This is a genomic window from Streptomyces carpinensis (genome assembly GCF_002154505.1).
GTDB lineage: Bacteria > Actinomycetota > Actinomycetes > Streptomycetales > Streptomycetaceae > Streptomyces > Streptomyces carpinensis.
The window spans coordinates 1-84,786 of sequence record NZ_MUBM01000088.1 but is presented as its reverse complement, the minus strand read 5'-3'; the positions used below and the strand labels follow the sequence as shown (position 1 = coordinate 84,786).

Here is an 84,786-nt window from a genome sequence, read left to right as displayed (position 1 = left end):
CCCCACCCGTGCCCATGCCCCGACCGCTCTGCCTCGGCCGGAATCGGCCGCCGACCGGGACTCCGGCACACCGTAACGGCTGATGACCGGATTGTGGACGTCCCGCGCGAGAAGACCCGCACTTCGGCGGCCCCCGGTCGCGGGAAATACACGCGCCTCGGCGGGCGCCGGCTGGCCGGAACAAGCACACCGGCTCCCGGGGACAAGGCGTACTTGCCCGGGCGCCGGGCCGAGGACCGTAGCCGTCCGCCCCGCAGACCGTGCTGTCGAGGCCCAGGTCACCCGCCGTACACTCCCCGGGTGACCGTCACCGCAACTTCCGTCGGCGAGTCGGACAGGCTGCGTCCGCAGTCCGCTCCCGCCCCCTGGCGCGCGAGGCTCGTCCGGCTCGTGCCCGCCGCTGCCGCCGCGCTGTCCGGAGTGCTGCTCTACGTCAGCTTCCCGCCGCGCACGCTGTGGTGGCTCGCCCTGCCGGCCTTCGCCGTCCTGGGACGGGTGCTGCGCGGCCGGAGCTGGAAGGCCGCGCTCGGCCTCGGCTACCTCTTCGGCCTCGGTTTCCTGCTGCCGCTGCTGGTGTGGACCGGCGTCGAGGTCGGCCCCGGCCCCTGGCTGGCGCTCGTCGCGGTGGAGGCGGTCTTCGTCGCCCTCGTGGGCGTGGGCATCGCCGCGGTGTCGAAGCTGCCCGCCTGGCCGGTGTGGGCGGCGGCCGTGTGGATCGCCGGTGAGGCGGTACGCGCGCGCGTGCCGTTCAACGGCTTCCCCTGGGGCAAGATCGCCTTCGGTCAGGCGGACGGCGTGTTCCTGCCGCTGGCCGCGGTCGGCGGCACACCGGTCCTCGGCTTCGCCGTCGTGCTGTGCGGTTTCGGTCTGTGCGAGGCCGTGACGGTGGCGGTGGAGGGGCGACGCACCCGCGCGGTCCGGCGATCGGCCGCCGCGACGGCCCTGCTGAGCGTGGCCGTGCCCGTGGTCGGCGCGCTGGCCGCCCGTGCCCTCGTGAGCGACAAGGCCGAGAACGGCACCGCGACGGTCGCGGTCGTCCAGGGCAACGTGCCGCGCTCGGGTCTGGAGTTCAACGCCCAGCGCCGTGCGGTCCTCGACTACCACGTGCGCGAGACGGAGCGTCTGGCTGCCGACGTGAAGGCGGGCAAGGCCGCCCGGCCCGACTTCGTGCTCTGGCCGGAGAACTCCTCCGACATCGATCCCTTCGTCTACCCCGACGCGCGCATGGTGATCGACCAGGCGGCCAGGGCGATCGGCGTGCCGATCTCGGTCGGCAGCGTCGTCGAGCGGGACGGCAGACTGCTGAACGAGCAGATCCTGTGGGACCCGGTCAAGGGACCCGTCCAGACCTATGACAAGCGGCAGATCCAGCCCTTCGGCGAGTACCTGCCGCTGCGCTCGCTGCTCCGCGCCATCAACAAGGACTGGACCTCGATGGTCCGCCAGGACTTCAGCCGTGGCACCGAACCGGGCGTGTTCACCATCGACGGCGCCAAGGTCGGCCTGGCCACCTGCTACGAGGCCGCCTTCGACTGGGCCGTGCGCGACACGGTCACCGACGGCGCGCAGATGATCTCCGTGCCGAGCAACAACGCGACCTTCGACCGCAGCGAGATGACCTACCAGCAGCTCGCGATGTCCCGGATCCGCGCCGTCGAACACAGCCGGACCGTCACCGTCCCGGTGACCAGTGGTGTCAGCGCGGTGATCATGCCCGACGGGCGCATCACGCAGAAGACCGGCATGTTCACACCCGCCTACCTGGTCCAGAAGGTGCCGCTGCGCTCTTCGGAGACGCCCGCCACCGAGCTGGGCATCGCCCCGGAGATGGCCCTCGTCCTGGTCGCCGCGGGCGGCCTGGGCTGGGCCATCGGGGCCGGTGTGCGCGGGCGGCGCGCCGAGGACGCGTAACCGTACGCCCCCCGGATCGCGCCGTGATCCGGGGAAGCGGGCCGTTAGGGTCGCTCCATGGCCACTCCTGACTTCATCCGCACGATCCGGGCCTCCGCCGGAAACCAGCTGCTGTGGCTTCCCGGGGTCACCGCGATCGTCTTCGACGACGAGGGCAAGGTGCTGCTGGGCCGCCGCTCCGACACCCGCAGATGGTCGGTGATCGGCGGCATCCCGGAACCGGGCGAGCAGCCGGCCGCCTGCGCCGTGCGGGAGGTCCACGAGGAGACCGCGGTGCACTGTGTCGCCGAGCGGGTGGTCCTCGTCCAGGCACTGGAACCCGTCACCTACGGCAACGGCGACATCTGCCAGTACATGGACATCACCTTCCGCTGCCGTGCCGTGGGCGGCGAGGCACGGGTCAACGACGACGAGTCGCTGGAAGTGGGCTGGTTCGCGGTGGACGCCCTGCCCGACCTCGACGAGTTCGGGCTGTTGCGGATCAAGCAGGCACTCTCCGACGCCCCCACATGGTTCGAGCCCACGAGTTTTGAATGAAGTATGGGGTTGGACCACATGTAGTCCGGTAGGGGTGCTGCCTAAGGTCGGAGCATGACCTCGTCCAGCGCCCTCCCGGGTCCCCCCGCCTCCTCGCTCGATCTCGACGGTCGCACCGCGCTCGTCACCGGCGCCGCCGGCGGCATCGGCCGCGCCTGCGCCCTCCGCCTGGCCGCCGCGGGCGCGAAGGTCAGAGCAGTCGACCGGGACGCGGCGGGCCTGGCCGCGCTCGCGGAGGAGTCCGGCCCCTACGCGGGCACCCTCGAAGCACACGTCCTGGACCTCACCGACCTGGACGCCGCCGAGCAGGCCGCCGCCGGCACCGACGTGCTGGTCAACAACGCCGGCATCCAGCTGGTGCGCCCCATCGAGGAGTTCCCGCCCGAGGTCTTCCACACCGTGCTGACCGTGATGCTGGAGGCGCCGTTCCGGCTGATCCGCGGCGCCCTCCCGCACATGTACGGGCAGGGCTGGGGCCGGATCGTCAACATCTCCTCGGTGCACGGCCTGCGCGCCTCCGCCTACAAGTCGGCGTACGTGGCGGCCAAGCACGGCCTGGAAGGACTGTCCAAGACGGCCGCCCTCGAAGGCGCGCCGCACGGCGTCACCTCCAACTGCGTCAATCCCGGTTACGTGCGCACCCCTCTGGTCGAGAAGCAGCTCGCCGACCAGGCACAGGCCCACGGCGTCCCGGAGGAGCGCGTGCTGTCCGAGGTGCTCCTGCAGGACAGCGCGGTCAAACGCCTGATCGAACCGGAGGAGGTGGCCGAGGCCGTGGCCTACCTGTGCGGCCCGCACGCCTCCTTCGTCACCGGCACCTCGCTCGTGCTCGACGGCGGCTGGACCGCCCACTGACCTGCCCGGCGCCCGCCCGCCGCCGAGTTTTCCACAGGGCTCAACGGGCGACGGGCGGATGGGGAATCCTGTGAGCATGCCCAGCGATCACGTGCAGTCCGCCGACCGCCCCACCGCCGACACGGGGACACCGACCGGCGACGGCGCCCTGCCGCACGGCAGTGACCAGCCCCCGTGCGGCGACGGGACCCCGTGCCACACAGGTGCCCCGTTCCTAGAGCTGCTGGCCCGCGGCGCACCAGCCGACGCCTACGAGCAGCCGGTGCTGCGCGCCCGCGCCGAGGGCCGCCCGGCCGACTGCGTCGCCGCGCTCGAACGCGCCAAGCTGCTCGCGCTGCGCGTGCGCGCCGAACTGGACGGACGCCGGCGCCGGGAGGCGGAGCTGTCCGCACTCTTCGAGACCGCCCACGACCTGGCGGGCCTGAGAGACCTGGACTCGGTGCTGCCGGCCATCGTGCAGCGCGCCCGCTCACTGCTCGGCACCGACGTCGCCTACCTCACCCTGAACGACCCGGCCCGGGGCGACACGTACATGCGCGTCACCGAGGGCTCCGTGGCCGCGCGCTTCCAGCAACTGCGCCTGGGCATGGGGGAGGGGCTCGGCGGACTGGTCGCGCAGACCGCGCGGCCCTATGTCACCGACGACTACTTCAAGGACGCCCGCTTCCAGCACACCGGCACCATCGACGCGGGCGTCCAGGACGAGGGCCTGGTCGCGATCCTCGGTGTGCCCCTCATGCTCGGACCGCAGGTCATCGGCGTACTGTTCGCGGCCGACCGGCGGGCCCGGGTCTTCGAAAGGGAGCAGATCGCCCTGCTCGGCTCCTTCGCGGCCCTCGCCGCGGCCGCCATCGACAGCGCCAACCTGCTCACCGAGACGCGCTCGGCCCTCGCCGACCTGGAGCGTGCCAACGAGATCATCCGCGACCGCAGCGGGGCCATCGAGCGCGCCTCGGACGTCCACGACCGGCTCACCGAGCTCGTCCTGCGCGGCGGCGGAGTCCACGACGTGGCCGCCGCCGTCTCCCAGGTCCTCGCCGGCACCGTCGAGTTCACCGAGGCCACCGCCGCACCGGCCGACCCCCTGGAGGCGTCCCGGGCCGATGGGCACGCGGTGCGGCACGGCGACGACTGGATCGCCGCGGTGACCGCGGGCGGCGAGCTGCTCGGCGCGCTGGTGGTCCGCGGCCATCCCGGCCTGGACCCCGTCGACCAGCGCACGCTGGAGCGCGCCGCCATGGTCACCTCCCTGCTGCTGCTCGCCAGACGCTCGGCCGCCGAGGCCGAACAGCGCGTCCGCGGCGAACTGCTCGACGACCTCCTGGACGCCCGCGACCGCGACCCGCGCCTGCTGCGCGAGCGCGCCACCCGACTGCACGCCGACCTCGACGCCACGCACGTCATGCTCGCCGCCCGTCTCGACGCCCCGGCCGCGGACGCCGACCAGGAGGCCGCGGCCCGCCGGCGGCTGTGGTCCGCCGCCTCGCACCTGGCCGCCACCCGGCAGGGCCTGGCCGCGGCCCGCGACGGCGGCACGGTCCTGCTGCTCCCCCTCCAGCGCGGCACCACCGCGACGGAGCTGGCCCAGCGCACCGCCCACCACCTCGGCACCGCCGTGCACGAGGCGGTCACCGTCGGCGCCTCCGCCCCCGTCGGCGACCTCGCCGCCCACCCCGACACCGCCACGGCCGCCTACGCGGAGGCACGACGCTGCCTGGAGGCCCTGCGGCTGCTCGGCCGCACCGGCGACGGCGCCGCCGCCGAGGACTTCGGCTTCCTCGGCCTGCTGCTCGCGGGCGACCGGGACATCGCCGGGTTCGTCGACCGCACCATCGGCCGGGTCACCGCCTACGACGAGCGCCGTGGCACGGACCTCATACGCACCCTGGAGGCGTACTTCGCCTGCGGTATGAGCCCGGCCCGCACCAAGGACGAGCTGCACGTGCACGTCAACACCGTCGCACAGCGCCTGGAGCGCGTCGGCCGCCTGCTCGGCGACGACTGGCAGACCCCCGCCCGCACCCTGGAGATCCAGCTCGCGCTGCGCCTGCACCGCCTGTCGGGGCCGGCCGAACGCTGAACCCCGTACGGCGTCGAACGCCCCTCGCCCCCATACACGCACGCGGTGACCCCCTTGCACCCCCGCACGGTGCCACGTACCCCCGGACGCGCACGCCGTCGACCCCCGTACGCGTACGGGGGTCGACGGAACGGCCGTCAGATGAGGAGGTGCTCAGGCGGTACGCGCGTCGGCCGCCCGCGCCGCCGTGGACTCGGCGTCGGCCGAGGCGTCGACGGCGGCGAGGTCCCGGTGCCGGGTCTCCTTGGCCACACCCACCGCGAACAGCGTCAGCACGGCGGAGGCGATCACGTACAGGGCGATCGGGGTGGAACTGCCGTAGTCCTCCAGCAGGGCGGTGGCGATCAGCGGGGCCGGCGCGCCCGCGGCGACCGAGGCGAACTGGGCGCCGATGGAGGCGCCGGAGTAGCGCATCCGGGTCGCGAACATCTCGGAGAAGAAGGCGGCCTGCGGGGCGTACATGGCGCCGTGCAGCACCAGGCCCACGGTCACCGCGAGGACGAGGTTGCCGAAGCCGCCGGTGTCGATGAGCGAGAAGAACGGGAACATCCACAGCCCGACCCCGGCCGCGCCCAGCAGGTACACCGGACGGCGCCCGATCCGGTCCGACAGAGCACCCCAGGCGGGGATGACCGCGAAGTGGACGGCGGAGGCGATCAGAACGGCGTTGAGGGCGGTCTGCTTGGAGACACCGGCGGAGGTGGTGGCGTAGACGAGGATGAAGGCGGTGATGACGTAGTAGCTGATGTTCTCGGCCATCCGGGCGCCCATCGCGACCAGCACATCGCGCCAGTGGTGCCGCAGCACGGAGACCAGCGGCAACTTCTCGGCCTGTGCCTCGGGATCGGCCGCCCGTGCCGCCTTGCGCGCCTCGGCCTGCGCCAACGCCTGCTGGAACACCGGAGATTCATCGACAGAGAGACGAATCCACAGACCGACGATGACCAGCACCCCGGACAGCAGGAACGGGATGCGCCATCCCCAGCTGCCGAAGGCGTCGTCGGAGAGCACGGCGGTCAGCAGCGACAGCACGCCCGTGGCGAGCAACTGGCCCGCCGGCGCCCCGGTCTGCGGCCAGGAGGCCCAGAACCCGCGCCGCCGCGCGTCGCCGTGCTCGGACACCAGCAGCACGGCCCCGCCCCACTCGCCACCGAGTGCGAACCCCTGGATCAGACGCAGCGTCGTGAGCAGCACGGGGGCCGCGGCGCCCACGCTCGCGTGCGTGGGCAGCAGCCCGATGGCGAACGTCGCCCCGCCCATCATGAGCAGGCTCAGCACCAGCAGCTTCTTGCGCCCCAGCCGGTCGCCGTAGTGCCCGAAGACCAGCGCACCGAGCGGCCGGGCCGCGAAACCGACCGCGTACGTCAGGAAGGACAGCAGCGTGCCCACCAGAGGATCGGAGTCCGGGAAGAACAGCTTGTTGAACACGAGCGCGGCGGCGGAGCCGTAGAGGAAGAAGTCGTACCACTCGATCGTGGTGCCGATGAGGCTGGCGGCGACGATGCGGGGGAGGCTGCCGGGCTTCGCCGGCGTCGGGGGAGCGGATGCTGCGGAGGCCATGTGCGCCACTTCCTCGTGTGCGGTGGGGACGGGTACGTGTCGGCACACGGTAGGAAGACGCAGGTCAGGCGCACATGTGGTGGGGCACCATAGTTCGGGGGTTGGGTATCCGCGCAGCCACCATGCTGGCGCGCGGAGGGATGGTTCAGGGCCGACCGAGCACGAGGCCAAGACCCTGAAGATCGGCTCGGGAGCACCGGTTCTCCGTACACACCCGGCGGCATATGGCCCGGGACGGCCGGATCGTGGAGGTCGCCCACTCGATCGTCCGTAGGGGGTGATACGACGGTTGCGGACTTCGAGATCACGCTGGATGACCGAGTTGGCCTGAACTGCCCCGCCGGCGCCGGCTGATGGCGATACGGTGGCCGTTCCGACCGAGCCTGTACGACCAGGAATTCTGTATGGCTGAGCAGTCACTCGAGGCGCACTTCAAGGCCGACCCCATCGAGCTTCCCGACGGTCGGAAGATCCGTGTCAGTGCCTACCCCGACGGAAGCATCCGGTTCCGCGTGGACGGACTGCCGTACGTGCTCACCGAGGCGTACCTCAGCGGCAATCCTGAGAGCCACAAGGCGATCGTGAAGCTCTCGCCCGGCAAGCAGGGCAGCGCCGCCGCGTACAACTACGTGGAGGAGCTGGCGAAGCGGAACAACAAGTAGACGCACAAAGCCGCCCTGGACCGGCGCGGACTCTGTGACCCACATCACGCCCGGCTCCTGTCAGCAATCGGGGCGCCGTCTCGTTCAAGGGGCACGCGAACGAGACAGGAGCATCGCCATGAAGCACCGCATCGTCGTACTGGGCGCCGGATACGCCGGGGCCTTCGCCGCCGGAAACCTGGCCCGCCGGCTGTCCCCCGTCGACACCGAGATCACCGTCGTCAACGCCGTGCCCGACTTCGTTGAGCGGATGCGGCTCCACCAGCTCGCGATCGGCCAGGACCTCGCGTTCCGCAAGCTCGCCGACGTATTCGCGGGCACCGGGGTGCGGCTCCGCCTCGCGCGCGTCACCGGCGTCGACCCCGAGCGCAGGACAGTCGCCGTGACCGGCGAGGACGGCGACGGTGAGCTCACGTACGACACCCTTCTTTACGCGCTCGGCAGCTCCGTGGCCCACCATGGCGTGTCCGGCGTGGCCGAGTACGCCTTTGATGTGACCGGCCAGTCCTCGGCGCTGCGTCTGCGCGAGCGCCTGGCCGATCTGGGCGCGGGCGGCACCGTGCTGGTCGTCGGTGAGGGGCTGACCGGCATCGAGACCGCCACTGAGTTCGCCGAGTCTCGGCCCGACCTCTCGATCGCGCTCGCCGCCCGCGGAGAGATGGGCGCCTGGCTCTCCCCGAAGGCCCGCCGTCACCTGCGCCAGGCCTTCGACCGGCTCGCCGTCACCGTCCACGAGCACACCGGCATCGAAGCCGTCGAGCCGGCACGGACGATCGCCGCCGACGGTACGTCCATACCAGCTGACGTGACCGTGTGGTCGGCCGGGTTCGCCGTACAGCCCATCGCGGCCGCCGGCGGCTTGGAGGTCGCCGAGACCGGCCAGATCGTCGTCGACCGAACCATGCGCTCGGTCTCGCACCCGGACGTCTACGCCGTCGGTGACTGCGCCTACGCGATCGGTGAGAACGGCCGGCCGCTGCCGATGTCCTGCGCCTCGGCCGGCTACACCAACATGCAGGCGACCGCCGCGATCATCGCGCGCCTGACGGGCAGCGAGGTTCCGACCACCGGGCTGAAGTACTACGGCAACCACATCAGCCTCGGGCGGCGGGACGCGATCTTCCAGATGGTGGACGGGGACGTGCGGTCGAAGTCCTGGTACCTGGGCGGCCGGACCGCCGCGTGGCTCAAGTCGGGCGTGCTCAAGGGGGCCGGGTGGAGCATCGCCCACCCGACCTTCGGCATGCCCAAGCGCAAGCGCCGCCTGGCCGCCGCGCCTGGCCGGGCCGGTGTGAAGGCCGCCGCATAGGCTCCTCCGCATGGACAGCGCAGCCATCGATCGATTCGAGGCCAGCCGGGGCCGGCTGGCCTCGCTCGCGTACCGTCTACTCGGCTCGGCCACCGACGCCGAGGACGCCGTGCAGGACACGTTCCTGCGTTGGCAGGCCGCGGACCGCGAACGCATCGAGGTGCCGGAAGCTTGGCTGACCAAGGCCGTCACCAATCTCTGCCTCGACCGGCTCCGCTCAGCGCAGGCGCGCCACGAGCGCGCTGCCGGAGACTGGCTGCCCGAGCCACTCCTCGAGGGTGACCCGATGCTCGGCCCTGCCGATACCTTCGAGCAGCGCGAATCCGTGTCCTTGGCCGTGCTGACCCTCATGGAGCGCCTCTCGCCGGTCGAGCGGGCCGCTTACGTCCTGCGCGAGGCCTTCTCGTACCCCCACGCCGAGATCGCCGGAATCCTCGACATCACCGAGTCCGCGAGCCAGCAGCATGTCCACCGGGCCCGACGCCGCGTCGCCGCCGAGCGCCGCGGCGGCGACGAGGTGGACCCCGCGACCGCGCGCCGGATCGTCGAGGAGTTCCTCGCCGCGGCCACGTCGGGGCGCACCGAACGGCTGGTGGCGATGCTCACCGCCGACGCGACCGCGGTCTCGGACGGCGCCGGACTGGCCAGGCGGCTGCTGCGGTACAAGACGCGTGAGCGCATCGCCTCCTACGTGCGGGCCGGCTTCAAGCCCACTCCGGCGAAGCGGCGGCTGGCCGGCGGCTCCCCCGCGATGCACATTGCGCTGGTCAACGGCTCCCCGGCCGTCCTTGCCGTGGTCGACGACCGGGTCGTGGGCGCCGTGGCGTTCGAGGTCAGCGACGGCAAGGTCGCGTCTCTGCGCGGCATCGCCGCCGCGCACCGGCTCACGCGCCTCACTGAGGCCTGGCGGCAGGCCGAACCTGACGCGCCGGTCATCAACGCATGGTGACCAGAGCCGCCGGAATGCAGTGACCTGGGTCGGAGCGAGGACGGTGCTCCTTGGCCCCCGTGCTGCACAGCAGCACGGGGGCCGAAGCACGTCGGTCTCCCGAATCAGACTCGGCCATGCGGTTCGGGTCCCAAGGGCCGACTGCCGGACGGCACAGTGGCCAACTACGAGTCGTCAGGGAGGGCCGGCCAGGGCGGATCCGGGTCCCTGGCCGGCGTATCGACGGCCGCTCAGTCCGTCAGGCCGCCGCAGGGCGTAGGGCTGGAGGACGAGCGAGGAGACCGCCTTCGCAAGTTCTTCTCGCGGGTGGGGGAGTACGGCAGTATGCCCGGCGCTCGCATCACGTGTCCGTGGCGCCGAGATGGCCCGGGACAGGTGTGGGACTCAGTCAGTCCTGGGTGCGCCGGAAACGAAGGACGGCGTTCACCGTGGTCACGTCACGCATCATCCCCACCTGGTTCCAGGTCAGCCCGAACTCCCTGCGGTCCACGGTGAAATCGGCGGTCAGGGTAGCCGCTTCGGCACCCGCCTCGGTGACGGTGGCGGTCAGGGTCAGCGGACGGGTGGTACCGCGCACGGTCAGGCTGCCGTTGACCTCGACGGCGGCCTCGCCGCGCGGAGTGACCTCGCGGACCTCGTAGATGATCTCCGGAAACTCCTCAGCGGCGAAGAAGTCGGCCGAGCGCAGATGAGTGTCGCGCTTGGCGTTCTTGGTGTCGACGGAGGCGGAGCCGACGGTGACGGTGCCGGTGGCGGTGCCGTCCGGGCGGACCTCGCCGTCGCCGGAGAGCGTGGTGAAGTGCCCCTTCACCGTGACCAGACCCCACATCGTCTTGTGCCGGATGGCGACGGTGGAACCCGCGCGATCCAACTGGAAAGCGCCCGACTTCACGGCTTTGGTCATGGAGACTCCTCACTCAGGCCATGGTTCAAATTTGTACGACTCACGCTAGCATGCATTCGTTCAAATTTGGACCACTGGTATCCTGGACGCATGCCCGGCTCCATCGACCCCGCCTCCGCCGGCTCCTCCCGGACCGGCGATGCTTCCGGCTGTCCGGCTTCGGGCGGGGGCGGGCTGCTGCCGGCGGAGCTGCGGACCTGGATGCGGGTGCTCGCCGCGGCGGGCGCCGTCGAGCAGCAGTTGCGCAAACATGTGAAGGAGGCGATGGGGGTCTCGCACGATGAGTTCCTCATCCTGTGCCTGCTGGCCGACCAGCCGGGGAACACCCTGCGGATGACGCGGATCGCGGAGCTGCTCGGCCGCCCCAAGACCCGCCTGACCTATCAGGTGGCCTGCCTCCAGCACGCGGACCTGGTCGTACGCGAGTCCGTCTGCGGCGACCGGCGCGGAGTCGCCCTGACGCTGACCAACAAGGCCCGGCGGCTGCTCGCCCAGCACTCTCCCGCCCTGGCCGCAGCGGTCAACCAGGTCCTGGCCGACTCCATCGGCCCCACGCACTGCGAGGCCCTCAGCGACCTGCTCGCCCAGGCGTCCTCCGCTCCCGCCGCGACACGGGACCCGGACGCCCGTACCGGCGATTCGAAGACGGTCAGCTGAACACTCGGGATGAGCGATAGCGCCTCATGCGCCCGGCATCGAGGTGAGATGCTCGTGATCGACGCGGTTGAATGCCGGGAGTGACGGTGGACGCGATCACGCAGGCTGTCACCTGCCTCGCCAGCCCTCTCGGGCTCGGGTGTCACGCGCGGATCGGATCCCCGTCTCGTTCAGTCCGCGGTGTGCGAGCGGCGGGTGTGGCGAAGGCAGCGGCCGCTACCAGGAGGAGAACGAGGATCAGCGCGTGGCGTAGCCCGAAGTGCTCGCCGAGGTAGCCGAGGGAGGGCGGGCCCACGAGGAACGCGACATAGCCGACGGTGGCGGCCAGCGAGACGCGTGCGGCGGACTGGTCGCCGGAATCGCCCGCTGCGGAGAGCGCGACGGGAAACCCGAGCGACGCCCCAAGTCCCCAGAGGATCGCGGCGGTGGCCGCGACAACCTGGTTGTCGATGAAGATCACGAGGGCCAGTCCGACTGCCCCGATGATCGCGCTCCCGCACAGTGCGGCCGCTCGCCCGAAGCGGTCGACGAAGTGTCCGCCGGTGAAACGCCCGAGGGTCATCGCGGCGGCGAACACGGCGTACACGGCTGAGCCCAGGGCGGGGTCGAAGCCGTGGCCGTCCACCATGACCAGCGGGAGCCAGTCGTTCGCGGTTCCCTCGGCCATGGCGAGGGCGAGGATGACGCATCCGATGAGCAGCAGCCTGGAGTCCTTCCACACCGCGACACGTTCCGCCCCCGCCTCGCGGCCCTTGGCGGAGGCGCGTCGGCCCACGCCTGGGGGGACGTGGCGGATCACGAGGACGAGCACGGCCAGGGCCGCCGCGGCGACGGCCGCCAGGTGGATGAGAACCGGGAAGGCGACCGCCGTCAGGCCCATCCCTCCGATCGCCCCGATGACCGTGCCGAGGCTGAAGAAGCCGTGCATGGCCGGCATCGTGGAGCGGCCGAGCAATCGCTCCACTTCGGCGCCCTCGACGTTGAGGGCCACCTCACCGCCCCCCATTCCCAGGCCGAAGACCCCGAGGCCCAGCGCCACACCGAGGCCCGAGCCTGCGGCTGCTCCGATGCCGATGAGTGCGGCAGCGGCTGCCACCGCCGTCGTTCCGGCCACGATGACCGGCCGCGCACCCCAGCGGGCCACGAGGGCGCCGGAGCACAGGATGCCGATCATCGATCCGACGGACAGCCCGAACAGGATGAGACCCATCTGCGCCGTGGTGGCGTGGACCATGTCGCGCACGTCGGGGGTGCGTGTCACCCAGGAGGAGATGGTCAGGCCGGGGACGAAGAACAGGGCGAAGACGGCGGTGCGGCGGCGGGCGAGGTCGGCGGTCACGGGCGGTGGCTCCAGGCGTGTGAAAAGTCTGTACGAGCGTACACACTTACATGTACGCATGTACACACTCCGGTGTGGTCGACTCGTGGCACATTGGGGGCGTGAGCGGCACACGACGCGAGATCCCGAACGATCCCGGGCGCAAGGAGCGCATCCTGGATGCCGCCCTCGAGGTCATCGCCGAGGGCGGCGTGCACAAGACCACCCATCGCAAGATCGCGGCACGGGCGCAGGTGCCACTCGGCTCGTTGACGTACTACTTCGATGGCATCGACGACCTGCTCGCGCAGGCGTTCGCCCGGCTGGCGGACACCATGTCCCTGCTCTACCGCCAGACCGTGCAGGCGGCCGAATCGATGGCCGAAGCCGAGGAAGCCGTCGTCGAGTTGATCTGCGGACCGGCCTATGCCACGGATCGCGAGATGACACTCATCTTCGAGATGTACGCCTACGCCAACCACAACGAGGCAGTGTCCGCCACCACCCGCGCCTGGCTCGAACGCAGTCGGGACAGTCTCGCCCTGCACTTCACGCCCGGGGTGTCCCGCGCGCTCGACGCGCTGATCGAGGGCTGGCCCATGCACCGCGCCTTCGACGACGCCCCCCTGGACCGGCGGCTCGTCGCCGAGACCGTGCATGCCATCGTCAGTGCCGCACCGAGACTCTCCATCGACACCGTCTGAGCCGGCGTCCCGCTGCGAACGGTCGGCGGGCATCCACACGCAGTCGACCTCCATGGGGGCACCAAGCTCGCGGCCCACTACGGGTCGACCGTCCTTGTAATGGCTATCGACGAGTGGCCGTGATCAGCGCACTGGAGACACCGTCAGGGCCGCATCCCGAACAGGAAACGGGTTGCTCGCGTGCGGCGGATCAGCAGCTCGTACATGGCGAGGGTGAGGGCAAGGGCGATCGTGACGAGCACGGTGTACTTGACGGGGATCGGTGCCGGCCAGCCGACCACGAAGTACGCGACGGCGACCACGATCGGCTGGTGCAGGACGTACAGGGGCAGCACGGCGGCGGCGAGATAGCCGTGGAGGCGCCGGCGCGTCGTCGGATCCGGGTTCGGTGCCGCCGGCGGGTGCCGGAGCCGTCGGCGGTCGAGAAGGCCCGGGATGGCGACCACCAGACACCATCCGGCCGCGCCGAACAGCGCTCGTGACGCGGTGGCCAGGACGGTCGCCTCAGTGAAGGGCTTGTCTGCCAAGGCGAAGCCGGGACCGCATGCCGCGAACAACAGGACGCCGAGCCAGGCCGCAAGCCCGGCGTCGCGCCGCATCACGGCACGGAAGCGGTCGTCGGCGGCGAGCGTGAAACCGGCGATGAAGAACAGCAGGTACGACCAGCGGTGCCAGCCCGCGAAGTCCTCCTCCATCCGCGCGAAGGCGCAGATCGCGGCGAAAGCTAAGGCCGGCAGCAGCACGGTGCCGCGCCGGCGCAGCACCGTGTGCGCCAACCGGTCGCAGGTGTGGCGCACATGCTCACGCGGCAGCCATCGAAAGAGCGGCGCCAGCATGAGGGAGAACGCCAGCAGGAGCACGACGAACCAGAGATGGCCGGTCTCGAAGTGCTCGCCCTGAACGAGGAAGGGAAACTCTGCCGGCGCCAGGCGCACGTCGTAGAAGCGGGGCAGGAATCCGAGGTACGACTCGTGGTAGGTGGCGTCGGCCGAGCGGGCCCGCAGCCACTGCGGCAGCGGGTTCAATACGAGGGTCGCGAACACCAGCGGCACCCCCAGCCGCAGCAACCGCTCCTTGGCGAAGCCGCCTGCGCCGCGGCGGTGCAGCGAGTGCCAGGCGCCCAGGCCGGAGATGAGGAAGAGCAGCGGCATGGCCCACACGACCCCGAACCCGGCGGTGATCAGGACGGCTTCGGTGGTCTGGGCGTTCTTGACATAGAAGTCGTCGTCAGCGGCGAACACGAGCGCCGAGTGGAAGAAGACCAGCCCGATCACGACCAGCATCCGGATCGCGTCCAACTCCGGCCGCCGCTCCGGTAACGCCGACCGCTCCGGTTCCGTGCGCGTCGCCATGCCCGTACCCTCTCCGCCCGCCGGTGTGCGCACCAGTGTTGGCAGGCCGACAGCCGAGCGCTACCCCCTGCAACGGATTCCGCGCTCTCAACCCCGACACGCCGTCCCGCTCACGGTGGGGGTCCTGGACATCATGGCCGGGGCCATGGTCGGAACGCTGTACCAGACCCACCCTCTCCGGCTCGTGCGGCATGCTCCCCGGTCGGCGTCTTGGCGGGACATCCCGGTGGGGCATCCCTTCCCAGCCTGAGACGATCAACAGAACCGTCCGAATGAACGTAGGGGTGGGGAACATGGCTGTTCTGGTGCTGATCGGCATCGTGGTGCTCGCCGTCGGCGGGTGCGTATGTGTGGTGTGGGCGGAGCGCGGCGGGCCCCGCTGGGCCCGCGTCGTGGCGACCGTGACGCTCGCCGCGGGAGAGCTGCTGCGCCGCTCCGGGAAGAACCGGCGCCGGGGCCTGAACCAGATCGCCGACGACGGTGACTAGGAACTGCCCCGGGGCCGACGGCTCGGCCTCGCGCAGCACCCTGCACTGCTGCCCATCGCCGTGAGCGGCGACAAGATCACCCAGACGCTGCGGGATGCCGGGCCGCTGGTCGTCGGCGCGCCGGTGCGCGAGGATCCCTGGGGGCGAAGGGCGGCTACTCGGGGCGCGAGGTCCTCGTCGCAGCACCCCGGCCGCTCGCTCACCTCACCCGCGCCCACGCGGTGTCCTCGGGTTGAGCTTCTTCAGCAGCCACGGTGTACGGCGGCAGGGCAGAATGAGATCGCCATGGACACGCACCCCCTCCGTCTCACCGCTCACGGCCTGCTGCTTCGCGAATGGACGAGCGAGGACCTCGCCGTCATGCAAGAGCTGTTCGACGATCCCGACGTCGCATACCGGACCCCCTTGGAGACGCCGTTCGACCAGGCCGCCGCGCTGCGATACCTGGACAGCGCACGCCAGGCGCGACGCGGGAACGAGCGTATCCACCTGGCCATCACCACCGATGGGCGGCGGGCACTGGGAGAAGTCCTGCTGAACCGGGCCACCGGCAGCGTCGGCTACATCGTGGGTGCAGCTCACCGGGGACAGGGACTGGCAGTGCGCGCTCTTCGGGCAATGACCGAGTACGCGCACACCACCGTCGCCCTGCCGCGGGTGATCCTCGAGATCGAACCCGGCAACGACCCCAGCATCGCCGTTGCGCGATCTGCCGGCTTCCACCCCTCCAACTCGGCACCCGAGACCGTTGCCGACAAGGGACGGACCTACGAACTACTCACATGGGAACACCTCTTGCCCGCCGGCCGCGGTTAAGCGCAGGGGTGTATCTGCGGACCGGACCCCCTCGGGTCGGCCAAGAGGTACCGCACTTCACAGCCGGCCTGATCCAGACGACGGCCCTGGTGCTGCGCCGCGGAAGTTCCGCCGATGAGTTTCCGGCGGTCGTGCGGTCTACCCGTCGACGAAGGGAGCGCACCATGCGCAAGATCATCGTTTGCACGTTCCTGACGCTGGACGGCGTCATGCAGGCGCCGGGCGGTCCGGACGAGGACACTCAGAGCGGCTTCGAGCACGGCGGCTGGCAGAAGCCGGTGGCCGACGACGAGGTCGGCACGGCCATCGCCGGTTGGTACGAGTTCTCCGACGCGATGCTGCTCGGCCGCAAGACGTACGAGATCTTCGCGTCGTACTGGCCGACCGCCGATCCCGGCAACCCGTTCACCAATCGGATGAACCGCATGCACAAGTACGTGGCGTCTCGGACCCTGACATCGGTCGAGTGGCAGAACTCCACGCTGCTGGAGGGCGACATCGTCGATGCCGTACGCAAGCTGAAAGAGTCCGACGGCGGCAACATCAACGTCGTGGGCAGTGGCGACCTCGCCCAGACCCTCATGCAGCACGACCTCGTCGACGAGTACCGGCTGACCATCCATCCGGTGATCATCGGCACCGGCAAGCGGCTGTTCGCCGACGGGGCGATCCCCACTGCGCTGGAGCCGGTCAGCGTCTCGACGACGAAGGGCGGCACCATCGTCGGCGTCTACCGGCCGAACGGTAAGCCCAGCTACGACAGCTACTAGGCGGCTTCCTTCTGACCACGTGGGACGGCTCGGACCTGCTGCGGTCAGTCGGTCCGAGCCGTCGCCGTTCCTGCTACTCGTTGCGTGCCGTCTCGGGTCCCGTGATGCGCCTGAGCAGCGGCATCGTGGATGCGATGACCCCCAGCGAGGCGACGAGCCCGGCGAGCACGATCGCGTAGTACTGGATCCCCGGTGCCCGGATCGAGTACCTGAACTGTGCCTGGACGAACAGCTGGGCAGCGAGGAAGCCCATCCCGATCGCCACCACGGCGACCACCAGGAGCGGGACCGCGCTCTCCAGAAGCACCACCCGCCGCAGCACGCCGAGCTGTGTACCGGTCAGCCGCAGCAGGCTGAAGGGGCGCTTGCGGTCGCGCAGGCCGCCGGCCACGCTCACCGCAAGGCTGCAGCCGGCGATGGGGAAACTGACCAGGACCACCACGTTGGCCAGTTGCCGGTATCCGGCGAGCTGTTCGCCGCTGTTTGCATGTTCCTCGTGGAGGGTCCACGGGACGTCCTGGTCGGGATACGAGTTTGCGAGGACGGTGCGCGCGCGTTCGATCGCCGACGTCGACCCGTCGGTGGCCACCACGATCTCCTGGACCGGGAGGCGGGCGAGCCGCTGGGCGGAGATGGCGGCGGCGGGCCATGCCGTAGGCCAGTGCTGCCAGCGGTACGTGCCGAAACTGCCGTAGTGCGGGGTGAGCGACACCGCTTGGGCTCCGGAGGCGCATGTGCTGTGGGCCGGCATCTTGGCGAGTTCGGCGCACGAGGCAAGGCCGGCCACCGGCGGTGCCACGGAACCTTGGGGGCCCTGAAAGGCCGGGTCCGTGGTGCCGAGCGGGTTCGTGTGGATCATCAGCACGCCTTTGACGCCCGGTACGGAGTTCAGGTCGCCGAGCGCGGCTTTGGAGAGCGGGGGCACGCTGCCGATCTGACGTCCGGTGGTGCGGTCGAACCCGTGGGCGTAGTTGGCGTCCAAGGCGCCGGCGACCGTCCGGCCGGCCTGCGGGATGCCGCGCTCGGCGTTCAGGGAGCCGATGATCCCGACGGCCGCGCTGGTGACGCACAGGGCGAGGACCAGCCCGCTGACCGCGCGGAAGCCGGCCTTGGGGTCGTCCGCGAGCCGCCGGCCCGCGATGAGCAGCGCGGGCCGACTGGTATGCCGGGCCAGGACGCGGGCTCCGGCCATGGTCAGCCAGGGTCCGGCGATGACGAGTCCGGTCAGCACCAGCAGGATTCCCGGGACGAAGACCCAGATCTGGCCGTTGGTGCTCCTGGGCACCCGGCCGATGGTGTACGAGAGTTCGGCGATGCCGGCGGCCAGTGGGATCACCCGGTAGACCCGAGGCGGACGCGGCGTGACGCGCCGGGTGACCCCGAGCGGGGAGACCTGGACGCGGCGCAGGGCGATCCGGGCCGCGATCGCGGCCCCCACCGGGACGGCGACAGCGACGAGCAGGATGTCGCCGGTCCGGAGCGTGAGATCGCCGGCGAAGTACGGCGTCCGCGTGAGGTTGACCGCCGCCAACTGCGTACGGAACAGGTAGAAGAGGCCGAAGCCGACGGCCGTGCCGATGACCGCGGCAACCGTCGACTCGACGGCCGAGAGCATCGAGATCTGCCGTGGCGTGGCACCCACCAGGCGCATCGCGGCGAAGCGCTGCTCGCGGCGGGCGGCTGCCAGCCGGGTGGCCGTGCCGATCAGGATGAGCACGGGGAAGATCAGGGCGGTGCCCGCGACGGAGAGGATGAGCTTGACGCCCCCGCTGTCGATGCCCGCCCTGACCGTGCAGTTCGTGCCGTTGCAGCTGCTGGGGGGCGCGGTTGTGATCGTGGTGACCTGCGTGGCGTCGTGCTGCTTCGCGAGCTGGTCGGGGCTGTGGCCGATGACGACGATCAGGGAGTCGGGGCCCGGCAGCGCCGCGTTGCCGACCGTGCCGACCTGATGGCCGGGATAGCGGTCGGCGAGTTCGGCGGCCGGGGTGGAGCGGAGCAGCTTGTCCAGGGCCGGTGAGGCGTAGAACTCGCCCGGTCCGGGAAGGCGTGAGAGTCCTGGCGGGACCGGAGAGTTCGGGCCGGTGGCGGCGACATCGACTCGGCCGATGGTTTTGCCTTCGAAGTGGTCCGCCCTGAGCAGCCACCACAGCGGGTCGGTGTCTGCCCTTGCCGCGGACTGGCTCGTCGCGCTTTTGCCGGAGCCGGTGTTGAGCCAGGCGTTCCGGCTGTTCTGAACGGCGGTGGCGTTGATGGCCGCCAGGATGCTCAGCAGCAATCCGACGCCGAGGGCGACGGCGGCCACGATGACGGCGAGGCGGGCGCCGGCCTCCCTGCCGCCGCTCAGGGTGAGGCGCAGGCCGAGGCGGATCACGAGGTGAGCCGTTCGACGAAGAGCGGCGTGACCTTGCCGTCGCGGACGATGACTTCGCGGTTCGCGTAGGCGGCCACCCGCGGCTCGTGCGTGACGAGGACGACGGTGGTGCCCTCCTCCCGTGCGGAGGCGACCAGCAGGTCCATCACGTGCTCGCCGGTGAGCGAGTCGAGCGCCCCGGTCGGCTCGTCGGCGAACAGCACCTTGGGCCGGGAGACCAGGGCGCGGGCCAGGGCGACACGCTGTGCCTGCCCGCCGGAGAGTTCGCCGGACCGGCGCCCCTCAAGGCCGTCCAGGCCGAGCCGCCCGAACCACGACCGGGCCTCGGCCAGCGCGCTCGCCCTGCGGGACTTGGCGAGCAGCAGCGGCAGGGCGACGTTCTCCTCGGCGGTCAGCTCGGGGACGAGCTGACCGAACTGGAAGACGAAGCCGAAGTGATCCCGGCGCATCGTGCTGCGTTCGGGCTCGCCCTGGGTGTCGATGCGGCGGCCGTCGTACCAGATCTCGCCGGAGTCGGGGACGAGGATCCCGGCCAGGCAGTGCAGCAGCGTGGACTTGCCGGAGCCGCTCGGGCCGGTGACGGCGAGGATCTCGCCGGCGCGGGCGGAGAGGTTCGCGCCCTGCAGCGCGGGCGTCTGCCCGAACGACAGGACAGCATCCCGCGCTTGCACGAGGAAGCCATCGTCCGAACTCATGAGCGCACCTCCGCTGTCAGAGCCGCGAGCCGTGCCACGGTCTGGTCCATCCACCGAAGATCGGCCTCCAGGTGGAACACGCCGTGATCGGCCAGCAGCGAGTCGATCGTGCTGCCGGTCCGGCGCAGTTCGGTCAGCTCCCTCATCCGCTCCATGTGGGCCGCGCGCTGGATGTCGAGGTACACGCGGGGGTCGCGCTCGAGCAGCACCGCCAGAACGACCTTTGTGAACAGCACCGTCTGCAGGTGTGGTTCACCCGCAACGGGCTCGGTCAGCCAGCTCTCGACCTGCGTGACCCCGAGCTCGGTGATCACGTAGCGCTTGCGGTCCGGCCCCGACCCAGGCCCGGTCTCGCCGATCTCGACCTTCCCGTCGCGGGCGAGCCGGCCCAGGGTCGAGTAGACCTGCCCGGCGGGCAGCGGCTTACCCCGGCCGAAGTAGGTGTCGTAGTCGCGCTTGAGGTCGTAGCCGTGGCTCGACTCCCGTTCGAGGAGTCCGAGGAGGGCCAGAGGAACAGTCATACCTCAGTATCTACACTGAGTATCTAGTCGAGGTCAACAAGCGGGTTGCCTGGGCCGACGGGCTCGGATTGCGTGAAGAGCCGGTCGGCCAGTGAACGATGTGCACCCTGAACCTGCAGGTCGGGGTTGTCGCGGTCCGGGTGCGCCAGACCGGCGCGGTCAGGGCTCAACCGGCCGAGCAAAGGCGGCCGTGGTGCCGGCTGCCGACCCGCGGTGGTCTTCGAATCGTGATCAAGGAAATGGTGCTTCCCCTTCATGCACCGTGGAGACTGCTCTGAACTGCCGTCAAATGGGGGAGACATGACCAGCACCAAGCTCCTGAGATCCGCCTTCGCCGTCACGCTCCTGGCCTCGGTCACCGCCTGCGGCGCGTCGTCCGCGCCGGCGGTCCCTGCGGGCACGTCTGCCGGCTCGGGATCGGGCGAGACGCACCGCTCGGCAAACCCGGAGCCGGTCGCCGCCGTCATGCCCGACGTCGTCGGTGGCAACGCCGGGCGTGCGCAGGAGCAGATGAGTTCCGAAATCGACATGATCTTCGAGGACGCGAGCGGGCGGGACCGTCCGGTGGACGACCCGGCTGAGTGGAAGATCTGCAACTCCAAGCCGGACCCGAACCAGCAGATCACTCATTTCCCGGTGGTCTTCGGCGTGGTGAGAGTTTCGGAGAGCTGCGAGGACACGGTGCCGGAGTGATGCTCTGAGCACTCCCGCGTCCCGCCACGGTCTGCATTGATCCACGTCGATGACGCGCCGGCACCATCAGCCGGACGAATCCCCCACAGACCCCGCCGTGGCTGCGCGGCCGTGCAGTCGCGCGCGGCGCCACCGGCCGGGCCGATGCGCAGCGGTGCCGGGTGCCGCGCAATCTCCGGTCGGCGGGCTGCGCACTGCGCTGACGTGTTGTTGTCGTGCCTGGCGGGGTCCTGGCCGTCATGGTCGGGCCTGCGCAATGGGTAGTTCCTGCTGTGCCGTGGAGTGCGCAATGGACGCTGGTGGCCTGCGCAGCACTGTGCACCTCCAGCGGGCCGACTGCTTAGCGAGGCCGCGTCTCCTGCGGCCTACAGCTCGCTCTGATCACGCCGAGGCCGGCACCACCAGCTAGGGGCAGGGACCTCCGGGGCGCGCCGAACGAAACCCGGTCCCGGTGTGTCACGTCATAGGAGCGACACGCCGCGAGCCCACACCGCGAAGCGTGTGCTCGTCACCATCGGCTTCAGGGGGACCCATGTCCGCACGCACCGCCCGATTGTTCCTCGTCCTCGCCCTGTCCGCCGCAGCGGGCGGGGCCGTCACCGGCTGCGGCAGCGAACAGGGCAGCGGTCGTGGCGCTCAGTCCCGCGTCTTTGGCCCCAGCCCCGTGGCGGAGGCCCGCGCTCGTCAGGTCGCCGACGCTTGGGACGGCTCCGAGGCCGCCCGGGCTTGGCGGAAGGGCTACTACCCGACCGAAGAGGGGGTCCAACTGCCCGAGGACGCCTTCCATGACGCAGCCGACAAGCAGGCCTACGGGAACCACAACTTCACCCTGCACGGCCGACTCCCCGCCGCGCCGCGGAAGGACGGCCGGGTGAAGTGGGAGAGCGGAGACTCGCTCACGCTGCCGCTGATGGAGGCGCAGGAGGCGTACGAGGCAGTGGCCCATGGCAGCGACGACGGACCGCGCTTGATCGTGACCGGGGCGAAGCTGGGGGAGATGACCCTGGCCACCAGCCGCGGCCCGGCGACCGTCCCGGCCTGGCTTTTCACCCTGGACGGCTACGACACTCCGCTCAAGCAGGCCGCCGTCCACCCGTTCAAGCCTTCCACGCCGCCGGTCGAGCCGGTCGCGCAGGGGCCCAGCGACACGTTGCAGCCGCTTCCGCGGCTGGTCGGGACGGCGGGGGACGGCCGGTCCGTCACGGTGATCGCCGACCACGGGGCCTGCGACGACGGTCCTGCCGTGGATGTGCTGGAGACGGACGGGAGCGTCGTGCTGTCCGCGTCCGTCGTCGGGACGAAGGAGGGTCCCTGCACCGACCAGGCGCTCCGCGAGATGGTGACGGTGAACCTGGACCGGCCGCTCGGCGACCGTGTGCTGCTGGACGCGTTCACCGGTCGACCGGTGCCGTACGGACGGCCGTAGAGGGCCTCACCGCGATTGCGGTGCACGGACTCCGGGGTGGCGTGTGCTCTCCGGCCCCCGTTCCAGCAGGTCCACAGCACCGGGGCGTAGTAGCGGCCGGGTACTCTTTGCGGGCGCTTGGCGAAGGAAGGCGGACGGTGGAAGACCGAGGAGAAGCCCGCGGGGCGACTGGCAGGCGGGCGCGAGGCCGGCTGGAAAACGATGTGCTCGCCGCGCTCTGGGCCGCGGACGGCCCGCTGCCCGCACGCCGGGTCCGGGAACGGCTGACGGGCGACCTGGCCTACACAACAGTCCTGACCATTCTGTCCCGGCTGCACGACAAGGGCATGGTCGTCAGGCACCGCGAAGGTCGCGGATACGTCTACGAGCCGGCCCGCGACGAGGCATCCCACACCGCCCAACGCATGCGGTCCCTGCTGGAGGGCATCCCCGACCGCGAGGCGGTGCTGGCCCGCTTCGTCTCGGAACTCTCCGCGCAGGACGAGCATGTGTTGCACCAGCTGCTGTCCGAACACGGCGGACACGGCGAGGGTGAGCGCAGGAAACGGTGAGCCGGTGCTGATCAGCGTCTACGTCCCGTTCGTCGTCACGGCCACACTCACGGTGCTCGCGCCCCGCATGGTGCGCCGGCTGCCCCCACGCCCCGCTGCCTGGGCCCTGGCCTGCGCCGCGCTTGTCACAGCGGTCGGCTGGACAGGATCGCTCGCCCTGCTGGCCTTCACCGGCGTGGCACAGATCCCGCAGATCGCGGAGGAGGGCCGCTGGTCCGTGGCCGCACTGCGCGCCGAAGACCCGGTCTACCTCGTCGTCGCGGTCGGCAGCGCCCTGGTGCTCACCGCAGGCATCGTCTCGCTGGGCGTGGCGGCGATACGCCAGGCCCGTCACCTCATCCGGGCGCGGCGGGAGTGTGCCGACCTGCCCGGGGAGATTGAGCTGGCTGTGGTCGACGACGACACTCCGCTGGCCTTCGCGTTGCCCGGCGCGCCAGGACGGATCGTGGTCTCCCGCGGGATGCTGCGCTGTCTGGGCAACGACGAGCGCGAGGCACTGCTCGCGCACGAGCGGGCGCATCTGCGCGGCCGTCACCACCTCTTCCAAGGCCTCTGGCGCCTCACGGCCGCCCTGAACCCACTGCTGCGGCCGCTGGCCGCCGCCGGCGGATTTGTCCTGGAACGCTGGGCCGACGAGGAAGCCGCGGAACGTGTCGGCGACCGCACGGTCGTCGCCCACGCCGTCGGGCGGGCCGCGCTTGCATCCGCCGGTGCGTCCCGTCCCACCGCACTCGCCGTGACCGGTGGGGCAGTGCCGCAGCGCGTACGGGCACTGCTGGCCCCGCCTCCCGCACGCCGAAGGCTGCCCTTTGTGACGGGCGGTCTCCTGCTGGCCGTGTGCTGCGCGAGCCTGGCCAATGCCGCTTCCGACAGTGATCACATGATGGACAGCGCGCACCGGGTGCTGTGCGCGGCGCACGTCAGCACCGCGAGTGCACCGCGGGCGGCAGATGACCAGCGCGAGCCCGACTTCTGCTGCGGCGGTCACGACCGCCTGCAACGCGGCAGGCACCGCGCATGAGGAGAGTCGGCTCAGACCCGGCTGACACGTTGTGCGCTTCGTGTCACGGCTCCACCTCACGCATCCGCCTGCCATGACACAGTCGCGGCGCTTTCAAGCGGCTGTGCCGTGCGGTTGCGCAATGCTGCCCCGCGAGGCGTTCGGCCCCTGGCAGACGGTGTGCAAACGTCATCGCAGGCGGGCTGCCGACGCAAACCAGTACGAAGGCCAGCAGGGCGCTCATCAGCACCGACACGCCGGTGAGCCCGAGGCCGGCCTTCCCGTTCGACAGGTCGGCCGCGGTCTCGCCGACCGTCGTGCACAACACCTTGGTGATCCAGAACCAGACGGTGACCTCGGGCACCTTGTTCCAGCCAAGCCGATGCCGCACCCGAGCCGCGGGCTCGCCGGGATGCAGGCAGCCGGTGCTGCCCCAGGGGCGATCTTGCCGGACCGCCCCTCACCACCTCCGCCGCCTCTGACCAGGCCAGATGGCGAAACGCCGCTGGAGCACCAATGCAACGGCACTGCGTCTAAAGGCGGATGTCGAGCCGTATGTGCGGTTGCGGCGCCCGTACCGTGACAGGTTCGGCGAGCGGGGAGTGTTCGGGCGCCGACACGACGACGGTGTGGTGTCCCGGCGGCAGGCTGAGCCGGTAGCGGCCCGTGTCGGTGTATGTGTGGGCGACCCGTTGCCCGCGCGCGTTGATGACGGTGATCTGGGCGCGGCACCCGCCGGGGTGGGCGGCACAGCGGACCGAGCCGGTTACGGGCACCGCGGCTGCGGGGTCCGTCCGGGCCGCACCGTGCGTAATGGTGGGCGTCGCGGCGTGGGCGGCAGGGGCGGCCGCGGGCTGCGAGGAGCGTGGCCGGCCCCGGCCCGTTGCCGCAGCGTGAGTCTGCCACTTCATGGCACCGGGCTGCCCGCGTTCCCAGCCGGCGTCGGCCGCCAGGGGAAGGCCGCACTGTTCGGCGAACGCGGCCAGTGCCTCGTCGAGGGCGTCCAGCTCGTGCAGGGCGGTCTGCAGCCGTCGCACGCGGGGACCGGGAACGGCGTGCCGCAGCTCCGCCTGGAGCTCCCAGACGAGCGGACTGACGCGGCGCCAGACTCCCTGGGCGGTGCCGTTGGCGAGGTGGTGGTCGAGCGCACGCAGGGAATCGGTGAAGGTGCGTGTGATGAACCGGGCCCGCTCCGACAGGTCCGGTGCGAGGTCGATGTCGACGTCCGCGGCGGCCGCCAGCGCCCTGGCGTGTGCGGCGGCCGTGTTCAGCAGGGCCATACGGTGGTGCGGGCCGCGCCCGCGCACGCCGAGCGGCATGCGCACCACGGGCCGGGACGCCTCCGCGACCTGGAACAGCGCGACGTCGACGGCTCGTGCCGCGCCCCGCAGCCGTACCGGGCTCTCCGGCTCCTCCCAGCGGGCCGAGACCTGGGTGAGGAGTTTCTGGATCGCCTGCACATACCCGTGCTCGGCTTCGCGCACGACCGCCCGGGTGGACAGCGGGAAGATCAGCGCGGCGCACGCCGTCGCGATCAGGATGCCGACGCCGTTCTCAAGCAGGCGTTCGCCGAGCAGGTGGTTCATCGTGCCGTCCGGCGTGGTCAGCCCGTAGAGCTGGACCAGCGCGACGACCAACCCGAAGACCCACAGGGCGTAGGCCCGCTGCATGCCCCAGGCGCCGAACGAGAGGCCCAGAACGATGACGGTGAGCGTCCAGTAGACGTGCTGGCCGGTCACATGCAGCAGGAGCACGCCGATCACCGCGCCGGCGGCGGTGCCGATCATGCGGTGGCCGAACTTGCGCAGCCGCTCGTGGGTGGTGTTGGTCCCGAACAGCGTGATCATCACACCGACCAAACCCCAGTAGAAGCGCCGCGGGTCGATGGCGTCGGCGATCGGGCAGACGATCGCGGCGGCCACGGCTGCGTGCACTGGGGCGCGTAGGAAGGGGATGGCGCGCTGCCAGCCGCTCTGCGTCCGGGCGGTGAGTGCCCGCCGCATCGGCTCGGCCGAGCCGGGGATCCGGTTGTTCTCCAGCGCGACGGCGGGCTGGAACGGCACCGCGGTGGGGCTGCTGGGTGTCTGCTCGCCCAGCGTCAGCCAGCTGACGAGAGAGTCGGCCAGGGAGTCCAGCAGTTCGGCGACCCGGCGGGCGAGGGCGGCGGACTCGGCGGCCTGCGGGTCGGCCCGCGAATCCCGCAGGATCGTGTCGGCCTGCTCGCGGATCATCTCCACCGCGGGCCGCAGCCCACTGGCCTGAGCCGGCGGTGTGTCGCGGGCCAGCAGCAGACCCACCACCAGCGTCCGGCGTAGCTGTTCGGGCGGCGACTGGGCCGCGAGCGCCTGCACCGCCTGGGCGATGCCGCGCAGGGCCAGCTCTGCGTCGAACAGGTGCCGGTGCAGCAGTTCGGCCACGGCGGGGTCGGTGGCGGTCTCCGGCTGGGCGAGGCGCGCGTCGATCGTGACCGTCACGATGTTCAGGCGGCGCAGCGAGCGGTTCATCCGGCGCTCAACCCGGTTCAGGTCGGCGTCGGGGTCCAGCGCGTCGACCGTGATGTCGGCCAGCCGACGAGCCTCCACGACGAAGGCACGCTGCGTACGGAGCAGGTCCTCGCGCGGCATCGGGTGGCACAGCAGCAGCCGGGTGACCAGCACCGTGGCGGCGGACACCAGCGCGACGGCGAACGCCTTGCCCACCATCGCCAGGGGAATGCCCGCGATGATGCCGACCATCAGGCCGTTGAACAGCATCATGCCGGTCAGCAGAGCCAGCGGGCCGAACCGGGCCAGCAGGAACGTGAGGGCGAGCGCGGCGGCGTCGAGGCCGATCTCCAGGGCACGGTCGTCGTGCAGGGTCGCGGCGAGCCAGAGCACCGCGGTGTAGGGGAACGGCATCCACAGGATGGGCCTGGCCAGCTGGATCCAGTCGTTGCCGGCCACCGCGAAGGCGCTCATCAGGCCCATCATCCCGGCGACCATCATGCCGATCATGGTCGGGACGGCGAGGGCCTGGGCCATGCCGTAGCCGACCGCGAGGGAGGTGACCATGGCGACCAGCGTCCGCCAGCCGGCCTGCAGCTGCCCCAGTCCGGGGTCGGCGACCAGCACCCAGTCCCACCATCTGTGCGGACCGGCGACCCGTCGGGGGGCGACGTCGGTACGCACGGCCTTGGCGGTGTTCGCGCCCGTGCTGTGATCGAGTTCCTGACGGGCGGATCTGGGGCTGGTCAAGTGGCCTCCGGTTCCATGGCTTCGGCGAGTGTCGCGACGGACTCCCGGGCCGCGCACACGGCGCGCTCGCAGTCGTCGACGGTGGTGGTGTGCAGTGCGCTCAGCAGGGCTGCGGCCATGCGCTGCCGTCCCTGGTCGAGCAGCCGCCGCCCGGCGGGGGTGAGGCTGGTCTCCACCGCACGCCGGTCGGTCGCGCAGCGCCGACGCGTGACCAGTTCCCGGTCCTCCAGCTTCTGCAGCAACACGGTGACGCGGGGTTGGACCATGCCGGTGCGCGCGGCGAGTTCGGTTACTCGCAGAGGCGCGTCCGCCAGGGCGTCGAGCACGGACACCTCACTGCGGGTCAGTCCGAACTCGCCGGCGCGGAACAGCGCACGGGTGAGCCTGCCGAGGTCGCGCAGCAGGCCGTGGGCAGCGCTCTCGATGCGCTGCTCGTCCGACAGGCCACCGCCGACGCCGGTAGTTACATGCATATGGAAAGTATATATTTGCCTCTCTCGGGCTTCGTCGGCGGCCCCCATGCGCAGCCGGTTCGCACGCCCTCCGGTGAAGACCGGCCGGCGGAGGTTCGCCCAGGTCAGCAAACGGCCCGTCGGCTCGGCACGGTCCCGCATGGCCGGCGTCGAGACAAGGTGGCCGGTGTCACGTTGCTGTGGCCGGCTCCAGTCCCGTCGTGCTCTCCGCGAGCCATGTGGCTGGACCGACGACACCGAGTTCGGTGCGTACGGACTCGACGCCGCCGCCATCGGCGAACTGCGTAGAGGACGGCGTTGACGATCTCCCGCAGGTCGTGCACCCGGGCCGCCGTGCCGGGACTGGTTCCTTTCGCCCGCCATGCGGTGATGACCGGCTCGATCAGAGCCCAGCGGGCGTCGGACACATCACTGTGGTACGGACGGCGAGCACTCACACACCGTGCGACGACCGCTGACGCCACCCGTCACGAAAACATCCCAGAACACCAACTACCCAGACCGAACGCCCTCTTGGCGCGCCACGCGGTAGCGGAGGTAGACGATTCTCGAGTTGAAGGTGCGGGTCTCGACGAGTTCGAGGTCCACCCGGCGCTCGCGCTGGGGAGAGAACGGAATGCCGCCGCCGACCAGTACCGCGTAGACCCTGGGCCGGTACTCGTCGATCAGATCCAACGCGGCCGCCTCGGCGGCGAGAGCGCGGCGCCGATCGCGATGTCGCCCTCCCCCGGCTCGGCTCGCAAGCGCTCGATCTCCTCCGCCAGGCCGCCGGAGGCCAGGCGGGCATTGCCCTGCACCGCCGACGGCGTGGTGGAGAACACCACCTTCGGGAGCCGCTTCCAGATCGCGGTCCACTCGAGCATCGAGTCGTCGAGCGAGGGATCCGGGTCGGCGGTCTCCCCGTACAGCATCGTCTCGTACAGCCGTCGTCCCAACAGGTGGACGCCGACCTCTCGGATCTCGTCGATGCAGGAGCGAAAGATCTCCTCGTCGGGCGTCGTCCAGTCGAATTCGCCGTCCGGCCCGACGATGTAGCCGTCGAGTGAGACGCTCATCGAACAGGTCACGCTGCGCATCAGAAGTCCTCCTCGGTAACGGGTTCGACCGTGCGACCGCCGGACGTCGTAGGAGGCTTGTCTGCCCTGATACGTTCCGGTTCGCGGAACTGGCTGACACATAGCAGCCTCAGGCACATACTGTGCACGTTGTCTCCACAGGAAATTCCCATCGACTCTTCCCGCGGACGAGGCTGCTCACGGCACACCGGAGAAGCCGCCCACGCTGACCTGACCTCAGAAGCCCGCTCCCGCAGGCGGAGCGGGGAAGGAGCACCGGATGCGACGTCGTACCCTCGCCGCTTCGGCCGCCGCCGTCGGCGGCGTCCTGCTGCTCGCGGCGACCGCCAACTCGGCCGTGACCGAGCATAATCCCTGGCCGTACGACGCCCCGTCCGGGAAGACGGCCGTCCTCGCCGCCGTCGGCGACATCTCCTGCGAGCCCGACGGTGACGCGCCGGCGGTCAACCAGAAGTACCTGTGCAACGACACCAAACGCAGCGCCCAGGCCGCGACCGCCGACCAGATCGAGGCCCTGCAGCCGGATCTGGTCGCCCTGCTCGGCGACCAGCAGTACCAAGTCGGCCGCTACGACGACTTCATGGGCTCCTTCGACCGCACCTATGGTGCCTTCAAGTATCTCCAGCGCCCTGTTCCAGGCAATCACGAGTTCTACGACTACAAGGACGGCGAGAAGGGCGTCGACGGGGCCGGCTACTACGCCTACTACAACGGCCTCAGCCTCGACGGCCAGGGGAACCCGCTCGTCGACGCCCAGGGGCAGCCCATCCCGCGGACGCACGGCCAGGCCGGCACCACGGGCGAGGGCTGGTACTCCTACGACCTGGGCGCCTGGCACATCATCTCGCTGAACGCCGAGTGCAAGGACCAGGCGGGCGGCTGCTCCCCCGACGGCGACTGGGTCAAGCAGGAGACGGAGTGGCTGCGCCAGGACCTCGCCGACGACCACGCGCCCTGCACCTTGGCCTATTGGCACCAGCCGGCCTTCACCGCCATGGACAACCTCTCGGACGAGGGCCGGTTGTCCCGCAGCACCTGGTGGCCGATGCTCTACCGGTCCGGGGTGGACGTCGTGCTCAACGCACACGAGCACCTGTACGCCCGTTTCGCGCCGCAGGACCCGGACGGCCGTCCCGACCCGAAGAAGGGGATCTCCCAGTTCGTTGTCGGCACCGGCGGCGAGGCCCTCGACACTCTCGCTCCCGCGGAGAAGGCCCCCAACCGCGTCACCGGCAACGACACCTCCTACGGCGTCATCCGGTTCTCCCTACAGCCCACCGGCTACACCTGGAGCTACCGGGCCGCCAACGGCACGGACTACACAGACGAGGGCAGCGCCCGCTGCCACGGACCCGTGAACGACTGACGGGGCTCGTGCCGTTGACCGGTCCCCCCGGCCGCTCGCGGAACCACGTGCGCGCGACATCGGCGCCGCGCCGCCGTCCTGCCTCCACTCCGGCTGCAACGGCATCGTGGGTGCAACAGCTGGACCTGACGACCACCGGCGATGCGCTTCGCCCGTAAGATCGCGGTCTCGGCTGGGTCGGACCGGTCGAAGGCGGACCAGGCCCGGACCACCTGGCTGCCGCCGGCCGAGGGCCACCGGTGCACGTACGTCACCGACCGGGTGGCCGACAAGACCCGCTGGGGCCTCAGCGTCGACGCCGCCGAACAGGGCGCCCCGAACCGAGACCTTGAGCCACTGCCCACACAGCCCTATCACGGTCACGTCGACCCGGTGGCGACGCCGACACGAACGCGTGCCCGCCGTGGGGGGCCGGACGATGCGGAGAGTCAGCGGCGCTTCCACGGGTCGGCATCCTGACGCATCGGTTGAATGACCGATGTGCGACGCCTGGGTGACATCGCAGAGTCACTCCCACTCCGGGTGCGCCCCTGAGCGTCCCGTCATCCATCCGCGTCCTGTCCGGGAGTCGCCTTGCCCGCCTTCGCCGACCTGGCCTTCGTCAACGGTTCCGTGCTGACCGTCGACGCCCGCTTCACCATCGCATCCGCCCTCGCGGTCACCGGGGACACCATCACGGCCGTCGGCGGACGCGGCGAGATCGACGCTCTGACCGGCCCCGACACTCGGGTCATCGATCTCAAGGGCGGTACGCTCCTGCCCGGTATCAACGACTCCCACCTGCACGGCTGTGCCTTCGGCGTGAGCTCGCCCCCGCTGGCGCTCGACCTCGGCCACCCCGCCGTGGGGTCGATCGCCGACGTCGCCGAAGCGGTCCGCGAGGCCGCCGAGCGCACCCCGACCGGTCAGTGGATCACCGGTGTCGGCTGGGACGCCGGCTATCTCGCCGAGTGTGTGGCCGATCCCTCGCGGCTGCCCACCCGTCACGACCTCGACGTCGTCAGCCCGCACCACCCCGTCCTTCTGCAGGACTTCTCCGGGCATGCCTGCTGGGTGAACTCCGCCGCGCTCGCGCGTGCCGGCGTGGACCGGGCCACCACGACGCCCCCTGGCGGGGTCATCGTCACGGACGTGTCCGGAGAGCCCACCGGGCTGTTGCAGGAGGGTGCCCAGGTGTGCGTCCAGCGGGTGCTTCCCCCGCTCACCCGTGAGGCCCGGGCCACGGCGATCCGCTCCACGCTGGCGAAGCTGCGCGCTCTCGGCATCACCAGTTACACCGAACCGGGCCTCGGTCCCGGCGGTGAGCAGATCATGGGCGGTGCGCTGGCGGGGGAGACCCTCGACGTCTACCGGCAGCTTCTGGCCGACGGCGAACTCACCGCCCGGGTCAGCGTGCTGCTCCTGCCGGTCGGCATGTCCGGCACGGCGACGGAGTTCATCCGCGCCCTGAGGGGGACGGACGTGCCGGCGAGCGAGGACCCGCGCCGGCTGAACGTCATCGGCGTGAAGCTCTTCGCCGACGGCATCCCGCCGAACAAGACGGCGTGGATGCACGAGGCGTACCTCGGCGGCGGCTGCGGTGCCCTGTGCGTCGGCGTCGGGACCGACGACGAGCGCGTCGCCGAGATCCGCGAGATGGTGCGGCACGCGCACGCCGCCGGCTACCAGGTCGGCGTCCATGTGACCGGGGACCGGGGCATCGACACCGTCGTCGACGCTTTCGCCGCCGCGACCGACGCGCACCCTCGTCCCGATGCCCGGCACTACGTCATCCACGGTGACTTCCTCACGCCCCGCAGCATGGAGCGGCTGGCCGAGCACGGATTCGGGGCCAACATGAACCCCACCATCAAGTGGACGATCGCCGATCTGGAGGAGGAACTCGTCGGCCCGGAGAGGGCCGCGTACGAGTGGCCCTACCGGGACGCCATCGACGCCGGAGTCACGGTGGCCAGCAGTTCCGACGCGCCCGTCACGCTCCCCGACTGGCGGCAGGGCATCGCCACCATGCTGCTGCGCGAGTCGAAGGCCAGCGGCCGGGTCAGCGGTCCCGATCAGCGCATCACCCTCGCCGAGGCCCTGCGCACCTACACGGCCAACGGTGCCTGGCAGGACTTCGCGGACGACTGGAAGGGCACGCTGGAGGCCGGCAAGGTCGCCGACCTGTGTGTGCTGGGCGGCGACCTGCTGACCGCCGATCCGCACGACATACCGGGCCTGCCGGTGACACTGACCGTGTTCGGCGGTGAGATCGTGCACGACCTTCTCACCGGCTGAACAGGCGTTGACGAGGGCCGCGCGGCCGCCGATGCTACGCGGATGGAGGCAGCAGCCCGGGTGGAAGAAGTCCTGGAGGCGGCACTGCGGGTGCGCGAGGCCGCGCGACGGGGCACGTACGAGGCCGGGAGCGCCCACGCGGTGCTCTCGGCGCTGTCCGAGGTGGTCGACTGTGATCACGCGTCCCTGGCCCGGTGGGATCCCGCGCACCGCCGCCACATCAGTCTGTCGAACAACTACCCGGAGCGGGCGCGGGAGTACCTGAGCGAAGGGCTCCACGAGGATCCGCTGTTCGCCCTGGTGCGCCGGCCCGGCGGGCTGCTGTGGCTGCATGACGTGCCGTCGGGCCTGCGGGCCACCTCCACCACCATCCGCGACGTCCTCGAACCGTCCGGGTTTCAGGACGGTGTGACCCAGTGTCTGTTCTCCCCGGACGGCCGGTACGTGGGTGTGCTGAACCTGAGCATGAAGCGGCGGCGGCAGCAGCTTCGGCCCTCCGACCTCGTCCTGGGTCTGCTCGGCGACTGCCTGGCGGCGGCCGTCGACGTCCTCGCGCCGACAGGCACCGTCGGCCTGCCGGCGGACTCCTCGGCCGATACGTGGACGCTGGCCGTGCCCGATGCGCCGGGGGCTGCCACCCTGCTCCTCAGCGGTTGCTTCCCGGCCTGGCTCGGTGACACGGTGCCGCTGGGCGACGTCGTACGGCGTGCGGCCGCGCGGCGGACGCTGCCCGCCACGATCCTGGTGCCCCACGGGCAGCAGCTGCTCGAGCTGCGGCTCAGCCGGCGGGGCACCGCGACGCTCGCGGTGTGCCGTCGCGTGGCGCCCCCGGGCGGGCTCACTCCCCGGGAACTGGACGTCCTGGCCGAGCTCACCACCGGGCTCACCAACCGGGAGATCGCCGAACGCCTCTTCGTGAGCGTGCGTACCGTAGCCACGCACGTCGAGCACATCCTGGTCAAGCTGGACGTGCCCAACCGGGTGGCGGCCGCGAGCCGTGCCACGGCCTGGGGCCTGGAGCCGAAGGCCCACGGCCTGCCGCCCTCGTCACCGTGGCCCCCTGAGCCGTTCGTCAGGTGACTCCTCTCGGCAACTGAGCCCGCGATATGCGCGAGGGCGAGGCAGCGGCCGTCAACGACGACAACACCGTCGCGGACGGCGTCCTGCGGATCACCGAGCAGGTCTGCCGGACGACCGGAGCGGCTGTTCGGCAGCCGACCACTCGCCTTGTCCCCGGAGGGCACCCTGACGGCTGCGCGCACCGGCAGGCTGTGTCGCCTCCGAGTCGTCCGGCTCCGGGTGCCCGCGGCCCGCGCCCGGGCTAAGCTCCCCATATGCCTCGTCCATGCCATCGGGGCGTTTTCCCGCCCAAGCGGGCTCGGGCTCCATCTTCGGCAGACAGGGATCGTTGCCCGCCGAAGAAGACGACGGCACCGAACCGGATGCGCGCGCCGACCACTCTGGTGACCGTGGCGGCGCTGGCGGTCGGCCTTTCCGGCTGCAGCCTCGCGCCGAGGGCCGGGGCCACGCAGCACGTGCCGTCGGCGAGCGCCGCTGCGGCCGGGCCCGCCCGGAGCCCCAGCGGGTCCGTCGACTGCCGCAAGGCGAGATGCGTGGCGCTCACCTTCGACGACTCGCCGAGCGTCCGCACCCCCCAGATCCTGGACATCCTGCGGCGGTACGGCGTCCATGCCACGTTTTTCACGCTGGGCAAATACCACGTCGTGAAATACCCGGGAACGGTCAGGCGGATGGCTGCGCAAGGCCACGAGGTGGAGACACTCACCTGGTCCCACCGGATCCTCACCGAGATCAGCCCGGCAGACGTGCGCGAGGAGATCACCCGGGGCCGTGATGCCGTGGCAACGGTCATCGGGCGCCGTCCGGTCATGCTGCGCCCGCCGCAGGGGCATACGAGCCCGACCGTCACAGCGATCTGCCGGCGGCTCGGCATGGCGCAGGTGCTGTGGAGCGCCAGCGCGTCCGACTACCAAACCACCGACTCGGCGCTCATCACCAGCCGGATCCTGGCCCGAACCGGACCCGGCGGGATCATCCTGCTGCACGATCGGGTGGACCCCACCAACCGCGGCTACAACGGTACGGTCGCCGCGATTCCCGGCATCGTCTCCGGCCTCGAGGCCCGCGGCTACACCTTCGTCACCGTCACACAGCTCCTCGCCCCGTCCAAGCCCCGGCCCGGTGAGGTGTACGAGTGACCGGCCCTCATGGGCCGCCGACGACGCCGGTCGACCTGACACCGGTGGCCGAGCACGGGCGCGAGCACGGCACCATGGCGGGCAGTTCGGTCGCGGCCCCGTCATGGACGCACGGGCCACCCCAGCCGACCGTCGGTCGAGCGGGCTGACGTGATGACCAACCACGGCAAGGCCGGCGCTGACTACTTCGTTCAATCGGAGTACCTGGACAAGGACGGCGGCGTGCTCGGGAGGTGTCCACCCGCGAAGTTGCCGGACGTGTCCGTCGGTCCCTGGGACGACCGGCATTTGTCGTTCAACGCCCGGAACCGCCGGGCCTCTGGGGGAGACCTCTTGATCAACGAGCACGACGACCGTCCCCCGGCTCAACCGCCGCATCGCCGACGCCTTGCTCCTGGGCGCAGCCGGCGGCGTCGGCAAGTACGTGGGCGACCACGGGACCGCCGCTGTCTGGCATCACCACCACGACCGTCCTTCCACCGCCGTGCAGGTCTTCGAGGCACTGGCGCGTGCCGCCGGCCGACTGGGCTGCCCCAGGACGGCGTGAGGTCCCGTAGCCGGGGTGGGACGACGTCCGCGAATCGCTGTCTGCCGATGCTTGGAGATCCGCTCCATGACGGGTATTCAAGGGTGAAGGCAGGCAGCAGCGGGCTGCCTTGGCCTCGGGTGCCGCCCGTGCGGCGGCGTTGAAGGAGAGACTCATACCGATGGCAACAGGCGTAGTGAAGTGGTTCAACGCCGACAAGGGATTCGGGTTCATCCAGCAGGATGACGGCGGACCGGACGTGTTCGTCCACTTCTCGGCCATCCAGTCCACCGGATTCAAGGAGTTGTACGAGGGCGACAAGGTCGAGTACACGGTGACGCAGGGGCCGAAGGGACCGCAGGCGGAGAACGTCGTTCGGCAGACGTAACGATGCGGGAGCATGCGCCGGGGCTCCGTACCGACCGTGAGGTCGCCGGGACGGAGCCCCGGCTGCTGTTTCGCCGACAGCGTCCCGGGGTGGCTGCGGGCCCGCCCCTGGCCGTCCGCCGCGCCGCTGATCGGCCGTTCTGGGCAGCTCCAGGTCCTCGTCCGGGCTCGGCTGGGTGCCGGGGGCAGGCTGGACCTGCTGGGCGTCCATCGCCATGTCCAGGAAGCCGAACGCTTCGGCGAGCGCGGCCCCGGCGAGGTGGCGGAGCACCCTTGCTCGGTACCCGAACCGGAACCCGGACATCCCGGTGTCCGGACTGTCCGCGCCGGTGTCCTCGGGCATTGTCCGGACAGTGTCCGCGCTGGTCAGCTCGCCCTCGGTGTCGTCGGCGGCGGGCGGGAAGAGGCCGCCATGTCGGGACGTCGTCCTCGTCTGTCCGGACTGTGTCCTGGCCGGTCCGGCCGGGGGTGTCATCGAGTGAGCATCGCCGGCCCGCTGACGGGCAATCTCGACCTGCCGCTGCGGGAGCTGGGCCACGCGGTGCCCGTCCCGCTGCTGCGGCACGACGAGGCGCACGGGGTCGAACTCGTCACCACGCTCAGGTACCGCCTCGCCCACGACTGCGCGCCCGCTGCGACGGCCCGAGTGCTGACGCTGCACCGCCACAGCCCGCGCTACGGGCTGCGACTGATCGAGCAGCTCACCGGGCGTGACCTCGACCGCCTGCCTACCGAACGGAGCTGTGGCTCGCCCTGCTCGCGCTGGAGGCCGACCCCGCCGGTGTGCAGCCAGGGCAGTGAACCGGCGCGCCTCACCGCCACGACGGCCGGAGTGACCGGGTCCGGGGCGGTGCCGGCGGATCTCGCGTTCGCGCGGTGCTCGACCCGCCCCGCCGCGCTCAGAGGGTGGGGGAGGGGGACCCGGTCCTCGTCCCCGTCTCGGCGCTGACGATCATTCGGTCCGGTACGTGAGCGGTGTCCCGACGGGCCGCGAGCCAGTAGAGGGAGGCCGGTACGACCAGGCCGACGATCCAGGAGATGTCCGTACCGCCGAGTGGCGCCACCAGCGGGCCGGTGTAGAAGCTGGTGGCCAGGAACGGCAGCTGGGCCAGAAGGCCTATGCCGTAGACGATGAGTGCCTTGATGCGCCAGGCGCCGTAGCGGCCGTGCGGGTCGCTCAGGGCCGGCAGGTCGTAGCGCTCCTTGGCGATCAGGTAGTAGTCCACCAGATTGATCGCCGACCAGGGGGTGAAAGCGGTGAGCAGGAAGAGCAGGAAGTCCTTGAAGGAGGACAGGAAGCTGTCCTTGCCCAGGAGGGCGACCGCGGTTCCCGCGATCATGATCCCGGCGATGTAGGCGGCACGGCCGCGTGTGGACAGCGCGCGCTGCCCGCGGAAGCCGCTGATGCCGGTGACCACCGACATGAAACCGCCGTAGGTGTTGAGCACGTTCACCGTCAGCTTGCCCAGGGCGACGACGAAATACAGGAACGAGGCCGCCAGGCCGGCGCCGCCCAGACCGACGATGTAGCCGACCTGGTTGTCGACGAAGGCGCTGCCGGCCGCGGCCGCCGCGAGCGCGCCGAACGTCATGGACCACTGGGAGCCGAGGGCCGAGCCGCCGAGGGTCCACCAGAAGGTGGCGCGAGGCGAGGTGGTGCGGGGCAGGTAGCGCGAGTAGTCGGCGACGTACGGGCCGAAAGCGAGCTGCCAGGAGGCGGAGAGGGAGACGGCGAGGAGGAACAGCGGCAGGTGGAAGGAGCGGTCGGCGAGGAGGGCGGTCAGGTCGGCGCGCTGCAGGAGGCGGATTCCGAGGTAGACGAAGGCCAGTGCGCACACGATGCTGGCCACCCGCCCAAGGGTGTGGATGAGCCGGTAGCCGACGAGCGTGGTGGCCGCGGTGACGAGGGCGAAGATCACGATGCCCGTGGTGTCGCCGAGGTGGGTGAGTTCGCCGACCGCCTGCCCGGCCAGCACGCTGCCGCTGGCGAAGAAGCCGACGTACATGACGACGACCAGGGCCAGCGGGACGACGGCTCCGCGGACGCCGAACTGGGCCCGGCTGGAGATCATCTGCGGGAGGCCGAGGCGGGGACCCTGGGCGGAGTGCAAGGCCATCACGGCGCCGCCGAGCAGGTTGCCGAGCAGCAGGCCGATGATCGACCAGAAGGCGTCACCGCCGAAGACGACGGCGAGTGCCCCGGTGACGACCGCGGTGATCTGGAGGTTGGCGCCCAGCCAGAGAGTGAACTGGCTGAACGCGTTGCCGTGCCGTTCGGCATCGGGGACGACATCGATCGAGCGTTGTTCGACCACACCTGTCATAGGTATGCCCTCTTCCACGGATCCGAGCTGCATAGATTCATTCAGGATGAGATCGAATGAATTAAAGGTCAATACTCTGGCGCAAAATATGAGCTGCGGATTGATGGAGGCAGGCGGCGAGGCGACGGGGGGCCGGGGGACGGGAGCTCGCGCACCGCGGCCCGTGGGCGGGCGCTCTCGGCCAAGCCGACGAGACGGCCGACCTGCTCGTCTGGACCGAGGCCACCGGTGGCCGGGCGCTCGCGTTCGTGCGCCGCAACCGGGCCCGGCTGTTGTGAACGCCGCGGCCCGTGCCCGCATCGTCGGCGACGGTCCGGACGAGCTGGTCGTCGACGCCCGTGGCGCGAGCCTGCCCGAGCTCTGCGTGCGGCCGCCCGATCTTGTCCGAGGCGACTCCCAGCGCCCCGAGCCGCGCCCCGGCGCACGTGGTCGCGGTATGGGGCACGCCGTTCGTGCCCTACCCGCGCGCATTCGCGGCCGAGCGCGGGGTCGAGGTCGAGGAGGTCGAGGCCGACCTGGCATCCGAGCCGGGCGGACTCGACCACCCGCGCGCACTATGCCTGCGCGGAAGGCCCACCGCCCCGCGGCCGGTCGATCACGACCCCGCCTACCGCAACGGCCTGGCGCGGGGCATTCCGCCGGCCGACCAGGACTTCGCCGAGATCACCTCGCTGTTCGAGATGCGGCGCGTCCCAACGTCCGAGCGTCGCGCTCGTACCCCGGACGAGGAGGAACGCCAGTGGACTTCGTGCGCCTCCGACATCTACTCCGGCGGGAACCTGGTTCACAGCGGTCGCCGGAGCTCTCTGCTGCTTGGGTACGCCGATCAGTCGGCTTCCGGTCGCTCGTCGTGGGCTTTGTGGTGCAGGTGCAGGCAGCAGACGGCGGCGTCGTCGACTACGCACTGACAGGCGATTACGACAGCATGCCCGGCGCCCGCATCACCCTCACCGACGGGGCAACCGGCGAGGTCATGGCCACGTGCGCCCGACCGACCTGTCGGACCCTGATCAGCGAAGGACGGACTCCCCGCAAGGCCACAGGGGACCAGCAGTCGCCTTTGGCTGCCTCGTAGTGTTCCAGGGGCATCGGCAAAGAGAAGAAGCTCCTCTGGAACCACGGCGATCACATCGCGAAGACGCCCCTGCACCCGGTGGGCGGTACGCACTTCGCCAAGGCAGACAAGGTCAAGCCCGGCCTCGTCGTGCGAGCCGGCCGACGTACGCAGAAGGCGGCGCTCCAGCACGGGGCCGCTGACTTCTCGTATCTGAGGCGGCACGCTGTGTGGGGTGCCGCCTCCAAGATGTTGACGTCCGTTCGAAGCCCCTCATGCGGGCGCGGCGCCGAACCCGGCCGACGGAGCGGCACGGGCCCGTGCCGACAGTGCCCGTGGAACGGTGTTCCGGGCGGTGCGGGACTCGGTCCCATCAGGGGGCGGCACGTCCCTGAGGCGGCCCAGACAGGGAGGAGGCCGCCGCCACCGCGCCGACCTCCGACCCGACTCAGGCAACGGCCTCCGGCCCGGACTCCTGCGGCGCGCTGCTCAGCTCCTCCGGCACGAAGTCGACGCCGCGGGACGGTGCGAGATAACACAGGTGGGCGAGGCGTGCCTGTTCCTGGCGCATGTGCATGAATGACTCGAGTATGTAGCCGACCAGCAGCACGAGCACCGCGATGATCATGATGGCGGCGGCCAGCACGGCGGTCGGAAGCCGCGGCACGATGCCGGTCCGCACGAAGTCGACGACCACCGGCAGGCCCAGGGCGAGCGAGATGATCGTCAACAGGCCGGCGATCGCTGCGTGGAACTGCGAGGGGCGCTGGCGCCGGGCCAGGCCCAGGATGAGCTTCAGGATGCGCCAACCGTCGCGGTACGTGCGCAGCTTGCTCACGCTTCCGGCGGGCCGGTCCTTGAAGTCGATCTCCAGCTCGGTGGTGGGCAGACGCAGACTGAGGGCGTGCACCGTCATCTCGGTCTCTGTCTCGAACTCGCGTGACAGTGCCGGGAAGGACTTTATGTACCGCCGCGAGAACACGCGATAACCGCTGAGCATGTCGCTCACGTCGTTGCCGAACAGCGTCCGGACGGCGCCCGTCAGCATCTTGTTGCCGACCGCGTGCCCGGGCCGGTAGGCCGTCTCCTCGATCTCTCGACGGGCGCCGACCACCTGGTCGTAGGGGCCTTCGAAGAGCAGGTCGACCATCTCTCGGGCACGGGAGGCGTCATAGGTGTCGTCGCCGTCGATGATCAGCAGTGCGTCGGCCTCGACGTCGGCGAACGCCCGTCGAATCACGTTGCCCTTGCCCTTGCGCGGCTCCTGGCGCACGATCGCGCCCGCCGCCAGAGCCTCGGCGACCGTGTTGTCCGTCGAGGCGTTGTCGTAGACGTAGATGGCCGCCTCGGGCAGCGACGCACGCAGATCGCGCACGACCTTGCCTACGGCAGCCTCCTCGTTGTAGCAGGGGACGACGCACGCGATTGTAGGGTTCATTCCGTGGTCCTCTAGGAGTGTTCTGAGTTGAGATCACGGGATCGGTCCTCCCCGCAACCGGGTGGTGCCGGGTGCGGTAGACCGGTCGCGTGATGTGGGGTGATCTGACAGATGCCGAGTGGGAGTTGATCGAGCCGCACCTGCGGCTGGGAGCGTTGAACCGATCCCTGACCGGCGCGGCCACTTCGACGCGGTGATGTGGCGGTTCCGTAGTGGCAGCCCCCTGGCAGGACGTGCCGGAGAGCTTCGACAGCCACCCGGCACGGGCGCGCCCGGTGCCGGGATCAGCCGGTGGTGATGTTCAGGCGAGGACCGGTGCCGACCGGTGCGGCGCGGGCGGGTCCGCAGTGGACGGACCGCTCACGAGGGCCTCGGCCGCCGCGGTGGACCCGGTGTCCTGGGTGGGGTGGGCCGTGAGCCGCGCCACGATCGCCCCGCTCACCGCCAGCAGTATCCCGAGGGTGCCGGCGATCGCGGGCCAGTACACGTAGCGGTAGTTGGCCTGGGGGGCGGTGGGCAGGTAGGTGGCGATGTAGAGGACACCACTCATCCCGAGCAGCCGCAGCTCTCGCGACCACGGGCCGGCCCAGCGGCGGCGCAGTGCCAGCACCAGCGAGACCACCAGCCAGAACCAACCCTGGAACAGCCAGGGGAAGTCGCGGTCGAAGCCCATCACATAGGACTTCATGGCCGCGTCCAGTGTCTTGTTGACCCGGACGTCCTTCGGCATGACGGCGGAATCACCGCCGAGGTACTGGAGATTGCCCTGGAACAGCAGCCGGGTGAAGGTACGCGAGCGGTACTCGAGGTAGCGGGTCGCGTGGTGCGGCATCTGCTGCGTCCACATCTTCAGCAGGACGTCGGCCTGGTCGGCCTCGATGTGGGGGCCGACCGCAGCCCGATCGCCCGGCTTGTGCGGGTAGCAGGCGAAGTAGGCGTCCCAGAGGATGTCCTCGTGTTGGCAGGTCCGCGCGGTCGCCCACAGGTCGTCGGTGAACTCGGGGGTCGCACCGGCCTTCGTCGCGGCGGAGCGCACCTGCTGCGGGGTGAGTACGTGGACCAGGTCGTCGAGGGGAATCTGCGCGTACTGGCGCACCGCGAGCGGGTGGGCGGCCGAGGACACCCCCAGGCTGCCGACGGCGGCGATCGCCAGCAGTGACCCCGCGGCGACCAGCCAGCGGCGCCGCCCGGGACGCGGCCAGAGCGCGAACACCAGCAGCAGGAAGATCGGTACGACGGCCGGGAGCCCGTTCTTGCGCACCAGCATCGCGTAGGTGAGCAAGAGCATGCCGAGGACCAACAACCCCCAACGGGCCCGCTCCCGTCCCTCCGGCAGCTCTCGCGCGACGAGCGCGACAGCGCACACGGCCAGCAGTGCGTACGCCATGTGCACGTCCTTCCACACCACCCCGGTGAAGGTGAGGACATGCGGGGCGAGGCCGAAGCCGAGCATCAGCAGCGACAAGGGGCGGCTGCCGGTCCGGCGCCACAGCACGACCGCAAGCACCCAGAGGGTGCCCCACAGCACGGCGGTCTGGAGCGCAGCCATCGCCGACAGTGCGCCGGTGATGTCGATGAGAGTGCGCCAGAGCAGAGCCATGACCGGCGGGTGCCAGTCGGTCACCGGCCGCACCCCCTGTGCCTGTGTCAGCTGCTCGAGGCTGTCCTGGCTGAGGAAGCCGGGGTGGAACGCCACGGAGACGGCCCAGCCGCAGATCGCGGCCACCACGGCCAGGAAGCAGGGCCAGAGGAGGTCGTCCGGCCGAGCGGCACGGGAGATCGCACGCCGACGGTCGGTCGTCGCGGGCACGTCCGGGGAGTCCTCTCGGTATGGGGTGAAGACGAGGGCGCGGTACGCGGCGAACCGCATCAGCGTCGCCGCCGCCCACCCCACCAGGCGGGCCGCGTTGTCGCTCCACGGGGAGGACAGCGCGAACACTTCGTGCGCGACGTAGACGGGGAAGGCGGTGACCGCCAGCCCGGCCAGGTTGACGGCGATGAACCAGGCGACCTCGCGTCGGTCGACCGTTCTCTTACGGTCCCGATACGTCCAGTAGCGATTGCCCAGCCAGCTGACCACCATGGCCAGGAGCGTGGCGATCGCGGAGGCGAGGACCGGTGTGGAGCCCAACGGCCCGCCGTGGTGCGGCGAACCGAAGATCAGGAAGTTGAAGCTCGCCGTCTCCACCACGAACGCGACGGCGCCGACCAGGCCGAAGGCCACGACCTCTCGCCAGATGTTCCGTACCCATGAGGGCATACGTCGGCCCCAGGCCGTCAAGGCCGTCAAGTGCAGCATGGCGGGAAGGTAAACGTATTGATTAAGGACATCATTCAAATCGAGTATGATTCGAACGTGACCACTCACCGTCGAGCTCACAGCCTGGCCGAGCAGTGTGTTTGCCCGAACCAGTGCGCATGAGGGTCCGTTCGTACTAGCGGGCGACGGGGCCGGGGCAGCACCGGACGCGAAGGTGATGCCGCTGGTCACCGCGATGCTCGCGGGCGCGGATGGTATCGACGACACCGACGTACTGCGGCGCGACGCGACGGTCAGGGCGTTCGCCGGGATGCGTGCTCCATCCACCCTCGGCAGTTGCCTGCACGCGTTCCCCCGGGGTGATGTGTGCCAACTGCGGTCTCCCGCCCATGCGTTCATGTGTCGGCTGACCGGGCACTCGGGTCACCTCGCCGGTGAACAGCGATAGCTGCTCCACTATCCGGTTCACCCCGCGCCCCAGGCGCCGCAGATCGCCGCGGAGCTGACGCTTGCGGATCTGTTCGCAGACGCCGACATCATTCGCGTCCACACGTACGTGGGGGTTCCGGAGCAGCAGGCATCCGGCTTCGGACCGGTGCCGACCTCCCTTGCCGGTGAGCGTTGGCAGGTCGGACCTCGACGACAGCGATCTTGAGTCTGCCGGCGCGGCTCGGGCCGGTCAGGACCCGCGGCGCTCGCGAGGGATCTTCTGGCCGGCCTCGATCGCCACGGGCAGTCGGTTCTCCGCCGGCGGCAGCGGGCAGGTGGCCAGGTCCGTGTACGCGCATGGAAGGTTCGCCGCGCGGTTGAAGTCCAGCACGACCGTGCCGTCGGGGGCGGGCGGCTCCACGGCCAGGACCCGGTTCGCGGCGTAGGTGGTGACCCCGGAGGTCGCATCGGTGAACAGCACCATCAGTCGGCCCGCACCGTGACCGGGGAAGGCGGTGAGGGACAATCGGCGCCCGGCCAGGTCGAATTCGATCCGGCCCGGGGCGTCGTACACATGCTCAAGCCCCTCTACCGCGGCGCCCACGGTGGTCGGCCTCGGCTCGTCGAAGGGGAGATAACGGCCCGTCACGACCCAGCGCGGGTGGGGTGCGTAGGCGGGCGTTCCGGTGAAGGCGGCACGCAACGGCGCGTCCGGGTGCCGGGGACGCACGATGTCGTTTCCACCGCGCTTGGCAACCTCGATCACGGCGTCTCCCCAGGCCGTGTCGACGCCACCGCGCTCGGGAAGCACACCGAAGCGGTACTCGCCCTGCACCGGCCTTCCCTCGACAACCAGTTCCTCACCGTCGTCGAGGGTGACGACGACCCCGTCGCGGCCGGTACGCCAGGCGCCGGGGGCGTCGGGGAAGCGCTGCGGCCGGTCGTCGAGCCAGTGCAGGCCGGTGACCGCCAGAAACCCGTGCGGGTCGGCGAGCCGGGCCTCCTGGACGCGGTACCAGTCCAGCCAGTCCTCGGTGAAGGCCTCAAGATCCGTCGTGGTGACTTCAGTGGTCATGGATACTCCTTCGTCCCGCGAGGCTCGGCCTCGCCATGGTGTGCCGGGCATGTGTCGGGTCGGCTCCCGCCGCCCGCACTCAGTCGGCCAGTTCGCCGAGCAGCGCCCAGGTGCGTCGCCGGTCCGCCTCTCCAGCGATCTCGGTGCCCGAGAAGACGACCTCGGTGGCCCCGGCGTCCCGGTAACGCCGTACCTCGGCGGCGACCGTCTTCTCGTCGCCGATCACGGCCACGTCGGCGGCCCGTCGGCCGCCGGAGAGTTCGATGACCCGTGCGTAGGACGGGATCTGTTCGTAGAAGGCGAGCTGCTCGGCGACCTTCGTCCGCACCGGCTCCACGTCGTCCGTGACCACGCCGGACACCAGGGCCACGATCCGAGGGGCGGGACGGCCCGCGTCCTCGGCCGCGGCGGTCACGGCCGGAACGATGTGTTCCGCCAGAGCGCGCGGTCCGGCCAGATACGGGAGGATCCCGTCGGCCAGCGCACCGCTGACGCGCAGCGCCTGCGGCCCCATCGCGGCGACCAGCAGGGGAACACCGCTCTCGGCGCCCGGTACGCGCGCGGGGACCGGCGTGGCGGCGGTGAGCAGCTCACCGTGGAAGTCGGCCGTACCGGTCTGCGTCAACTGCCTCAGAGCGGTGAGGAATTCACGCAGACGGGCGATGGGCCGCTCGAAAGGCAGGCCGAACCCGGTCTCCGTCAGCAGCTTGGTGCCCAGGGCCAGCCCGAGGTGGTAGCGGCCGCGCGTCGCGGCCTGGGCGGTCTGGGCCTGGCTGGAGACGAGCAGCGGGTGCCGGCCGAAGACAGGGATCGCGGAGGTACCCACCTGCAGTCCGGGTACCTCGCGCCCGACGATCGCCGCCAGCTGGGGTGAGTCCGCGCCGAAGGTCTGGCCGAACCAGGCCGACCGCAGACCGGCCGCCGCGGCCTCGCGGGCCAGCTCCACGGTGGCGTCGACCTGGTTGCGTGCGTCGGACGCGTTGAGCGCTACTCCTACGGTCATGTCAGTCAGAACGGCCGGCGGCCGAACCGGCATTCCGGTCCGCGTGTGACAGCTTCTTGTCAGTCATGTGTACGGGGACACCGCTCACCCCGGGCGTCACGTCCGGTGTGAACTCCGTGACGGCCTTCATGCGTGCCGGTCCCGCCGTCGGTGCGGTGCCACCGCCGAAGAAGCCGGAGAAGCCCTGACCGCTGGATGCCGGGTGCGCATTGCAGTTCGTCGGATGAGGCCTCCGGGTTTGGGACCACGTGGCCGTCCCGGACGACGTCCCACGTACCGTGGCGAGGTGAACCGCCCCAATCGCTCACCTGCCGGGGCGATCCTGCGCCCGGCCCCGTAGCGCTCGTGCCGCGGCACCGCGGCTTCCTGACGCGTCCCCGGCCGGGCTTGCGCTGACTGGATGGCCGAGTGGCTTCAGCGGTCCCAGCCGGACACCGCGCGCAGCGCCCCTGACCGGCGGCCCGTGAGCCGGTCCAGCGCGGCGGTGGAGGCGTCGTCGGCGGGGATGTGCACCACCAGGCGCTGATCGTCGTCGGCGGGCAACTCCAGTGTCTCGTAGCCCAGGCGGAGTTCCCCCTCCTCGGGGTGGATCAGACGCAGGACGCCGCTCGCCCTCGGCAGGCCGGGCAGGGTCGCCACCCGCTCGGCGAAGTCCGGACCGGCGGTCACGGTCAGCTCGTCGGCGACCGCGGCGATGTGGGGGTCCGCGCGGAACGGCCCCCGCTTGAGTGCGGCCACCTGGTCGTCGGCGATTCGGTCCCAGTCGGGGTAGGCGGTGCGTGCCCGCGCGTCGGTGAAGACGTAGCGGACGAGGCTGGGCGGCCCTCCGTCCGAGCCGTGGGCATCGAGGAGACCCAGCGGCCGGGTGAGCCGCTCGTACGCCTCGGTCCAGGCAAGGAGCTCGCCCAGCCCGTTGAGCAGAACGGCCGGGGTGGGTTCGAGGCGGTCCAGCAGCGCCCGCACGGTGGGCCGCACCGTGCGGCCGGGCACCGCGCCGCCCCGGCAGGTGAACCCGGCCTCGGCCCCCTTGGAGAGCCGGTGCAGATGGACCCGCTCGCTCGCGGTCAGCCGCAGCGCGTCGGCGAGCGCCGAGAGCACGGGCGCGGACGGCCTGCGGTCGCGCCCCTGCTCGAGCCGGGTCACATACTCCACGCTGACCCCGGCGAGCGTGGCCAGCTCGGCCCGGCGCAACCCCGGCGTCCGGCGGCGCGGCCCGGTGGGCAGCCCCACGTCGGCGGGGGCGACGGCCTCGCGGCGGCTGCGGAGGAAGAGTCCCAGCTCGTTGTCGCTCACCCGGTGAACGTAACAGCCACGCCCGTCCGGATCGTGGCCCTGGCACTACCAGCCTCGGCCCGGCCTCCCCTGCACCCGGCAGCGCGGGCAGATTCGAAGGAGATCCAGCAGACCCCAGCACAAGGAAAGGTGCCGGACCATCATGCGCACTGAGCCACGGAGCGATGAGCCCCTCAACCTCGCGATCATCATCGGCAGCGTCCGGGAGGGCCGCTTCGGCCCGGTGGTCGCGAAGTGGTTCGCGGAACGGGCCGAGGCGTACGGCCGCTTCACGGTGAACCTCGTCGATCTCGCCGACACGACCCTGACCCTCGCCCTCCCGGCGGTGCCGCCCGCCCTCGAACCCCGTATGGCCCGCCCCGCCGGGATGGCGGACCTCACCCGCCGGCTCGAGGAGGCCGACGTGGTGGTCGTGGTGACACCCGACTACAACCGCAGCTTCCCCGCCTCCCTGAAGGCCGCGATCGACTGGCACTACACGGAGTGGGAGGCCAAGCCGATCGGCTTCGTCGGCTACAGCGGAGCCAGCGGCGGCCTGCTCGCCATCGAGCAGCTCCGCCAGATCTTCGCCGAACTCCAGGCCCACACGGTGCGCAACGCCGTGACGTTCCCCCGCTACTACGAGCTCTTCGGCCCGGAGGGCGAGCTACGGGACCCGGCGGGCCCGAACAGCGCCGCGAAGGCGATGCTCGACGAGCTGCGGTGGTGGGGCGAACTCCTCCGCCAGGCACGCCGCGCCCGGGTGGAGGTCGCCTGAGCGGCCACGCGCGCCGAGCTCCACCGTCCGGGCGCCGCGCACGGAGCCGAGGTGGCTCTGATCGGGGGGCGAGGGCGCGGCACCACTACCGAGTCGCCGGGCGGGCCGACCCGGCAGCTGTTCGTGCTGGTGGAATGTGCGGTGACTCCGATCCGACTGGTGGAGGCGCGGTGGCTGAGCCTTCGGGGTATGCAGAGTGACCGGCCAAGAGGCGTGGAAGCGGCAGCAGGTCGTGCGCCGCGGCGGCACCAACCCGGTGCGCTACCTGAGTCCCGCCCGTCCGCATCAGCGCCGAGCGGCACGACGTCATTCTGCCGAGATCAAGGCGAACCGAGCCCGTGCCACCAGACCGCGGCCCATGGCCACTTCGGCCGCCGCGAACTGGCCGGCATCACCTGGGAGCGCAGCAGCATGGGGGGCACGCTCCGCATTCGGGTGACGGGCCGGCGCAACACCGACTCTCGGACCGCGTTCGCGAGCGCGGCCCTGGCGTAGGTCTGTCCGCACCTGCTGACCCGACGGCTCACGCGGCACCCTGCCTCAGGCGGGCAGGCGGGGCACGCTGTCGATCAGGCGGCGCGTGTACGGGTGCGCCGGGTCGCCGAGCACCTGGGCGGTGTCGCCCTGCTCGACGACGCGGCCGCGCTCCAGCACCGCGGTGCGCTCGCACAGGGAGGCGACGACCGACAGGTCGTGGGAGACCATCACCAGAGTCAGGCCCTGTTCGTGCTTCAGCTCGGCGAGCAGGTCGACCACCTTGACGCGCGTGGTGACGTCGAGCGCGCTGACAGGCTCGTCGGCGAGCAGCACCTTGGGATGACACACGGTCGCGCGAGCGATGGCGATGCGCTGGCGCTGGCCGCCGGAGAACTCGTGCGGATAGCGTTCGGCGGCGTCGGCCGGCAGCCCGACCCGCTCCAGGGCCTCGGCCACCTTGGGCGCCGCCGTACGCCTGGTGTCGAGGCCGAGCGAGCGCAGAGGCTCGGCCACGATGCCGCCGACGCGGCGGCGCGGGTCGAGCGACGAGTACGGGTCCTGGAAGACGCACTGCACGGTGCGCCGGAAGCGGCGCATCTGCCCGCGGTCGCGCGGGTCGAGCACGTCGCCGTCGAAGCGCACGGTCCCGGAGGTGGGACGGGTGAGGCCGAGCAGCAGCCGCAGCAGGGTCGTCTTGCCGGCACCCGACTCTCCGACGAGGGCGAGGCTCCGGCCGGGCTCCACGGCGAGGGAGACGTCCTGGACCACGGGTGCCGCGCTTCCCCGGTACTGCAGGGAGGTGCTGCCGAGTGCCAGCAGGGGCGTGGGCGGTGCGGCCGCGACCTCGGGTGTGGGCGTGCCCGGCGCGGCGGCCGTCGCGCGGTCCTCGGACTCGTCGCGGGTCATCGGGCGCTCCTGACGTCCAGGGCGGACTCCAGCCGCCGGGCGCTTCCCACCAGGGCCTTGGTGTACTCCTGGCGTGGGTGCCGGACGATCTCCCGCACGTCGCCCCGCTCGACGGCCCGGCCGTCCTTCATGACCACGGCGCGGTCGGTGATCCGGGCGACGACCGCGAGGTCATGGCTGACGAAGAGGACGGCCATCTCCCGCTCACGTACCAGGGTGTCGACGAGGTCGAGCATCTCGGCCTGCACGGAGACGTCGAGGGCCGTGGTCGGTTCGTCGGCGATGAGCAGTTTCGGCTCGCAGGCCAGCGCCAGGGCGAGCGCGGCGCGCTGGCGCTGGCCGCCGGAGATCTGGTGCGGGAAGGCACGCGCGATCCGGCCGGGCTCGGGCAGCCGCACCTGTTCCAGCGCCTGCGTCACGGCCCGCTTGAGCTCGGTGCCCCGCAGCCCCCGCCGTCGCCGCAGGGGTTCGGCGAGCTGCCGGCCGACACGCATCAGGGGGTCGAGCGCGGTGAGCGGTTCCTGGAAGACGATCGCGGCGTCCCGGCCGCGCACGCCGTTCAGCTGCTTCTCGCTCGCCTCCACGATCTGGGTGCCGGCGAGTTCGACGCTGCCGGTGGCGGTCATGCCCTCGGGCAGCAGGCCGAGCACGGCGAGCGTGGTCAACGACTTCCCGGAGCCGGACTCGCCGATGAGCCCGAGCCGTTCGCCGGGGGAGACGGTCAGGGACAGGCGGTCGACGAGGACGCGCCCGTCGGCCGTGCGGATGGTCAGGTCGCGTATGTCGAGAAGGGTCACGCTCGCCTCCGCCGTGCCGTGGGGTCGAGGGTGTCGCGCAGGCCGTCGGCGATCAGGTTCACGCCGATGACGAGCAGCACGAGCAGGACGCCGGGGGCGAGGGCCCCGGCCGGGGCCGTGGTGAAGGTGGCCTGGGCCTCCTGAAGCATGCGGCCCCACGAGGCGTTGGGTGGCGGCGCGCCCAGGCCCAGGTACGACAGGCTTGCCTCGGCGAGGACCGCGAGGCCGAACTGGAGGGCCAGGTTCACCACCAGCGTGGGCCATATGTTGGGCAGCACATGTCCGGCCACGACCCTGGGCCAGGAGGTGCCGGAGGTGCGTGCGGCCGTGATGTAGTCCTGCGCCAGGACCCGTTTGACCAGGATGCGCACCAGCCGTGCGACGACCGCGCTCTGGGCGAGCCCGATCGCCAGCACGGCCGAGCCGAGAGTGGCGGAGCGCGCGGCGACGATGAGCATCGCGAGCAGGAGCGTCGGGAAGGCGATGAGGATGTCGAGGAACGCGGCGAGCGTGTCGTCGAGCCAGCCCAGTGCGAACGCGCTGAGCACGCCCAGGCTGACGCCGATCAAGGCGGCGGTCAGGACCGAGCCGAGGCCCGCCTCGACGGCGATCCGGGAGCCGGTCATCAGCTGGGTGAACAGATCCCGGCCGAGCTTGTCGGTGCCCAGCAGATGGCCCGCGCCGGGTGCCGCGAGCCGGGTGCCGGACGTGTCGTCGGGGGCGTACGGCAGCCATACGAACGACACGGCCGCGAGCAGGACGATCAGGCCCGCCAGGACACAGCCGGCGATCAGCGTGTACGAGCGCCGGGCCCCCTGCTTCGCCGACTCGACGGACTTGGCCGGCGTGGCCGACGACGTCCCGGGTGTGCGGCCCGTCTCCTCGGGTGCCTGGCCGGTCTTCTGCACGCCTGTCATCGGGCGCCTCCGGAAAGCCTGTCCCGCAGCCGCGGGTCGATGATCCGCTGGACGAGGTCGGCGGCGAAGCCGATGACCAGCACTGCCAGCGTGGACACGAACAGCACGCCCTGGATGACGGGATAGTCGTGCTGGGAGATGCCGGTGGCGAGGAAGGAGCCAAGGCCGGGCAGAGCGTACACGGACTCCACGACGACCGCTCCGAGCAGCGTGGACGCCAGTTCCATACCGAGGACGGAGATCACCGGCACGGAGGCGTTGCGCAGGCCGTGCCGCCACATGGCCCCTGAGAAGGAGGAGCCCAGGGCGCGGGCAGTGCGCAAGTAGTCGCTGTCCAGGACGTCGAGCGTGGCGGAGCGGACGTAGCGGATGAGCGAGGCGCTCATCACCAGTGCGATGGTGACGACGGGCAGGATGAGGGAGCGGACCGCCTCGGCGGGCTGGGCCCAACCGTCGGGCGGGAAGCCGCCCGCGGGCAGCCAGCCGGCGTTCAGCGCGAACACCGCGATCAGGATCATGCCGAGCCAGAACACGGGGACGGCGATGCCCAGCTGGGAGATCCCGCTGAGCAGCGCGCCGTACCAGGTGTGCCGTTTGTACGCGGCGGCGAAGCCGGCCGGGACCGCGATGACGACGGCCAGCACGAAGGCCGCGAGCGTGAGCGGGACCGTGACGTTCAGCCGCGCCAGGACCTCGGGCCCGACCGGCAGCGAGCTGACGAAGGACGTGCCGAGGTCACCGCTCGCCAACTGCCCGATCCAGTGGGTGAACTGCTCGGGCAGCGGCTTGTCGGAACCGATGGAGTGCCGTGCCGCCGCGATCTGTTCGGGGCTCGCCCCCACCGAGGTGAGGGCGTTGGCGGGGTCACCGGGCAGCATGCGCAGCAGCAAGAACAGCACGACGCTCGCCAGCACCAGCGACACCACCAGGAAGGCCAGGCGACGCAGAAGGTAACGCGTCATCAGCCCGTCTTCTTGATGTCGTACGCGAAGAACTGGGAGTTGAGACCGTTGTGCGGGTAGCCGGACAGCTTGCTGCTCGCGACCACGATCTGCGGGTACAGGTACAGCCAGTCGCTGGCCGCGTCCTCGGCGGTCTTGCGGTTGACCTTCTTCAGCAGCGCGGTCTGCCCGGCCGCGGTGGACGCCTCCTCGGACTGCGCCACCCACTGCTGGACCTGCTTGTTGTCGTACCCCCAGTAGAAGTCGGGGTTGCCGTACCAGACCAGGTCGCGGTCGTTGACGTGCTCCTGGAGCGTGGCCGTGAAGTCGTGGTTCTGGTAGACCTTCGTGTACCACTCGTCCGGCGTGATGGTGTTGATCTTGACCGTGATGCCGACCTTGGCGAGCTGCGACTTGATGAAGGTCGCGGCGGTCGGGTGCGGGTCGTAGTTGGGAGTGTCCAGGGTGATGTCGAAGCCGTTCTTGTAACCGGCCTCGGCGAGCAGCTGCTTGGCCTTCGCGGGGTCGTACGCGTTGACCTTGGTGAGGTCCTCGTACCACGGGTCGGTAGGCGGCACCATCGAGCCGATGAGCTTGCCGTAGCCGCCCCAGACGGATTCGAGGAGCTTCTTGTCGTCGATGGCGGCGGAGACGGCCTGGCGGACCCTGACGTCGGTGAAGGGCTTCGCCTTGTCGTTGAAGGCGAGCAGCAGCTTGGTGGTCGAGTTGCCGTCGGTGATCTTGTAGTTCTGGTTGTTCTTGAACTGCGCCAGGGCGTCCGGGGACTGCTCGCTGGTGACGACGTCGACGGCATTGGTCAGCAGCGCGTTGTTCAGCGCGGTGGCGTCCTTGTAGTAGTGGAAGACGACCTGCTTGCTGGCGGCCGCGTGGCCCCAGTAGCCCGCGAACCGGTCGAGGCTGAGGGCCGAGCCGCGGGTCCACTTGTTCAGCTTGTACGGCCCGGTGCCGTCCTCGGTCGACTTCAGGTTCTTCGCCTGGGAGTTGATGATCCAGACGTAGGAGAGGTTGTAGACGAAGGAGATCGACTTCTTTGAGAGGGTGACCTTGACGGTCCTGGCGTCCGGGGTGGCGATGTCCTTGACGACCTCGAGGTTGCTCTTGCGCGCGGACTGAGAGTCCTTCCCGAGCACCTTCTCCAGGCTGTACTTGACGTCGGCACTGGTGAGCGTCTTGCCGCTGTGGAACTTCACACCGTCGCGGAGGGTGAAGGTGTAGGTGAGCCCGTCGTCGCTCACCTTGTAGTCCTGGGCGAGCAGTTTCTCGACCTTGCCGTCGTCGGTGAGCCGGAACAGCCCCTCGTAGACGTTGCCGTTCAGGGCCTCGGTCACGCCCTGGCCACCGCCGGCGGTGTTGTCGAGGTTCTGCGGCTCGTAGAGCGAGCCGATGTTGACCGTGGCGTTCTTGTCGTACGCGCCGGAGGCGCTCCCGGCGCCCGTCCCACCGCCGCAGGCGGTGAGGGTCACCGCGAGGGCGGCGGCGGTGGCCACGGAGAACACGGAGGTCTTCTTGATGCTCATCGGAAGTACGCGCTTTCGTGCTGCGGGACTGCGGAAGCCCGGGAGGAGAGCTCAGGTGGAGCGGATGGTCAGTGCTGCTCGAGGAAGCCGTCGCGGAAGACGGGGCGCTTCTCGCCGGCCTCGACGGGCAGGTGGAAGCGGTTCTGCCGCGGCGGCATCGGACAGTTGTACTGGTCGGAGAATCCGCAGGGCGGCACGAAGGCCCGGTTGAAGTCGAGGAGGACGCGACCCTCTCCGGTGTGGGTGACGAAGAGGAAGCGCCCGGCTCCGTAGGTGCTGTCGCCGTTGGTGGGGTCGCCGAAGACGAGGAGCAGGGTGCCGTCGTCGTCGAAGGCGCTCAGTGTGTAGTCGCGGCCGTCCACGGTGAGGGAGATGTCACCGGGCACCACGAGCTCACGGGTGCCGCCGTTGTCCCGGATGTGCTCGAAGGCCACCTTCCGGGCACCGGACACCGGGGTGTATGTGGCCTCCAGGACCCACGCCGGGTCGTACGGGAAGGTGTCGATGCCCTCGAAGTGCTGGATCGCGGGCGACTGGGCGTCCCAGAACCGCAGGCCGTACTCGGGTTCACCGGTGACCAGGTCCGCGCGCTCGAGCGCCGTCACCGTCACCTGCGGCGGCTGTGCGTCACCGGCGGCGGCGAGGTCGGGCCGCTCGCCGGCGGGGAGCCAGCGGGTCTCGACCAGTGCCAGGTTCCCGGTGGGCGAGGTGACGGCACGCCGCCGGTCCTCGCACCACGCCTGCCACTCCCCGGCGGGGTCGGTCGGCTGGAGGGAGACGGCGGCGTGGGACACGGTGACACCCGATTCATGGAGCAGAGGGGTCTCGCCCGATCACGCGCTGTAAATCACGCTGCGTGAAGCTCAACCCAAAGGAGCTTCTTTATCGCCCATAAGATTGCCTAATGTCAAATCTGGTCGCATGGTGGAACGGGCCGACGCGCTGCGTGAAGGCTCCAGGTCCGGGACCTCTGGCCCAGCCGTCAGCGCTCCGCACGACCATCGCGGCAGGCGCCGGCGGTACCGCAGCCATCGGGGCGGACCCACGATCGCCCAGGCGTGACGGGTGCGCAGCCGAAGTGGGGCCGCACAGGGCCCGCCGAGGAACTGAGCGGACAAGGTCAGGGAGACGGCGCCTCCCTCAGTTCATCACCGACGGGCGCGGCATTCCGCTCACGGTCCCGCTGACGGCAGCAACCGCAGTCATATCACTCAGCTGCTGCCACTGCTCGACGTGGTCCCGCCGGTCCGTCGGCCGGGTCGGTCGTCCCTGCCGCAAGTCCTGTGCACCGGCCGCAACCGCGGCTATGACCAAATGACCTCTACCGTGATCGGGATCGGGGCCAGGTAGCGAGGCGGTGCGCCGTTGACGCGACTGCCACGACCAGCTCGGGTTGTACGAGGGTGACGTCCAAGGCCCGGGGTCATCGAGGCGTCTGAAGTTCCCTGTCGAGTGCCGCGTGTTGCAGGACCGGGACACGTTGCGAGCGGCCTGCCCCGGCGTCTTCTTCCTGCACCTGAAAGCGGACCACGAACTGCTGGTGGAACGGATCGACCACAGCACCGGCCACTTCACGCCGAAGTTGCTGCGGGGGTTACCTTCCACGCCGCATGCCCGAGATCGCAGTCGCGATACCGAACGATTACGGCGATCCTGGCAGGGAGGCGTGGCCGGCTTCGCGTACTCCACTGTGCGTCGCTGACCGCGCCGGCAGGGAGGCGATGACCATGACAGCGATACCCGACAAGACACAGCGAGCGCGCGGCGGCAAAACGCTCAGCGGCGCCACCTTGGCCGGTGGGGCCATGATGACGCTCAGCGGGTCGTTCAGCATCCTCATGGGCGTATCCGGCATCGCACAGGACAGCCTGTTCGCCACCTCGTCCAGCTACACCTACTGGTTCGACCTGACCACCTGGGGCGTTATCCACCTCATCGTCGGTGTGCTGCTCGTCATCACCGGCGTGGCAGTCCTGGCGGAAAAGAGCTGGGGCCGCGGGGCTGGCGCAGCGGTGGCAGCGATCAGCCTGATCACCCAGTTCATGTTCGTCCCACACTATCCGGCATGGTCCATTCCCATGATGACACTCGATCTCCTGATTCTGTTTGCGCTCACGAGGTTCTATATCGAAACCAGCGTCGGCCAGTGAACCGAAAACGGGACGATTACCGGCGGCAGCCAGGTCGGCCAGAGGATATGGATCCGAAGGTCAAGTGGTTCTATTCGAGGGCGTAGCGGGCGTGGGCCGTCGCAGCTGCTGAACTTGCACGGGTGATGTTGCCTGCGGGCCGGTCGGCGCTGGTAGCCACTTGGTGCGTCAGATAGGCGCAGGGTGGCGGGTTGACCGCTGCGGGCAGGCCGCGTGGGAGGGGGTCCGGCCGCAGGCCGTGGAACGCTGCGAACCGGGGGAGAAGAACCGGGAGATCGTGGCCGCGCTACGGGTCAGCGAGCGGTCGATCGAGCGATGGCGCAGGGCCTGGCGGGAGCGGGGCGAGATGAGGTTGCGGTAGCTGTCCGCAGGCTCGCCCGGACGGCCCGAGCTCAGCGCGGCCCAGGTCGACCGGCTTGAACATGAGTTGGAGAGGGGACCGCCGGTTCTCGGTTGGGCCGATCGGCGGTGGACGCTGGCGCGAGTGAAGACCCTGATCGGCCGACTCTTCCATCAGGACCTAGCCAGGGGACGCCCCGCTTTAGCGGGGTGGGGAATGGCTTCTCTGAGCTGCTCTGACCTCAACTCGGTGCACGGATCTGCACTGTTCACCTGTGTAGTCTCTCTGCCGCACTAGATCTGTCGCATGTGTATAGTGATCGTGTGACTGTGACCAGGAAGGTTCGCCGGTTTTCCGGCGGCGTGTACGACCTCGGCCTCCATGTGGTGTGGTGCCCGAAGTACCGCCGTCCGGTCCTCGGCGGCCGGGTCGCGGAACGCCTGGACGAGCTGATCCGGCAGAAGGCCGACGAGCGCGGGTGGGAGATCATCGACCTTGAGGTGATGCCCGACCACGTCCACCTGTTCGTCAAGCACGACCCGAAGTCTTCTGCCTCATACGTGGCCAACCAGTTCAAGGGCTTCACCTCCGGCGTCCTGCGGGCGGAGTTCCCGCACCTGAAGTCGCGGATGCCCACGCTGTGGTCATCGTCGTACTTCGCCGCATCGGTCGGCGCCGTGAGCGCGGCGACGGTAGAGAACTACATCAACACCCAGTGGGAACGTCCCGGGAAGAAGGACAAGGAGGCGCGGGGTTGATACGCGCCCACACGTTCCTTCTCAGGCCGACTGTGCGCCAGGAGCAGGCCCTTGCCGAGATGCTGCGGGATCACTGCTCGCTCTACAACGGGGCTTTGCAGGAACGCCGCGACGCCTACCGGCACGCCTCGAAGACCTCGATCAGGTACGGGGATCAGTCCGCGCAGCTCAAGGAGATCCGGGCGTTCGACCCTGAGCGGCAGGGCCGCTGGTCCTTCAGCTCGCAGCAGGCGACCTTGCGCCGCCTGGACAAGGCGTTCCAAGCCTTCTTCAAGCGGGTGAAGGCCGGTCTCACGCCCGGATACCCAAGGTTCAAGGGCGTCGGGCACTTCGACACCGTGACCTTTCCGAAGGACGGCGACGGCTGCCGCTGGGACTCCACCCCGCACGATGCGCAGACCCGCGTCCGCCTGCAAGGTGTCGGGCACGTCCGCGTGCACCAGCACCGGCCCGTCAAGGGCCGCGTAAAGACGATCAGTATCAAGCGGGAAGGCCGCCGCTGGTACGTCGTCCTCGCCTGCGACCAGGTGGCTGCCGAGCCGCTTCCGGCAACGGGCCGCATCATCGGCATCGACATGGGCGTGACACGCTTCCTCACCACGTCCAACGGTGAGCACGTCGAAAACCCGCGCTTCCTCCAGGCGATGGCCGCCGAGCTGGCCGCCGCCCAGCAGCACCTTGCCACCTTCCCCAAGCGCACCCGCCGGCGCACCAAGAAGCACCGGGCAGCCGCCCGCAAGGTCGCCACGATTCACGCGAAGATCCGGCGGCAACGCCTGGACCACCACCACAAGCGGGCGAACGAACTGATCCGCGGTCACGACGTGATCGCCCACGAGAAGCTGAACACAGCGGGCATGACCAAGTCGCCCGCACCCAAACCCGACCCCGCACGTGACGGCGCGTTCATCCCGAACGGTGCCGCCGCCAAGGCCGGGCTCAACCGCAGCATCCTCGACGCGGGTTGGGGACTGTTCCTCGGCATCCTGGCGCAGAAGGCTGAGAGTGCCGCTCGCCGCGTGATCCCGGTGGACGCCCGCAACACCTCCCGCACCTGCCCCGCCTGCGGGCACGTCGCCAAGGAGAACCGGGTCACCCAAGCCGACTTCACGTGCACCGCATGCGGCTTCACTGCCAACGCGGACCACGTCGGCGCGAAGAACGTCATCAACAGGGCCGGGCTGGTCCTCTGAGACGTGGCCTAGCCACCGACACAGGAAGCCCGCGCGTTTACGCGTGGGTGGAGTCACGTCTCGTACACCGTGGAAGGCAGGCACCTGGTGGCTGCTGAAGCGGAACGGCTGGTCGTGGCAGCGGCCTGCTCGACGGGCGATCGAGCGCGATGACGAAGTCGTCGAGTTGTGGACGAAGGAGGTCTGGCCTGCCGCGGGATTAGAGCACTGTGCCGGCACTCGGGGCCTGGATCGTCTCTCAGGACGAGGCCGGACAGTCGATGACGGCGTGTGCAGGACCTGGGGCCGGATCGGTTTGGACTACGACTGGCCCTGCGGCTTCGCTTCGCTTCGAGATCGCCATAGGGAACCCAGAACGTGACTGGTTCGGCGACGAGGGGCTGACCACCATCGGCGACGCGCGCCGGGCACCCCGTGAAGCAGACCAGAGCCCACATTGTGACTCGGGTCTCAGCAGGATGTCCTACCCAAGACCATCGCACCGGCCTGGGACCGTGGGTCGGTAACGGACAAGCGGTTGGTTGAGTGTGAGCCAGGGGTTGTGGCCGCCTGCTCGGTGTTGCGCCTGGTCGGGAGCTCCTCTGTCCGCCCTGGGCGGGTCCTGAGGCCGGTGGCCCGGCTATCAGGCGAATGTGGTGGCGAGTCCGGCGGCCCTGGCGTGCCGGAAGTTCCTGCGGAGGTTGTGGCAGGCGGCGAGCAGGCGTCGCCACTCGCCGCGGGCCCGGCTTCGACGGCAGGCGGAGCCGGCGGGTGTTCTGACGGGTCGTGATCGGGCCGAAGAAGGCAGGCCCCAGGAGCGTTCGGCAACCAACGAGTCCCGCCCGGCGGCCAGTTCTGGTACGTACTTGTAGATCGTGGTGCGGGAGGCACCAAGGTGCTCGGCACCTGCTTCCTCACCCACTCCGGGGGGCGAGGCGCTCAACGTCGAGCGCGTCCTGATCGACCCCGATCTCGACCTGTCCGCCAGGTACATGCTCCAGCCACGCGGACACAGTTCCCGTGCTTCAGTGTGCCGTGCCACCAGAGGTGTCGCACGGCATCGGCGGCAGTGACCAGGTGGCCTCCTGGCCGACGGCAAGTCGGGTCAGACCTCGGAACCGCTCTGAGGGCCGCTGTTTGAGCGGTGTGTGCCGTGTCACGCATTCCGAGGGCTGTCTAAGTTGTCTGCATCACAGCGGAAATGTTCTTTTGGCGTCCATGCTCGAAACGGACATCGACGCCCGAAGTGGAGCTTGTCGGCGACCTCTTGGGCGCAACGTTCCAAAGTGACCTATAACACAGCACTCGTGACATTCCTGCTTGTTCCCTCGGAAAGGTGCCGCATTATGGCCGCTTACCTCTGTCCTCCTGCCGTGATACACGGCGAGCACGCCGTGGAGACCAGCCAGATCGTGGCGGAGGTGCGCGATCGGCATCCGCACGCGGCGTGGGCGCCGCGGATCGACGGCATCGCGGCCGGCACGGGCATCGAGACCCGCGGATGGATGCTGCCGCTGGAGGCCGCCGTCGCGCCCGGCAACGGCAACGGCGGCGGCCTGCGGGCTTTCGGCATCGGATCGGCGCAAGAGGCGTTGGCGCGCGACGGTTTCACTCAGCAGGACGTGGACCGCGCGATCGCCGCACTTGAGGCGATACCCGGACCGCAGACCGTTCAGGAGCGCACCGCGCCGGCCTGGGAGGCCGTGCAGTCCTACGGGGAGCGTGCGGCCCGTGGGGCCCTGCAGATCGCCGGGCTGGACGCCGCAGACATCGACTGCCTGATCACCAGTCACTCCACCACCCCGGCGCTGCCGGGTCTGGACATCGCCCTGGCCAACAAGCTTCCGCTCCGCGACGACGTGATGCTGCTGCCGGCCACGCAGTGGGCCTGTATCGCGGGGACCCGCTCCCTGGCGCTGGCGGCGGATCTCGTGGCCGCGGACCCCGACCGGGTGGTCCTGGTCGTGATCTCGGAGGCGCTGAGCACGACCTACCAGCCCGGGGACGACACTCTCGAGTCTCTGATCGTCCGGTTGCTGTTCGCGGACACCGCGGTCGCCGCGGTGGTGACGGGCCGCCCGCGCCGCGAGTCGGTGCTGCGGCTGGACGCCGCCTGGCACCACACCCTGCCCGGCACCCAGGACCTGCACCGACTGGAGACGAGGGAGGACGGCACCCACTTCGTGATGGACCGGCGCGGGCCGCGCGCCGTGCAGGAGACGGTCACCGCGATGTGGGAGTGGCTGCGCGTCCGTTACCAGGACCACCCTGACTCCTGGCACCCCGACGTGCTGCTCGCGCACCCCGGCGGGACCCGGGTGCTTGAGTACATGGAGCAGACGATGCCCGACGCGTGGCCGTCGGGGCTGCTGGACTACAGCCGGGAGAGCTACACCACCGGCAACCGCGGAGGCGCCGCCGTGTTCGACATCATGCGGCGGGCGCACGACGCCGGGCAGAAGCCGGGCAGTCGCGCCGTCCTGTACGCGGCGGCGCCGGGCCTCACCGCCACCGCCCTGGACGGGGAGTGGCTGTAGTGCGAGACCGCGCCACCCGCGCCGGCACACGGGCCGTCCGCATCACCGGTCATGTCACGTACCGCTGAGGGCACCGCCCGTACCGTCTGCGGCGTGGGTGACGAGCACGCCGCCCGTATCCTCGCCGCGCTCCCGTACGGCTGCCGTGCCCCCGCCCGGCAGCCGCGTCACCTCGCGACTTTCGCCCAGACCACCTTGCCGGTGTCCGTCCACCGCACTCCCCACCGGCTGGTGAGCCGGTGCACGATGTGCAGGCCACGACCGCCGTCGTCGAGGAGGTCGCCCCGGCTCACACGTGGCCTGCCGTTGCCGGTGTCGCCCACCTCGCACAGCAGGCCGTGACCGGCCCTGATCAGCCGCACCGTGATGGGACCGGTGGCGAAGCGCACCGCGTTCGTGACCAGCTCGCTGACCAGCAGCAGGACGTTGTCCCGGGTGTCGTCCTTGGTGCGCCATTGCCGCAGCAGCGCGGACACCTGCGCGCGGGCACGGGCGGGGGCGTCGTCGCGGGCGGGCAGCCGCCAGGTCGATGTGTCCCCCTTGCGGTAGCCGATCAGCCGCGCGAGCAGCAGGGTCACGTCGTCACGCTGACGCACGGGTGCCAGCACGGAGACGACGTGCCGTGCGGCCTGCTGCAGGGCGTCCCAGGGGTGCACCGTGGACACGGCGTCCGCCAGCCTGCCGATGCCCTCGTCGATCGACACGGCGGGGTCCTCCACCAGACCGTCGGTGTAGAGGGCGAGCAGGGAGCCCGGGGGTGCGCCGAACGTGTGCACGTCGAACGGTTCCCTCAGCGCGAACTCGGCGCCCAGGCCGGGGTGAGGGCGGACCGCGAGCGGGCTCACGCGCCCGTCCGGGGAGACCAGGACCGGGGGCAGGTGCCCGGCGCTGGCCAGCGCCACGTGGTGGCTGACCGGGTCGTAGAGGGCGATGCAACAGGTCGACCCGAGGGCGCTGTAGCCGGCCGCCAGCCCGGACTCCGCGTCGTCCAGCAGCGTCACGGTCGCGTCCAGGTGCTCCAGTACCTCGCTGGGAGCGAGACCCGCGGACAGCAGCGCGCGGGCCTCCGTGCTCAGCTGGCCCATGGTTGCCGCGGCTCCCAGGCCGTGCCCGACGACGTCACCGACCACCAGCGCGGTACGGCCGTCCGGCAGCGGAAAGCTGTTGACCCAGTCGCCGCCGACGCCCGCGCTGTCGGGCGTGGCGGGCTGGTAGATGCTGGCGATCTCGATGGTGTCGCCGCCGGGCCGTGGCAGCAGCCGGCGCTGCAACGCCAGCACCTGCGTGTGCTCGCGCTGGTGCTGACGGGCCAGGTCGACGTGATGGGCGGTCCTGGCAACCAGTTCCTGCAGGTCGAACAGCTCGCTGTCGCGGAAGGGGCAGTCCGCCCGCCGCCAGATCTCCGCCACGCCCAGCACTACGGGCGGCGGCCCGTCCAGGACCAGCGGTATGCACGCCACACCCGCCGAACGGTCACCGGGCACCAGGGCACGCATCACTCGCGGACTGCCGAGGACCCGCTCGACCGCCTCCCGGTCGGGTATGACGATGGCCTGCGGGGCGTCGTCCCGCCGTACCGCCTGCGCCAGCAGGCGACTCGCGTCGCTGGGAAGATCGTCGCCCGGAGTCACATAGCCCTCGGGCCATGGCCGGTCCGGCACCAGCGCCGCCCGCCGTAGCCGGATGCGCCCGTGCGGCTGCCCGGTGACTCCCTCGCCCGTCCACACGGCGAAGTCGAGGTCGACGGCGGCCACGTCTCCCCAGGCCAGCAGGGACTGCGCCAGTGACTGCGCGGTCTCGCCGATGTCCAGCGAGGTGCCGATCGCGGTCTCGGCGGCGTACAGGTGCAGCCTCCTGGCCATGGCGATCACGGAGACGGTCAGGCCCTCCTGAGGCACCGCGGCGGGCAGGATGCTCATCGACACCACCAGCTCCGACCCGTCGCCGCGCCGCAGGCGCTGGATCCGGGCGACGTGCGCCTCACCGGTCTCCAGGACCTGCCGCAACCGCCGTGTGACCGTCGGTACGTCCCCGGGGGGCAGGAGATCGACGAAGGGACTCCCGGGCATGGCGTCCAGACCCGCGAATACGGGGGCCTCCAGATTGCAGCGGGTGATTCTCAGATCCCTGTCCAGGTTGACCGCGCCGAGAATCTGGTCCTGACGGCCGGCTGCCGTGTCGTCGGGTACGCGCCGGCGGGTGGTCCGATCGCCCTGCGCGTCGGCAGGGCCGGATGCCGCTGCCGCTCCGTTGCGCGGGAGGTAGCGCCCCAGGGCGCTGCTGACCAGGTCGAACGCCGAGGAGGACGAAGAGGAGGGTGTGGAGTCCATGCGGCTCTCTCAGCAATCCCCGGCGCAGCGCCGGGGCCGTGTTCGGACCCGTGCGGCGGGGCCCCGAGATCCCTGACCGCACACCTCATTCAATAACACCAGGGGGCGCCGCGCCCACACCAGCGGATGGCGTGGTGAACACGGACAGTGAGGAAATGCCGCGACCGGTGGGGCCGTGCTCACCTGGCCGGGGGCCGTTGCCGGCCAGGTGAGCACGGCCGCCGGAGGATCACTGGGCGCCGGCGCGGTCGGCTTTCCCACCCTCAAGCGGTTTGAGTCGCGGCAACGGGACACCGGCCACCGACGTGGCGGAGCGGATGGGTCACAAGTCCATCGATGTCCTCGATGCGACGCGGAACTCATCGGTCCGGCTGTCGCTACTTGGCGCCGAGACCGGCGTCGTCGACGTTTTCCTTGCCCTCGGCCTTGAGGACCTTGTTGAGCAGCGTGAGGTCGTAGATGCCCTTCAGGTCGGGCTTGTCCAGCAGGCCGGCCGTCACCGCGTGCTCCGCCTCGGTGTCGAGAGTCGAGGCCAGCGGGTCGTCGAGGAAGGTGATGGACTTCCAGGCCGGGTCGATGACGTCTGCGGGCAGTGCCTTGCCCGACAGCTTCTCCAGCGCCGTGTTGGCGGACGCCTTCGCCTTCTCGGGGTTGGCGTTGATCCACTCATTGGTCTTCACCGAGCCGCGCAGCACGGCCTCGACGACGTCCGGGTGCTTCTTGAGGAAGTCCTGCCGCACGACGATGTTCGTGATCACGAACTTCTCGGCGGGCCACAGTGTCGACTCGTCGAGCAGTACCTTCGCGCCTTCGGCGACCAGCTTGGACGCGGTGGGTTCGGGCACCCAGGCGCCGTCGATGGAGCCGGACTTGTAGGCGTCCGGAGTGATCTTGTTGTCGGTGCGGACGACGGAGACGTCGCCCTTGCCGCTCGGGGCGTCGACCTTCCAGCCCTGGCCGGCGATCCAGTTGAGGAATGCGACGTCCTGGGTGTTGCCGAGCTGCGGCGTGGCGATCCTCTTGCCCTTGACGTCCTTCAGGGACTTGATTCTCTTCGGGTTCACGACCAGCTTCACGCCGCCGGAGGCGGAACCGCCGATGATCCGCAAGTTCTTGCCGCCCGACTTGGTGTAGCCGTTGATGGCGGGGGAGGGGCCGATCCAGCCGATGTCGATGGAACCGGCGTTGAGCGCCTCGATCTCGGAGGGGCCGGCGTTGAAGGTGGAGGTCTTGATCGTGGTGCCGCCGAGCTCCCTCTGGAACAAGCCCTCCTGGACGCCCACGAGAGCGGTGGCGTGCGTGAGGTTGGGGAAGTAGCCGATCTTCACGTCGTCGGTGGAGAGCTTCTTGGCGCCCGCCGCGACCGCGGTCTTCTTCCCGTCGTCGGTGGAATTGGAACCGTACCCGCAGGCGGTCAGCAGGAGGGGGAGCGCCGCTATGACGGCGATGGTGCGCAGGGTGGTGAGCGGTCTGGCGGCAGACACGTCGGTGTCCTCTCGAGGATGGACGATCAGGGAGGTACGGCAAGGCGATGCGGGGGCTACGGGTGGGCACCTGTGCGCTCGACTCGCCGACCCGTGGCGGCAGGAATGCCGTCTCGGGCTGAGAATCGTTGGGGGGAAGCGGGTGTTGCGCCTTCGTCACAGCCGTGCCGCGCGTCGAGCACGCGGGTGGGGAATGCCGGCGGTGTTGTCAGGCGAAGGTGACCCGGCCCGCCGAAGTCGGTGGGACGGTGGGGCAGCACCGGGTTTTCCGTGCGGTGTCGGCGGGTTCCGCGGACGGCTCAGACAGGCTGACACATGGCACTGGACGTGCGGCCGAAGTCGATGTGGCGACGCGAGGTCAGCGGGGGCGGCAACAGGAGTGTGCGGTCCAGCGATCCCATGACCCCACCCCGCATTCCCTAGTTTTCCTACCTGGCTGCTAGGGATCGTGGCAGAAGGATGCGCCCATCCCAAGAGGGAGTTCGCATCATGGACGAGGGCATCTCGCGTTCTGAGATGTTGGCGAACCGCTCAGCCTGTCAGGGGTTCACCCACGCTCCCGGGGCGTCGCTCAACGCCGACACTTCGGCAGGCAGTCGGGCGGCCGCGACGTCGGCCAGCGACACGCCATCGAGAATCGCGCGCACGTTGGAGCGCAGGGCGATCCACAAGGGCAGTAGCGACTCGGCGGGGCCGGTGTAGGACAGCTCCGGAGGGCGGACCCCGCGCACCGAGACAAGCGGTCCGTCCACGACGCGGATGACGTCGGCGATGCTGATGGACTCGGCGGGCCTGGCCAGCCGGTAGCCGCCGTTGCCGCCGCGCTGGCTGAGGACGAGACCGCCCCGGCGCATGTCGTTGAGGATGCCTTCGAGGAACTTGTGCGGGATGTCCTGAGCGTCGGCGATGGCCTCGGCTTTCATCGGACCGTCGTCCCGTGACGCGGCGAGTTGCAGCGCGGCACGTACCGCGTAATCCGCCCTGGCTGAGATCCGCATGTGCCCATTATCCCGTACGGCTTCGGTCGGTATCGGCTGTGGGCGGGCCACCGGGTGAGGCGGTTCCCGCCGGCCGGTCACCCTGAGCCCTCTGGCCGCGGCGGGGTGTAGTGCGAGGCGTCGCCGCCCTCGATGACATGGCTGAAGGTGCCGTCGACACCAGCGAGGACGTAGCGCTGGTCGGCCGGGTGTCCGCCCGGGGGTTCCCCGCCCTCCCGGGGCGGCGGCCGGTCAACGGTCAGACAGGCAGGACGAACGGCGGATGCGCGCCGTTGAGGAAGTAGTCCCCCACATCCCGGAGCCGGTGGGCGACGGGCTCGTACAAGGTGTGGGTCCTGGCGTTGCGCCAGAAGCGGTCGAAGCCCAGCCGCGAGGACGCGGAGCGGGCGCCGACGATGTCGAGGGCGCGGGCGGTGGACTCCTGCGCGGCCCGGGAGGCGGCGGCTTCGGCCATGGCCACGAGGACGGAGATGTCCGCGTACTCGTCGTAGGTGAGGTCTTCGCCGCGTGCCAGCCCGCGGTGCACGGCTTCCAGCGCCTGATCGGCGAGTGCGGACGCGGAGCGGGTGAGGACGGTGAGCTCCCCGTAAGCCGCCAGCGCCAGCGGGTCCTGGGGACAGTCGCCCGGCCAGGCGGGGTGCCGGGACGAGCGACTCACCCGGTTGTACTCCCGGGCTTCGGCGAGTACTCCCTCCGCCATGCCGAGGCGGAGCTGGACGGAGAGGAGGCGCCCGACCGGAGAGGCCAGGGCGGTCAGGGGAGACAGGACGTCCTCGTCCGCGGACAGGGAACCGAGTACGTCGTCGGCGGCAACCGGTACGGCGTCGAACTCCACGCTCCCGCCGGCCGCGAGGCGCTGGCCGAAGGTATCGGCGTCGCCATCGACACCGACGCCGTGGTGGGCGGGATCGACGACGACGGCGAGTGTTTCGCCGGTGTCGGCCCGCACGGCCCGCACGGCCCGCACGGCGAGGCGGTCGGCGACCAGGACTCCGGTGGAGTAGCTCTGCCGGCCGTTGAGCACATGGCCGCCGCGAGCCCTGGTCAACGTCAGAGGGAATTCCTGACGGGCCAGACCACCACCCCAGCACCACTGCTCCGCCGCGAACCGTCGCTCGAGCCGGGCGGCGCGGGAGGGGTCGGTGAGAAACCGGGCGCTCCACGACAGGAAGTAGTGACAGCCGAGCAGTTGACCGATCGCGCCGTCGGCTGCGGCGATCTCCCGGACCACGGCGTAGGCCGTGGGCCAGTCCGCGCCGCCTCCCTGCGACTCGGCCGGGATGAGGAGCGTCAGCAGTCCCGCCTCGCGCAGTCGGAACACCTCGTCGAACGGGACCTTGCCGGCCTGCTCCCGGGCCGCTGCGTCCGTGGCCAGGTCGTCCGCCGTCTCGCGGGCCACGCGCAGCCAGTGCGCACGGCCTGGCCCGTTCCGGTCGGAGTCCGAAGTGGGGCCGGACGGCGCAGTGGCAACGCCCATGGCGATGATCTCCTCAAGGTCGATGGCACGATCGGGTGTCGGGGCTCTCGCCGATGTGGTCGCAGCCCCGTGTGCCGACCATCGGTTGCTCGCGTGAGTGCACTCGGCGGGGATACGGAACAAGGTGTTCCAACAGCGCGAACTCCAGGTAGGTGAGATCGAGTTCGTGTCCGTCCACCGCCGCTGCATGTCGCGCGGGGTCGATGCGGACGGTCTCGCTTCCCCTCTGCCGCAAGGGAGGTGAGTCCGTGTAGGCGACCGGCCCGGTCTCCGGCCGTGTCACGTCCGTCGCGAAGAGCTCGGCGGACATGTGTCTCATCCTGCGCACCGCGCTGGGGAAACGTCAACGCTTCCCTAGTAAATCCATAGGAAACGTAGGGAAGCCCACACGGCGGCCGGGATCCCCGGTCACCGTCGACGGCCGGCCCGGGCCTCGAGTGCGGTCGCCCTCTCCATCCGGGCGCGGAGTTCGGCCCCACGCGCCTTGAGCCTCTGAAGAGGTGTGCGCGGCAGGCTGCGGGCGGAGCCGCGCGCGTAGTGGTGTGCACCATCGGCCGGTGCGGCTGCCACGCGCGGCGGAGCCGGTCCCTCCTCGGTCGTATGCGGCCACGGCGCGCAGGTGCCGACCGCGCGGGAGTTGCCCGGCCTTCGTCCGGCATCCGGGCCGTAGTTGACGAGACGCGAGATGTACTGCTCAATTGATTGCATGAATGCCGAGCAGCGCCTGGTCACCCGTGGCCACATCGACTTCGGTCGGGTGTGGTCCGCCGCGTGTTGCGCCTGAAGCGGCGGCGGGCTGTCTGATCGGCCTCCCTCGGTCACCGCGCATCGGGTCGGTTCCTCCTCTCGTAGCACCGTCGCACGCCCGCGCTGACGCGCGCTGAACCCGCGTGGGAACGGTCCTGCGAGACCGGACACGCGCTGCCGCCGCCCTGCCTCGCCGAGGTCCATTGCCCCGGCGTCGTCACACCTGCTCACCCCCTCTCCCAGCACCCGAGGCGTGCCGTCGCACGGGCCGCAGGGCTGTTCCACCGTGCCCGCATGCTGCCCTGCTTGTCCGGGCACGGCACCGAAGACTTGAGGAAAGGCCATCTCCCATGCCAGTGGAGTTCCTCGGCATCGCCGCCACCAACGACGGCTCCGAAACCACCCCGCGCTCCGGCGCCGCCTTCGACAAGGAGTACACGCTCCGGCTCGCCCGTGCGCACGAGGAGCACGGGTGGGACCGGGTGCTGTTCGCCTACGGTTCCGGATCGCCGGATCCGGCGCCGGCCGCCGCGTTCATCGCGAGCAGGCTGGACCGTCTGCAGATCCTGCTCGCCCACCGCCCGAACGTCTCGTACCCGACCTTCGCCGCGAAGACCTTCGCCACCCTCGACCAGATCAGCGAGGGCCGGCTGACGGTGCACTTCATCACCGGCGGCAACGACCACGAGCAGGGCCGCGAGGGCGACACCCTCTCCAAGGACGAGCGCTACGCCCGCACCCGCGAGTACATCCGGATCGTGAAGAGGATCTGGACCAGCCACGAGCCCTTCGACCACGAGGGCGAGCACTACCGCTTCCACGACTTCGTCAGCGACGTCTTCCCCGTTCAACAGCCCCGTCCGAAGGTGTCGTTCGGCGGCTCGTCGCCTGCCGCCCACGCCGCTGGGGGCGCCGAGGCGGACATCTACTGCCTGTGGGGGGAACCCCTGGAGAAGACCGCCGAGCAGATCGAGAAGGTGAAGGCCGCCGCGAGGGCCGCGGGCCGTACCGACGTGCCGCGCATCCAGGTGGCGTTCCGCCCGATCATCGCCCCGACCGAGGAACTGGCCTGGGAGAAGGCCCACCGTACGGTCGGTGCCATTCGGGAGCGGCGCGAGGCCGGTCCTGCACGCCACCGCCGCAGCGGCGCCCCGGAGAACACCGGCTCGCAGCGACTGATCGCCATCGCCGAGGCGGGGGAGCGTTACGACCGAGCCCTGTGGACGCCGACCGCCGCCGCCACCGGTGGCGCAGGCAACTCCAACGCCCTGGTCGGCACCCCGGAGACGGTCGCCCAGGCCCTGCTGGACTACTACGACCTCGGCGTCGACGTCCTCTCCGCCCGCGGCTACGACCTGCTGGGCGACGCCATCGACTTCGGCCGGTACGTGATCCCGATCGTCCGTGAGGAGGTCGCCAAGCGCGACGCCGAGCGGGTGGCACGGGGTACGCAGACCCTGGCGGCGGTGGGCGAATGACTTCCGTGGCCCGGCCACCGTCCTCAGCCGACTTCAGCGTCATTCACGTCCCGGTCTCCGACCCGCGTGTCGGACCACTGCTGCGCGAACTCGGCCACGAGTACTCGACGCGCTACGGCAAGGACGCTCACGCCGAGATCGCCCGCTACCCCGACGAGGAGTTCACCCCGCCGTACGGAGGACTGCTCCTGCTGCTGCTGGAGCACGGCGAGCCTGTCGCGGGTGGTGCCTTCCGCCGCTACGACGCGACCACCGCCGAACTGAAGCGGATCTGGACGCACTCCGCCCACCGGCGGCGCGGTCTGGCCCGACGTGTCGTCGCCGAACTGGAACGCGAGGCAAGCACCCGCGGCTACCGGCGGATCTACCTGACCACAGGTCCGAGACAGCCCGAGGCCCGCGGCCTGTACCTGGCCACCGGCTACACCCCGCTGTTCGACACGGAGACCGACCCGGAAACGATCGGCCCGCTGCCCTTCGAGAAGCACCTGCCGGCCGAAGCACGTACAGCGCGCACGGGAATGGCAGCCGGCCGGTGAACCTCGAAGCGGTCAGAACACCACTACGACAGCGACACCCACCTCGCCCTCCAGTCCGGCCGGATCGACTTCTACCTCGGCCCCAGCCCGACCGCGCCTACCACGCGGCCATCCCGCTCCACGCTCCGAAGGATTCGCCATGGCCACCGTCCTGTCCGTCTCGGGAAGTCCCTCCGCCACTTCTCGTACCGCCCGCCTGCTGCGCCACCTGGACAGGCGGCTCACGGCCCAGGGACACGAGGTGATTCCGCTGGACGTCCGCACGATCCCCGCCGAGGCCCTGCTCGGCGCAGACTTCCGGCACCCGGCGATCGTCGAGGCGACCGCGCTGTTCGAACGTGCCGACGGAGTCGTGATCGGTACTCCCGTCTACAAGGCCGCCTACTCCGGGCTGCTGAAGTCCTTGCTCGATCTGCTGCCGCAGTACGGTCTGGCCGGCAAGACCGTCCTTCCACTCGCAACCGGCGGAACCACGGCGCACGTCCTGGCGATCGACTACGCCCTGCGCCCGGTGCTCAGTTCCATGGGCGCCGGGCACATCGTCCAGGGCTGGTTCACGCTGGACAAGGACATCGCGGTGGGCGACGACGGCACACTGACCGTCGCGCCGGGCCCGGCCGAGGCCCTCGCACAGGTCGTCGACCAGTTCTCCGAAGCCCTCGGCAGTCGTACGGCCCTGCTGGCGGCCGCCGGATGAACGCCCTGATCGTGACCGCCGACGACGCTGATAGAAAGGCGTGAGTTGCCGTGAGCCTCACCTTCCACTGGTTCCTGCCCACCAACGGCGACAGCCGTCATGTCGTCGGCGGCGGCCACGGCACCCCGGCCACCGCATCGGGACAGGACCGACCGCCGACGGTGGCCTACCTGAGCCAGATCGCCCGCGCCGCAGAGGACCTCGGCTTCACCGGTGCCCTGACCCCCACCGGCGCCTGGTGCGAGGACGCCTGGCTGACCACCGCGATGGTCAGCCAGAACACCGAGCGGCTGAAGTTCCTGGTCGCCTTCAGACCTGGGTTCGTCTCACCGACACTGGCCGCGCAGATGGCGTCCACCTTCCAGCGGCAGACCGGTGGCCGGCTGCTGCTCAACGTGGTCACCGGAGGAGAGAGCCACGAGCAGCGCGCCTACGGTGACTTCCTCGACAAGGACGCGCGGTATCGCCGTACCGGCGAATTCCTGCAGATCGTACGCGAGTTGTGGAAAGGCAGGACCGTCGACCTGGGCGGCGAGCACCTGCGGGTCGAGGACGCCAGGCTCTCGCGGCTGCCCGCCCCCGTCCCCGACGTGTACTTCGGCGGCTCGTCGCCGATCGCCGGTGAGGTCGCGGCGCGGTACGCCGACGTCTATCTCACCTGGGGGGAGCCGCCCCCCCAGGTCGCCGGGAAGACCGCTTGGATCAAGGGGCTGGCCGCCGAGCAGGGCCGTGCCCTTCGCTTCGGAATCCGGCTGCACGTGATCACCCGCGACACCTCCGAACAGGCGTGGGCGGAGGCGAACCGGCTCCTGGAGGGCTTCGACCTGGAGACGGTACGGTCGGTGCAGGCCGGGCTCGCCCACAGCGAGTCCGAGGGCCAGCAGCGCATGCTCGCCCTGCACGGCGGCAGCGGCGAGGCCCTGGAGATCCACCCCAACCTGTGGGCCGGCATCGGCCTGGTGCGCGGCGGGGCGGGGACAGCGCTGGTCGGCAGCCACGCCGAGGTGGCCGAACGGATCAAGGAGTACCACGACCTGGGCATCGAGGAGTTCGTCCTCTCCGGTTACCCGCACTTGGAGGAGGCGTACTGGTTCGGCGAGGGCGTCCTGCCGAGGCTTCAGGCGCAGGGCCTGTGGCGGCATCCGTACGGCCGGCAGGCAGTACCCTCGGTTCACACGCCCTTCGCCGCCGCCGGGAACCCGCGATGACCCACGTGGTCCCGGAACGCGACACGACTTCCGGTCCGACACCGGGACGCCGTCACAGTGCCCGCGCCGCGTAGGCCCTGACGTCCGCGTCCGCGTCCGCCGTCGCCGCGGCCAGGGCTGCTCGGGCCTCCTCGGCGGCACGGCGCCGGGTCAGGGCCGGTATTGCGGCCTTGCGGACGGCGGCGTCGCGGTCGGCGAGAGCCGCTGCCAGTGCCGGTCCGGTTCCCGGCGATGTGGTCTCCGTCAGGACGGCGACGGCCGTTCGGCGGACAGCGGGCTCGCGGTCGGTCAAGTGGGGTCGGGACACGGAGAGTTCGGGCTGGTCCTCCTGTGAGGGCGAGGAGTTCGCGGAGAGCGGTGTGGCCGCGCCTCAATGGATCACGCTCTGCCGATGCCTGGCCTGTGACCACGAGGCTCTGCCCGGCGGTTACGAAGCCGTGATCCACATTTGGATGCCCGCTCGTGGATCACACCTCGGCGAGGCCTAGTTGACGCAGCATGCCGAGTTCGTCGCTGCTGCCCCAACGTTCGACGAGCTTGCCGTCGCTGTCGAAGCGGCTGATCTGCATGCCTCGGTAGCTCACCTTCTTGCCGGTCGCCCGTTGCCCCATCAGCGGTCCCCGATGCGTCCCGGTGAGGGTGTAGGCGAACGCCAACTCGTCGTCGGTGGCCACCAGATGTTCCACCTCGACGTGCAGATCGGGAAAGGCTGCTCGCAATTCGCCGAACATGGCCTTGTACCCCTCGGGCCCCGGCACCTGGCCTGGGGCGGGATCATGATCGACCGAGTCGCGTGCGACGATCTCGTCGAGGGCCCCGAGGTTGCCGGTGACGACGGCCTCTGCGAAAGCAGTTTGTGCGGCGATGTTTGTTTGCTGAGACATAGGCACTCCCGGGCACGTGTCGGCCACCGGCCTTGTTCGTCGGCAGCGAAGTCCACGCGCCCACGAACGACGTATTGCGACCGTACACCGTCCACAGGCCCCCAGCATGTCTACCCGGCAGGCCTCCGGAGCAGCTGCTTTCCATCGGTGATCATGGTCCGCATACGTGGCAGGAGATGCCTGGTGATCCGAGCGCGGGTGTCTTCCTCCACATCGGCCAGCTGGCCCAGGCCGCCATCTGGCCGCTTGTGATCTTCTCGCGGACTGGGAGGTTTTACCTCCTGGCTGGGAGTTTGCCGGTCATGGCATTGGTGCCGGTGGCAGGCGCAGGATGGACCCCGGGAAGTCTCGTGAGCGTGCTCCGGAGTCGGCTGTGATCCGCTCTCGTCTGATCTGGAGCTCTCGTGGACCGGCGCCTCAACGAGTGGGCTGTGGCTCGTGGGCGGGATTCGTGCGGCCCGCGGCGGAGGCTGTGGGATGGCGTGTCTGCCACCACCGGCACTCGGTAGGGGGTCGCCGGGCGGGCGCTGGACGAGGGAGTCCCCGCGCACATCCCTCGTCGCGTAGGAGTTCGCAATGAACGGGACGTTCTTCATCGCCGGTGTCGGCAGGCCGGGTGGTGTCCGCACGCAGGAGGCACTGGCCACTGATGACCTTGTGATCGGTACGGTCGGCGAACCGGTCGTGCAGCACAGGGGCCTCCGCGAGGTGCTGGTCAGCGGCGACGCACTGATGACCGTGCTGTGTCCGCACCGGGCCCGGCCCAGGGGCATCCGGTGAACCGCAACCGGCCTGCGAGGGGCGCGCTCACCGTGACCGTGTTCGTCTTTCCGGGGGTGCGGTTGCTCGATGTGACCGGTCCCATCGAGGTGTTCACTTCGGCGAACGAGTTCGGCGGGCGCTATCGCGTGCAGACGGTGTCCGAGGACGGGGCGGAGGTGATCACCTCGGCCGGGACCCGCATCAGCGCTGACCTTGCCGTCGAAGACGTACATGAGCCGTGCGACGTTTTGGTGATCCCAGGCGGTCCGGAATGGGACACCTTGGTCGAGGACGACGCGTTCTTGGATGTCGTCCGGCGTCTGCATGAGAAGGCCCGCTGCACGGCATCGGTGTGCACGGGAGCGTTTCTGCTGGCAGCGGCCGGCCTGTTGGAGGGGCGTCGCGCTGCGACGCACTGGCGGCACTCGCGGCAATTGGCCCTGCGTTTCCCGTCTGTCAGGGTCGAAGCGGATGCGATCTTCGTGCGGGACGGGCGAATGATGACCTCGGCGGGTGTCAGCGCAGGTATCGACCTGTCCTTGGCGCTCGTTGAAGATCACTACGGTGCGGAGGTTGCTCGAGCGGTTGCCAAGGACATGGTCGTCTTCATGCAGCGACCGGGGGGCCAGTCCCAGTTCAGCGTCCGCTCCCAGGTCCCGCACTCCCGTCAGGAGGTGCTCCGGCGGCTGCTGGACGAGGTCGCCGAGAACCCCGGCGCCAACCACACGCTGTCGGCCATGGCACGCCGAGCGGGCCTCAGTGTCCGTCATGTGACCCGGCTCTTCTGTGAAGAGGTGGGAACCACTCCGGCTCGTTATGTGGAGCAAGTCCGGTTGGAAGCCGCCCGGGTGCTGCTGGAGACGGGTGATGACTCCATGCCGGTGGTGGCGCGGCGGACAGGATTCGGCTCACCCGAGTCGATGCGCAGAGCTTTTGTGCGGCACCTGGGTGTGACGGCTGGTGCGTACCGGGCCAGGTTCCGCACGACCGGGGCAGGCACGAAGGATGCGGTGTCCGAAGCGGTCTCGCCGTAGTCGAGGACCGAATGTGTGTCACCGTTGTCCTCCGGCTGCGGCCCGGCACACGTGGTTCTTGCGAGTTGAACGCCTCAGGAAACGTCCGTGGACAAGGCCGGTGTGCGGCCTTGCCTCCTACGACGGCGTCCGAGGGGCACGGCGTCGGCCTCACCGAGCGGCAGGCGATCGGCAAGACGGCGCGCCCGCACCTCGACGCGATGGACCGGCCTTGCGCATCCTTCCGCGGCTGATGGCAGGCGGCGTGGTCAGTGGAAAGCGGATGCCACGAGTTGCTTCTGCTCGCCGGTATGGCGCCGGGCGGAGGCCACGGCCGGGGCCGACGCCTGCGAGCGGCTGATGTGTTCGACGGGACGGTTCGCCAGGCGCTGCACGTGCGGCCCCACGAAGAGCCAGGCTCCGTGGTTCTCCGGCTCCTCCTGCACCCACCGCACCTCCGCGTCGGCGGGGAAGCGGGCGAGTTCCGCATTGAGCTCCTGCTCCGGGAACGACGACAGGCGGCTGCTCAGCCCTTCTCGTGCGTCAGCGTCAGATCGAAGGCGTCGTAGCCGCTGCCGCCGAGGGTGAGGGAAGTGGCTTGGGCCGGGTAGCCCGCAGCGACGACTGTGTAGTGGTCGAGTTCCAGATCGGAGAAGGCGTAGGAGCCGTCCTCGGCGGTGTATGTGTCGCGGACGACGTCGCCGGCCGGGTCGAGGAGAGTGACACGGGCCTGGGAGATCGGGCGGCCGTCAGTGGTGGTGCGGACGGTTCCCTTGAGCACGGTCGGCCCGTCGAGCCGCCCCTCCGGCACGACAGGTCGCCGGAGCGCGTGTCCGGCGGCGCACCTGCGCCACATGTGCCTGGCGGCATGGCGCAGCGAGTGGCCGGCCACCACCGCCCAGGCGATGACGAGCAGCCCATAGAGCACCGCGGCCACCCAGGTGAGCACCAGCGAATCGGTCCGCGCCGCAAGGGCGCCGGTGGCCGTCACGCAGGCGCCGACCGGGAAGATGAAAGACCACCAGGTGGGCGCGAAGGGCAGCCCCGCCCGGATCGTCCGTATGGTCAGCCCCGTGGCCAGCGCCAGCCACAGCATCGTGAAGCCCCACACCGCAATCCCGCCCAGCAGCGCGAACACCGCGGTGCCCTGCGCGTAGGGCGCAGGCAGTGTGCTCGGCGCTGCCGCGGCCAGCGCGCCGAGCGCCGTCACCGACTGCCCCAGCGCCCCCGCCCCGATCCACACCGTCGGCACCACCGTTCCCGTGGGGGCCTCGTGGTGCACCAGGCGGCCGTAGATCATGGACAGCACCAGCACCACTGCGACGAGGCCGAGCCCGAGCATCGCGTAGCAGCCCAGCAACAGGGCGAGCCGCAGCTGCCCGGCCGGTGCGTGAGGGAAGAGCAGCGCACCCGTCGCAGCCGACACCATCGGCGGCACCACAGGCATCAGCCAGCCCCCGAACGCCGCGTCCGGTGCGAAGCGGTGCCGGGTGACCATGAGATAAGGCACCGTGCACGCCGTGACAAGACCGAGCACCGTACCGAGCGACCACAGCACCCAGTCCACGTCCAGCGCCGCATCGAGCCCAATCAGCCGGCGGCCGAACAGCAGCGCCCCGGCACCCACCGTGAGGAGCGCCATCGGTGGCGCCCCGAAGAACTGGGCCATCACCGGATCACCGGCGTGCAACCGCAGTGCCCGCTGGCGGAGGTAACAGGTGGTCAGCAGGATCAGCAGGACCGCAGCGCCCAGCCAGACCACCATGGCGGCAGTCTGCAGCCCGTGGAAACTCCATGGCGCAGTGGCGGCCGCGTTGGCGACGATGGCAGTGCCCATCACGGCCGCGAACCAGCTGGGGCTGAGGAGCGGACGCTTCTCTCTGTTTACCGTAGGCGCCGAAGAGCCGGCGCACGGGGAGTGATTCATTCCCCAGACCCTAGGCCGGGTTGAGGCAGCACTGTCGAACATGTCCCGATGTAAGCGCTGCATGGCACACATCGAGGGACGACCGTCATAGCGGGAGCAACCTCAAAGAGTCGAACCGGCCGGCGGCTGGCGGGGACGGTGCGACGGCAACGGCGGTGAGCCTGGCGAGCGTGGCTTGGAGGGGCTGCACACGACTCGGGTTCGGTTCCCCGTTCAGGTGGCGGGACAGCTTCGCAGGGGCGTAGGCGTACGAGGTCCCACGCTCCTGCTTTCCACGCGCTCGGGAGCTCCCAAGCCCGTCGACGCTCTGCTGTGCACCGCCGGGCCGGTGAAGGCTGCTGGTCGAGTTGTCACTGGGCCCCTTCCAACCTGACGCTCTCGTCCGGCAGCAGGTCGATGAGGCCCGGGCGGTGGGACCGCGAGTGCGCGCCCGACGCCGGGTCGCCGACGCCGCAGCCGTTGTCAGCCCTCGGCGCGATGGGTGACGGGGGCGTCGGTGTGGTCACCCGGAAACTCGTACCAGCGGCGTCGCAGGCAGATGTACCGGGTGTCGGCTTCGACGAGGTGGAGGAAGCCCGCGACGGTCTCGGCCAGCCGCTCCTGCGCCCCGGGATGCGCGAGCTCGCCGTCCTTGGTGAAGCCGTGGTGGGCCTCGGGAAGGCTGAACATGTCCGGGTAGACCCGGGTGCCCAGGTGCTCCAGGGGGATCCTCAGCGTCCACAGCCCGCGGTTCCCGCCGATCAGCGAGGGGGAAGCCGACACCAGCAGCGCGTGCTTGGTCTTGAAGGGTTGCGGTCTGATACGCGAGACCCAGTCGATGGCGTTCTTGAGCACCCCGGGAACCGAGGCGTTGTACTCGGGGGAGGAGATGACGAAGGCTTCGGCGCGGTTCAGCCGGTCGAACAGGGCCAGCGCCCCCTGGGGCAGGCCGTGTGCTGCTTCGGCGTCCCCGTCGTACAGCGGCATGTCGAAGTCGCGCATATGGGCGAGGTCCACCTCGGCACCGGCCTCGACGAGCAGTCGCGCGGTGAGGGAGGCGAGGCGGACGTTGAGGGACTCAGCCCGCAGCGCGGCGCCGAGGACGAGCACGCGCACAGGGCCGGGCCCGGTGTCCGTTGTCATGATGCCTCCTTCCGTCGGACGTGCTCTGCCGGGCAGTCTGCTTGGGCTCGGCCCGCCGTTCGAGAGGCCCCGCTCACCCTTGCGGGCGCTGCACCCGATCGGCTCAATCCCGAGGCTTCGGGCACGGGCGCGTGTGCACCGGCCACGGACCACAGTCACCGGTCCGCTCACCTGCTGCGACGACCGGTCGGCGGGTGCCGCGCCTGCTTCTGCCCGGATTGACACCGGCCTGCCAGGGCCTCGTACTGGTCACGAGGAAATCTTGGCCAAGGGTTTTCCTGTGGGGGATTCCGCCATCCGTGATCTCTCCGACCAGGGAGGCTCCATGACGTTGCAGCAACAACAACCCACCACCCCCACGGTTCTGGTGTACGAGGACGACCCCGGATATCCGCCACAGGTCAACGTGCCCGTACCGCATCCAGTCCCACAGCTCGACACACAGCCCTTCCCGACGGCCATCGCGGAGGCCGCGCCGCAGCCGGACAGTGCCGGGCCGGGCACCGAGGCGTTCCGCTACTGGGTGGCGGCCGATGCCCTCAGCCGGGCCAGCCAGACCTGGGGGCCGCTGGTGCCGGCCGGAACGCAATGGCATCCGACGGTCGGCCGCGCGCTGACCGCGCACCTCAACGCGGGAGACGACCTCAACGCCTTCTACGACCGCAGAGGTCTGTGGTTCTTCCGTCGCACGGTGGCAGGTGTCACCGTCGCCGCGTGCGAGAGCAACGAGGTCGTCGAGCATGAGACGGGGCACGCGATCCTCGACGCCCTGCGCCCCCAGCTGTTCAACGCGGCGAGTGCCGAGACGGCGGCCTTGCACGAGGCCTTCGGTGACATCAGCGCCCTGCTGAGCTCACTGCGGCTGGAATCGCTGCGGATCGCGGTACTTGCCGAGACGCAGGGCGACCTGGAACTGTCCTCGAGGGTGTCGAGAATGGCCGAGCAGTTGGGCTGGGCGATCCGCCAGGGTCACCCGACCGCGGTCGACCGTGACTGCCTGCGCAACCTGTCGAACAGCTTCTTCTACCGGGACCCGGTGGAGCTGTCGCCCAACGGTCCCGCGAACATGCTGTGCAGCGAGCCGCACTCGTTCTCGAGGGTGTTCAGCGGAGCCTTCCTGAAGATCGTGGCCGGGATCTTCCGGCAGCAGGACCTGCAGGACCAGGCCGGTCTGGCCGCTGCGGCCGACATCGCGGGACAGCTGCTGGTGGATGCTGTGGTGTCCGCGCCCGTGGTGTCCGCCTACTACGCGCAGGTCGCGGGTCACATGATCGCCGCGGACCAGCGCCGGAACGGCGGCAAATACGGTCAGTCCCTGCGCTCGGCGTTCATCCGGCACGGCATTCTCTCCTTGGAGGCCGCCGTGTCCATCACCGAGCCGGAGGTGGCACGCCGAGGCGCCGGAATGGCCGAGGCGCAGCCGGGCGGTGGCGACGAGGAGGGTCTGACGGCCGTCACGATCCACGGGGCGACGTACGGCGTCACTCAGCCCCTCACCCTCTCCGCCCCGGCGCAGGAACGCCGGTTCGGCATCGCGGGCTCCGACCCCGCCGGCGGCTCGTTGCGGCCCGCCGACCCCGAGCGGGTCGCCACGTCGTACCTCGAGGACCTCTTCCGCCGAGGCCGGGTCGACGTACCCGAGGAGCACCGCACCGATGCGGCGTTCGTCGACGACAACCCCTCCCGGCTCAAGACGCACCAGATCACGCGAAGCTCGACCGGCGAGGGTCTCACCCTGGTCCGGCGGTGCTTCGACTGAGCGGGTAGCGGGATCAGCGGAAGAAGCGCAGACGGCGGACGGTGAGCCGTCCGTCGTCCTCGCGCTTGATGACGTGCGTGGTTCGCGCCGTGGGCTCCTCGCCCTCGAAAACCGCCTCGCCCCTCGCCAGCAGGTCACCGATGAATTTCTCGGTCGCCCGGCGCTCGGCGTCGTCACGCTCGGCCTCACCGCTCCGCCCGCCTTCGCCGGCGCCCCTCCGGCCGTCGTCACTGTTTTTGCTCACAGAGCGTATTTTATTCGGCTTTGCGCCGAACACCTGTCGGCGATCGCCGCGCCGCCGCGGAGTGCGGCGCCGGCGGGCCGGACGCGGTCCGTCGTCCAGGGGCGATCTGCTGGGCGAAGGCCTGCAGCGCGACCGGGCTGTTGGGCGGCAGCACGGCCATCTTTCCCTGCTCCTGCGCTTCCACGAACGCTGCGGCTGCCTCGCTCTCCTCCGAAACGTGGACCAGACGTACGTGACCGTCGCCCGAGCCTCGCCGGTCCACCGGCGCGACCGCGCCGTGCGTCCCGTCGGGCAGGGTCACCCACAGCTCGAAGTCCTGGTACCGGACGAAGTCCGCGCCCTTCACGGGCCACGGGTAGTGGTGCTCCCCGGGAACCTGAGGCAGGACCCCCTGGTGATTGCCGTGGCTCATCGGTACGCAGGCGTTGAACAGGCAGTCGGTCCACCGTTCGACGGCATCGGCGTCCGTGATCGGAGTACGCAGCAGCTGTTCGGCCTCTTCGTACCCGAGCGCCGCCAGGGCAGGCAGAGTGAGTGGGAATGCGTCGACGAGCTCAGCCGCTTCCTCGCGCAGCCGGTCGACCTTCGACGGCTCGGCGCAGAACTGCATGCTCCACTCGATGCCGACCCTGGCGCGGTACATCCGCCAGCCGTTCTTCCCCTTGACCCACAGGCTGCCGCCGTGGTGCATCTCCCAATGCTGGGCGCCGGTCGGCCTGGACCCGTAAGGGAGGTCGTCATTGTCCATCTCAGCGAGAATCTTGTGCACCGTCCTCTTGGCCGCGCGGAAGTACGCCGACTCGTAACGCTTGGGATGGTCGACCAGGCGTATCTTCCAGGGGTGGTTCTCCGACTCCACGCCGCCGGGTTTCGGCCCGGCCGGAGTCCTGTGCGGTGCCGCGGTACCGGAAGTGGTCATGATGGTTCTCCTCGCGCCGAACGCACGGGCCCGCACGCGTCGGCCCGCGCCGCCGAGTCCCCCTCGCCCCACCCTGTCGTCCGTAAGCGTTTCGTGGGGCGAGCCGCGGTGGGCTCACGCGGATCGGTTGGAAGGACTGGTGCTCGATGAGCAGTCGTCTGAGAGGGCAGGTCCCGACAAGTGAGCCTGGATGGACCGAAGTTCGGGCGACCCGTCCGCTCCGCGCTCCAGTGAGCGCCGGGACGTGCCCCGCTACGGCCACCCTATTCCTGCAGCCAGGTTGGCGCAGGACGCAAGGACTTGGGGTCGAAGCGGCCGAATGAAGGCCGCGGTTCGGTTGCGGGCTCCTCAGGTCGGAGTAGCCTGGAATTGATGGTTTCTGCCTGATTATGGAGTTAGGCGATGTTTCACCGATTTCTGAGGCTTCGTAGGCCGCGTCGGCTCGTCCTTCTCGGCAATGGCCGTCTGATCCGGGGGTTCAGCGGCGGATTCTTCGACGGTCACGGATACCACTCCTGACACCGGTCGCGAGGGAACCCCGGAGGATGTGCGGTGGCAGATGACACCGATGCCCTGGTGGCCATGGCGAGCATTCTGTCACCGCATTGCCGTGTCACCCGGATGTCCAGCGGAGCGCTGATCGCGGACTGGAAGCGGACGCGCTTTCTCGGGATGACGACGACGGACGTCCACAGGCTCAGCGAAGGAAGTCGTGAGGAACGCGCTGAACTCGTCGCCTGCCTCGTCCGTGCCGGCTGCGCGCCCCACCGCCGGGAGCGGTATTCGGACGTCGGTATCGGGCTCTGGCTGCGTGGAGTGCACCTGCTGATCCGGACCATGGGATTCGGGCGCGTCCTTCGGATGCTGTCCTTGGCAGCCCCGGACTACGTCCGTGCGGATCTTCCCGACGCGGACGAGGTCGGACGCCTGAAAGCGGCCGTGCAGTCACACAGCCGCAGAAGCTGGCTCGTCAACGGCGACTGCAAGTCGGAGGCCGTGACGGCCTTCGTCCTGCTGCGGCGGTGCGGCCTGAAGGCGGTACTCCACGTAGGGGTGCGCGAACACCCGTTCGCTCTGCATGCCTGGACGTCCTCGGCCGGCCTGTGCATCCCGGACGCCGATCCGCGCGGGCACGCCTTCACACCGGTGCTCGCGATCGACCGCGGAGGACAGTGACATGGAGGCGCTCCGCCTCGAGTGGGCGGGGGGCACACTGAGGCTCTGGATCGACGAGGCCATGGAGCGTCAGGGGCTCGTCACGACGGTCTCTTCGCGGGCCGGCGCGGCGGCCGTCGTCGGCTGGGCCGGATCGGTGCGTGACCGAGTGACGGGCGTGCGCGGCCTCCTCGACGACTTCGCCCGACAGGGATCGGCCCCGCCTCTGCCGGCCGGCGACTACGCCGCCGTTCTCGTGTGCCGCGACCGCATCCTCATGATGCGGGATGAACAGGCACGCGTCCCCTTGTTCTTCCGGGAGTCAGGTGGCCGCGTGCGCGCCGTCAGCACCTCGGCCCGCTCCCTGGGCAGCGTCACGGAGCTCGAACGCGACTACTTCTGCCGTTACCTCACCGGGAACATGGCCCAACAGCACTGGGACATCACCCCTTTCGCCGAGGTGCACCGCGTCCTCGGCGGCGAGGTGGTGGAGCTGTCGCTCACCGGGCGGATGCGCAGTCGGGTGCTGCGAGGTGGCCGACACTACGACTCGCCCGTCGCGACAGCAGACGGGGCCCGCCCCCACCTCCGTGAGGCCGCGAAGGACCTGCGCCTCGTGCTGGAGCACGCCGTCGGGCGCCGCATGGGAACGCTGACGGCCTGTCACGTCTCCGGCGGCACCGACTCCACCAGTGTCGCGCTGCTCGCAGCACGTCTACTGGCCGCGGGGCGGGTCAGCGCCGGGGAGCTCCTCCTGCTCTCCGGCCGCTTCTCCGGTGGAGAGCTGGCAGGCGAGCGGCCGTACCTCGACGCGGCGTTGGAGGAGATCTCCCGTCAGACACCCATGGCCCGCCCGGTGATCGTCGATGCCGACGATGTGACCGACTTCGACGACTTCCAGCACCACGCGGGAGACGCGGACGAGCCGTACGCGCACGCCTTCCGCGCCCCGTTCTGGGCCAGGCTTCACGCCGCTGCCGCGGAACTGGGTTGTGACACTCTCCTGACCGGTTGCGGTGCCGATCCGGTGGTCGACGCCAACCCGTTCCACCTGCACAGGCTCGCCCGCACGGGACGGCTCCGGCAGCTGACCAAGCAGGCACGGGCCTGGGCCGCATGCAGCGAACGGGGCTCGCGGGACATCTTCCACGCCTACGTCGTCCAGCCGGCTCTCCCGCTGGCAACCGAACGCATCACGGCACTCGCCCGCAGCGGCACGGTGCTGGGCGGCCTCGGCAACTTCAACCGCCCACGATGGCTGCGATCCGGATTCGCCCGAACCCACGGCTACCGTTCGGCCAGCATCGCGGAGAGCCGCTTCGTCTTCGGACGCAAGCCGGAGCAGTCGCTCTACGACGCGGCCAACTACCTCGCCGCTCCTGACCCGCTGTCGTGGCACCGCGCCCGACTGGACGGGTTCTTCCTCTCGCACCCCTTCCTCGACCCGGAGGTCGTCGCCATGATGCGCCGCCTGCCTGTCGACGCCACGTTCCATGCGAGCCGTCCCAAGGAGGTTCTGCGTGAGGCCATGGCGGACCTGCTCCCGGCCCGGATCCGCGGCAGGGCGGTCAAAATTCCTTTCAACGATCTCTACGTCCGCGGATTGCGGCGGCACTGCGACGAGCTCATCGACCTGTGCCGTTCCGCCCGGCATCCGCTGATCGCGGAGATGTTCGACGTGGAGACGCTGTGCCAGGCAGTGCGGGAGGCTCAGCTCGGCACGGGGGACGCATACGCCTGCGATCGTGTGAACAGCTCGCTCGCCCTGGTGATGTGGCTGGAACGGCTGGACGAGCGCTCCAGCGCGCTCAGCCCGGCAGTTCCTGTCATCGCTGGCTCTTGATGTCCCACAGAGTGCGTTTGATCGGGCCCGTGACGACGTCGGAGAGACCGTACCGGCTGTTCAGCTCGCGTAGTTCCTGTCCGGTGGGATAGCGGCCGTCCTCGCCGTTTCGCGCAACGGCTGACGAGACATTTGAGCCGTGCGCACCGAATTGCCAGTAGACGTTCACGTAGCGCGGGTCCCTCGTATGTTCGTCGATCGAGTTGTTCTCATGCACCCTGGCCTGGTAGACGATGGTGTCGAGGCCGTTTTTCTCTTCATCCTTCACCCACGCGGGGACCTTGCTGTTCTCCTTCCAGGAGTACGCCTTGAATTGAAGCGGTGGCTCGAGGCCGAGCCGGTCCTTGCGGGCGAGGCTTGCGCTGGCATAGACCGCCACCTGGTCGTACGGTGTGTCGATGGGCAGTTGCACCACCACTCGGGTGGTGAACATGTCACTCGACTCGACCCACCCCCCATAGGACATCCATGGTTGTGCCTCCACCAACTGACCGGGCTGGTGGATTTCCCTACGGGAGAGGGGGTTCACCTCCTGGGAATTGCCCCACTGCTCGGCATCGGTTCGCCATTGCTGGCGGAGCCGGTCCGTCGAGCTCAGCGGAACCCGTTCCCCCATGGCGTGGAATTCGGTGCCGAGTACGTAGAAACCCACGTCACCGTGGTTTTCGAGCGTGATGTCGACCGGTACGGCGAATGCCTTCCGGTCCTGACTCAACACGGGCTGGCCCATGGACAACTTGAGGAGAGGCCTGGTCTGACGCTGGTACGGCTGATAGAGGTTCTGGTAACCGAAATTGGCGATCGCGATGACCGAGGACACGATCACTGCCGCGGCCACCCGCTTCGGAGCGGGGATCACGACCGATGTCCGCCACACCGCGAAGACGGCCCATGCCGAACCAGCCGTGAGCGCGGCGAACAGCGCCCGGTAGGTCGCGGAATCGCCGTCCCTCACTGTCTCGCCCAGGAGCCAGGTGTTGGTCAGCAGTGCCGCGAACGCGCCGATCAGCGCGACCACGCCGGAGTAGGGGAAGCTGTGCCGGAACCAGTGGTCCACGACCGCGGCAGCCGCCAGGAACGTGGCGAGCGCGACCACGATGAGGACGGCACCGGTGATGCGCCCGGGGAAAGTCAGAGCATGGAAGAAGTCGTCAAGGCCGAACAGACTCAGCAGAAGAGTCGTCATGAGGAGGACCAGCAGGATCACTGCCATGGACACCCGGGACCACAGGGTTCCCGGTGGGGGCCGACGCACCTTCAGGTGCGAGCCGGAGTGAGACCTCGGGGGAGTCCCCATGCGACCACCTCCTGCGGCCACCGGCCGGCCGCGACGTTCCTGCTGTGCCGACGGTGACGACCGGCACCGGACCAGCAGATCCGGCGTCGGTCAGCGCATGTCTCCGGCGGCACTGCACGTGTGAAGCGCGGACCCAGAAGATCTGCCGCCGCGCCTTGATCACCATCGTCCGTGGTGATCAATCGGGGCGCCAACCAGAAGCCTCTGGACGTGGGAACTTCCGGCACTCGCCGCTTTTACCGGAGGTTGTGGGCGACTCGGCCCGGGGCGAACTCGGCTCGCGATCAGCCGAGCCGGGACACCTGATAGTGGGCGATGCGCCACTGGTCGGCGACGCGCCTGAGGACCACGCTGAGAGTCACCTCGAGGGTCGGCCGGTCGGTGAACGAGAAGTCGACACCCAGGTAGCCGAGCAGGACGTCCTCGGCCAACTGCCGTGTCTGCAGCACCTCGTAGTCCGCCGTCAACCCGAGGGGCTGGGAGTCGTAGTACTCGGCGACACCCTGACGGCCGACGGTGTAGGGGCGTAGTCCCTGGAAGACGGCGTCCTCGGTGAAGCAGGAGGCGACCCGCTGCGGTTCGTGCGCATCCACGGCGGACTTCCATCTGTCCATGACGCCACGCAGGATCGCCTCCTGCGCTGTCGTGCTGCTCACCAGGGTTCTGCCGCCGGTCGAGCCCGGGTCGTTGGGATGCGGCTCCAGGGCGGTGACCACCCCGGTCATCCACGGCCACAGAGGCAGCGTTCCGAGGACCTTCTCGTGCAGGTCCGCCTCGCTGTCGGCGCGCCACACACCGATGCTGCGGAGCTCGCCCACAGGGCGCCACAACCGGACCAGGTGACCGGCTGCGGCGAGTTCCTCGGCCCGTGCGGCCTCTTCGGCGCGGCGGCGGCTGACCTCCGCGGAGTCGGTGCCCTCGGGCACGGTCGTGGTGATCTCGACCAGGAACTCCTTCATGGTCTCTTCCTCTCTCGGTTGTGCGGGGCGGGCTGTCTCGGGGCGGTCAGAAGCCGGTGAGTCGGCGGCCGGGGGGGGGTTTCCGAGCTGTC

At 70.2% G+C, this 84,786-nt stretch carries 74 protein-coding genes and 6 pseudogenes; 41 read left to right on the top strand and 39 right to left on the bottom strand.

The annotated features are described in order from the left end of the window. Positions 1-300 precede the first annotated feature (300 nt). From lnt to BZY54_RS13440, 4 genes are all read left to right on the top strand, one after another. Entirely contained in the window at positions 301-1,911 is a 1,611-nt protein-coding gene (lnt, locus tag BZY54_RS13455) for an apolipoprotein N-acyltransferase (protein ID WP_086725409.1), read from the top strand. Positions 1,912-1,968: 57 nt separating this feature from the next. After that, positions 1,969-2,448: an NUDIX hydrolase gene (locus BZY54_RS13450; protein WP_086725408.1), complete on the top strand. Its 480-nt coding sequence runs from the start codon at positions 1,969-1,971 to the stop codon at positions 2,446-2,448. Positions 2,449-2,502: 54 nt separating this feature from the next. After that, positions 2,503-3,303, top strand: a complete 801-nt coding sequence (locus BZY54_RS13445; RefSeq protein WP_086725407.1) for a 3-hydroxybutyrate dehydrogenase — start codon at positions 2,503-2,505, stop codon at positions 3,301-3,303. Positions 3,304-3,379: 76 nt separating this feature from the next. Beyond that, on the top strand, positions 3,380-5,383 hold the full coding sequence (locus BZY54_RS13440; RefSeq protein WP_086725406.1) for a helix-turn-helix domain-containing protein: 2,004 nt from the start codon (positions 3,380-3,382) through the stop codon (positions 5,381-5,383). 153 nt (positions 5,384-5,536) lie between these two features. Here the strand turns inward: BZY54_RS13440 and BZY54_RS13435 are convergent, their stop codons facing one another. Further along, entirely contained in the window at positions 5,537-6,943 is a 1,407-nt protein-coding gene (locus tag BZY54_RS13435; protein WP_086725405.1) for an MFS transporter, read from the bottom strand. A gap of 404 nt (positions 6,944-7,347) precedes the next feature. Here BZY54_RS13435 and BZY54_RS13425 point away from each other — a divergent pair, with 404 nt between their 5' ends. The 3 genes from BZY54_RS13425 (at position 7,348) to BZY54_RS13415 (ending at position 9,863) form a co-directional block, all read left to right on the top strand. After that, a complete protein-coding gene (locus tag BZY54_RS13425) occupies positions 7,348-7,605 on the top strand; it encodes a hypothetical protein (protein ID WP_086725404.1) in 258 nt (85 codons plus the stop codon). Positions 7,606-7,723: 118 nt separating this feature from the next. Next, positions 7,724-8,914, top strand: coding sequence for an NAD(P)/FAD-dependent oxidoreductase (locus BZY54_RS13420; protein WP_086725403.1), 1,191 nt, complete (start codon positions 7,724-7,726; stop codon positions 8,912-8,914). A 10-nt stretch (positions 8,915-8,924) separates the two neighbouring features. Further along, a complete protein-coding gene (locus BZY54_RS13415) occupies positions 8,925-9,863 on the top strand; it encodes a sigma-70 family RNA polymerase sigma factor (RefSeq protein WP_086725402.1) in 939 nt (312 codons plus the stop codon). 388 nt (positions 9,864-10,251) lie between these two features. On the opposite strand, the gene BZY54_RS13410 is transcribed toward BZY54_RS13415, so the two are convergent. After that, entirely contained in the window at positions 10,252-10,767 is a 516-nt protein-coding gene (locus tag BZY54_RS13410) for a YceI family protein (protein ID WP_086725401.1), read from the bottom strand. Positions 10,768-10,857: 90 nt separating this feature from the next. Between BZY54_RS13410 and BZY54_RS13405 the strand changes: the two genes are divergently transcribed. Then, entirely contained in the window at positions 10,858-11,424 is a 567-nt protein-coding gene (locus BZY54_RS13405; protein WP_086725400.1) for a MarR family winged helix-turn-helix transcriptional regulator, read from the top strand. A gap of 142 nt (positions 11,425-11,566) precedes the next feature. Here BZY54_RS13405 and BZY54_RS13400 read toward each other — a convergent pair whose 3' ends face one another. Then, the gene (locus BZY54_RS13400) at positions 11,567-12,763 is read right to left on the bottom strand and encodes an MFS transporter (RefSeq protein ID WP_086725399.1); all 1,197 of its coding nucleotides are present in this window, start codon (positions 12,761-12,763) and stop codon (positions 11,567-11,569) included. 101 nt (positions 12,764-12,864) lie between these two features. Here BZY54_RS13400 and BZY54_RS13395 point away from each other — a divergent pair, with 101 nt between their 5' ends. Beyond that, on the top strand, positions 12,865-13,446 hold the full coding sequence (locus BZY54_RS13395) for a TetR/AcrR family transcriptional regulator (RefSeq protein ID WP_086725417.1): 582 nt from the start codon (positions 12,865-12,867) through the stop codon (positions 13,444-13,446). A 143-nt stretch (positions 13,447-13,589) separates the two neighbouring features. On the opposite strand, the gene BZY54_RS13390 is transcribed toward BZY54_RS13395, so the two are convergent. Then, on the bottom strand, positions 13,590-14,798 hold the full coding sequence (locus BZY54_RS13390) for an acyltransferase family protein (protein ID WP_086725398.1): 1,209 nt from the start codon (positions 14,796-14,798) through the stop codon (positions 13,590-13,592). 293 nt (positions 14,799-15,091) lie between these two features. Here BZY54_RS13390 and BZY54_RS13385 point away from each other — a divergent pair, with 293 nt between their 5' ends. The 3 genes from BZY54_RS13385 (at position 15,092) to BZY54_RS13375 (ending at position 16,872) form a co-directional block, all read left to right on the top strand. Next, positions 15,092-15,286, top strand: a complete 195-nt coding sequence (locus tag BZY54_RS13385) for a hypothetical protein (RefSeq protein WP_086725397.1) — start codon at positions 15,092-15,094, stop codon at positions 15,284-15,286. A 285-nt stretch (positions 15,287-15,571) separates the two neighbouring features. Continuing rightward, complete coding sequence (locus tag BZY54_RS13380; protein ID WP_086725396.1) at positions 15,572-16,102, top strand: GNAT family N-acetyltransferase; 531 nt, start codon at positions 15,572-15,574, stop codon at positions 16,100-16,102. Positions 16,103-16,266: 164 nt separating this feature from the next. Continuing rightward, a complete protein-coding gene (locus BZY54_RS13375; protein ID WP_086725395.1) occupies positions 16,267-16,872 on the top strand; it encodes a dihydrofolate reductase family protein in 606 nt (201 codons plus the stop codon). A 73-nt stretch (positions 16,873-16,945) separates the two neighbouring features. Here BZY54_RS13375 and BZY54_RS13370 read toward each other — a convergent pair whose 3' ends face one another. The 4 genes from BZY54_RS13370 to BZY54_RS50860 are packed head-to-tail and all read right to left on the bottom strand — an operon-like array spanning position 16,946 to position 20,926. Further along, complete coding sequence (locus tag BZY54_RS13370; protein ID WP_086725394.1) at positions 16,946-19,243, bottom strand: FtsX-like permease family protein; 2,298 nt, start codon at positions 19,241-19,243, stop codon at positions 16,946-16,948. Continuing rightward, positions 19,240-19,938: an ABC transporter ATP-binding protein gene (locus BZY54_RS13365; protein WP_086725393.1), complete on the bottom strand. Its 699-nt coding sequence runs from the start codon at positions 19,936-19,938 to the stop codon at positions 19,240-19,242. Before BZY54_RS13365 ends, BZY54_RS13370 begins: the two co-directional genes overlap by 4 nt. Further along, positions 19,935-20,459 (bottom strand): PadR family transcriptional regulator, encoded by a 525-nt coding sequence (locus BZY54_RS13360; protein ID WP_069762004.1) that lies wholly within the window; start codon positions 20,457-20,459, stop codon positions 19,935-19,937. The genes BZY54_RS13365 and BZY54_RS13360 overlap by 4 nt, the downstream gene beginning before the upstream one ends. A gap of 23 nt (positions 20,460-20,482) precedes the next feature. After that, positions 20,483-20,926 carry a hypothetical protein gene (locus BZY54_RS50860; RefSeq protein WP_158103862.1) on the bottom strand — a complete coding sequence of 148 codons (444 nt, stop codon included), beginning with the start codon at positions 20,924-20,926 and terminating at the stop codon, positions 20,483-20,485. Positions 20,927-20,969: 43 nt separating this feature from the next. On the opposite strand from BZY54_RS50860, the gene BZY54_RS50855 reads away from it, so the two are divergent. The 4 genes from BZY54_RS50855 (at position 20,970) to BZY54_RS13340 (ending at position 24,150) form a co-directional block, all read left to right on the top strand. Beyond that, positions 20,970-21,152 carry a hypothetical protein gene (locus BZY54_RS50855; protein WP_158103861.1) on the top strand — a complete coding sequence of 61 codons (183 nt, stop codon included), beginning with the start codon at positions 20,970-20,972 and terminating at the stop codon, positions 21,150-21,152. A gap of 532 nt (positions 21,153-21,684) precedes the next feature. After that, a complete protein-coding gene (locus BZY54_RS13350; RefSeq protein WP_086725391.1) occupies positions 21,685-22,578 on the top strand; it encodes a hypothetical protein in 894 nt (297 codons plus the stop codon). A 137-nt stretch (positions 22,579-22,715) separates the two neighbouring features. Continuing rightward, a complete protein-coding gene (locus BZY54_RS13345) occupies positions 22,716-23,129 on the top strand; it encodes a BlaI/MecI/CopY family transcriptional regulator (RefSeq protein WP_086725390.1) in 414 nt (137 codons plus the stop codon). Continuing rightward, on the top strand, positions 23,110-24,150 hold the full coding sequence (locus BZY54_RS13340) for a M56 family metallopeptidase (RefSeq protein ID WP_425276275.1): 1,041 nt from the start codon (positions 23,110-23,112) through the stop codon (positions 24,148-24,150). The genes BZY54_RS13345 and BZY54_RS13340 overlap by 20 nt, the downstream gene beginning before the upstream one ends. Before the next feature lie 193 nt (positions 24,151-24,343). Here BZY54_RS13340 and BZY54_RS13335 read toward each other — a convergent pair. The 4 genes and pseudogenes from BZY54_RS13335 to BZY54_RS13315 all read right to left on the bottom strand — a co-directional run. Beyond that, positions 24,344-24,547, bottom strand: a pseudogene (locus BZY54_RS13335) (hypothetical protein); the annotation flags it as partial. 115 nt (positions 24,548-24,662) lie between these two features. Beyond that, the gene (locus BZY54_RS13330) at positions 24,663-27,362 is read right to left on the bottom strand and encodes an FUSC family protein (RefSeq protein WP_244217141.1); all 2,700 of its coding nucleotides are present in this window, start codon (positions 27,360-27,362) and stop codon (positions 24,663-24,665) included. Beyond that, complete coding sequence (locus BZY54_RS13325) at positions 27,359-27,835, bottom strand: MarR family winged helix-turn-helix transcriptional regulator (RefSeq protein WP_086725388.1); 477 nt, start codon at positions 27,833-27,835, stop codon at positions 27,359-27,361. The genes BZY54_RS13330 and BZY54_RS13325 overlap by 4 nt, the downstream gene beginning before the upstream one ends. Positions 27,836-28,327: 492 nt before the next feature. Further along, positions 28,328-28,911 (bottom strand): annotated as a pseudogene (locus BZY54_RS13315) (dihydrofolate reductase family protein). 259 nt (positions 28,912-29,170) lie between these two features. On the opposite strand from BZY54_RS13315, the gene BZY54_RS13310 reads away from it, so the two are divergent. The 8 genes from BZY54_RS13310 to BZY54_RS53155 all read left to right on the top strand — a co-directional run bounded on the left by BZY54_RS13310 (position 29,171) and on the right by BZY54_RS53155 (position 36,635). After that, a complete protein-coding gene (locus BZY54_RS13310) occupies positions 29,171-30,277 on the top strand; it encodes a metallophosphoesterase family protein (protein WP_086725387.1) in 1,107 nt (368 codons plus the stop codon). A gap of 141 nt (positions 30,278-30,418) precedes the next feature. Next, on the top strand, positions 30,419-30,736 hold the full coding sequence (locus BZY54_RS13305) for a hypothetical protein (protein ID WP_086725386.1): 318 nt from the start codon (positions 30,419-30,421) through the stop codon (positions 30,734-30,736). Between the two features lie 114 nt (positions 30,737-30,850). After that, positions 30,851-32,554 (top strand): amidohydrolase, encoded by a 1,704-nt coding sequence (locus tag BZY54_RS13300; protein WP_086725385.1) that lies wholly within the window; start codon positions 30,851-30,853, stop codon positions 32,552-32,554. A 42-nt stretch (positions 32,555-32,596) separates the two neighbouring features. Next, complete coding sequence (locus BZY54_RS50850; protein ID WP_086725384.1) at positions 32,597-33,634, top strand: helix-turn-helix transcriptional regulator; 1,038 nt, start codon at positions 32,597-32,599, stop codon at positions 33,632-33,634. A gap of 362 nt (positions 33,635-33,996) precedes the next feature. Beyond that, positions 33,997-34,773 carry a polysaccharide deacetylase family protein gene (locus BZY54_RS13290; protein WP_208640642.1) on the top strand — a complete coding sequence of 259 codons (777 nt, stop codon included), beginning with the start codon at positions 33,997-33,999 and terminating at the stop codon, positions 34,771-34,773. 388 nt (positions 34,774-35,161) lie between these two features. Beyond that, positions 35,162-35,320: a hypothetical protein gene (locus BZY54_RS50845; RefSeq protein WP_158103860.1), complete on the top strand. Its 159-nt coding sequence runs from the start codon at positions 35,162-35,164 to the stop codon at positions 35,318-35,320. Positions 35,321-35,480: 160 nt separating this feature from the next. Then, on the top strand, positions 35,481-35,687 hold the full coding sequence (locus tag BZY54_RS13285; RefSeq protein WP_086725382.1) for a cold-shock protein: 207 nt from the start codon (positions 35,481-35,483) through the stop codon (positions 35,685-35,687). Positions 35,688-36,164: 477 nt separating this feature from the next. After that, entirely contained in the window at positions 36,165-36,635 is a 471-nt protein-coding gene (locus BZY54_RS53155; protein ID WP_244217139.1) for a helix-turn-helix domain-containing protein, read from the top strand. On the opposite strand, the gene BZY54_RS13275 is transcribed toward BZY54_RS53155, so the two are convergent. Continuing rightward, positions 36,586-38,010, bottom strand: coding sequence for a purine-cytosine permease family protein (locus BZY54_RS13275; RefSeq protein ID WP_086725381.1), 1,425 nt, complete (start codon positions 38,008-38,010; stop codon positions 36,586-36,588). The genes BZY54_RS53155 and BZY54_RS13275 overlap by 50 nt on opposite strands. A gap of 380 nt (positions 38,011-38,390) precedes the next feature. Between BZY54_RS13275 and BZY54_RS13270 the strand changes: the two genes are divergently transcribed. Further along, a complete protein-coding gene (locus BZY54_RS13270; RefSeq protein ID WP_143668048.1) occupies positions 38,391-38,918 on the top strand; it encodes a hypothetical protein in 528 nt (175 codons plus the stop codon). Between the two features lie 594 nt (positions 38,919-39,512). On the opposite strand, the gene BZY54_RS13265 is transcribed toward BZY54_RS13270, so the two are convergent. From BZY54_RS13265 to BZY54_RS13240, 6 genes and pseudogenes are all read right to left on the bottom strand, one after another. Beyond that, complete coding sequence (locus tag BZY54_RS13265) at positions 39,513-40,502, bottom strand: glycosyltransferase family 2 protein (RefSeq protein WP_086725379.1); 990 nt, start codon at positions 40,500-40,502, stop codon at positions 39,513-39,515. Positions 40,503-40,803: 301 nt separating this feature from the next. Beyond that, positions 40,804-42,801 carry a GtrA family protein gene (locus BZY54_RS13260; RefSeq protein ID WP_244217138.1) on the bottom strand — a complete coding sequence of 666 codons (1,998 nt, stop codon included), beginning with the start codon at positions 42,799-42,801 and terminating at the stop codon, positions 40,804-40,806. A 331-nt stretch (positions 42,802-43,132) separates the two neighbouring features. Next, positions 43,133-43,315: pseudogene (locus BZY54_RS55385) on the bottom strand (hypothetical protein); the annotation flags it as partial. Between the two features lie 126 nt (positions 43,316-43,441). After that, entirely contained in the window at positions 43,442-44,266 is an 825-nt protein-coding gene (locus BZY54_RS13250) for a DUF1684 domain-containing protein (RefSeq protein ID WP_086725377.1), read from the bottom strand. Positions 44,267-44,345: 79 nt separating this feature from the next. After that, the gene (locus BZY54_RS13245) at positions 44,346-45,269 is read right to left on the bottom strand and encodes an LLM class F420-dependent oxidoreductase (protein WP_086725376.1); all 924 of its coding nucleotides are present in this window, start codon (positions 45,267-45,269) and stop codon (positions 44,346-44,348) included. A 414-nt stretch (positions 45,270-45,683) separates the two neighbouring features. After that, on the bottom strand, positions 45,684-46,562 hold the full coding sequence (locus tag BZY54_RS13240) for a helix-turn-helix domain-containing protein (protein WP_086725375.1): 879 nt from the start codon (positions 46,560-46,562) through the stop codon (positions 45,684-45,686). Between the two features lie 142 nt (positions 46,563-46,704). On the opposite strand from BZY54_RS13240, the gene BZY54_RS13235 reads away from it, so the two are divergent. Next, positions 46,705-47,319, top strand: coding sequence for an NADPH-dependent FMN reductase (locus tag BZY54_RS13235; RefSeq protein ID WP_086725374.1), 615 nt, complete (start codon positions 46,705-46,707; stop codon positions 47,317-47,319). A 540-nt stretch (positions 47,320-47,859) separates the two neighbouring features. Here BZY54_RS13235 and BZY54_RS13230 read toward each other — a convergent pair. The 6 genes from BZY54_RS13230 to BZY54_RS13205 form a co-directional block, all read right to left on the bottom strand. Continuing rightward, positions 47,860-48,702 (bottom strand): ABC transporter ATP-binding protein, encoded by an 843-nt coding sequence (locus BZY54_RS13230; protein ID WP_086725373.1) that lies wholly within the window; start codon positions 48,700-48,702, stop codon positions 47,860-47,862. Further along, positions 48,699-49,499, bottom strand: a complete 801-nt coding sequence (locus BZY54_RS13225) for an ATP-binding cassette domain-containing protein (protein WP_086725372.1) — start codon at positions 49,497-49,499, stop codon at positions 48,699-48,701. Before BZY54_RS13225 ends, BZY54_RS13230 begins: the two co-directional genes overlap by 4 nt. Continuing rightward, positions 49,496-50,416, bottom strand: a complete 921-nt coding sequence (locus tag BZY54_RS13220; RefSeq protein ID WP_086725371.1) for an ABC transporter permease — start codon at positions 50,414-50,416, stop codon at positions 49,496-49,498. The genes BZY54_RS13225 and BZY54_RS13220 overlap by 4 nt, the downstream gene beginning before the upstream one ends. Continuing rightward, positions 50,413-51,378, bottom strand: a complete 966-nt coding sequence (locus BZY54_RS13215) for an ABC transporter permease (protein ID WP_086725370.1) — start codon at positions 51,376-51,378, stop codon at positions 50,413-50,415. Before BZY54_RS13215 ends, BZY54_RS13220 begins: the two co-directional genes overlap by 4 nt. Then, positions 51,378-52,895, bottom strand: a complete 1,518-nt coding sequence (locus BZY54_RS13210) for an ABC transporter substrate-binding protein (RefSeq protein WP_086725369.1) — start codon at positions 52,893-52,895, stop codon at positions 51,378-51,380. The genes BZY54_RS13215 and BZY54_RS13210 overlap by 1 nt, the downstream gene beginning before the upstream one ends. 68 nt (positions 52,896-52,963) lie before the next feature. Further along, complete coding sequence (locus BZY54_RS13205) at positions 52,964-53,689, bottom strand: DUF1684 domain-containing protein (RefSeq protein WP_086725368.1); 726 nt, start codon at positions 53,687-53,689, stop codon at positions 52,964-52,966. A gap of 816 nt (positions 53,690-54,505) precedes the next feature. Here BZY54_RS13205 and BZY54_RS53145 point away from each other — a divergent pair. From BZY54_RS53145 to BZY54_RS13175, 6 genes and pseudogenes are all read left to right on the top strand, one after another. Continuing rightward, entirely contained in the window at positions 54,506-55,045 is a 540-nt protein-coding gene (locus BZY54_RS53145; protein WP_244217137.1) for a DUF7144 family membrane protein, read from the top strand. Positions 55,046-55,236: 191 nt separating this feature from the next. Beyond that, positions 55,237-55,559 (top strand): annotated as a pseudogene (locus BZY54_RS55380) (helix-turn-helix domain-containing protein); the annotation flags it as partial. 155 nt (positions 55,560-55,714) lie between these two features. Next, the gene (gene tnpA, locus BZY54_RS13190; protein ID WP_107419698.1) at positions 55,715-56,143 is read left to right on the top strand and encodes an IS200/IS605 family transposase; all 429 of its coding nucleotides are present in this window, start codon (positions 55,715-55,717) and stop codon (positions 56,141-56,143) included. Then, the gene (locus BZY54_RS13185) at positions 56,140-57,336 is read left to right on the top strand and encodes an RNA-guided endonuclease InsQ/TnpB family protein (protein WP_086725366.1); all 1,197 of its coding nucleotides are present in this window, start codon (positions 56,140-56,142) and stop codon (positions 57,334-57,336) included. Before tnpA ends, BZY54_RS13185 begins: the two co-directional genes overlap by 4 nt. Positions 57,337-57,418: 82 nt before the next feature. Further along, positions 57,419-57,631: pseudogene (locus BZY54_RS55375) on the top strand (winged helix-turn-helix domain-containing protein); the annotation flags it as partial. Between the two features lie 1,030 nt (positions 57,632-58,661). Next, the gene (locus BZY54_RS13175; RefSeq protein ID WP_086725365.1) at positions 58,662-59,852 is read left to right on the top strand and encodes a beta-ketoacyl-[acyl-carrier-protein] synthase family protein; all 1,191 of its coding nucleotides are present in this window, start codon (positions 58,662-58,664) and stop codon (positions 59,850-59,852) included. Positions 59,853-60,019: 167 nt separating this feature from the next. Here BZY54_RS13175 and BZY54_RS13170 read toward each other — a convergent pair whose 3' ends face one another. From BZY54_RS13170 to BZY54_RS13155, 4 genes are all read right to left on the bottom strand, one after another. Further along, positions 60,020-62,182 (bottom strand): ATP-binding SpoIIE family protein phosphatase, encoded by a 2,163-nt coding sequence (locus BZY54_RS13170; RefSeq protein ID WP_086725364.1) that lies wholly within the window; start codon positions 62,180-62,182, stop codon positions 60,020-60,022. 377 nt (positions 62,183-62,559) lie between these two features. Beyond that, a complete protein-coding gene (locus BZY54_RS13165) occupies positions 62,560-63,666 on the bottom strand; it encodes an aliphatic sulfonate ABC transporter substrate-binding protein (protein ID WP_086725363.1) in 1,107 nt (368 codons plus the stop codon). A 539-nt stretch (positions 63,667-64,205) separates the two neighbouring features. Further along, positions 64,206-64,664: an RrF2 family transcriptional regulator gene (locus BZY54_RS13160; RefSeq protein ID WP_086725362.1), complete on the bottom strand. Its 459-nt coding sequence runs from the start codon at positions 64,662-64,664 to the stop codon at positions 64,206-64,208. Positions 64,665-64,902: 238 nt separating this feature from the next. Beyond that, a complete protein-coding gene (locus BZY54_RS13155) occupies positions 64,903-66,141 on the bottom strand; it encodes an acyl-CoA dehydrogenase family protein (protein WP_086725361.1) in 1,239 nt (412 codons plus the stop codon). A 1,097-nt stretch (positions 66,142-67,238) separates the two neighbouring features. Here BZY54_RS13155 and BZY54_RS13145 point away from each other — a divergent pair. The 4 genes from BZY54_RS13145 to BZY54_RS13130 all read left to right on the top strand — a co-directional run bounded on the left by BZY54_RS13145 (position 67,239) and on the right by BZY54_RS13130 (position 70,810). Continuing rightward, on the top strand, positions 67,239-68,366 hold the full coding sequence (locus BZY54_RS13145) for an LLM class flavin-dependent oxidoreductase (RefSeq protein WP_086725360.1): 1,128 nt from the start codon (positions 67,239-67,241) through the stop codon (positions 68,364-68,366). Next, positions 68,363-68,905, top strand: a complete 543-nt coding sequence (locus BZY54_RS13140; RefSeq protein ID WP_086725359.1) for a GNAT family N-acetyltransferase — start codon at positions 68,363-68,365, stop codon at positions 68,903-68,905. The genes BZY54_RS13145 and BZY54_RS13140 overlap by 4 nt, the downstream gene beginning before the upstream one ends. 139 nt (positions 68,906-69,044) lie before the next feature. After that, positions 69,045-69,602, top strand: coding sequence for an NADPH-dependent FMN reductase (gene ssuE / locus BZY54_RS13135; protein WP_086725358.1), 558 nt, complete (start codon positions 69,045-69,047; stop codon positions 69,600-69,602). A 50-nt stretch (positions 69,603-69,652) separates the two neighbouring features. Further along, positions 69,653-70,810, top strand: a complete 1,158-nt coding sequence (locus BZY54_RS13130; protein WP_086725357.1) for an LLM class flavin-dependent oxidoreductase — start codon at positions 69,653-69,655, stop codon at positions 70,808-70,810. A 52-nt stretch (positions 70,811-70,862) separates the two neighbouring features. Here the strand turns inward: BZY54_RS13130 and BZY54_RS13125 are convergent, their stop codons facing one another. Continuing rightward, complete coding sequence (locus tag BZY54_RS13125; RefSeq protein ID WP_244217136.1) at positions 70,863-71,102, bottom strand: HEAT repeat domain-containing protein; 240 nt, start codon at positions 71,100-71,102, stop codon at positions 70,863-70,865. A gap of 175 nt (positions 71,103-71,277) precedes the next feature. Continuing rightward, positions 71,278-71,694, bottom strand: a complete 417-nt coding sequence (locus tag BZY54_RS13120) for an ester cyclase (protein ID WP_086725355.1) — start codon at positions 71,692-71,694, stop codon at positions 71,278-71,280. A gap of 576 nt (positions 71,695-72,270) precedes the next feature. Here BZY54_RS13120 and BZY54_RS13110 point away from each other — a divergent pair. Both BZY54_RS13110 and BZY54_RS13105 read left to right on the top strand, forming a co-directional pair. Beyond that, positions 72,271-72,474 carry a hypothetical protein gene (locus tag BZY54_RS13110; protein WP_086725353.1) on the top strand — a complete coding sequence of 68 codons (204 nt, stop codon included), beginning with the start codon at positions 72,271-72,273 and terminating at the stop codon, positions 72,472-72,474. A 32-nt stretch (positions 72,475-72,506) separates the two neighbouring features. Next, positions 72,507-73,490, top strand: a complete 984-nt coding sequence (locus BZY54_RS13105; protein WP_167413988.1) for a DJ-1/PfpI family protein — start codon at positions 72,507-72,509, stop codon at positions 73,488-73,490. Positions 73,491-73,738: 248 nt separating this feature from the next. Here the strand turns inward: BZY54_RS13105 and BZY54_RS13100 are convergent, their stop codons facing one another. The 3 genes from BZY54_RS13100 to BZY54_RS13090 form a co-directional block, all read right to left on the bottom strand. Beyond that, a complete protein-coding gene (locus BZY54_RS13100) occupies positions 73,739-73,987 on the bottom strand; it encodes a hypothetical protein (RefSeq protein ID WP_244217142.1) in 249 nt (82 codons plus the stop codon). A gap of 8 nt (positions 73,988-73,995) precedes the next feature. Continuing rightward, a complete protein-coding gene (locus BZY54_RS13095; RefSeq protein ID WP_167413987.1) occupies positions 73,996-75,396 on the bottom strand; it encodes an SLAC1 family transporter in 1,401 nt (466 codons plus the stop codon). Positions 75,397-75,858: 462 nt separating this feature from the next. Continuing rightward, positions 75,859-76,518, bottom strand: coding sequence for an NADPH-dependent FMN reductase (locus tag BZY54_RS13090; protein ID WP_086725350.1), 660 nt, complete (start codon positions 76,516-76,518; stop codon positions 75,859-75,861). 325 nt (positions 76,519-76,843) lie between these two features. Between BZY54_RS13090 and BZY54_RS13085 the strand changes: the two genes are divergently transcribed. After that, positions 76,844-78,277, top strand: coding sequence for a gluzincin family metallopeptidase (locus tag BZY54_RS13085; RefSeq protein WP_086725349.1), 1,434 nt, complete (start codon positions 76,844-76,846; stop codon positions 78,275-78,277). A 13-nt stretch (positions 78,278-78,290) separates the two neighbouring features. On the opposite strand, the gene BZY54_RS13080 is transcribed toward BZY54_RS13085, so the two are convergent. Together BZY54_RS13080 and BZY54_RS13075 are read right to left on the bottom strand one after the other, a co-directional pair. Further along, complete coding sequence (locus BZY54_RS13080; protein ID WP_086725348.1) at positions 78,291-78,521, bottom strand: hypothetical protein; 231 nt, start codon at positions 78,519-78,521, stop codon at positions 78,291-78,293. A 10-nt stretch (positions 78,522-78,531) separates the two neighbouring features. Beyond that, positions 78,532-79,440 carry a DUF6424 family protein gene (locus BZY54_RS13075; protein ID WP_086725347.1) on the bottom strand — a complete coding sequence of 303 codons (909 nt, stop codon included), beginning with the start codon at positions 79,438-79,440 and terminating at the stop codon, positions 78,532-78,534. A 552-nt stretch (positions 79,441-79,992) separates the two neighbouring features. Here BZY54_RS13075 and BZY54_RS13070 point away from each other — a divergent pair. Then, a complete protein-coding gene (locus BZY54_RS13070) occupies positions 79,993-80,616 on the top strand; it encodes a lasso peptide biosynthesis B2 protein (RefSeq protein WP_244217134.1) in 624 nt (207 codons plus the stop codon). A gap of 1 nt (position 80,617) precedes the next feature. After that, a complete protein-coding gene (locus BZY54_RS13065; protein ID WP_086725346.1) occupies positions 80,618-82,438 on the top strand; it encodes an asparagine synthase-related protein in 1,821 nt (606 codons plus the stop codon). Here BZY54_RS13065 and BZY54_RS13060 read toward each other — a convergent pair. The 3 genes and pseudogenes from BZY54_RS13060 to BZY54_RS13050 all read right to left on the bottom strand — a co-directional run. After that, positions 82,422-83,651 carry a hypothetical protein gene (locus BZY54_RS13060; protein ID WP_244217133.1) on the bottom strand — a complete coding sequence of 410 codons (1,230 nt, stop codon included), beginning with the start codon at positions 83,649-83,651 and terminating at the stop codon, positions 82,422-82,424. The two genes, BZY54_RS13065 and BZY54_RS13060, sit on opposite strands and share 17 nt — an antisense overlap. A 368-nt stretch (positions 83,652-84,019) precedes the next feature. Beyond that, complete coding sequence (locus tag BZY54_RS13055) at positions 84,020-84,391, bottom strand: YybH family protein (protein WP_086725410.1); 372 nt, start codon at positions 84,389-84,391, stop codon at positions 84,020-84,022. Between the two features lie 21 nt (positions 84,392-84,412). Beyond that, a pseudogene (locus BZY54_RS13050) lies at positions 84,413-84,694 on the bottom strand (muconolactone Delta-isomerase family protein); the annotation flags it as partial. Positions 84,695-84,786: the final 92 nt, after the last annotated feature.

Excerpts from the sequence above, each read along its gene's own strand:
- BZY54_RS13450 (WP_086725408.1), top strand. The coding sequence starts at position 1,969 with ATGGCCACTCCTGACTTCATCCGCACGATCCGGGCCTCCGCCGGAAAC.
- BZY54_RS13445 (WP_086725407.1), top strand. The coding sequence starts at position 2,503 with ATGACCTCGTCCAGCGCCCTCCCGGGTCCCCCCGCCTCCTCGCTCGAT.
- BZY54_RS13440 (WP_086725406.1), top strand. The coding sequence starts at position 3,380 with ATGCCCAGCGATCACGTGCAGTCCGCCGACCGCCCCACCGCCGACACG.
- BZY54_RS13435 (WP_086725405.1), bottom strand. The coding sequence starts at position 6,943 with ATGGCCTCCGCAGCATCCGCTCCCCCGACGCCGGCGAAGCCCGGCAGC.
- BZY54_RS13425 (WP_086725404.1), top strand. The coding sequence starts at position 7,348 with ATGGCTGAGCAGTCACTCGAGGCGCACTTCAAGGCCGACCCCATCGAG.
- BZY54_RS13420 (WP_086725403.1), top strand. The coding sequence starts at position 7,724 with ATGAAGCACCGCATCGTCGTACTGGGCGCCGGATACGCCGGGGCCTTC.
- BZY54_RS13415 (WP_086725402.1), top strand. The coding sequence starts at position 8,925 with ATGGACAGCGCAGCCATCGATCGATTCGAGGCCAGCCGGGGCCGGCTG.
- BZY54_RS13410 (WP_086725401.1), bottom strand. The coding sequence starts at position 10,767 with ATGACCAAAGCCGTGAAGTCGGGCGCTTTCCAGTTGGATCGCGCGGGT.
- BZY54_RS13405 (WP_086725400.1), top strand. The coding sequence starts at position 10,858 with ATGCCCGGCTCCATCGACCCCGCCTCCGCCGGCTCCTCCCGGACCGGC.
- BZY54_RS13390 (WP_086725398.1), bottom strand. The coding sequence starts at position 14,798 with ATGGCGACGCGCACGGAACCGGAGCGGTCGGCGTTACCGGAGCGGCGG.
- BZY54_RS13385 (WP_086725397.1), top strand. The coding sequence starts at position 15,092 with ATGGCTGTTCTGGTGCTGATCGGCATCGTGGTGCTCGCCGTCGGCGGG.
- BZY54_RS13380 (WP_086725396.1), top strand. The coding sequence starts at position 15,572 with ATGGACACGCACCCCCTCCGTCTCACCGCTCACGGCCTGCTGCTTCGC.
- BZY54_RS13375 (WP_086725395.1), top strand. The coding sequence starts at position 16,267 with ATGCGCAAGATCATCGTTTGCACGTTCCTGACGCTGGACGGCGTCATG.
- BZY54_RS13365 (WP_086725393.1), bottom strand. The coding sequence starts at position 19,938 with ATGAGTTCGGACGATGGCTTCCTCGTGCAAGCGCGGGATGCTGTCCTG.
- BZY54_RS13360 (WP_069762004.1), bottom strand. The coding sequence starts at position 20,459 with ATGACTGTTCCTCTGGCCCTCCTCGGACTCCTCGAACGGGAGTCGAGC.
- BZY54_RS50860 (WP_158103862.1), bottom strand. The coding sequence starts at position 20,926 with ATGACGGCGGCGACCGGCTCCGGGTTTGCCGAGCGGTGCGTCTCGCCC.
- BZY54_RS50855 (WP_158103861.1), top strand. The coding sequence starts at position 20,970 with ATGAGTTCCGAAATCGACATGATCTTCGAGGACGCGAGCGGGCGGGAC.
- BZY54_RS13350 (WP_086725391.1), top strand. The coding sequence starts at position 21,685 with ATGTCCGCACGCACCGCCCGATTGTTCCTCGTCCTCGCCCTGTCCGCC.
- BZY54_RS13325 (WP_086725388.1), bottom strand. The coding sequence starts at position 27,835 with ATGCATGTAACTACCGGCGTCGGCGGTGGCCTGTCGGACGAGCAGCGC.
- BZY54_RS13310 (WP_086725387.1), top strand. The coding sequence starts at position 29,171 with ATGCGACGTCGTACCCTCGCCGCTTCGGCCGCCGCCGTCGGCGGCGTC.
- BZY54_RS13305 (WP_086725386.1), top strand. The coding sequence starts at position 30,419 with ATGCGCTTCGCCCGTAAGATCGCGGTCTCGGCTGGGTCGGACCGGTCG.
- BZY54_RS50850 (WP_086725384.1), top strand. The coding sequence starts at position 32,597 with ATGGAGGCAGCAGCCCGGGTGGAAGAAGTCCTGGAGGCGGCACTGCGG.
- BZY54_RS13290 (WP_208640642.1), top strand. The coding sequence starts at position 33,997 with ATGCGCGCGCCGACCACTCTGGTGACCGTGGCGGCGCTGGCGGTCGGC.
- BZY54_RS13285 (WP_086725382.1), top strand. The coding sequence starts at position 35,481 with ATGGCAACAGGCGTAGTGAAGTGGTTCAACGCCGACAAGGGATTCGGG.
- BZY54_RS13275 (WP_086725381.1), bottom strand. The coding sequence starts at position 38,010 with ATGACAGGTGTGGTCGAACAACGCTCGATCGATGTCGTCCCCGATGCC.
- BZY54_RS13265 (WP_086725379.1), bottom strand. The coding sequence starts at position 40,502 with ATGAACCCTACAATCGCGTGCGTCGTCCCCTGCTACAACGAGGAGGCT.
- BZY54_RS13260 (WP_244217138.1), bottom strand. The coding sequence starts at position 42,801 with ATGCTGCACTTGACGGCCTTGACGGCCTGGGGCCGACGTATGCCCTCA.
- BZY54_RS13250 (WP_086725377.1), bottom strand. The coding sequence starts at position 44,266 with ATGACCACTGAAGTCACCACGACGGATCTTGAGGCCTTCACCGAGGAC.
- BZY54_RS13245 (WP_086725376.1), bottom strand. The coding sequence starts at position 45,269 with ATGACCGTAGGAGTAGCGCTCAACGCGTCCGACGCACGCAACCAGGTC.
- BZY54_RS13235 (WP_086725374.1), top strand. The coding sequence starts at position 46,705 with ATGCGCACTGAGCCACGGAGCGATGAGCCCCTCAACCTCGCGATCATC.
- BZY54_RS13230 (WP_086725373.1), bottom strand. The coding sequence starts at position 48,702 with ATGACCCGCGACGAGTCCGAGGACCGCGCGACGGCCGCCGCGCCGGGC.
- BZY54_RS13220 (WP_086725371.1), bottom strand. The coding sequence starts at position 50,416 with ATGACAGGCGTGCAGAAGACCGGCCAGGCACCCGAGGAGACGGGCCGC.
- BZY54_RS13215 (WP_086725370.1), bottom strand. The coding sequence starts at position 51,378 with ATGACGCGTTACCTTCTGCGTCGCCTGGCCTTCCTGGTGGTGTCGCTG.
- BZY54_RS13210 (WP_086725369.1), bottom strand. The coding sequence starts at position 52,895 with ATGAGCATCAAGAAGACCTCCGTGTTCTCCGTGGCCACCGCCGCCGCC.
- BZY54_RS53145 (WP_244217137.1), top strand. The coding sequence starts at position 54,506 with ATGCCCGAGATCGCAGTCGCGATACCGAACGATTACGGCGATCCTGGC.
- BZY54_RS13175 (WP_086725365.1), top strand. The coding sequence starts at position 58,662 with ATGGCCGCTTACCTCTGTCCTCCTGCCGTGATACACGGCGAGCACGCC.
- BZY54_RS13170 (WP_086725364.1), bottom strand. The coding sequence starts at position 62,182 with ATGGACTCCACACCCTCCTCTTCGTCCTCCTCGGCGTTCGACCTGGTC.
- BZY54_RS13160 (WP_086725362.1), bottom strand. The coding sequence starts at position 64,664 with ATGCGGATCTCAGCCAGGGCGGATTACGCGGTACGTGCCGCGCTGCAA.
- BZY54_RS13155 (WP_086725361.1), bottom strand. The coding sequence starts at position 66,141 with ATGGGCGTTGCCACTGCGCCGTCCGGCCCCACTTCGGACTCCGACCGG.
- BZY54_RS13145 (WP_086725360.1), top strand. The coding sequence starts at position 67,239 with ATGCCAGTGGAGTTCCTCGGCATCGCCGCCACCAACGACGGCTCCGAA.
- BZY54_RS13140 (WP_086725359.1), top strand. The coding sequence starts at position 68,363 with ATGACTTCCGTGGCCCGGCCACCGTCCTCAGCCGACTTCAGCGTCATT.
- ssuE (WP_086725358.1), top strand. The coding sequence starts at position 69,045 with ATGGCCACCGTCCTGTCCGTCTCGGGAAGTCCCTCCGCCACTTCTCGT.
- BZY54_RS13120 (WP_086725355.1), bottom strand. The coding sequence starts at position 71,694 with ATGTCTCAGCAAACAAACATCGCCGCACAAACTGCTTTCGCAGAGGCC.
- BZY54_RS13110 (WP_086725353.1), top strand. The coding sequence starts at position 72,271 with ATGAACGGGACGTTCTTCATCGCCGGTGTCGGCAGGCCGGGTGGTGTC.
- BZY54_RS13095 (WP_167413987.1), bottom strand. The coding sequence starts at position 75,396 with ATGAATCACTCCCCGTGCGCCGGCTCTTCGGCGCCTACGGTAAACAGA.
- BZY54_RS13090 (WP_086725350.1), bottom strand. The coding sequence starts at position 76,518 with ATGACAACGGACACCGGGCCCGGCCCTGTGCGCGTGCTCGTCCTCGGC.
- BZY54_RS13085 (WP_086725349.1), top strand. The coding sequence starts at position 76,844 with ATGACGTTGCAGCAACAACAACCCACCACCCCCACGGTTCTGGTGTAC.
- BZY54_RS13075 (WP_086725347.1), bottom strand. The coding sequence starts at position 79,440 with ATGACCACTTCCGGTACCGCGGCACCGCACAGGACTCCGGCCGGGCCG.
- BZY54_RS13065 (WP_086725346.1), top strand. The coding sequence starts at position 80,618 with ATGGAGGCGCTCCGCCTCGAGTGGGCGGGGGGCACACTGAGGCTCTGG.
- BZY54_RS13060 (WP_244217133.1), bottom strand. The coding sequence starts at position 83,651 with ATGGCAGTGATCCTGCTGGTCCTCCTCATGACGACTCTTCTGCTGAGT.